Annotated in this window: 104 protein-coding genes and 1 pseudogene (2 of these 105 running past the window's edge); 42 read left to right on the top strand and 63 right to left on the bottom strand. The window is 60.0% G+C overall.

All coding sequences use genetic code 11. The annotated features are described in order from the left end of the window. Positions 1–557 carry the 3' portion of a LysE family translocator gene (locus tag ACM6I7_RS12585; RefSeq protein ID WP_103367956.1) on the top strand. 73 nt of this gene lie to the left of the window's left edge, so 557 of the gene's 630 nt are visible here — the last part of the coding sequence; its start codon lies off the left edge, out of view; the stop codon is at positions 555–557. Here the strand turns inward: ACM6I7_RS12585 and ACM6I7_RS12580 are convergent. The 6 genes from ACM6I7_RS12580 to ACM6I7_RS12555 are packed head-to-tail and all read right to left on the bottom strand — an operon-like array spanning position 554 to position 8,735. Beyond that, positions 554–2,686, bottom strand: a complete 2,133-nt coding sequence (locus tag ACM6I7_RS12580) for a hypothetical protein (RefSeq protein WP_414888675.1) — start codon at positions 2,684–2,686, stop codon at positions 554–556. The genes ACM6I7_RS12585 and ACM6I7_RS12580 overlap by 4 nt on opposite strands. Next, complete coding sequence (locus ACM6I7_RS12575; protein ID WP_414888674.1) at positions 2,673–3,866, bottom strand: DUF3142 domain-containing protein; 1,194 nt, start codon at positions 3,864–3,866, stop codon at positions 2,673–2,675. Before ACM6I7_RS12575 ends, ACM6I7_RS12580 begins: the two co-directional genes overlap by 14 nt. Positions 3,867–3,914: 48 nt before the next feature. Next, positions 3,915–4,733, bottom strand: coding sequence for a class I SAM-dependent methyltransferase (locus ACM6I7_RS12570; RefSeq protein ID WP_096795450.1), 819 nt, complete (start codon positions 4,731–4,733; stop codon positions 3,915–3,917). Then, entirely contained in the window at positions 4,727–5,881 is a 1,155-nt protein-coding gene (locus ACM6I7_RS12565) for an acyltransferase family protein (protein WP_414888673.1), read from the bottom strand. Before ACM6I7_RS12565 ends, ACM6I7_RS12570 begins: the two co-directional genes overlap by 7 nt. Next, positions 5,878–7,182 carry a glycosyltransferase gene (locus tag ACM6I7_RS12560; protein WP_414888672.1) on the bottom strand — a complete coding sequence of 435 codons (1,305 nt, stop codon included), beginning with the start codon at positions 7,180–7,182 and terminating at the stop codon, positions 5,878–5,880. Before ACM6I7_RS12560 ends, ACM6I7_RS12565 begins: the two co-directional genes overlap by 4 nt. Continuing rightward, complete coding sequence (locus ACM6I7_RS12555; protein WP_414888671.1) at positions 7,176–8,735, bottom strand: glycosyltransferase; 1,560 nt, start codon at positions 8,733–8,735, stop codon at positions 7,176–7,178. Before ACM6I7_RS12555 ends, ACM6I7_RS12560 begins: the two co-directional genes overlap by 7 nt. A 417-nt stretch (positions 8,736–9,152) precedes the next feature. Between ACM6I7_RS12555 and ACM6I7_RS12550 the strand changes: the two genes are divergently transcribed. Genes ACM6I7_RS12550 through ACM6I7_RS12515 form a run of 8 tightly spaced genes read left to right on the top strand, consistent with a single transcriptional unit; the run spans position 9,153 to position 18,137 of the window. Continuing rightward, positions 9,153–10,067 carry a GDP-mannose 4,6-dehydratase gene (locus ACM6I7_RS12550; protein ID WP_096795454.1) on the top strand — a complete coding sequence of 305 codons (915 nt, stop codon included), beginning with the start codon at positions 9,153–9,155 and terminating at the stop codon, positions 10,065–10,067. After that, on the top strand, positions 10,064–11,032 hold the full coding sequence (gene gmd, locus ACM6I7_RS12545) for a GDP-mannose 4,6-dehydratase (protein WP_027610307.1): 969 nt from the start codon (positions 10,064–10,066) through the stop codon (positions 11,030–11,032). Before ACM6I7_RS12550 ends, gmd begins: the two co-directional genes overlap by 4 nt. Positions 11,033–11,035: 3 nt before the next feature. Then, entirely contained in the window at positions 11,036–12,478 is a 1,443-nt protein-coding gene (locus tag ACM6I7_RS12540) for a mannose-1-phosphate guanylyltransferase/mannose-6-phosphate isomerase (protein ID WP_414888670.1), read from the top strand. Continuing rightward, positions 12,478–13,275 (top strand): ABC transporter permease, encoded by a 798-nt coding sequence (locus ACM6I7_RS12535; protein WP_027610305.1) that lies wholly within the window; start codon positions 12,478–12,480, stop codon positions 13,273–13,275. Before ACM6I7_RS12540 ends, ACM6I7_RS12535 begins: the two co-directional genes overlap by 1 nt. Then, positions 13,275–14,528 (top strand): ABC transporter ATP-binding protein, encoded by a 1,254-nt coding sequence (locus ACM6I7_RS12530; protein ID WP_027610304.1) that lies wholly within the window; start codon positions 13,275–13,277, stop codon positions 14,526–14,528. The genes ACM6I7_RS12535 and ACM6I7_RS12530 overlap by 1 nt, the downstream gene beginning before the upstream one ends. Continuing rightward, a complete protein-coding gene (locus tag ACM6I7_RS12525) occupies positions 14,525–15,892 on the top strand; it encodes a glycosyltransferase family 4 protein (protein WP_414888669.1) in 1,368 nt (455 codons plus the stop codon). Before ACM6I7_RS12530 ends, ACM6I7_RS12525 begins: the two co-directional genes overlap by 4 nt. Then, complete coding sequence (locus ACM6I7_RS12520) at positions 15,876–17,006, top strand: glycosyltransferase family 4 protein (RefSeq protein WP_414888668.1); 1,131 nt, start codon at positions 15,876–15,878, stop codon at positions 17,004–17,006. The genes ACM6I7_RS12525 and ACM6I7_RS12520 overlap by 17 nt, the downstream gene beginning before the upstream one ends. Further along, positions 17,007–18,137: a glycosyltransferase family 4 protein gene (locus tag ACM6I7_RS12515; RefSeq protein WP_414888667.1), complete on the top strand. Its 1,131-nt coding sequence runs from the start codon at positions 17,007–17,009 to the stop codon at positions 18,135–18,137. A 130-nt stretch (positions 18,138–18,267) separates the two neighbouring features. On the opposite strand, the gene ACM6I7_RS12510 is transcribed toward ACM6I7_RS12515, so the two are convergent. The 22 genes from ACM6I7_RS12510 to mnmG all read right to left on the bottom strand — a co-directional run bounded on the left by ACM6I7_RS12510 (position 18,268) and on the right by mnmG (position 40,618). Continuing rightward, positions 18,268–20,298, bottom strand: a complete 2,031-nt coding sequence (locus ACM6I7_RS12510) for a pyridoxamine 5'-phosphate oxidase family protein (RefSeq protein WP_414888666.1) — start codon at positions 20,296–20,298, stop codon at positions 18,268–18,270. A gap of 60 nt (positions 20,299–20,358) precedes the next feature. After that, entirely contained in the window at positions 20,359–20,985 is a 627-nt protein-coding gene (locus ACM6I7_RS12505; protein ID WP_150369967.1) for a glutathione S-transferase family protein, read from the bottom strand. A 102-nt stretch (positions 20,986–21,087) separates the two neighbouring features. Further along, complete coding sequence (locus ACM6I7_RS12500) at positions 21,088–22,014, bottom strand: LysR family transcriptional regulator (protein WP_414888665.1); 927 nt, start codon at positions 22,012–22,014, stop codon at positions 21,088–21,090. Positions 22,015–22,697: 683 nt separating this feature from the next. Further along, positions 22,698–23,684 (bottom strand): hypothetical protein, encoded by a 987-nt coding sequence (locus ACM6I7_RS12495; protein ID WP_049827797.1) that lies wholly within the window; start codon positions 23,682–23,684, stop codon positions 22,698–22,700. A gap of 15 nt (positions 23,685–23,699) precedes the next feature. After that, complete coding sequence (locus ACM6I7_RS12490) at positions 23,700–23,927, bottom strand: hypothetical protein (protein ID WP_081730173.1); 228 nt, start codon at positions 23,925–23,927, stop codon at positions 23,700–23,702. Positions 23,928–24,311: 384 nt separating this feature from the next. Next, the gene (locus ACM6I7_RS12485; protein ID WP_027610296.1) at positions 24,312–24,572 is read right to left on the bottom strand and encodes a hypothetical protein; all 261 of its coding nucleotides are present in this window, start codon (positions 24,570–24,572) and stop codon (positions 24,312–24,314) included. Between the two features lie 287 nt (positions 24,573–24,859). Continuing rightward, positions 24,860–26,692, bottom strand: coding sequence for a glutamine--fructose-6-phosphate transaminase (isomerizing) (gene glmS, locus ACM6I7_RS12480; protein ID WP_414888664.1), 1,833 nt, complete (start codon positions 26,690–26,692; stop codon positions 24,860–24,862). A 2-nt stretch (positions 26,693–26,694) separates the two neighbouring features. Further along, positions 26,695–27,474 carry a DeoR/GlpR family DNA-binding transcription regulator gene (locus ACM6I7_RS12475; RefSeq protein WP_177325597.1) on the bottom strand — a complete coding sequence of 260 codons (780 nt, stop codon included), beginning with the start codon at positions 27,472–27,474 and terminating at the stop codon, positions 26,695–26,697. A 154-nt stretch (positions 27,475–27,628) separates the two neighbouring features. After that, positions 27,629–28,996, bottom strand: coding sequence for a bifunctional UDP-N-acetylglucosamine diphosphorylase/glucosamine-1-phosphate N-acetyltransferase GlmU (gene glmU / locus ACM6I7_RS12470; protein WP_097090234.1), 1,368 nt, complete (start codon positions 28,994–28,996; stop codon positions 27,629–27,631). A 117-nt stretch (positions 28,997–29,113) separates the two neighbouring features. Further along, positions 29,114–29,539: a F0F1 ATP synthase subunit epsilon gene (locus tag ACM6I7_RS12465; RefSeq protein WP_007954164.1), complete on the bottom strand. Its 426-nt coding sequence runs from the start codon at positions 29,537–29,539 to the stop codon at positions 29,114–29,116. Positions 29,540–29,584: 45 nt separating this feature from the next. Then, complete coding sequence (gene atpD, locus ACM6I7_RS12460; protein WP_027610292.1) at positions 29,585–30,964, bottom strand: F0F1 ATP synthase subunit beta; 1,380 nt, start codon at positions 30,962–30,964, stop codon at positions 29,585–29,587. 27 nt (positions 30,965–30,991) lie between these two features. Beyond that, positions 30,992–31,852 carry a F0F1 ATP synthase subunit gamma gene (atpG, locus tag ACM6I7_RS12455; protein ID WP_010565870.1) on the bottom strand — a complete coding sequence of 287 codons (861 nt, stop codon included), beginning with the start codon at positions 31,850–31,852 and terminating at the stop codon, positions 30,992–30,994. 50 nt (positions 31,853–31,902) lie between these two features. Continuing rightward, positions 31,903–33,447 carry a F0F1 ATP synthase subunit alpha gene (gene atpA / locus ACM6I7_RS12450; RefSeq protein WP_047596971.1) on the bottom strand — a complete coding sequence of 515 codons (1,545 nt, stop codon included), beginning with the start codon at positions 33,445–33,447 and terminating at the stop codon, positions 31,903–31,905. Positions 33,448–33,468: 21 nt separating this feature from the next. Beyond that, entirely contained in the window at positions 33,469–34,005 is a 537-nt protein-coding gene (locus ACM6I7_RS12445) for a F0F1 ATP synthase subunit delta (protein WP_007911956.1), read from the bottom strand. Positions 34,006–34,017: 12 nt separating this feature from the next. Further along, complete coding sequence (locus ACM6I7_RS12440) at positions 34,018–34,488, bottom strand: F0F1 ATP synthase subunit B (RefSeq protein WP_011336718.1); 471 nt, start codon at positions 34,486–34,488, stop codon at positions 34,018–34,020. Positions 34,489–34,547: 59 nt separating this feature from the next. Continuing rightward, positions 34,548–34,805: a F0F1 ATP synthase subunit C gene (atpE, locus tag ACM6I7_RS12435; protein WP_003097235.1), complete on the bottom strand. Its 258-nt coding sequence runs from the start codon at positions 34,803–34,805 to the stop codon at positions 34,548–34,550. A 133-nt stretch (positions 34,806–34,938) separates the two neighbouring features. Further along, a complete protein-coding gene (gene atpB / locus ACM6I7_RS12430) occupies positions 34,939–35,808 on the bottom strand; it encodes a F0F1 ATP synthase subunit A (RefSeq protein ID WP_007960779.1) in 870 nt (289 codons plus the stop codon). A 16-nt stretch (positions 35,809–35,824) separates the two neighbouring features. Then, positions 35,825–36,232, bottom strand: a complete 408-nt coding sequence (locus tag ACM6I7_RS12425; protein ID WP_003229783.1) for a F0F1 ATP synthase subunit I — start codon at positions 36,230–36,232, stop codon at positions 35,825–35,827. 148 nt (positions 36,233–36,380) lie between these two features. After that, entirely contained in the window at positions 36,381–37,253 is an 873-nt protein-coding gene (locus tag ACM6I7_RS12420; protein ID WP_007960777.1) for a ParB/RepB/Spo0J family partition protein, read from the bottom strand. Positions 37,254–37,262: 9 nt separating this feature from the next. Continuing rightward, positions 37,263–38,060 (bottom strand): ParA family protein, encoded by a 798-nt coding sequence (locus ACM6I7_RS12415; protein WP_003229787.1) that lies wholly within the window; start codon positions 38,058–38,060, stop codon positions 37,263–37,265. 18 nt (positions 38,061–38,078) lie between these two features. Continuing rightward, complete coding sequence (rsmG, locus tag ACM6I7_RS12410; RefSeq protein ID WP_097090233.1) at positions 38,079–38,723, bottom strand: 16S rRNA (guanine(527)-N(7))-methyltransferase RsmG; 645 nt, start codon at positions 38,721–38,723, stop codon at positions 38,079–38,081. Then, positions 38,720–40,618, bottom strand: coding sequence for a tRNA uridine-5-carboxymethylaminomethyl(34) synthesis enzyme MnmG (gene mnmG, locus ACM6I7_RS12405; RefSeq protein WP_414888663.1), 1,899 nt, complete (start codon positions 40,616–40,618; stop codon positions 38,720–38,722). The genes rsmG and mnmG overlap by 4 nt, the downstream gene beginning before the upstream one ends. 568 nt (positions 40,619–41,186) lie before the next feature. On the opposite strand from mnmG, the gene ACM6I7_RS12400 reads away from it, so the two are divergent. From ACM6I7_RS12400 to ACM6I7_RS12390, 3 genes are all read left to right on the top strand, one after another. Then, on the top strand, positions 41,187–41,693 hold the full coding sequence (locus ACM6I7_RS12400) for a sigma-70 family RNA polymerase sigma factor (protein ID WP_097090232.1): 507 nt from the start codon (positions 41,187–41,189) through the stop codon (positions 41,691–41,693). Further along, entirely contained in the window at positions 41,693–42,640 is a 948-nt protein-coding gene (locus ACM6I7_RS12395; protein ID WP_096795464.1) for a FecR domain-containing protein, read from the top strand. The genes ACM6I7_RS12400 and ACM6I7_RS12395 overlap by 1 nt, the downstream gene beginning before the upstream one ends. Positions 42,641–42,757: 117 nt before the next feature. After that, positions 42,758–45,193, top strand: coding sequence for a TonB-dependent siderophore receptor (locus ACM6I7_RS12390; RefSeq protein WP_414888662.1), 2,436 nt, complete (start codon positions 42,758–42,760; stop codon positions 45,191–45,193). A gap of 39 nt (positions 45,194–45,232) precedes the next feature. On the opposite strand, the gene mnmE is transcribed toward ACM6I7_RS12390, so the two are convergent. The 5 genes from mnmE to rpmH all read right to left on the bottom strand — a co-directional run bounded on the left by mnmE (position 45,233) and on the right by rpmH (position 49,160). Further along, positions 45,233–46,603, bottom strand: coding sequence for a tRNA uridine-5-carboxymethylaminomethyl(34) synthesis GTPase MnmE (gene mnmE, locus ACM6I7_RS12385; RefSeq protein ID WP_414888661.1), 1,371 nt, complete (start codon positions 46,601–46,603; stop codon positions 45,233–45,235). A gap of 81 nt (positions 46,604–46,684) precedes the next feature. Next, positions 46,685–48,367: a membrane protein insertase YidC gene (gene yidC, locus ACM6I7_RS12380; protein WP_027610285.1), complete on the bottom strand. Its 1,683-nt coding sequence runs from the start codon at positions 48,365–48,367 to the stop codon at positions 46,685–46,687. A 2-nt stretch (positions 48,368–48,369) separates the two neighbouring features. Beyond that, positions 48,370–48,615 carry a membrane protein insertion efficiency factor YidD gene (yidD, locus tag ACM6I7_RS12375; RefSeq protein WP_080761984.1) on the bottom strand — a complete coding sequence of 82 codons (246 nt, stop codon included), beginning with the start codon at positions 48,613–48,615 and terminating at the stop codon, positions 48,370–48,372. Beyond that, the gene (rnpA, locus tag ACM6I7_RS12370) at positions 48,608–49,009 is read right to left on the bottom strand and encodes a ribonuclease P protein component (protein ID WP_011336726.1); all 402 of its coding nucleotides are present in this window, start codon (positions 49,007–49,009) and stop codon (positions 48,608–48,610) included. The genes yidD and rnpA overlap by 8 nt, the downstream gene beginning before the upstream one ends. A 16-nt stretch (positions 49,010–49,025) precedes the next feature. Continuing rightward, the gene (gene rpmH / locus ACM6I7_RS12365) at positions 49,026–49,160 is read right to left on the bottom strand and encodes a 50S ribosomal protein L34 (protein ID WP_003213577.1); all 135 of its coding nucleotides are present in this window, start codon (positions 49,158–49,160) and stop codon (positions 49,026–49,028) included. A gap of 566 nt (positions 49,161–49,726) precedes the next feature. Between rpmH and dnaA the strand changes: the two genes are divergently transcribed. From dnaA to ACM6I7_RS12340, 5 genes are all read left to right on the top strand, one after another. Next, a complete protein-coding gene (gene dnaA, locus ACM6I7_RS12360) occupies positions 49,727–51,250 on the top strand; it encodes a chromosomal replication initiator protein DnaA (protein ID WP_414888660.1) in 1,524 nt (507 codons plus the stop codon). Positions 51,251–51,289: 39 nt separating this feature from the next. Next, on the top strand, positions 51,290–52,393 hold the full coding sequence (gene dnaN, locus ACM6I7_RS12355; RefSeq protein WP_003220202.1) for a DNA polymerase III subunit beta: 1,104 nt from the start codon (positions 51,290–51,292) through the stop codon (positions 52,391–52,393). 14 nt (positions 52,394–52,407) lie between these two features. Continuing rightward, on the top strand, positions 52,408–53,511 hold the full coding sequence (recF, locus tag ACM6I7_RS12350; RefSeq protein WP_003220208.1) for a DNA replication/repair protein RecF: 1,104 nt from the start codon (positions 52,408–52,410) through the stop codon (positions 53,509–53,511). 5 nt (positions 53,512–53,516) lie between these two features. Then, positions 53,517–55,934: a DNA topoisomerase (ATP-hydrolyzing) subunit B gene (gene gyrB, locus ACM6I7_RS12345; RefSeq protein ID WP_007960764.1), complete on the top strand. Its 2,418-nt coding sequence runs from the start codon at positions 53,517–53,519 to the stop codon at positions 55,932–55,934. 235 nt (positions 55,935–56,169) lie between these two features. Then, positions 56,170–56,688 (top strand): Hcp family type VI secretion system effector, encoded by a 519-nt coding sequence (locus tag ACM6I7_RS12340; protein ID WP_027610282.1) that lies wholly within the window; start codon positions 56,170–56,172, stop codon positions 56,686–56,688. Between the two features lie 47 nt (positions 56,689–56,735). Here ACM6I7_RS12340 and ACM6I7_RS12335 read toward each other — a convergent pair whose 3' ends face one another. After that, positions 56,736–57,473, bottom strand: coding sequence for a response regulator transcription factor (locus ACM6I7_RS12335; protein WP_027610281.1), 738 nt, complete (start codon positions 57,471–57,473; stop codon positions 56,736–56,738). Between the two features lie 168 nt (positions 57,474–57,641). Here ACM6I7_RS12335 and ACM6I7_RS12330 point away from each other — a divergent pair, with 168 nt between their 5' ends. Next, complete coding sequence (locus ACM6I7_RS12330) at positions 57,642–59,174, top strand: sensor histidine kinase (RefSeq protein WP_098966423.1); 1,533 nt, start codon at positions 57,642–57,644, stop codon at positions 59,172–59,174. A 168-nt stretch (positions 59,175–59,342) separates the two neighbouring features. Here ACM6I7_RS12330 and ACM6I7_RS12325 read toward each other — a convergent pair whose 3' ends face one another. The 4 genes from ACM6I7_RS12325 to glyQ all read right to left on the bottom strand — a co-directional run bounded on the left by ACM6I7_RS12325 (position 59,343) and on the right by glyQ (position 63,753). Then, positions 59,343–60,122 (bottom strand): lysophospholipid acyltransferase family protein, encoded by a 780-nt coding sequence (locus ACM6I7_RS12325; RefSeq protein WP_115988550.1) that lies wholly within the window; start codon positions 60,120–60,122, stop codon positions 59,343–59,345. 82 nt (positions 60,123–60,204) lie between these two features. Further along, positions 60,205–60,744, bottom strand: a complete 540-nt coding sequence (gene gmhB, locus ACM6I7_RS12320; RefSeq protein WP_177325594.1) for a D-glycero-beta-D-manno-heptose 1,7-bisphosphate 7-phosphatase — start codon at positions 60,742–60,744, stop codon at positions 60,205–60,207. Positions 60,745–60,748: 4 nt separating this feature from the next. Next, positions 60,749–62,803 (bottom strand): glycine--tRNA ligase subunit beta, encoded by a 2,055-nt coding sequence (gene glyS, locus ACM6I7_RS12315; protein WP_096795468.1) that lies wholly within the window; start codon positions 62,801–62,803, stop codon positions 60,749–60,751. After that, positions 62,800–63,753, bottom strand: coding sequence for a glycine--tRNA ligase subunit alpha (gene glyQ, locus ACM6I7_RS12310; protein ID WP_003187265.1), 954 nt, complete (start codon positions 63,751–63,753; stop codon positions 62,800–62,802). Before glyQ ends, glyS begins: the two co-directional genes overlap by 4 nt. An 81-nt stretch (positions 63,754–63,834) precedes the next feature. On the opposite strand from glyQ, the gene ACM6I7_RS12305 reads away from it, so the two are divergent. The 3 genes from ACM6I7_RS12305 to ACM6I7_RS12295 all read left to right on the top strand — a co-directional run bounded on the left by ACM6I7_RS12305 (position 63,835) and on the right by ACM6I7_RS12295 (position 65,665). Further along, on the top strand, positions 63,835–64,392 hold the full coding sequence (locus tag ACM6I7_RS12305) for a DNA-3-methyladenine glycosylase I (RefSeq protein ID WP_115986448.1): 558 nt from the start codon (positions 63,835–63,837) through the stop codon (positions 64,390–64,392). A 40-nt stretch (positions 64,393–64,432) separates the two neighbouring features. Continuing rightward, positions 64,433–65,320: a lysophospholipid acyltransferase gene (locus ACM6I7_RS12300; protein ID WP_027610276.1), complete on the top strand. Its 888-nt coding sequence runs from the start codon at positions 64,433–64,435 to the stop codon at positions 65,318–65,320. Positions 65,321–65,425: 105 nt separating this feature from the next. Continuing rightward, a complete protein-coding gene (locus ACM6I7_RS12295) occupies positions 65,426–65,665 on the top strand; it encodes a PilZ domain-containing protein (RefSeq protein ID WP_007960749.1) in 240 nt (79 codons plus the stop codon). 1 nt (position 65,666) lies between these two features. Here ACM6I7_RS12295 and ACM6I7_RS12290 read toward each other — a convergent pair whose 3' ends face one another. The 5 genes from ACM6I7_RS12290 to def form a co-directional block, all read right to left on the bottom strand. Continuing rightward, positions 65,667–65,981: a tetratricopeptide repeat protein gene (locus tag ACM6I7_RS12290; RefSeq protein ID WP_027610275.1), complete on the bottom strand. Its 315-nt coding sequence runs from the start codon at positions 65,979–65,981 to the stop codon at positions 65,667–65,669. A 152-nt stretch (positions 65,982–66,133) separates the two neighbouring features. Continuing rightward, positions 66,134–67,510, bottom strand: coding sequence for a Trk system potassium transporter TrkA (gene trkA, locus ACM6I7_RS12285; RefSeq protein WP_003220233.1), 1,377 nt, complete (start codon positions 67,508–67,510; stop codon positions 66,134–66,136). Positions 67,511–67,532: 22 nt separating this feature from the next. Beyond that, entirely contained in the window at positions 67,533–68,843 is a 1,311-nt protein-coding gene (gene rsmB / locus ACM6I7_RS12280) for a 16S rRNA (cytosine(967)-C(5))-methyltransferase RsmB (RefSeq protein WP_414888659.1), read from the bottom strand. Beyond that, positions 68,840–69,799 carry a methionyl-tRNA formyltransferase gene (gene fmt, locus ACM6I7_RS12275; protein WP_401064838.1) on the bottom strand — a complete coding sequence of 320 codons (960 nt, stop codon included), beginning with the start codon at positions 69,797–69,799 and terminating at the stop codon, positions 68,840–68,842. The genes rsmB and fmt overlap by 4 nt, the downstream gene beginning before the upstream one ends. A gap of 57 nt (positions 69,800–69,856) precedes the next feature. Further along, complete coding sequence (gene def / locus ACM6I7_RS12270; RefSeq protein WP_027610272.1) at positions 69,857–70,363, bottom strand: peptide deformylase; 507 nt, start codon at positions 70,361–70,363, stop codon at positions 69,857–69,859. Positions 70,364–70,522: 159 nt separating this feature from the next. Here def and ACM6I7_RS12265 point away from each other — a divergent pair, with 159 nt between their 5' ends. The 4 genes from ACM6I7_RS12265 to ACM6I7_RS12250 all read left to right on the top strand — a co-directional run bounded on the left by ACM6I7_RS12265 (position 70,523) and on the right by ACM6I7_RS12250 (position 74,252). Then, complete coding sequence (locus ACM6I7_RS12265) at positions 70,523–71,548, top strand: LysM peptidoglycan-binding domain-containing protein (protein ID WP_414888658.1); 1,026 nt, start codon at positions 70,523–70,525, stop codon at positions 71,546–71,548. Positions 71,549–71,630: 82 nt separating this feature from the next. After that, entirely contained in the window at positions 71,631–72,728 is a 1,098-nt protein-coding gene (dprA, locus tag ACM6I7_RS12260) for a DNA-processing protein DprA (RefSeq protein ID WP_414888657.1), read from the top strand. Between the two features lie 55 nt (positions 72,729–72,783). Continuing rightward, positions 72,784–73,341, top strand: coding sequence for an L-threonylcarbamoyladenylate synthase (locus tag ACM6I7_RS12255; RefSeq protein WP_003220243.1), 558 nt, complete (start codon positions 72,784–72,786; stop codon positions 73,339–73,341). A 239-nt stretch (positions 73,342–73,580) separates the two neighbouring features. Beyond that, complete coding sequence (locus ACM6I7_RS12250) at positions 73,581–74,252, top strand: hypothetical protein (RefSeq protein WP_414888656.1); 672 nt, start codon at positions 73,581–73,583, stop codon at positions 74,250–74,252. Positions 74,253–74,317: 65 nt separating this feature from the next. Here the strand turns inward: ACM6I7_RS12250 and ACM6I7_RS12245 are convergent, their stop codons facing one another. Next, on the bottom strand, positions 74,318–75,295 hold the full coding sequence (locus ACM6I7_RS12245) for an NADPH:quinone reductase (protein ID WP_414888655.1): 978 nt from the start codon (positions 75,293–75,295) through the stop codon (positions 74,318–74,320). A gap of 163 nt (positions 75,296–75,458) precedes the next feature. Between ACM6I7_RS12245 and hemF the strand changes: the two genes are divergently transcribed. Continuing rightward, positions 75,459–76,373, top strand: a complete 915-nt coding sequence (hemF, locus tag ACM6I7_RS12240) for an oxygen-dependent coproporphyrinogen oxidase (RefSeq protein ID WP_097090218.1) — start codon at positions 75,459–75,461, stop codon at positions 76,371–76,373. Between the two features lie 9 nt (positions 76,374–76,382). Continuing rightward, positions 76,383–77,204, top strand: coding sequence for a shikimate dehydrogenase (aroE, locus tag ACM6I7_RS12235; RefSeq protein ID WP_115988541.1), 822 nt, complete (start codon positions 76,383–76,385; stop codon positions 77,202–77,204). Between the two features lie 90 nt (positions 77,205–77,294). Here the strand turns inward: aroE and ACM6I7_RS12230 are convergent, their stop codons facing one another. From ACM6I7_RS12230 to betC, 3 genes are all read right to left on the bottom strand, one after another. Further along, positions 77,295–78,863 carry a SulP family inorganic anion transporter gene (locus ACM6I7_RS12230; protein ID WP_414888654.1) on the bottom strand — a complete coding sequence of 523 codons (1,569 nt, stop codon included), beginning with the start codon at positions 78,861–78,863 and terminating at the stop codon, positions 77,295–77,297. Between the two features lie 211 nt (positions 78,864–79,074). Further along, on the bottom strand, positions 79,075–79,995 hold the full coding sequence (gene choX / locus ACM6I7_RS12225) for a choline ABC transporter substrate-binding protein (RefSeq protein WP_414888653.1): 921 nt from the start codon (positions 79,993–79,995) through the stop codon (positions 79,075–79,077). A 15-nt stretch (positions 79,996–80,010) separates the two neighbouring features. After that, positions 80,011–81,525 carry a choline-sulfatase gene (gene betC, locus ACM6I7_RS12220; RefSeq protein WP_414888652.1) on the bottom strand — a complete coding sequence of 505 codons (1,515 nt, stop codon included), beginning with the start codon at positions 81,523–81,525 and terminating at the stop codon, positions 80,011–80,013. Positions 81,526–81,639: 114 nt separating this feature from the next. On the opposite strand from betC, the gene ACM6I7_RS12215 reads away from it, so the two are divergent. Beyond that, positions 81,640–82,590 (top strand): choline sulfate utilization transcriptional regulator, encoded by a 951-nt coding sequence (locus ACM6I7_RS12215; protein ID WP_097090213.1) that lies wholly within the window; start codon positions 81,640–81,642, stop codon positions 82,588–82,590. 46 nt (positions 82,591–82,636) lie between these two features. Here the strand turns inward: ACM6I7_RS12215 and ACM6I7_RS12210 are convergent, their stop codons facing one another. Continuing rightward, a complete protein-coding gene (locus tag ACM6I7_RS12210; RefSeq protein ID WP_096797622.1) occupies positions 82,637–83,302 on the bottom strand; it encodes an NAD(P)-dependent oxidoreductase in 666 nt (221 codons plus the stop codon). Positions 83,303–83,385: 83 nt separating this feature from the next. Here ACM6I7_RS12210 and ACM6I7_RS12205 point away from each other — a divergent pair, with 83 nt between their 5' ends. Beyond that, positions 83,386–83,712 carry a DOPA 4,5-dioxygenase family protein gene (locus ACM6I7_RS12205; protein ID WP_098966448.1) on the top strand — a complete coding sequence of 109 codons (327 nt, stop codon included), beginning with the start codon at positions 83,386–83,388 and terminating at the stop codon, positions 83,710–83,712. Here the strand turns inward: ACM6I7_RS12205 and ACM6I7_RS12200 are convergent, their stop codons facing one another. Beyond that, complete coding sequence (locus ACM6I7_RS12200; RefSeq protein WP_414888651.1) at positions 83,713–84,114, bottom strand: GFA family protein; 402 nt, start codon at positions 84,112–84,114, stop codon at positions 83,713–83,715. A 323-nt stretch (positions 84,115–84,437) separates the two neighbouring features. Between ACM6I7_RS12200 and ACM6I7_RS12195 the strand changes: the two genes are divergently transcribed. The 4 genes from ACM6I7_RS12195 (at position 84,438) to ACM6I7_RS12180 (ending at position 90,235) form a co-directional block, all read left to right on the top strand. Then, positions 84,438–85,745, top strand: coding sequence for a CitMHS family transporter (locus tag ACM6I7_RS12195; RefSeq protein ID WP_414888650.1), 1,308 nt, complete (start codon positions 84,438–84,440; stop codon positions 85,743–85,745). Positions 85,746–85,815: 70 nt separating this feature from the next. Next, positions 85,816–86,583, top strand: a complete 768-nt coding sequence (locus ACM6I7_RS12190; protein WP_115986464.1) for a TerC family protein — start codon at positions 85,816–85,818, stop codon at positions 86,581–86,583. 441 nt (positions 86,584–87,024) lie between these two features. After that, positions 87,025–88,683: a Na/Pi cotransporter family protein gene (locus ACM6I7_RS12185; RefSeq protein ID WP_027610257.1), complete on the top strand. Its 1,659-nt coding sequence runs from the start codon at positions 87,025–87,027 to the stop codon at positions 88,681–88,683. A 163-nt stretch (positions 88,684–88,846) separates the two neighbouring features. Next, positions 88,847–90,235, top strand: coding sequence for a M16 family metallopeptidase (locus ACM6I7_RS12180; RefSeq protein ID WP_336839469.1), 1,389 nt, complete (start codon positions 88,847–88,849; stop codon positions 90,233–90,235). Here the strand turns inward: ACM6I7_RS12180 and ACM6I7_RS12175 are convergent. Next, positions 90,235–90,333 (bottom strand): annotated as a pseudogene (locus ACM6I7_RS12175) (metal ABC transporter ATP-binding protein); the annotation flags it as partial. The gene ACM6I7_RS12180 and the pseudogene ACM6I7_RS12175 sit on opposite strands and share 1 nt — an antisense overlap. A 93-nt stretch (positions 90,334–90,426) precedes the next feature. On the opposite strand from ACM6I7_RS12175, the gene ACM6I7_RS12170 reads away from it, so the two are divergent. From ACM6I7_RS12170 to ACM6I7_RS12150, 5 genes are read left to right on the top strand one after another with little or no spacing between them, the layout of a single operon-like run. Continuing rightward, entirely contained in the window at positions 90,427–91,455 is a 1,029-nt protein-coding gene (locus ACM6I7_RS12170; RefSeq protein ID WP_096797617.1) for a DUF5924 family protein, read from the top strand. A gap of 54 nt (positions 91,456–91,509) precedes the next feature. Next, positions 91,510–92,658, top strand: coding sequence for an ABC transporter permease (locus tag ACM6I7_RS12165; RefSeq protein ID WP_096797616.1), 1,149 nt, complete (start codon positions 91,510–91,512; stop codon positions 92,656–92,658). Beyond that, complete coding sequence (locus tag ACM6I7_RS12160) at positions 92,655–93,458, top strand: ABC transporter ATP-binding protein (RefSeq protein ID WP_041073657.1); 804 nt, start codon at positions 92,655–92,657, stop codon at positions 93,456–93,458. Before ACM6I7_RS12165 ends, ACM6I7_RS12160 begins: the two co-directional genes overlap by 4 nt. Position 93,459: 1 nt before the next feature. Next, positions 93,460–94,398, top strand: a complete 939-nt coding sequence (locus ACM6I7_RS12155; protein ID WP_103367991.1) for an MlaD family protein — start codon at positions 93,460–93,462, stop codon at positions 94,396–94,398. Further along, complete coding sequence (locus tag ACM6I7_RS12150) at positions 94,395–95,021, top strand: ABC-type transport auxiliary lipoprotein family protein (protein WP_096797614.1); 627 nt, start codon at positions 94,395–94,397, stop codon at positions 95,019–95,021. Before ACM6I7_RS12155 ends, ACM6I7_RS12150 begins: the two co-directional genes overlap by 4 nt. A gap of 121 nt (positions 95,022–95,142) precedes the next feature. Here the strand turns inward: ACM6I7_RS12150 and ACM6I7_RS12145 are convergent, their stop codons facing one another. From ACM6I7_RS12145 to ACM6I7_RS12125, 5 genes are all read right to left on the bottom strand, one after another. After that, positions 95,143–96,372: a nucleoside recognition domain-containing protein gene (locus ACM6I7_RS12145; RefSeq protein ID WP_025112290.1), complete on the bottom strand. Its 1,230-nt coding sequence runs from the start codon at positions 96,370–96,372 to the stop codon at positions 95,143–95,145. A 230-nt stretch (positions 96,373–96,602) separates the two neighbouring features. Beyond that, positions 96,603–97,934, bottom strand: coding sequence for a glutamate/aspartate:proton symporter GltP (gltP, locus tag ACM6I7_RS12140; protein WP_027610250.1), 1,332 nt, complete (start codon positions 97,932–97,934; stop codon positions 96,603–96,605). A 702-nt stretch (positions 97,935–98,636) separates the two neighbouring features. Then, positions 98,637–99,101, bottom strand: coding sequence for an inhibitor of vertebrate lysozyme family protein (locus ACM6I7_RS12135; RefSeq protein ID WP_096797612.1), 465 nt, complete (start codon positions 99,099–99,101; stop codon positions 98,637–98,639). 2 nt (positions 99,102–99,103) lie between these two features. Further along, positions 99,104–99,268: a DUF1328 domain-containing protein gene (locus ACM6I7_RS12130; RefSeq protein WP_003177151.1), complete on the bottom strand. Its 165-nt coding sequence runs from the start codon at positions 99,266–99,268 to the stop codon at positions 99,104–99,106. A 72-nt stretch (positions 99,269–99,340) separates the two neighbouring features. Beyond that, positions 99,341–99,625: a hypothetical protein gene (locus ACM6I7_RS12125; protein WP_414888649.1), complete on the bottom strand. Its 285-nt coding sequence runs from the start codon at positions 99,623–99,625 to the stop codon at positions 99,341–99,343. A gap of 424 nt (positions 99,626–100,049) precedes the next feature. On the opposite strand from ACM6I7_RS12125, the gene algB reads away from it, so the two are divergent. Together algB and ACM6I7_RS12115 are read left to right on the top strand one after the other, a co-directional pair. Further along, positions 100,050–101,396: a sigma-54-dependent response regulator transcription factor AlgB gene (gene algB, locus ACM6I7_RS12120; protein WP_027610247.1), complete on the top strand. Its 1,347-nt coding sequence runs from the start codon at positions 100,050–100,052 to the stop codon at positions 101,394–101,396. Positions 101,397–101,406: 10 nt separating this feature from the next. Further along, positions 101,407–103,197, top strand: a complete 1,791-nt coding sequence (locus ACM6I7_RS12115) for a KinB sensor domain-containing domain (protein WP_027610246.1) — start codon at positions 101,407–101,409, stop codon at positions 103,195–103,197. On the opposite strand, the gene ACM6I7_RS12110 is transcribed toward ACM6I7_RS12115, so the two are convergent. The 7 genes from ACM6I7_RS12110 to ACM6I7_RS12080 all read right to left on the bottom strand — a co-directional run bounded on the left by ACM6I7_RS12110 (position 103,194) and on the right by ACM6I7_RS12080 (position 110,535). Next, a complete protein-coding gene (locus ACM6I7_RS12110) occupies positions 103,194–104,807 on the bottom strand; it encodes an EAL domain-containing protein (protein WP_027610245.1) in 1,614 nt (537 codons plus the stop codon). The genes ACM6I7_RS12115 and ACM6I7_RS12110 overlap by 4 nt on opposite strands. Before the next feature lie 76 nt (positions 104,808–104,883). Then, entirely contained in the window at positions 104,884–105,663 is a 780-nt protein-coding gene (locus ACM6I7_RS12105; RefSeq protein WP_027610244.1) for an N-acetylmuramoyl-L-alanine amidase, read from the bottom strand. A gap of 100 nt (positions 105,664–105,763) precedes the next feature. Continuing rightward, positions 105,764–107,854: a GGDEF domain-containing protein gene (locus ACM6I7_RS12100; protein WP_414888648.1), complete on the bottom strand. Its 2,091-nt coding sequence runs from the start codon at positions 107,852–107,854 to the stop codon at positions 105,764–105,766. Then, positions 107,851–108,729: an endonuclease/exonuclease/phosphatase family protein gene (locus ACM6I7_RS12095; RefSeq protein ID WP_027610242.1), complete on the bottom strand. Its 879-nt coding sequence runs from the start codon at positions 108,727–108,729 to the stop codon at positions 107,851–107,853. The genes ACM6I7_RS12100 and ACM6I7_RS12095 overlap by 4 nt, the downstream gene beginning before the upstream one ends. A gap of 14 nt (positions 108,730–108,743) precedes the next feature. After that, entirely contained in the window at positions 108,744–109,385 is a 642-nt protein-coding gene (locus ACM6I7_RS12090; protein WP_027610241.1) for a thiol:disulfide interchange protein DsbA/DsbL, read from the bottom strand. Between the two features lie 200 nt (positions 109,386–109,585). Further along, positions 109,586–110,197 carry a c-type cytochrome gene (locus ACM6I7_RS12085; protein ID WP_027610240.1) on the bottom strand — a complete coding sequence of 204 codons (612 nt, stop codon included), beginning with the start codon at positions 110,195–110,197 and terminating at the stop codon, positions 109,586–109,588. Between the two features lie 32 nt (positions 110,198–110,229). Continuing rightward, positions 110,230–110,535 (bottom strand): c-type cytochrome, encoded by a 306-nt coding sequence (locus ACM6I7_RS12080; RefSeq protein ID WP_027610239.1) that lies wholly within the window; start codon positions 110,533–110,535, stop codon positions 110,230–110,232. A gap of 191 nt (positions 110,536–110,726) precedes the next feature. Between ACM6I7_RS12080 and yihA the strand changes: the two genes are divergently transcribed. Continuing rightward, positions 110,727–111,371 carry a ribosome biogenesis GTP-binding protein YihA/YsxC gene (gene yihA, locus ACM6I7_RS12075; RefSeq protein ID WP_027610238.1) on the top strand — a complete coding sequence of 215 codons (645 nt, stop codon included), beginning with the start codon at positions 110,727–110,729 and terminating at the stop codon, positions 111,369–111,371. Positions 111,372–111,654: 283 nt separating this feature from the next. Here yihA and polA read toward each other — a convergent pair whose 3' ends face one another. Then, the gene (gene polA, locus ACM6I7_RS12070) at positions 111,655–114,459 is read right to left on the bottom strand and encodes a DNA polymerase I (protein ID WP_414888647.1); all 2,805 of its coding nucleotides are present in this window, start codon (positions 114,457–114,459) and stop codon (positions 111,655–111,657) included. Positions 114,460–114,533: 74 nt separating this feature from the next. Here polA and ACM6I7_RS12065 point away from each other — a divergent pair, with 74 nt between their 5' ends. Further along, on the top strand, positions 114,534–114,817 hold the 5' portion of the coding sequence (locus ACM6I7_RS12065; RefSeq protein WP_007962757.1) for a DUF2782 domain-containing protein. The gene runs 13 nt beyond the window's last position; the window shows 284 of its 297 coding nt (coding positions 1–284); its start codon is at positions 114,534–114,536; the stop codon falls past the right edge of the window.

The following is a 114,817-nucleotide window of genomic DNA, read 5'->3' as shown; positions in this document are numbered from 1 at the left end:
TGCTGCAAACCGGTGCCCGCCAGGGTCGCGGTGCGGCGCTGGCAACCGCCGTTGGCCTGGCGATCGCCCGGGGCTGTCACGTGGCATTGGCGGCATTGGGTCTGGCGGCGCTGTTCAAGGCGGCGCCGTGGACGTTTGATCTGGTGCGCCTGGCCGGTGCGGCGTACTTGCTGTGGATCGGCATTCAATGCCTGCGCAGCAGCCTGCTGCCGAACCTGAATACGACTGCCGTAACTGACACCCAAGGACAATGGCGCGAGGCGATTCGCCGTGGCCTGCTGACCAATCTGCTCAACCCCAAGGCCTTGCTGTTCTGCTCGGTGCTGTTGCCGCAATTCATCGTCAATGACGGCGCAGCGGTGCTGACCCAGTTTGCCACCCTCGGCGGGTTGCTGGTGGGCATCGGGCTGCTGTTCGACAGTGCCTATGCCCTGACCGGCGCGGCGCTGGGCCGTTGGCTGCAACACAGTCCAACCGCCCAACGCGTTCAGCAATGGCTGTTCGGCAGCCTGTTGATCGGCTTCGCCGTACGCCTGACGTTTATTCAGCAGGCCTAGGGTTTGCGGGACTTGCGCCGACGACTGAACAACACCAGCACGCCAGCACTGATTAACAGCAGGACACCGACCACCGGCCACTTGTACGGACGCAACGAATTGCGCACAGCGTTGGTCACCTGGGTCACGTAACGCTTGTCGGCGTTTTCGAAATCCGGATAGGGGCACTGATTACCGAAGTCCACCGCCCACGGCACGTACGGGCCTTCATTGACGTAGCGTCGATACAGCGCGCTCTGCTCTTCCAGGCTGCTGTTGAAACCCGCAGCGTTACACAACACCGCCGCAAACGCCTGACTGGTGTGCGGCAAATTATCCGCGGCCCGGCTGGCCAGCGCGGTGGCGACAAAACGGTAGTGATAACGCTCATCCGGCTGCGCTTCACTGGCCTTCTGGCGCTGGACTTCAGCCTCGGCCACCAGCGGCCCGACTTTCAGCTCGGTGTTTTCCAGGCTGTAGTTGCCGCCAAACGTGGCGTAGTCCGGCGCCATCTCGTAGCCGAGAATGTCCATGCCCCATTCACGCGCGGTCCACGCCGCGTTGTACAAGGCGCTGGCGCGTTTGGTCGGCCACCACGCAGCATCAGCCTTCATCCGTTGCTCGCCGTACAGACGGGCCTTGTGCTGCAGATCGGGATTGTCGAAATAGCCGACTGCTTCCTCGTAATGCCCTTCACGCAGCAAGCGTCGCCCCAGCAGATTGCGCAGGCTGGCGGCGACCGGCAGCGGCACGTAGTTGTCGCGCTGCTGCTGGGTCAGCGCCGGTGGCGCCGGCACGTTGTCATCGACATAGCGTTTGAGCTCATCGACCGTCAGCACGCGCTCGGCCACTGTCGCTGCGTCGAACCAATAGATGCTGTTGCTGCGATACAGCTGCACGAACGCTTGCAGGTATTCGCCACGTTGCAGCGCCAGAATCGCACTTTCGCCCTCGACCCGGCATTTCGGCTGGACGGTTTCGAAGTCCCAGTCAGGGGTGCGCCGGTAGCCCCAATCTTCGCTCTGCGGGAACGCCTGCGCGGCTTTGGCATAGGCGGCAGCTGCGGCATTTTTATCGCCGTCACGCACCGCCAGTTTGGCCCGCAGCCACCACGCCAGTCCGCCGTCACCGGCGTTTTCAAGGAAGGCCTTGGCGCTGGCGTAATCACCCTGTTGATAATTCATCGCTGCCAGTCGATCGGCGTTTTCCAGGTTGCCACGGGTGCTGTTCTGCAGCAGCTTGATCAGTTTCTTCTCGTTCGGCGGTTGTTCGTCGAATGACCAACCCATGCGGCTGATCAACGAAGCGGTAACCAGTTGCTGCACGGCTTTGCGCTCCAGCAACTTGGCCAGTTGCGGCTCGGGCAGTTCGGCCAGCTCATTCATCAGTTGTTTCAGCGAGGTGTAACCCACGGCCGAACCGTGCAGGTTCTGCGCTTCATACAGTTCGATGGCGCCGTTCCAGTCGCCGGCGTTGCGCAGCACCCGCGCCTCTTCACCGAGGCTGGCCACACCGAGTTCCAGCGGATCACTGAAGCCATCGATGCTCAGTTGTCGAGCCTGACGGAAGGCCCCACGTGCGTCCTCCAGCACTTCGATGACATCGCCCGCCTCGGCACTCGTGGCAAACCAGGCACGGCCCAGGGAATAAGCCGCCCAGGTGCTGCGCAGCGGGCGCTGATCGGCCGGCAGTGCCAGCACTTTGTTGAAGTATTCGATCGCCAGCGGATGATCGCCAGTGGCAAACGCCACCGCGCCGGCCACGTACAAACGGATTTCCGCCGGCAGACTGGCGCCCTGCGCCTCGACCTGACGCGCATCGGTCAGGCCACGCAGTTGCTTGACCAGCGCCTGTTGTTCGGCGCTCAGACCGACCTGCTCGGCTTTTTCGCGCAGCGCAGCAGGCTCGCTTGCGTCGCCGTACATGTCGTCGGGATTGTGCGTCGCCGCCGTGACGTTCTTCAGCCCGGCAATGGTCTTGCCGAGGCGGCTGATCTCGAAGTTGAAGTTGCCCTCCGGAAAATCGGCCAGGGTTTGCCCGCGATTGTCGAGCAGGCGCATCGGGAAGTCCGGGCCGCAGGCCAACGCCGAACCCAGCGGCAGGCTGAGGCTCAGGCAGAGCAGATGGCGGGGCCAGTTACGGGTCAACATGCGAACCTCCTTGATCAATAAATGCACAGCGCGCCCAACCGATGGCGCGTTGTCCACCCGCCGGCAAACGACCGTCGCGCAGGCGGGTGAAGGTAAGCAGATCCGCGCTCTGTTGCAACGAGTAACCGGCGAGCGCATCGGCGCCTTCGCAAGCGCTGGCCTTGACGATGATCCGTGCGGGCCAGGCACTGTCGAGGTTTCCGACATTGCGCAGGGCGATGTCCTGCAGGCCATCGTGGTCGCTGAACGCCAGACCGAGTTGGCTGCTCAAAGCATCGCCGCGGGCCACGGCGCGCAACGTGGTCAGGCTCCAGGCGCGGCGATCATTGGCCAGCGGCAGGCGAAACCAGATCAGCCCGGCCAGATGTTCCGGCGGGTCCTCGCGCAGCGCTTTTGCAAGTCGGCTCAGTTGCAACGGATCGGCGAGCAGTTCCCGGCGTTGCCCTTCACGTTCGATCGGTACTTCGCTTTCCACCACCGGGGCACCGTCGGCATCCGGCAGCAGCGCCACGCCATAGGCCGGCAGCGCCAGATAGAACGGTTTGCTGCTGATTTTGCCCCAGCCGCTGGCCCAGCGCCGAGCCTGCTCGGGGTCGAACAAGCCGCGTCGCGGATCGCTGACGGCGTGCACCTGCAGCACGCTGCTGTCGACTGTGGCCAACAACGCCGGCAGCTGTGAACTGCCGAGCCACGCCGGCAGCGCGGTGATGCTCAGCGGCAACGATGCGGGCAACGCGGAACGCAGATGTGTGAGGAACTCGATGTATTCCGGCAGACGCGCATTACCCGCGTCATGATCGATCTCGACGCCACTCAGGGTCAGTCCCTGCGCCTGCCAGTCGGCGACAACCTGAAGAATCTGCGCCGTGACCTGCGACTGATCCAGACTTTTGAGCTGACCGTCGAGACGAATCACCGCGATCAGAGGCCGGCCATCGTGCTTGAGCAACGGCGCATCGATCCGCGCCCGATGCCAGCCGTCACTGGGGAATGCCTGCAAGGCCAACACGCGCAGGGTCGAAAAGTCGCTGCGGCTGTCTTTCAGCGCGAGCTCATGGGCGGACGTCCATTGCCGTTGCCAGACGTAGAGTTGCTGATCGAGTGGCGCTGCGTCCTGTCGTTCACAAGCACAGAGCAACAACACCGCCAGCATGGCCGACAACCCGACGATAACGCGCATACCTTGCAGATCCCTGAGACATCAGGCTGCAAGGGTACACAAAAGCACTCAAGGCTTGCGGGCAATGATCACCTGACTCTTCGCCACCACCGCGTCCAGCGCCTGCTTGATCTGTGCACCACGGGGCGAATCGAGCACCGCTTGCCAGGTATTGGCCCAATGCTCGAGCAACGGGTGATCGGGGTTACTGAATTCGACCTTGGCTTCCCAGAACAACAGCATCCACATCGACCAGTAAAAGCCGTACTGACTGTGGCTGATGATCTCCAGCCCGGCGTCATTGACCATCGCCTTGAACTGCTCTTCACTGATGATGCGAATGTGGTTGGGCTTCTGGAAATAATCCGGCGAGGCAATGTCTTTCTGCAAATCTTCCGAGCTGGGATGCGGCACGCTCAGCAGGTACAGCGCTCCCGGCTTGCCGACCCGTACCAGTTCGGCGAGAAATTGCGCCGGATCGTCGACATGCTCGATGACTTCGGTGGAGACCACGCGGGTGGCGGTGGCATCGGCAATCGGCAGCGGGTTGCAGTCGGTCACGTGGCATTCGACGCTGCGTGCCGGGGTATCGCTCAGACGCTGGCGGGTGGCCTCGACTTTGGCCGCGTCGATGTCGGCAATGATGATCTTCGCCCCGCGCATGCCGCAGAAATGCACATTACCGCCGTCGCCACAGCCGACATCGAGCAACGTGTCATCGGCGCTCACCCGAAAGCCTGTGAACAGCTCGTCGGTCTCCTGATTGAACCAGCCACTGAGCTTTGCGTCGTACAGGCCGAGCATGTACGGATCAACCTTGTCGGCGGCAGATGGCACAGCAACCGGTGCGGGAGACGTTGCCGTGAGTTTCTTCAAAAGGCTCAGCATGAGGTAGCTCCAGAGGATGGGACGGCGGTTCGCGACGTACCGAGGCGGCGCACCAGCGCGGCGCCGCGATTGCGCATCGGCATTTCGATGAATCGGTAATTCAATTCGCTGAGCAGCGCGATCAGACCGCCGGCGATCAGCACCGTGAGAATCGGGTGCCCGGCCGGACTGGGCAGCCCCGCGTCCTGCAAGCGGAAGATCAATTCACGGACCAGCAGATAGGCCGGAATATGGATCAGGTAGATGCCGTAGGAACGGCTGCCGATCCACGCCATCAGCCGTTGCAACCTTCCGCGCGGCAGCAGGTAATCGCGGTTGTACGAGGCAATCCACACCAGCAGCGCGCTGAGCACGGCGATCGTGCCGATGCGGTAAGAGGCGAACGTGAAGCGGTCGGTGGCCATGAAGCTCAGCAGCATCGCCAGCACAATCAGTACCGTAACGCCGGCCCACGGCCGCCGCAGGAACCTCGGTTCCCAACGGGAATACCCCGGCTGCGCGCTCCACATCGCCAGCAATACGCCGAGGGCCAGGGCATCGGTGCGCACCACCATCAGCAAGGGGGTGCGCAACGTGAACAGTTGCACCGCGACCAGCGCCAGCAATACCCAGCCCAGATGTCGGCGACACACGACAATCAGCAGCGGGAACAGCAAGTAGAACTGCTCCTCCAGCGCCAGGCTCCAGTAGACGAAACTGCTGCCGTATTCGTATTGAAAGAAACTGTCGGCAAAACGGAAATTGGCGTAATGCAACACCCCGGCCAGTGTCGCCTGCAGGTTGGCGTGCAGCGTGCCGAACGCACCTGAGCGATTGAGCAAGACACAGGCCAGCAACATCAGCGCCAGCCACAGCCAGGCCGAGGGCAACAAACGAAAGGCCCGGCGCAGCCAGAAATTGCGTGTCTGCTCCCAGCACTGTCGACGGCTCGTGCAGCCTTGCAGCACGGGGATCAGGCTGCGGGCGATGACAAATCCGGAGATCGCAAAAAACAGGTCAACGCCCCACCAGGACTGCGCCCAATGGTGGACTGTTTGCAGCAGCGGCACGGTGTCGGTGAACAGGCTGCCCTGCAGGTGATGAAACAGCACACCGAGCACCGCGATCGCGCGCAGTACCTCGATGTCCATGATCCGCTTGCTGTTCATGCCCCGCGCATCTCGGGGTCTGAGGCGAACCGGCGTTCGAACAACTGCCCCAGAAACACCTGCAACCGCTGCTCGGCCACTGCCTGACTGCAGAAATCCTGCAGGCTGCTCACCGCCTGAGCGGCCATCTGTGCATAACGTTGCGGATCGTCTTTGGCGACCGCATAGCTGGCGCGATAGGCCGTGCACAACGACGTCCAGTTAGTCACATAACGCAGGGTGCGGAAGGCCTTGCGCGGGTCATGCGGCCAGGCCGTGAGCTCGTCGGTGGAGTCGATCAGAAAGGCGTTGTCGGCACTCAGGTAATCGATCATTGCCGTCGTACGCGGCGCCACCGCCGGTTTGCCGCAGGACATGAATTCCATCAACGGCAGGCACTGGCCCTCGCCGTAGGACGTGTTGACCACATAGCGGGTCGCCTGCACCAGGCGCTCATAATCGGCGTCCGCGAGGTAGCCGTAGATCAGCACGATCCGGCAGCGGTAGGACTGATTCTTGTACAGGTGGTGGAGGATGTCGCTCAGCGCTTCTTCGGCATCGTGGTGCGTCAGTTTCAGCACGAGCGTTGCGTCCTCGACCTCGCGGAACGTCACGCAGAATGCACTGAGCATGTCCTCCCAGTTCTTGCGCCCATCGCCGGGATTGAACACTGAGGTGTAGACCACGCCGTCGAGCAGCAACTCCTGCTCCCTGACCGGCGCATGGAAATCGAGTCCCTTGCCCGTGCGCAAAGGCCGGGGGGCGAATGCGTTCAAGTCAAGTTTGCGACTGTCGGCCACCAATCCCTTGATCTTCAACCGTACCGGTCCATTCGGTGACTGGCCCTGCAACGGCGCACCGCGGGCGGCAAAGCGATCCCATACCGGCGCAGGCACCGCGACGATCGGGTAATCGCTGTCCATTGCGTCGCACACCGCGTTGACGGTGTAGCTGGAATGGGTGATCGCCGCTCCGCAAGCCTGCAGCACCGTGCGCCAGTCGTTGCGCGGCTCACCGGCAAACGGCTCATTGGGGATGGTGCTGAACTCCCACGCAAACACCGGCAAAGTCGGACACATCAGGTGTACCGGCGTGCGATGGGGCGGCGAGAACGACAGGAAGACGCACGGCTCGCCACTGGCGCGGCATTCCTCGTAAAGCGCGTCGACTTCGGTCAGCGGATCGGCCACTTCCACCACGCGTCCGAGACGCTCGAGTACCGGGCGATATTCCTTGAGCACGAAGTAATAGCTGTACTCCGAGCGCCCCAGATTCTGTGCAATGGTGTGCTGGTTGGTTTCCGAATGAATGATGATCAGCATGAGGCGTTTTCCGTCACTGACGCAGCATTGGCGGGATGCGGTGCAAGCCCGAAAAATTCCGCCATGCGCGTTTGCACGGGGGCAAAAGCGCAGTAGTCATGCATGCGCTCGACCGCTGCCGCCGACATCTGCCGGTACCGCTCCGGCTGGTCTTTGGCCATGCGGTAGCTGTCCTCGTAGGCTTGTTTCAGCGAAGCCCAATCCGGGCGGTGGCGCAGGGTGCGGTAAATCAGCCGTGAGTCCTGCGGCCAGATGGCGGGTTCTTCGCTGGACTTGATCACGAAGGCGACGCTGTCGTCGATGTAGTCTTCCATGGCCGTGTGGTCCGGGGCGATTACCGGTTTGCCACTGGACATGAACTCCATCAACGGCAGACACAGGCCCTCACAGCGCGAGGCGTTGACGTAGTAACTGGCAGCGGCGTAAAGCCGGGTGTACTGGGCGTCATCCAGATAACCGTGCATCACCACCACCCTGCAGGCAAAGGGTGAGAGCTGCGCCAACAGGGTCATTAATTCGCTGTAGTAAGACGCCAGGTCGTTCTGGGTGATTTTCAATACCAGCGTCGCATCGGCCGTTTCCCGAAACGCCCAGCAAAACGCGGTGATCAGTTGATGCCAGTTCTTGCGGCCATCTTTGGGGTTGAATACGGTGACGTAGACCACACCGTCGACCGTGGTGTCGACCACCGACGTGGTGTCCGGCAGATCCAGCTGCGGCGGTTCGACCACTGCCACCGCCTGTGGACCGGCGATACTCGGCAGCTGTCGCTCCAGCCAGGCATGCGCCCTGCGTGAGAAAAGATCACGCAGTCCCTCCCAATACCAGTGATGCAGAAACTTCACCCGCGGCTGTTGCTGTTCGCGGCCTGCATCCAGGCGCCACTGGCGCAGGTAGTGCCGGGCGATGACCAGGCGCCGTTTGACGGTCAGCGGAGGAGGTCGCTGTGCCTCGATCGCGGCCAGTTGCTCGGCGGTCAGTGGTTTGGGCAGCAGGTCATCGGCTGAGAGCGCCAGCGTACGGCTGTCGAAAAAGCAGCCCTTGATCGCCAGCGGCGTGCCTGGATTGACCGGCGCCGGAACTTGCTGCTGACGAATCGCCGCAAAGTTCTCCCACAACGGTGTCGGCAAAACCAGTACCGGAAAATCCTCGCCCAGCGCCCGGCGAATCGCCCGGGCAGTATGGCTGGACAGAGTAATCACCCGCCCTTGTCGGGCCAGCATCTGCGTCCAGTCGTGGCGCGGATCGTTGTCCCAGATCTCGTCCGGGATCGAATCGAACTCCCAGGCAACCACACACAGGGTCGGACACTCAAGATCGGTCGGCGTATTTTGCGGCGGGGTGAAGGAGAGAAACAGGCTGTCTTCGCCCACCTCGCGCAATTGGCGAAAGAGCGGATCAACCTCGGTGATGGCGGACACCACATGCACCCGCCCAAGGCTTTCCAGCACTGGGCGATAAGCCTTGAGCACGAAGTAGTAACTGTATTCGGGACGCCCGAGACTCTGGCTGATGGAACGGTCGTTGACGTCCGAGTAAAGAATGAAGTTCATGGCATCCCACGATGAAGCCGCCATCCCGGCTGCTTCAATCCATGACGGCGAAGCGCTGAATCGTGGTCGGCATGCCGACACTCGTCCTGCATCTTCCAGCCCGTCTTTGTTCTTGTTTTTAGTGGTCGGTCTGACTGGGGCTGAACAACCCCTGTTGAACGCGACGAGGGGCATTCTAAACACATCCGTCGCGGATTCGTGAACCGCCCGGCGAGAATAAATCCGTCTACTCTGACGAGAACTGACCAGTCACGGTTTGCACTGTTGAAATTGCCAAGCATTTGGCACAGATTGGTAACAAACAACTACAACAACGACTTCGCCTGTCGTCCTGTCGGCCTTTTTCATGCGGCCTGACAGACTTCCCCTCAAAGCCTGTGGGAAAGTGGCGAATGTTAAAGACCAAGGGGTCGCTGTTTGAAAAAGCGTCTGTTCGTCACGGGCCTCAGTGGGTTCGTGGGACAACATATCCAGTCGCGTCTGTCCCAGTCTGACTCGACGTGGGAACTGCTGCCTGCCATCGCACCCTACGATCTCACGTCAGCGGCGAGCCTCGTCGACCTGTGGCCACAATTGCCCGACGCGGTGATTCACCTCGCTGGTCAGACCTTCGTTCCCGAAGCCTTCCGTGACCCGGCCCGTACGCTCGAGATCAATCTGCTGGGTACCCTCAATCTGTTGCAGGCCCTCAAGGCCCGCGGATTTCGGGGGACCTTCCTGTATGTCAGCTCTGGCGACGTCTATGGGCAAGTCGACGAGAGCGCCCTGCCCATCACCGAACTGCAACCGCCCTGCCCGCGCAACCCCTATGCGGTGAGCAAGCTCTCGGCCGAGTTTCTCAGCCTGCAATGGGGCCTGAGTGAGGGCTGGCCGGTGCTGGTGGCGCGGCCGTTCAACCATATCGGCGCCGGACAGAAAGACAGCTTCGTCATCGCCAGCGCCGCACGCCAGATCAACCGCATCAAGCAAGGCTTGCAGGCAGCACGACTGGAAGTCGGCGACATTGACGTCACGCGCGACTTCCTCGATGTCGGCGATGTGATCGCGGCTTATTTCGCCCTTCTGGAAAAAGGCACACCCGGGCAGGTCTACAACATCTGCTCGGGCCGCGAACAAAGCATCCGCAGTCTGATCGAGCAGTTGGGCGATCTGGCGCAGGTCGAAGTGCAACTGGTGCAGGATCCGGCACGCATGCGGCGCGCCGATCAGCGTCGCGTTTGCGGCAGTCACGCAAAGCTGGTCCAGACCACGGGCTGGGCACCGGCAATCACCACACAACAATCCCTGCGGGCGATCCTGTCCGACTGGGAGCAGCGAGTAAAACAACAATGAAAAGTGCACTGATCACGGGGATCACCGGCCAGGACGGCGCATATCTGGCCAGGTTGCTGCTCGACAAGGGTTACAAGGTTCACGGCCTGGTAGCACGCCGTAGCAGCGATTCGCGCTGGCGCTTGCGCGAGATGGGCGTCGAAGGCGACATCGTCTACCTGGACGGTGACATGGCCGATGCCTGCTCGGTACAACGTGCAGTCATTCAGTCGGCGCCGGACGAGGTCTACAACCTCGCTGCACAAAGCTTCGTTGCCGCTTCCTGGAATCAGCCGGTGACCACCGGCATCGTCGATGGCCTGGGCGTCACCCACTTGCTCGAAGCGATCCGCCAGTTCAGCCCGCACACACGTTTCTATCAGGCCTCCACCAGCGAAATGTTCGGTCTGATTCAGGCCGAACAACAGGACGAGAACACCCCGTTCTATCCGCGCAGCCCCTACGGCGTGGCCAAACTCTACGGTCACTGGATCACCGTCAACTACCGCGAAAGTTTCGACCTGCACGCCAGCAGCGGCATCCTCTTCAACCACGAGTCGCCGCTGCGCGGCATCGAGTTCGTCACCCGCAAGGTCACCGACGCCGCGGCCCGCATCAAGCAGGGCAAGCAGCAGGAACTGGCCCTGGGCAACATCGACGCCAAACGCGACTGGGGTTTTGCCGGTGACTACGTCGAAGCCATGTGGCTGATGCTGCAACAGGACAAGCCTGACGATTTCGTGGTCGCCACCGGCGTCACCACCACCGTGCGCGAGATGTGCCGCATCGCCTTCGATCACGTTGGCCTCAACTACCGCGACTACGTGAAGATCGACCCGGCGTTCTTCCGCCCGGCCGAAGTCGAAGTGCTGCTCGGCAACCCGGCCAAGGCTCAGCGCGTATTGGGCTGGAAACCGAAAACCGACCTCGACACCCTGATCCGCATGATGATGGATGCGGACATGAAACGCGTCGCCAAGGAGTAGGCCATGCTCATTCCCGTGATTCTGTCCGGCGGTGCCGGTACTCGTTTGTGGCCGGTGTCCCGCGAGGGCCATCCCAAGCCGTTCATGACCCTGCCCGACGGCCAGTCGCTGCTCGGCAAGACCTACCAGCGGGCGGCAGCACTGCTCGACGGCTGGGGCGACATCGTCACGGTGACCAACCGCGAGTACTACTTCCAGAGCAAGGATCACTATTGCGCCGCCCATGTGTCGCGCCATCGCGGGCACTTCCTGCTGGAGCCGACCGGGCGCAACACCGCCCCGGCGATTGCCGCAGCGGCCCTGTCACTGCAGGCGCTGCACGGCGACAACGCAATCATGGTGGTGATGCCCGCCGACCATTTGATCGTCAACCAGGACGCACTCAAGAGTGCCGTCGAACACGCGGTCAATCTGGCGAAGGACGGTTATCTGGTGACCTTCGGTGTGCTGCCGACCGCCCCGGAAACCGGCTTCGGCTACATCGAAACCGGCGCACCGCTGGACGCCAAAGGCGCAGCGAAAGTGCAGCGTTTCGTGGAAAAGCCCGACCTGCAAACCGCCACCCATTACCTGGAAAGCGGCAACTTCCTGTGGAACTCGGGCATGTTCTGCTTCACCACCGCGACCCTGATCAACGAACTGCAATTGCACGCGCCAGAGTTGCTGGAACAGACCCGCGCCTGCATGCAGGCCAGCGCCGCGGTGGAAACTATCGGCTGCCTGCAACAGGAACTGTCGCCGACACTGTTTGCTGAAATCACCGACATCTCCATCGATTACGCCTTGATGGAGCGTTCGGAGAAAGTCGTGGTGGTGCCCGCCGGTTTCGACTGGAGCGACATCGGTTCGTGGGGTGCCGTGGCAGCGCTGGTACCGGCCGATGCCGACAACAATCGCGCCAGCGGCGAAGCGGTGTTCATCGACAGCCATAACAACTTCGTGCAGAGCGAAGGCCGACTGGTGGCCGCCGTCGGTGTGGATAACCTGATCATCGTCGACACCGCCGACGCGGTGCTGGTGGCCCATGCCGATCGCGCCCAGGATGTGCGACGCGTTGCCAAACAGCTCAAGGACAAATCCCACGAAGCCTACCGTCTGCATCGCACGGTCAGTCGTCCGTGGGGCACCTACACCGTGCTCGAAGAAGGCCCGCGTTTCAAGATCAAGCGCATCGTGGTCAAGCCCGGCGGCAAGCTGTCGCTGCAAATGCACCATCACCGCAACGAACACTGGGTGGTGGTCGAAGGCATGGCCAAGGTCACCAACAACGGTACCGGCACTCATCTGGTGGCCAAGAACGAATCGACGTTCATTGCCGCTGGCCATCGCCATCGCCTGGAAAACCCCGGCGTGATCGACCTGGTGATCATCGAAGTGCAAAGCGGCGAATACCTGGGTGAAGACGATATCGTGCGCTTCGAAGACCAATACGGCAGGACGGTTTGATGCTGCTTTCCCTGTACCGTTCGCTTTACAGCTATCGAGGATTCATCCTCGGCAGCGTACAGCGAGAGTTTCAAGCGCGTTATCGCAATTCGCTGCTCGGCGCCTTGTGGCCCGTGTTCAATCCACTGTCGATGATCATCGTCTACACCGTGATCTTTTCTCACATCATGCGCGCCCGCCTGCCGGGCGTGGATGACAGCATGGCCTACAGTGTCTATCTCTGCGCCGGGCTGCTCGCCTGGGGAATGTTTTCGGAAATCACCCTGCGCAGCCAGACCATGTTTCTGGATAACGCCAACCTGCTGAAGAAAATCAGCTTCCCCCGCATCTGCCTGCCGGTGATCGTGCTGTGCAATGCGGCGATCAATTTCGCCATCATCATCGGCCTGTTCCTTGGATTTCTATTAATCAGCGGGCGTTGGCCCGGTATGGCGCTCCTGGCGCTGATTCCCCTGATTGCGCTGCAGATGCTGTTCTGCGCTGGTCTGGGCATGATCCTCGGCGTGTTGAATGTATTCTTTCGCGATGTCGGCCAGCTCTTCGCCATCTGCCTGCAGTTCTGGTTCTGGCTGACGCCGATCGTGTATCCGATCACCATCCTCCCGGAGTGGGTCCAGCGGCTGCTGCAACTCAACCCGATGACCAGCCTGATCGGCAGCTATCAGAACCTGTTCCTGTATGGGCAATGGCCGGTCTGGAACTCGCTTTTACCGGTGTTCATCGTCGCGGTGGTGATGTGTCTGATCGCCCTGCGGTTGTTCCGCCAGCGCGTCGGTGAAATGGTGGATGAACTCTGATGGGACTTATACGCGTAACGGGCCTGGGCAAGGCTTATAAACAGTATCCGACACGCTGGAGCCGTCTGGCGGAATGGCTGATCCCGTTTTCCCCGGTGCGCCACCGCGAGCATTGGGTGCTGCAGGATGTCGCTTTCGAGATTGCCCCCGGCGAGGCCGTGGGTATCGTCGGCGCCAACGGTGCGGGCAAAAGCACTTTGCTGAAGATGATCACCGGTACCACTCAACCCACCTGCGGCAAAATCGAGATTGAAGGGCGCGTAGCGGCATTGCTGGAGCTGGGCATGGGTTTTCACCCGGACTTTACCGGGCGCCAGAACGCGATCATGGCCGGACAGTTGCTGGGCCTGCAGGTTGGCGAAATCGAAGCGCTGATGCCTGACATCGAACACTTCGCAGAAATCGGCGAAGCCATCGACCACCCCGTGCGCACCTACTCCAGCGGCATGCAGATGCGCCTGGCCTTCAGCGTCGCCACCGCGCGGCGTCCGGACATTCTGATCGTCGACGAGGCCCTGTCGGTGGGCGACGCCTACTTTCAGCACAAGAGCTTTGAACGCATTCGCAGCTTCCGCAAGGCCGGCACGACCCTGCTGATCGTCTCCCACGACCGCTCGGCCATCCAGTCGATCTGCGATTCGGCGATCCTGCTCAAGGATGGCCACATGGCCATGTACGACAAGCCGGAAGTGGTGCTCGACTATTACAACGCCCTGATGGCCGAACGCGAAGGGCAGATCGTGCGTCAGGAAATGCTCGCCGGCGGCGAAGTGCAGACCGTGTCCGGCACCGGCGAGGCAGGCATTCTGAGTGTGCGCCTGCTGGACGAACACGATCGCGCCATCGACGCTGCCGAGGTCGGCCAGCCAGTGGTACTGGAAGTGCAGGTCGAAGTTCGGCGCGACATTGAACGGCTGGTGCTCGGCTTCATCCTCAAGGATCGTCTGGGCCAGATGATGTATGGCATCAACACCCATCGCCTGAACAAGGCCCTGACCGATCTGCGCGCCGGCGAACGCTTCACTTACCGCTTCGCCTTCGTCATGGGGCTGGGCAAGGGCAACTATTCGGTATCGTTGAGCCTGTCGCGCCTGGACTCGCATCTGGACCGCAACTTCGAATGGCGCGATTACGGTCTGGTGTTTCACGTGATCAACAACCGCCAGGAAGATTTCGTCGGCTGTTCCTGGCTCAATGCCAAGACGACGATCACCCCTCACACCGAGACAGCGCTGACCGAGCGTGCGCCATGACCCGCCTCTTGGTCGAGTGCACCCACGTCTTCAAACACCCGAAGATCAACTCCGGTATTCAACGCGTGGTGCGCAACGTCATCAAGCAATTGCCGGCGCGGGTGGGTGATGTCGAGTGCCTGCCGGTCATTTCGCTGAGGGGCCGGCTCTATCGGGTCACGCGCCTGGCCCCGCTGGACGCGCCGCTGTTCAACGCCATTGCGACATTCGGCGAACGACTGGAACGCCTTGCGCACCGTTTCTGGCAATGGCATCAGCGCCTCGACAGCCGCCTGCAGGCAAAAACCCCACGACGCCTGCTGTATGTCGGCTATCGGCTGAGCGCTTTCGCGGCATTTGGCGTACCCCTGCGGCTGATCGAGCGGATGAACCGCCAGCAACTGCCAAAACGCTGTGCCCCCTTGCAGCATCAGCCCGGAGACCAACTGGTGCTGCTGGATTCGTCCTGGCACTCGGACTTTTTCTCCCACGCCGAACAGCTCAAGCGCGAGGGTGTCGGTATCGTCGCGGTCATCTACGACTTGATACCGCTGACCCACCCGCAGTTCTACGACACGCGGCTGGTGCAGGTCTTCAGTGAATGGTTCGACTGGATCACCCGCACGGCCGACGGCTACCTGGCCATTTCCGCCACGGTACGCGATCAGGTGCGCGCCGAACTGCAGCAACGGATCGGCACGGTACAGGCCGAAAAACGCTGGTTCGATTATTTCCACCTCGGTTCCGAACTGGATCTGCACAGCGCCGGGGAAACCGTCGAACCGCGCCTGCAACAGCTGTTCAATACACCGGTGCCGCTGTTCCTGATGGTCAGTACCATTGAGCCGCGCAAGAACCACGCATACCTGCTCGATGCCTTCGAACGGGCTTGGACCGCCGGCTCCCCGGCGCGTCTGTGCTTCGCCGGGCGCATCGGCTGGAAGTGCGACGCCCTGCTCGCCCGGGTGCGCAGTCATCCCGAACTGAATCGCCGCCTGTTCATGTTCAACGACTTGAGCGACACCAGCCTCGAACATGCCTACGCCCACGCCAGTGCGCTGGTATTCCCTTCGTTTGTCGAAGGCTTTGGCCTGCCGCTGGTGGAAGCCATGCAGCGTGGCTTGCCGGCGATGGGCAGCGACATTGCGGTGTTCCGCGAAATCGGCGGCGAATTCATGGCCTATTTCGATTTGCAGGATCCGCAAAGCCTCGCTGACTTGATCATGCGGTTCCTGCAGAGTGGCCAATTCCCCGCTGCTCGCGATGTGGCGGACTGGCGCTGGATCGACTGGCACGAGGCGAGTGCGCAACTGGCCGAGCGCACCGTACGCAATGCAGTGCAAGCGCCATTGGCGCCAGCGAGGCCGCATGCGCATTGCCCTTAATGCCCGGATCCTGCAGGCACCGCGCACCGGCATCGGCCATTACGTCGCCGAGTTGGTGAATGCGTTGCGCAGCGATACCGATATCGAAATTGAGTTGTTCCACGGCTGGGGCTGGAGTTCGGCCTTGCCGGAGGCGGCGATGCCCGGTTATTCGCGCCTGACGCCACTGCTGCGGCAGATCCCCGGGGCTTATCAGGCGCGGCGCTGGCTGGAACAAAAGCGTTTCGATCAGGCGCGCGCGCATGGCATCGATCTGTATCACGAACCGAGTCTGTGGCCACTGGCCTTCGACGGCCCGACCGTGATCACCCTGCACGACCTGACGCACCTGCATTACCCCGAAACTCAGCCGCCGGCACGTTTGCAAGAGATCGAGCGCCGACTGGCTACCGGCGTGCGGCAGGCACAAGTGATCCTCACCGATTCACAAGCGATCGCCGACGAAGCTCAAAGCTGTTTCGGCCTGCCCGCTGAACGTTTCGTGGTCGCTCCCTTGGGCGTGGCCGAGCGCTTTCATCCGCGTGACGCACACACCATCGACCCGGTACTCAAGACCCATGCCGTTACGGCGCGGGAGTATTTCCTCTGTGTCGGGACGCTGGAGCCACGCAAGAATCTGCGGCTGGCCCTGCGCGCCCATGCCTTGCTGCCGGAGGCCGTGCGCCAACGCTTTCCGCTGCTGATCGTCGGCATGGCTGGCTGGCAGCGCGAACAGTTCAGCGCCGAACTGCGCCAGGCATTGGCAAGCGGGCATGTGTGCCTGCTCGGCTACTTGCCCGATGAACACCTGGCCCAGCTGTTGGCCGGTGCCCGGGCGCTGATTTTTCCTTCGTTATACGAAGGCTTTGGCCTGCCGGTGTTGGAGGCGATGGCCAGCGGCACGCCGGTGGTACTCACCCGCGCTTCGGCCATGCCGGAAGTCGCGGGCGACGCGGGCAACTATATTGAACCTGACAATGCAGACGGCTTGCGCGACGCGCTGATCCGTCTGCTCGACGATCAGGTGCATTGGCAAGCATGCCGAGAAGCCGGATTGCAGCGGGCGCGGCTTTTTTCCTGGCAGCGCTGCGCACAGGCCACGGCCGGTGCCTACCGCCAGGCCATGGGAGGTTGAATGCGAGTTCTTCATTTTTTCAAAACCTACTTGCCTGACTCGGTCGGCGGTATCGAGCAGGTGATATTTCAGCTGTGCGAAAGCGGTGCGCATCACGGTATCGACGGCCAGGTGCTGACACTCAGCGCCGACCCGACCCCGCCGGTGGTGCAACTGGGTCAACACGAAGTGCATCGCGCCAGACTCGACATTCAGTTCGCCTCCACCGGGTTTTCCTGGAGCGTGTTCAAACAGTTTCGCGAGCTGGCCGCCGAAGCCGATGTGGTCAACTATCACTTTCCGTGGCCGTTCATGGACCTGGTGCACTTTGCCAGCGGCATGAACAAACCGAGCGTGGTGACCTACCACTCGGACATTATTCGTCAGAAGCATCTGCTCAAACTCTACCGACCGCTGATGAACCGCTTCCTCGCCAGCGCCGACCGGATTGTCGCGGCCTCGCCGAACTACCTGCACACCAGCGACGTGCTGCAGCAGTTTCAGAACAAGACCCGGGTGATTCCATACGGTTTGAACAAGGCCGGTTATCCACAGGCCGACAGCGAACGGATGAATCGCTGGCGCCAGCAGCTTGGGGATAAGTTTTTCCTGTTCGTCGGGGTCATGCGTTACTACAAAGGTCTGCACATCCTGCTCGACGCCTTGAAGGACGTGGACTATCCCGTGGTGATCGTCGGTGCCGGGCCGCTGGAACTGGAGTTGCACGCCCAGGCTGCTGCGCTGGGGCTGCGTAACATCCACTTTCTCGGGCGCCTGGGCGATGAAGACAAGGTCGCCCTGCTACAGCTGTGCTACGCCATCGTGTTTCCGTCGCACCTGCGTTCCGAAGCGTTCGGCATTTCGCTGCTCGAAGGCGCGATGTACGGCAAACCAATGATCTCCAGCGAAATCGGTACCGGCACCAGCTACATCAACATCCACAACGAAACCGGGCTGGTGGTGCCGCCGAGCAACCCTCAGGCGTTTCGCGAGGCAATGCGCAGCCTCTGGAAAAACCCCGAACGCGCAGCAGCCATGGGCATAAAGGCCGAGGCGCGTTACCGGCAGTTGTTTACCGCCGACGAGATGGGCCGCAAGTGGACCGAGCTGTATCAGGAGTTGCTCGAAGAGAAAGACCTGTCTTACGCCTGATCTCGACTGACCCCTGTGGGAGCGAGCTTGCTCGCGAAAGCGTCCTCTCAGTCACATCAGCGGCGACTGACAGATTGCTTTCGCGAGCAGGCTCGCTCCCACAAGTTTTCGTGGCGAAGGGAGGATAGGGTTAAAGATCCAGCACCAGCAATTGCTCGCTCTGCGCCGGCACCGCGCAGCAAATCAGCACCTGCCCCGCTTCCGGCAGGTCTGCCGGGGGCTGTGGATAATTCACCGCGCCACTGACCAGACGTGTCTTGCAGGTGCCGCACGAACCTCCCCGGCAACTGAACTCGGGGCGCAAGCCACGGCTTTCTGCGAGCTCCAGCAGACTGCCGCCGTCCGGCTGCCAGCGCGCCTCTTTGGCAGAACGCTCGAACATCACCGGCACTGACGTGATGGCGGCCGGTGGTTGCTCGATGACCGCCGCATCCGGGTCCGGCTGGCGCCTGAGCGTCGACGGGCCGAAGGTCTCGGCATGGATCCGCGCGTCGCGAATGTCCAGCTCGCGCAGACTGTCGTAGACACTTTGGGTAAAAGCGCCGGGGCCACAGACAGCAAAATCGATCTGGTCGTAATCCTCGACCTCCAGCAGATCGCGCAGCAATGCCCGATCAATGCGCCCATGGCGGTCGAAATCCTCGCCCTCGTGCGCATCGGCTTCCGGCTGACTGAGCAGGCGAATCACCCGTACCGCGTCGCCAGCACTTTCCAGCACGCGATCGATTTCCTCGCGAAACGGCTGATCGGCCAGGCTACGCGAACTCTGCAGCAACCACGTCGGCCGAATCCGCCGGGTGCGCAGACCTTGATACACCACCTCGCGCAGCATCGACAGCAACGGCGTGATGCCAACCCCCGCCGCCAGCAGCACCAGCGGCCGGTGTTCCAGCGGTGCCACCGTGAAGTGCCCCTGTGGCGCCCGTGCCTCAAGAACATCGCCGACCCGGATCTGCTGGTGCAAATGGCCTGAAACCAGGCCCTCGCGTTTCACACTGATGCGCAGGAAATCATCCGATGGCGCACTCGACAGGCTATAAGTGCGAATATGCGTTTCACCATCCAGAGTGAAACGCAACGGCAGATGCTGGCCAGCCTGAAACACCGGCATCCCTGCGCCATCGTCTGGTTGCAGATAGATCGAGCGGATGTGCTGGCTCTCCCTTTCGATGCGGGTCACCCGCAGCGGCCGCCAGCGGTCACCCAGCGCTTTGGCCTGCAAGCGTGCATCGGCCTGGGCCCAGGTGCCGGTCAGCAGACTGGTGGGCGACATGCCGTCGAAGCGCCAGCGCAGGGCCAGTGCCGCCGGGCGCCGCACCAGTCTCTCCACCTCGAATGTCCAGAGGCGCTCGGCGCCTTGGAACGCTTCGATCTGCGGCCCGTCGAGGATGATTTCGGTCCGCCCGCTCAGTTGCAGCACATCGCCTGTGGAAAAGTCGATGAACAGCAGGCCGGCCTTGGGATTGAGCAGCAGGTTGCCGAGCGTGTTGAAGTGCAGGTTGCCGGCAAAATCCGGGATGGTCAGACGATTACCTTCAACCCGGACAAACCCGGCCTGCCCGCCACGATGGGAAACATCCACCGCACGTTGTCCGTCCACATCGACGTAACTGGCGACAAAGAAGGTATCGGCGCCTTCGATCATGGCTCTGGCTGCGTCATCAAGACCGTCGTCGTGCTGCGCTGGCCGCGTCTGCGGATCGCTCAGCGGCACGCGCTGGAACTGGCGCAGTTGAATGTATTGCGGACAGTTGCCGAAAGCCTGATCCACGCCCACCTCGAAACCCTGCACGGTCAGATTGTCGACATGACCGTTGAGGCGATTGCGGCGGCGGGTATGCAACTCAATGCCGAGCAACCCGATCGGCTCGCCATTGCGCAATTGCGCCGGATCATCGGCAGCGGGTTGGCTGGCGAAATGCAGATGCTCGGGATCAGGCGAATGCGCAAACCCCGGCGCGCCTTCGATCACGCTGGCCCATGGGCGCCCGTCAGCATCGACCGCGCCGTACAGCATGAACGGTAACTGCTCATAAAAGGCGCGGTGCTGATCTGGCATCCAGTCGCGAATCACTTTTCGACCGAAGGCCTCCATGCGCTCGGCAACGCCGACATGGGCCTGCAGTTGTTGCTCGCCAGCGTGCCACGGTGAACGTTCCATCACGCATCTCCCCGCGCCGCCGGCGCATTGTGGTTAACTCGATCAGATCGGGCCGCCCCCTTAGGCAGTCTTTTGCAGACCGGCGACCGTGCGCGGCATGCCGACAAAACCGGGCAAGGCTTCGACACGCGCCAGCCAGGCACGCACGTTGGTGTAGTCGTCCAGCGACACGTTGCCTTCCGGCGCATGGGCGATGTAGCTGTAGGCGGACACGTCGGCGATGGTCGGCTCGCTGCCGGCCAGATACGGGGTCTTGCCCAGTTCCACCTCCATCACTTTGAGCAGGTTATGCGCACGGGTAATCGCTTCTTCAGCATTCAACTGTGCGCCAAACACCGTCACCAATCGTGCAGCAGCAGGTCCGAAAGCAATCGGCCCTGCAGCGGCCGACAACCAGCGCTGCACCTGCGCCGCGCCGACCGGATCGGTCGGCAGCCAGCGGCCATTGCCGTACTTGAGCGCCAGATACACCAGAATCGCGTTGGAGTCGGCCAGCACCACACCGCCGTCGTCAATCGCCGGCACCTGGCCGAAACTGTTGATCGCCAGATACGGCGCCTGCTTGTGCTCACCCTTGGCCAGATCGACCAGGATCAATTCGGTCGGCAACTGCAGCAGGGACAGCATCAGCTCTACCCGATGGGCGTGGCCGGAACGCGGGAAGTTGTAGAGTTTGATCGCTTGCATGGTCGACTCCGCTGGAGAGGGCGCCGTTCGGGATGGCAGCGCCGATGGAGGCCATCTTCCACCCATCTTCAAATCAACAGAATCACCAGCAATCGCAATCGATTATTTCACTGGATGAAATAACGCCGCGTTCTGCAGCGCCGGATGTTCTCGCAGCACCTTCACCGCGTGGTCGACAAAACTGCGCACCCGCGCCGGTGCCTTGCGCCCGCCCTGATACACCACATGAATCGGCAGCGGCGGCAGTTCGAAATCGGCGAGGACAATTTCCAGTTCACCGGAAGCCACCTTGCCGGCGACCTGATAGGACAACACCCGGGTCAGCCCCAACCCCAGGCAGGCCGCAGTAATCGCCGCCTGGTTGGCGGTGACCACCAGCCGAGGCTCGGGTCGCACGCTAAGCGCTTCGCCCTGATCCACAAACGGCCAGTTGCGCAACTGGCCGATGGCCGACATCGTCACCACCGGCGCACCGGCCAGTGCCTGCGGATGCGCGGGACGGCCGTGTCGAGCCAGATAGTCCGGCGAACCACAGATCACCCGCCGCACTTCGCCGACCCGGATTGCATGCTGATTGCTGTCCGGCAACTCACCAATGCGCACCGCGACATCGATGCCCTCCTCGACCATGCTCACCACCCGATCGACCAACAGCGCATTGATCGAAACATCTGGATACTGCGTCAGATAACTGGTCATCAGGGGCGTGACAAACAACTCACCGAACAACACCGGCGCAGTCACCGTCAATTGCCCACGGGGCTGGGCGTGACTGCCGGCCGCCGAATCCTCGGCTTCCTGCACCTCGGCGAGAATTCTCCGACAATCTTCCAGATAACGCTGACCGGCCTCGCTGAGGTGCACAGTGCGTGTCGTGCGAATCAGCAACTGTGTACCAATGCGCTGCTCTAGCGCCGCCACGGCGCGGGTGACACTGGCCGCGGACAAGCCAAGACGCCGCGCCGCTGCCGAGAAGCCCTGCTCCTGGGCCACGGTGGCGAAGATCTGCATTTCCTGGAAGCGGTCCATGGAGGTCCTCGATTCAGATACAAAAATCGCAGCCGAGGCTGCGATTTTTGCGGGTCTGGATTTTGAGAATTAAAGCTGTCGCAGTATGAGGCGGATTTCGGGGCTTCCAGCTGGCTGCGAAGAAATCGCAAAACTGTCGCAGAAGGCCCAGATGCTGATACGGACTCAAGCGCTAGAGAATTAAAACTGCCCCAGCCAATCAGAGCTGCTGCTCCGCGGATAGCTGACGGCTACACTTACTCTCTGGCCTCTTTACGACTGGATCAAAGTCGCACCAGCAACAAGAACCTGCCAACCCTATGCAGTCTGACGCTCAGGACATGCATCTATTTAGAAAAGCACGTTCCACATCGTGTCGCAAATATATTAGGCCAACCTGGCAGCACCGTCGCTCCCTTCCCTGTAAACCAGCCCGAGAAATCCTTGAATGTGTCTCGTGCTGCATTGTCCAATTTTTTGCGGCATAGGCGGTTTTCGCCACCATCATCGGATGCCCATACCTTGCACCGTGAGAAATAACGAGTTGCGAGAAACGCTGTGAGATTTAGCTTCCGAGCAATTGAATCGTGATTGATGAAGACAGGCTCGGAACACTCACTTAGATTGACTAATCTGAGATTCTTCGCCTGTTTTTGGTTACTTGGTCGCTGCTCTGTCGTCTTTCTGCGTTAATCGATAGCCGTTTACTCGGCTTTCTGTAAGTTTTGAACTATTTCGAAAAACTCAGTGTAATCCGAGAAGCTGCAGAAACCAGCCTGTTCGCCACGAGTCGAGATGGATATCAGTGGAGGTACTCCTGATTGGATGTCCGCCAATACACCCTCAATGAAGCTACTAACAATATTGACCTGATTGTAATAAACTTCACCAGTATCATTTTCAGAAGGCTTTTTCTTCGGCTCCTTCAGGAAGTTTTTTAAAATGGCCATTCCGGCGGCGGGGTTATTTGAAAAAAGTTTTAGTATGCCTTTAAAGTAATTAGCGCTTGATGCATGTGTTGCCTCTGCGAGCTCATTTAACATGCTTTCAAGTGGTTCAGCTTGGATTTTTAACATATTTTTCAGATTGGTTATCTGAAAGATAGACATATAGGCAATATCGGAACCTCCATCGGCAGATATTATCAAGCAACGTAGAGAGTCGATGTGATTTTCCTTGGCTGCAAGGTGCATTGCCATTTCGTAGCACGCCCCGAGATGACCTCTGTTATGAGCCATCGATAACCAGAGTAGACAATCATCACTCCGCCCCCCCCCAAGCGAGGCTCCGATCCGGTACATGGCGCTGATATGCCCGTTGGACGCCGCTTTAGCTAACTCATAGCTTTCGTTATCAGAGTGCTGATACTTCAAAAGTAAGGGTATACAGGCGTCATTTATTCTTTTCTTGAGCAACTCAATTAATTTATCCCAGTTTAGCCCAAAATCACTCAGCGAGCAGTCGTTGAGGTATTGTTTCGCTGATGAACGAGGACTGCGTGGTTGGGCATTGTACTCAGCCCTCTTTTCTGCCTTGTAGATCGCTACTGTTTTTTCAGTAGGAAGTATAATGTCATCTGTATGTACCTCACGAAGTGCTTCCGAGGCCTTTCCGTGAAGGTGCTGAAACCAGCTTCCGAACCTGATTTCATACGTTACATTGTTATGTGAGATAGCTGTCATTTTCTTCATCATGGCTGTCCTTGCTTAATCATGTGCTCGATCAAGATAAGCTCGAGCCGCGAAGAGAGCCTGGTCCCAAGACATATTTGGGTGACGTTCCATATAGTCCACTGCAATATTGAGAAGTAAGCGCTCGGCGCCAAGCGGACCGGACTCCAGCATTTTTTGCTCGCGATCAAGGCGTGCAAGTGCACGTCCCTTCTTCTTGCGAAATTCGGGAACAGGGAGAGGAGAAGGTAAGATTTCTGACATAATTGCCTCCAGAGTAAGAGGCAGTTTCGCGAATGCAAAGATCCACCTCTCACTATTTAAAATTAGTGAAAAAGAGAATCCGTAACTTGCTTTCGCCGGCCACGAATAAAGCCGTATCGAAAACTTAGCTAAAAAGCACAGAAAGGTCAACCACAAAAGCAGACTTGGTGGAAAAAGTGCATAGCCTCCAGGGTGTATACGGATGCGTAGCCTTTCTTAGCCGGAGGAGCATGAGGCCAGTGAGAGAGGTCTGCAGCAAAGTGGTCGAATGGTGGGCGCGCTGGGCGTCAGCGGGATGGGCATGAAGGCCAGGGAAGGCTGATTGATCGCCTGTCGTGCTTCTTAAGCTAAGGAACAAGTAAAGCAAACGACAATGACTGCACATTAGTCGAAAGGATTCAGCTCGAAGCGCCGATCGCGCACTGCAATCTTGAGCTCCCGCTTGACAGTCCTGACATCATCCAGCGAACAGTCTCCGGCTGAGCTCGCAAGATCAAGGCTTTCAAGGCATTTGCTGGCGGCTTCCTCGATTTTGAGATCTCCGCCAGCGCGAGCTAGACGTTCCTTGGTACTCTCCAGAATTGTATTGGCTGCATCTCCAAGCAAAACAAGATCAACACATTCGTGAATGGATCGGCCAATCATAGGCGCCTCATTTGTATTGATGTCGCATAATGTTAGCGGCTAGCTCTGGCAACGTCTAATGCCGATGATTAGCGGCTGCCAGCATTAAGCTCCGACCAGCATGCACCGAGGCCCAACCCTGAATCCAGTGCCAGGTTGGATTCGCAAGACCATAGAATATGCAGCTGCGCTACGAGAGACCTAGCGTTCAAGATCGGCAGAGGAGGAAATCCTCCTCTGCGACAGTCTTTATTGTTCAGCGACAGTTTTTATTGTCTAAAACCAGGTCAATGTCAGCTGTGGATAACTTATTCCACCGTCACCGACTTCGCCAGGTTGCGCGGCTGGTCGACGTCGGTGCCCTTGAGCACGGCGACGTAGTACGACAGCAACTGCAGAGGGATGGTGTAGAGGATCGGCGAAAGAATGTCGTGGATGTGCGGCATCTGCACCACATGGGTGCCTTCGCCGTTGGTCATCCCGGCTTTCTCGTCAGCGAATACGATCAGTTCACCACCACGGGCGCGGACTTCCTGCAGGTTGGACTTGAGCTTCTCCAGCAGTTCGTTGTTTGGCGCCACGGTAACCACCGGCATGTCGTTATCCACAAGCGCCAGCGGGCCGTGCTTCAGTTCCCCAGCCGGATAGGCTTCGGCGTGGATGTAGGAGATTTCCTTGAGCTTCAAGGCGCCCTCCATTGCGACCGGGAACTGCGCGCCACGGCCGAGGAACAGGGTGTGGTTCTTCTCGGCGAACAGCTCGGCGATTTTTTCCACGGTGCTGTCCATCGCCAGCGCTTCGCCGAGACGGGTCGGCAGGCGACGCAACTCTTCCACCAGCGTGGCTTCAACGCCTTTGCCGAGCGTGCCGCGTACCTGACCCAGCGACAGGGTCAGCAGCAACAGGCCGACCAGTTGCGTGGTGAACGCCTTGGTCGAGGCTACGCCGATTTCGCGACCGGCCTGGGTCAGCAGCGTCAGGTCGGATTCACGCACCAGCGAGCTGATGCCGACGTTGCAGATCGCCAGGCTGGCGAGGAAGCCCAGCTCTTTGGCGTTGCGCAGCGCGGCCAGGGTGTCGGCGGTTTCGCCGGACTGCGAGATGGTGACGAACAGGGTATCCGGCTGCACCACCACCTTGCGGTAGCGGAATTCGCTGGCGACTTCGACCTGGCACGGGATACCGGCCAGTTCTTCGAGCCAGTAACGCGCGACCATACCGGCGTGGTAGCTGGTACCGCAGGCGACAATCTGCACATTGCGCACTTTGGCGAACAGTTCGGCAGCCTGTGGACCGAAGGCCTGCACCAGCACCTGATTGTTGCTCAGGCGACCTTCTAGGGTACGTTGCACCACGACGGGCTGTTCGTGGATTTCCTTTAGCATGTAATGACGGAACTCGCCCTTGTCAGCGGCTTCGGCACCATCGCTGTACTGCACGGTCTGGCGCTCGACGGTTTGACCGTTTACATCCCAGATCTGCACGCTGTCGCGGCGAATTTCGGCGATATCGCCTTCTTCCAGGTACATGAAGCGGTCAGTGACCTGACGCAGGGCCAATTGGTCGGACGCGAGGAAGTTCTCACCCAGGCCCAGACCGATCACCAACGGGCTGCCACTGCGTGCGGCAACCAGACGATCCGGCTGTTGTGCGTTGATCACGGCCAGACCGTAGGCGCCGTGCAGTTCCTTGACGGTGGCTTTCAGCGCGACGGTCAGGTCAGGCTGATCCTTGAGTTTGTGGCTCAGCAGGTGCGCGATGACTTCGGTGTCGGTGTCCGAAGTGAACACGTAACCCAGCGCTTTCAGTTGCTCACGCAGGGCTTCGTGGTTCTCGATGATGCCGTTGTGCACCACGGCGATATCACCGGAGAAATGCGGGTGCGCGTTACGCTCGCAAGGTGCACCGTGGGTCGCCCAACGGGTGTGGGCGATACCGAGACGGCCGACCAGCGGCTGTGCGGCCAGCGCCGCTTCCAGCTCGCTGACCTTGCCCGGACGGCGCATGCGCTCGAGCTTTTCATCGTTGGTGAAAACTGCCACACCGGCGCTGTCATAGCCGCGGTATTCAAGGCGCTTGAGGCCTTCGAGCAGGATGGCGGTGATATTACGTTCAGCAACTGCGCCGACAATTCCACACATGCTTATTTCTCCTGACTGACAGCCGCGCAAATCACGCTGATACCGCGGGCCTGAATCTGATCGCGCGCATCTTCAGGCAGGCGATCATCGGTAATGAGGGTATGGACGCTGCTCCACGGCAGCTCCAGGTTGGGAATCTTGCGACCGATCTTGTCGGCCTCGACCATCACGATCACTTCCCGCGCCACGTCAGCCATCACCCGGCTCAGACCGAGCAACTCGTTGAACGTGGTGGTACCGCGCACCAGATCAATGCCATCGGCGCCGATAAACAACTGGTCGAAGTCGTAAGAGCGTAGTACCTGCTCGGCCACCTGGCCCTGGAAGGACTCCGAATGCGGATCCCAGGTGCCGCCGGTCATCAGCAGCACCGGCTCGTGTTCGAGTTCGCTCAAGGCGTTGGCCACGTGCAGGGAGTTGGTCATCACCACCAGACCCGGCTGCTGGCCAAGCTCGGGAATCATCGCGGCAGTGGTGCTGCCACTGTCGATAATGATGCGGGCGTGTTCGCGGATGCGTTTGACGGCGGCGCGGGCAATCGCCTGTTTGTACTTTGAAACGCTTTGGCCCGGTTCAGCGACCAATTCCTGCGGCATGGTGATCGCCCCGCCGTAACGGCGCAGCAACAGACCATGGCTTTCCAGTGCGGCCAAATCCTTGCGAATCGTAACTTCAGAAGTTTCGAAGCGCTTGGCCAGTTCATCCACACTGACTTCGCCCTGCTCATTGAGCAAGGCGAGGATGTTGTGCCGGCGCTGGGGTGTATTGCGTTTCGACATGATGGTATAAGTTTCGATTCGAAAGATAACGGAAGCAATCAAAACCCATTGCCCGTCGATCGTCAAGCTCAGGCCATAAAAAAATCGCAGACCCGGCACCCCCTGTAGGAGCTGCCGAAGGCTGCGATCTTTTGATCGTAAAGCTACTGTGGATAACTCAGCTCTTTTTGATCTTCTCTGGCCGCTTCCAGCCATCGATATTTCTCTGCCGCGCCCGACCAACTGCCAACTGCGCGTTATCCACATTCTGGGTGATGGTCGAACCAGCCGCGGTAGTTGCCCCGGACGAGATATCCACAGGTGCGACCAACGAGTTGTTGGAGCCAATGAACACGTCCTCGCCCAACACGGTTTTCCACTTGTTGGCGCCATCGTAGTTGCAGGTAATGGTGCCCGCGCCAATGTTGGTGCGGGCGCCGATTTCCGCGTCGCCCAGATAGGTCAGATGCCCGGCCTTGGCGCCCTCACCCATGCGCGCGTTTTTCAGTTCGACAAAGTTACCCACATGCGCGCGTGCTTCGAGCACCGTGCCCGGACGCAGACGGGCGAACGGACCGGCATCGCTGCCTTCACCCAGCACCGCACCTTCGATGTGGCTGTTGGCTTTGATCACCACGCCTTTGCGCAGGGTGCTGTCCTTGATCACGCAGTTCGGGCCGATCACCACGTCGTCCTCGATGACAACATTACCTTCGATAATCACGTTGATGTCGATCAGCACATCGCGACCGACGGTGACTTCGCCACGCACATCGAAACGCGCCGGGTCACGCAGGGTCACGCCTTGCGCCATCAGCCGGCGGCCGGCGCGCAGCTGGTAATGCCGCTCCAGTTCCGCCAGTTGCTTACGATCATTGGCGCCCTGCACTTCCATCGGGTCGTGCGGTTGTTCAGTGGCCACCACCAGACCATCGCTGACCGCCATTTCGATCACGTCGGTCAAGTAGTACTCGCCCTGGGCATTGTTGTTCGACAGGCGGCTCATCCAGTCGGCCAGGCGATTGGCCGGGACGGCGAGAATACCGGTATTGCCTTCGGTGATTGCGCGCTGGGCTTCGCTGGCATCTTTGTGCTCAACGATGGCTGCGACCTTGCCGTCAGCATCACGCACGATGCGGCCGTAACCGGTCGGATCTTCCAGCTCGACGGTCAACAGGCCCATCTGCCCCGGTACGACATGTTTAAGCAGGCGCTGCAGGGTTTCGACCTCGATCAATGGCACGTCACCGTAGAGGATCAACACGGTGTCGGCGCTGATGAACGGCACAGCCTGAGCCGTTGCATGACCAGTGCCCAATTGCTTGTCCTGCAGCACGAAATTCAAATCGTCAGCCGCCAGACGCTCACGCACCACATCGGCACCGTGGCCGATCACCACATGAATGCGCTGTGGGTCGAGCTGCCGTGCGCTGTGGATAACATGCCCAAGCATGGAATTGCCGGCTACCGGGTGCAGCACTTTCGGCAACGCCGAACGCATACGGGTGCCTTGACCGGCCGCGAGGATAACGATTTCGAGAGACATGACTGGCTACCAATCCTGGGTGGTCAGCAACTGCGACCGGGTTGTAAAAATCGGAAAAGAAAAAAGGGTAGCCGAGGCTACCCTATTTTATCAATCGCACAACAAGTGGCTGACGGATTAACCGCCAAACTTCTTGCGGATCTGCTGGACGGTGCGCAGCTGAGCTGCAGCCTCGGCCAGACGTGCGGACGCAGCTCCGTAGTCGAAATCTGCGCTCTTCTCGTGCAGAGCAGCTTCGGCAGCCTTGAGAGCTGCCTGGGCTTGAGCTTCATCCAGGTCGGCGGCACGTTGCACGGTATCGGCAAGCACCTTGACCATGTTCGGCTGAACCTCGAGGAAACCACCGGAGATGTAGAACACCTCGGCTTCCCCGCCTTGCTTGATCAGGCGGATCGGACCTGGCTTCAGATTAGTGATCAGCGGCGCGTGACCCAGAGCGATACCAAGATCACCCAGTGCACCGTGCGCAATCACCATCTCGACCAGGCCGGAAAAGATTTCCCCTTCCGCGCTGACGATATCGCAATGGACTGTCATAGCCATCTGATTGCCTCAACCTAAATTAGCGCCCGTTGCCGGGCGCCGGGATTACAGTTTCTTGGCTTTCTCGATCGCTTCTTCGATGCCGCCAACCATGTAGAACGCTTGTTCTGGCAGGTGGTCGTAGTCACCGTTGAGGATGCCTTTGAAGCCAGCAATGGTGTCTTTCAGGGAAACGTATTTACCCGAAGCACCGGTGAAGACTTCAGCCACGAAGAACGGCTGCGACAAGAAGCGCTGGATCTTACGAGCACGGTTAACCAACTGTTTGTCGGCTTCCGACAGCTCGTCCATACCCAGGATCGCGATGATGTCTTTCAGCTCTTTGTAACGTTGCAGAACGTACTGAACGCCGCGAGCGGTGTCGTAGTGGTCCTGACCGATTACGTTCGGATCCAGCTGGCGCGAAGTCGAATCCAGTGGATCTACCGCTGGGTAGATACCCAGGGAAGCGATGTCACGGGACAGAACGACGGTGGCGTCCAAGTGGGCGAAGGTGGTCGCTGGCGACGGGTCGGTCAAGTCGTCCGCAGGTACGTATACCGCCTGGATCGAGGTGATCGAACCTTCTTTGGTCGAAGTGATACGTTCTTGCAGAACGCCCATCTCTTCAGCCAGGGTCGGCTGGTAACCTACTGCCGAAGGCATACGGCCCAGCAGTGCGGATACTTCAGTACCGGCCAGGGTGTAACGGTAGATGTTGTCGACGAACAGCAGAACGTCGTTACCTTCGTCACGGAACTTCTCGGCCATGGTCAGGCCGGTCAGGGCTACGCGCAGACGGTTTCCCGGCGGCTCGTTCATCTGACCGTAAACCAGTGCCACTTTGTCCAGAACGTTGGAGTCCTTCATCTCGTGGTAGAAGTCGTTACCCTCACGAGTACGCTCACCCACACCGGCGAACACGGAATAACCGCTGTGCTCGATGGCGATGTTACGGATCAGTTCCATCATGTTTACGGTTTTGCCTACACCGGCACCACCGAACAGACCGACTTTACCGCCTTTGGCGAACGGGCAAACCAGGTCGATAACCTTGATGCCGGTTTCCAGCAGGTCGTTGCCGCCTGCTTGCTCAGCGAACGAAGGTGCTGCGCGGTGAATGCCCCAGCGCTCTTCGGTGTCGATTGGACCAGCTTCGTCGATCGGGTTACCCAGAACGTCCATGATCCGGCCCAGAGTCGCTTTACCGACCGGTACGGAGATGGCTGCGCCGGAATCGGTAACTTCCAGACCGCGCTTCAAGCCCTCGGTGGAACCCATCGCAATGGTACGAACCACGCCGTCGCCCAGCTGTTGCTGAACTTCCAGAGTGGTTTCGGCCGCGCTGACTACTTTCAGCGCGTTGTAGATGCTCGGTACGCTGTCGCGTGGAAATTCCACGTCGATAACGGCGCCGATGATTTGAACGATACGTCCGCTACTCATAGCTGGATCCTCTGAATATTTGAACCGTTAAACCGCGGCAGCGCCGCCGACGATTTCCGAGATCTCTTGGGTGATCGCAGCCTGACGCGCCTTGTTGTAGATCAGCTGCAAATCGCTGATCAAATCACCGGCGTTGTCGGTAGCGTTCTTCATCGCGATCATCCGCGCAGCTTGTTCAGCTGCGTTGTTCTCGACCACCGCCTGGTACACCTGCGACTCCACGTAGCGCACCATCAAGCCGTCAAGCAGCTCTTTGGCGTCTGGTTCGTAGAGGTAGTCCCAGTGGTGCTTGAGTTCTTGATCCGGGGTTGCCACCAGTGGAATCAACTGCTCCACGGTAGGCTGTTGTGTCATGGTGTTGATGAACTTGTTGGATACCACGGACAGGCGATCGATACGGCCCTCCAGGTAGGCATCCAGCATCACCTTGACGCTGCCGATCAAATCATTGATCGACGGCTCTTCACCCAGGTGGCTGATAGCTGCAACGACGTTACCGCCGAAGTTGCGGAAAAAGGCCGCACCCTTGCTACCGACTACACACAGATCAATCTCGACGCCGTTTTCGCGGTTTACCGCCATGTCCTTGACCAGGGCCTTGAACAGGTTGGTGTTCAAGCCGCCGCACAAACCACGGTCACTGCTCACCACGACATAACCGACGCGCTTTACTTCACGGTCGATCATGAACGGGTGGCGGTATTCCGGGTTGGCGTTGGCCAGATGCCCAATTACCTGGCGGATACGCTCCGCATAAGGACGGCTGGCTGCCATGCGCATTTGTGCCTTGCGCATTTTGCTCACCGCCACTTTTTCCATGGCGCTGGTAATTTTTTGCGTGCTTTTGATGCTCGCAATCTTACTGCGAATCTCTTTTGCGCCTGCCATGTAACACCTATCAGGTTAGCAAGCGGGAGCCTTGCGGCTCCCGCTGCGGCTTACCAGGTTTGGGTGGCCTTGAACTTCTCGATACCGGCTTTCATGCCAGCGTCGATTTCGTCATTGAAGTCACCTTTAACGTTGATCTTGGCCATCAAATCGGCGTGATCGCGGTTGAAGAAAGCAATCAGCGCTTGTTCGAAGCTGCCGATCTTGGCGATTTCAATGTCAGTCAGGAACCCACGCTCAGCGGCATACAGCGACAGCGCCATGTCAGCGATCGACATTGGTGCGTATTGCTTCTGCTTCATCAGCTCGGTAACGCGCTGACCATGCTCAAGTTGCTTACGGGTCGCTTCGTCCAGGTCAGAAGCGAACTGGGCGAATGCCGCCAGTTCACGGTACTGAGCCAGAGCGGTACGGATACCACCGGACAGCTTCTTGATGATCTTGGTCTGAGCGGCACCACCCACACGGGATACCGAAACACCGGCGTTCACTGCAGGGCGGATGCCCGAGTTGAACATGGCCGATTCCAGGAAGATCTGACCGTCGGTGATGGAAATCACGTTGGTCGGAACGAACGCGGAAACGTCGCCAGCCTGGGTTTCGATGATCGGCAGTGCGGTCAGGGAACCGGTTTTGCCGGTCACTGCGCCGTTGGTGAACTTCTCTACGTATTCTTCCGAAACGCGGGATGCGCGCTCCAGCAGACGGGAGTGGAGATAGAACACGTCGCCTGGGTAAGCTTCACGGCCTGGTGGACGGCGCAGCAGCAGGGAAATCTGGCGGTAAGCCACTGCTTGCTTGGACAGATCGTCATAAACGATCAGCGCGTCTTCACCGCGGTCGCGGAAGAATTCACCCATGGTGCAACCGGAGTACGGTGCCAGGAATTGCAGCGCAGGAGATTCCGAAGCACTGGCAGCCACGATGATCGTGTTGGCCAGGGCGCCGTTTTCTTCCAGCTTGCGAACCACGTTGGCGATGGTCGATTGCTTCTGACCGATCGCTACATAGACGCAGAAAATGCCGCTGTCTTTCTGGTTGATGATCGCGTCGATCGCCAGAGCGGTTTTACCGATCTGACGGTCACCGATGATCAGCTCACGCTGGCCACGGCCGACAGGGATCATGGCATCGACAGCCTTGTAGCCAGTCTGTACAGGCTGGTCTACCGACTTACGCCAGATCACGCCCGGTGCAACTTTCTCGACCGCGTCGGTCAAGGTGTTGCCCAGTGGACCTTTGCCGTCAACAGGGTTACCCAGTGCATCGACTACGCGACCCAGCAGTTCCTTACCAACCGGAACTTCGAGGATGCGGCCGGTGCACTTGGCGCTCATGCCTTCAGCCAGACTGGTGTATGCGCCCAGTACAACGGCACCTACGGAGTCTTGCTCCAGGTTGAGGGCCATACCGTAGACGCCGCCCGGAAACTCGATCATCTCGCCGTACATGACGTCGGCCAGACCGTGAATCCGCACGATGCCGTCAGATACGCTGACGACAGTGCCTTCGTTACGGGCTTGGGAGGTCACATCGAGCTTGTCGATGCGGCCCTTGATAATTTCACTTATTTCGGAAGGATTGAGTTGCTGCATTGCTCTGCTGCCCCTTCAAACTCAAGATTTCAATGCTTCGGCAAGTTTCGCGATTTTGCCGCGAATCGAGCCATCGATAACCAGGTCGCCGGCGCGGATAACGACACCCCCTATAAGGGCAGCATCCTCCGCAACTTGCAGGCGCACTTCCCGGTTGAGTCGTGCACTGAGAACCTTGGCGAGTTTGTCTTGCTGTTCTTGGTTCAATGCGAAAGCACTGGTCACTTCAACGTCTACCGACTTCTCTTGTTCGGCCTTGTACAGGTCGAACAGAGCGGCGATCTCCGGCAGAAGCGGGAGACGGTCGTTTTCGGCAACGACATTGATGAAGTTCTGTGCCTTGGCATCAAACTTGTCGCCGCACACGTCAATGAACGTGGCGGCCTTTTCTGCGCTCGTCAGTCGCGGGGCCTTGAGCACGCGCTGCATGGTGTCGTCTTGCGACACCGCTGCAGCCAGGCCGAGCATGGCTGACCAATTGGCCAGTTGCTGGTGGGCCTGAGCGTGCTCGAAGGCCGCCTTAGCGTAAGGTCGGGCCAACGTGGTCAGTTCTGCCATGATCGCCCTCGCTTAGATTTCAGCAGCCAGTTGGTTAACCAGCTCTGCGTGCGCGTTTTGATCGATTGTGGCACCCAGGATCTTCTCGGCGCCGCCGACAGCCAGCAAGCCCACTTGGGCGCGCAGCTTGTCTTTGACACTGTTCAGTTCCTGTTCGATCTCGGCTTGAGCCTGAACCTTCACACGGTCAGCGTCGATACGGGCTTTTTCAACAGCCTCTTCAACGATCTGGTTACCGCGTTTCTTGGCTTGCTCGATGATTTCAGCTGCCTGAGCTTTCGCTTCGCGCAGTTGCTGACCCGCTTTCTCTTGGGCCAACTCCAGGTCGCGAGCTGCACGGCTGGCAGCGTCCAGACCATCAGCGATCTTCTTTTGACGTTCGTGCAGAGCAGCGATGACCGGAGGCCATACGAACTTCATGCAGAACAGTACAAAAATCAGGAACGCAACGGACTGGCCAATCAGGGTCGCATTAATGTTCACGCCAACACCTCGCAGTTACGTTGTCCATCACACCAAATTACTCGGAAGAATCCGGGTAATTAGCCAGCGATCTGACCAACGAACGGGTTCGCAAAGGTGAAGAACAGAGCGATACCAACACCGATCATGGTTACGGCGTCGAGCAGACCGGCAACGATGAACATTTTAACTTGCAGCATTGGAACCATTTCTGGCTGACGCGCTGCGCCTTCCAGGAACTTGCCGCCCAGCAGGCCGAAACCAATTGCGGTACCCAGTGCGCCCAGGCCGATCAACAGTGCAACAGCGATAGCGGTTAGACCAACTACAGTTTCCATCTTTCCTCCCGACTTTTACGTCGTATGGTTTAGGTTTTTTAGATTAAAGCGGTAAAACAAATCGTTTCAGAGGCCCGGTTAAGAGCCCCCTCCCGTTTGACCGGGAGGGACATCAGATCAGCCGAGGCTGCTCTTAATGGTTTTCTTCGTGCGCCATCGACAGGTAGACGATGGTCAGCATCATGAAGATGAACGCCTGCAGGGTGATGATCAGGATGTGGAACACAGCCCACGCCCACTGCAGAACAACGCCCAGGCCACTCAGCCAGAGCAGGCCGCTGCCGAACATCACAGCGATCAGAATGAACACCAGCTCGCCGGCATACATGTTGCCGAACAGACGCAGGGCCAGAGAGATCGGCTTGGCGATCAGGGTCACGAATTCCAGCAGGAAGTTCACCGGGATCAGCAGGGCCTGAACGAAGATGTTCTTGCTGCCGAACGGGTGCAGGGTCAGTTCGCCGATGAAGCCGCCGATGCCCTTGACCTTGATGCTATAGAAAATGATCAGTGCGAAAACCGAGAACGCCATGCCCAGGGTCGCGTTCGGGTCGGTGGTCGACACGGCACGGAACGGGATGTGGTGGTCGCCGGTGATCAGGATGGCCAGCTGAGGAATCCAGTCGACCGGTACCAGGTCGACGGCGTTCATCAGGAACACCCAGACGAAGATGGTCAGTGCCAGCGGTGCGATCACCGGGCTACGGCCATGGAAGCTGTCTTTCACGCTGCCATCGACGAATTCGACCAATACTTCAACGAAGTTCTGCAAAGCACCTGGCTGACCCGATGTTGCTTTCTTTGCCGCCATGCGGAAAAGGAAAACGAAGATCAGACCCAGCGCGACCGACCAGCCGAGGGTATCGACGTGGAAAGCCCAGAAGCCCATTTCCTTGGCTTCTGCTGCGGTATGGGCAAAGCCCCAGCCGCCGTTAGGTAGCTGACCGAAGGTCAGGTTCTGCAAGTGGTGCTGGATATAGCCCGAAGCGGTTGTTTCTGCCATGGTTGCCTCAAACGCCCTAAGGTCTCGAAAGTCTTGTTCTCATCAGCAGGGGAGCGAACCAGCTGACCGACTGAGTCAGCACGAAAGCGCCGAATACTGCGATCGGCGCCAATGGCTTCACACCTGCAAACACCAGTGCAAACAGCACTGCCGTCAAAATCAGTTTGCCTGCCTCGCCGGCATAAAATGACCGGACGATGGACTGGGCTGCTCGGGCGCCGGAAAACCGAAATGCCTTGTGAGCGAAATAAACATTGGGCAGCAAGGCTATCAGGCCTCCGCAAAGTCCCGAGTATCCGGCAACGACTCCGTGCCATTGCCAGAGCGCCAAAGCGGCAATGAGCAAAATGACAAATTGAGCCATCAACACCGGAAAAACCGCCAGGCGATGGAACGGCAGGCGGTTTGGCTTGCGGGTTTCCATCACGTTTGCTCTCCAATGGTCGGCTGCCAGAATTCAATAACTTGGCATAATTTGTGCCGACAAAATGCGCGCAGAGTATAGGGGCGGTTCTGCCCCTATTCAACTGTCAGGTAGTGATTTCCGACTGCGCGCTACATGAGGAAATGTTTCAGCGGATGTGTGCGAGCACACCTTGAAGCTCATCGAGTGAGTTGTAACCGATCACCAGCTGACCTTTTCCCTTCTTGCCGTGGCGAATCTGCACCGCAGAGCCTAGGCGCTCGGCCAGACGCTGTTCGAGCCGGGCGATATCCGGGTCGGGTTTGGCCGCTTCCACAGGCTCCGGTTTGCCACTCAACCACTGACGAACCAGTGCCTCGGTTTGGCGCACAGTCAGGCCGCGTGCGACAACATGTCGCGCCCCTTCCACCTGCTGATTGTCCGGCAGACCGAGCAAAGCACGGGCATGACCCATTTCCAGGTCACCGTGGGACAGCATGGTCTTGATGACTTCAGGCAGTGCAATAAGTCGCAACAGGTTAGCCACAGTCACGCGGGACTTACCCACAGCCTCGGCCACCTGCTGTTGAGTGAGCTGGAATTCCTGCTGCAGTCGCTGCAAGGCGACGGCTTCCTCGATCGGGTTCAGGTCTTCACGCTGGATGTTCTCGATCAGCGCAATGGCGATCGCGGTTTCATCCGGCACATCACGGACCATCGCCGGGATGGTTTCCTGGCCGGCCTGCTGGCTGGCGCGCCAGCGGCGTTCACCGGCGATGATTTCGAAGCGGCCACCGCCAATCGGGCGCACCACGATCGGCTGCATCACGCCTTGCGCCTTGATCGACTGCGCCAGCTCTTCCAGCGCCTGCGGGTCCATGTCGCGGCGTGGCTGGTATTTGCCACGCTGCAGCAGGTCCAGCGGCAGATGTTGCAGTTCACGGGTATCGGCCTGCGCCGCCTGTTCTTCCAGCGCGCTGACGGTCGGACCACTCAGCAGTGCATCCAGTCCACGTCCGAGACCTCGTTTCTTGACGGCCATGGGGATTCCTTAAGTTGGCTGGGCAGCGGCGATGCGTGAATTTTTGCGCTGACGGCGAACCATCTCGCCCGCCAGTGCCAAATAGGCCAGCGCGCCGCGCGATTGCTTGTCGTAGGCCAGTGCCGGCATACCGTAGCTCGGTGCTTCGGCCAGGCGGATGTTGCGCGGGATCACCGTGTCGTACAGCTGCTCGCCAAAGTGTTCCTTCAGCTGCGCCGAAACATCGTTCATCAGGCTCAGCCGCGGGTCGTACATGGTGCGCAGCAGACCTTCGACCTTGAGGTTGGGGTTCAGCAGTTCGGCAATGCGTTTGATGTTATCCACAAGGTCGCTCAAGCCTTCGAGCGCAAAGTATTCGCACTGCATGGGGATAATCACCCCATCGGCGGCAACCAATGCGTTCAGCGTAAGCATCGACAGCGACGGCGGGCAGTCGATCAAAATGTAATCGTAGTTTTCACGGATCGGCGCCAGCGCGCTGCGCAGACGGCTTTCCTTCATCTGCATTTCCAGCAGCACCACTTCAGCCGCGGTCAGGTCGCGGTTGGCCGGCAGCAGTTGATAACCGCCGTGCTCGGAGTAGTGCATGGCCTGGGCCAGATCGCATTCGCCGATCAGCAGGTCGTAGACCGAGTTTTCCAGGCCATGTTTATCCACACCGCTACCCATGGTGGCGTTGCCCTGTGGATCGAGATCGATCAACAGCACCCGGCGCTTGGTCGCGACCAGGGATGCTGCGAGGTTGATGCAGGTGGTGGTCTTGCCCACACCACCCTTCTGGTTCGCTATCGCGAATACCTTAGCCATTCTTGCTTGTGTTCCCAATCATGCCGTGCGGCGCAGTATCAGCAGATGGCGTTGGCCTTGGCAACCGGGTACGGCCAGGGCGTGTTCGCTATCGAGTTTGAAGTCTGCCGGCAATGCTACCAGCTCATCGGCCGGATGAACGCCCTTCATTGCCAGCCAGCGCGTGTCGGCATCGCCGAGGTGGCGAGTCCAGTTGGTGAAGTTCTCCATACTGCTGAAAGCCCGGGAAATGATCCCGTTGAATGGCTGGGCAGGCTGGAAGGCTTCGACGCGACTGTGGGTAACTTGCAGGTTATCCAGTTTGAGTTCGAGTTTGACCTGAGTCAGGAAGCGGGTTTTCTTGCCGTTGCTGTCCAGACAGGTCACTTGCGAGTCCGGATACAGGATCGCCAGCGGAATGCCGGGCATGCCGCCGCCACTGCCGACATCGAGCCAGCGGCCGTTTTCGATGAACGACATCACGCTCAAGCTATCGAGCAAATGCCGCGAAACCATTTCGTCAGGATCGCGAACTGCAGTCAGGTTGTAGGCCTGGTTCCATTTGATCAACAGGGCCAGGTAGCCCAGCAGCAATTCGTGCTGGGCCGCGCTGAGATTGACACCGAGCTCGCGGGCTCCTGTGGATAACTCTTCGGCGTGTTGCGAAGTGACCTTAGAACTCAAGCGCTTTGCTCCAACTGACGGCCCGCGCCGCGTTTTTTCAAATGAATCATCAACAGCGAAATCGCTGCCGGGGTCACGCCCGGGATCCGCGAAGCCCGGCCGAGCGTCTCCGGACGCGTCGCACCGAGCTTGCTCTGAATCTCCTTGGAGAGACCGGAAATGTTGGTGTAATCGATATCCACAGGCAATTTCGTGTCTTCACTGGCGCGCAGACGGGCGATTTCGTCCTGTTGACGGTCGATGTAACCGGCGTATTTGGTCTTGATTTCAACCTGTTCGGCGACCTGTGGATCTTCGGCGCCCTGCCCGGTCACTTCGACCAGACCAGCGTAGTCGATTTCCGGACGGCTCAAGAGGTTGAGCAAGTTGTATTCGTGAGTCAGCGGCGTGCCGAATTTTTCCGCAATCGCATCGCCCTGCTGGGTGCCCGGGCGAACCCAGGTGCTCTTCAGGCGCTGCTCTTCGAGTTCGATGCTTTCGCGTTTCTTGCAGAAGGCCGCCCAACGCGCGTCATCGACCAGACCCAGTTCACGACCTTTTTCGGTCAAACGCAGGTCGGCGTTGTCCTCGCGCAGAATCAGGCGGTACTCGGCACGGGAAGTGAACATGCGGTACGGCTCTTGGGTACCGAGGGTGATCAGGTCGTCGACCAGCACGCCGATGTACGCTTCATCGCGACGCGGGCACCAGGCTTCTTTGCCCTTGGCACGCAGCGCGGCGTTGGCCCCGGCGAGCAAACCTTGCGCACCAGCTTCTTCGTAACCGGTGGTGCCGTTGATCTGACCAGCGAAGAACAGACCGCCGATGACTTTGGTTTCCAGGCTGTATTTCAGGTCACGCGGGTCGAAGTAGTCGTACTCGATCGCATAACCCGGACGCACGATGTGCGCGTTTTCCATGCCGCGGATCGATTGCACGATCTGCAATTGCACGTCGAACGGCAAGCTTGTGGATATCCCGTTCGGGTACAGCTCATGGGTGGTCAGGCCTTCCGGCTCGATGAACACCTGATGGCTTTCCTTGTCAGCAAAGCGATGAATCTTGTCTTCGATCGACGGGCAGTAGCGCGGACCGATGCCTTCGATTTCGCCGGCAGCGGAATACATCGGCGAACGATCGAGGTTCGCCGCGATGATTTCGTGGGTGCGGGCGTTGGTATGGGTAATCCAGCAACTGACCTGGCGCGGATGTTGTTCCTTGTTGCCCATGAACGACATGACCGGGATCGGCGTATCGCCCGGTTGCTCGGTCATGACCGAGAAATCCACAGATTTGCCATCGATGCGCGGTGGCGTACCGGTTTTCAGGCGACCGACACGCAGCGGCAGTTCACGCAGACGATGTGCCAGGGCAATCGACGGCGGGTCACCGGCACGACCGCCGGAGAAATTCTGCAAACCGATGTGGATAAGTCCACCGAGGAACGTACCAGTGGTCAACACCACGGAATCGGCGAAGAACCGCAGACCCATTTGCGTGACAACACCGCGTACCTGGTCCTGCTCGACGATCAGGTCGTCAGCGGCCTGTTGAAATATCCACAGGTTCGGTTGGTTTTCCAGAATTTCGCGGACAGCGGCCTTGTACAGAATACGGTCGGCTTGCGCACGGGTCGCTCGTACGGCCGGACCTTTGCGGCTGTTCAATACGCGAAACTGGATGCCGCCCAGATCGGTAGCCATGGCCATCGCGCCGCCGAGGGCGTCAATTTCCTTGACCAAATGGCTTTTGCCAATGCCACCGATGGCCGGGTTGCAGCTCATGGCACCGAGGGTTTCCACGTTATGCGTCAGCAACAGGGTTTTTGCCCCCATACGTGCTGAGGCCAGTGCTGCCTCGGTACCGGCATGACCGCCGCCGATGACGATCACTTCAAAACGGGAAGGGAAATCCACCACGCACCTCGTGCCTGCTTAAGTAGGTATTCAGGAATAGTTTGAGATCAGGTTTCTGGACCTGGTCGACAAGTATAGGGACTTCGCCCTCCCTAAAGAACCCTTTGCACAAAATTTAACCAGCTGTGGAGAACTCGAGGTTAAAAGAATAAAAAAGAGAGAAATTTATAAAACCTTTGTTTTAATGCTTATTCTTACTGACCGACCTTTCTGTGGATAGATTGCTACAGGCCTTATTATTCAATGTGTACAGAGTTTCAAAACCCTGTTATCAGGTCCTCAGGAGGCCCTTGGATAACCGGTTTAAGCCTGTGGATGAATGGGGTGGTTATCCACAGAGGCAGTTATATCCAGTTTTCACGCCCTGTTATCAACTGACCTCATTGGCAGTTATTCACAGGGCTTAATCCACAGAAATTCAACCAGACGGTTTTTTCAGGACGCAGTAAAACGCCACCGAGAGATCGGAGACGAGCATGAAGTCGATAGTGGGATGTGACAGGGCTATTGTGAGAGAACGTAACAGAGGCTAATAATAGCCATTATCATTAACTCGTCAGTTTCTCCCATGTCCCTACCCGCCCATCATGCTGCGATCGAGCAAATCTACGAGCAACACCATTCGTGGCTGTATGGATGGCTCAAGGGCAAACTGCACGACGCCTGCGATGCTGCCGATGTCGCGCATGACACTTTTGTGCGGATCCTCGCGGCACGTAATGCGTCGCAGATTCGCGAACCGCGGGATTATCTGGCGACCATTGCACGCGGCCTCGTCATTGATCGCTATCGAAGACAGGCCATCGAAGTTGCCTACTTGCAGACCTTGGCTGCTCGACCAGAAGCCACCGCCATCAGCGAAGAAGACAAGGCGCTGATCATCGAAACCCTGATCGCTGTGGATAAAGCCTTGGCCGGTCTGGGCGCGCGAACCCAGAAGATCTTCATGCTTTCGCAGATCGACGGTTTGACTTATCAACAGATCGCTGCGCAGTTGCAGGTTTCCCTAACCACAGTAAAGAAGCACATGATCCGCGCCCTGACGGAATGTGCCCTGATCATGGCGCAGCGTTGATGCCCACTGCACCGAACCGCAAGGTTTTCGAAGCGGCTGCCAGTTGGTACGTGCAGTTTCAGGCCGATCCGCCGACCCTCGCCGATCAAAAAGCCTGGCAGCTGTGGATAGATAGCGATCCAGCGCATCTGGCGGCCTGGAACCAGATGGAACAACTGCAGCGTCAGCTCGGCACTTTGCCGCTTGATTTGAAACGTCGCGCACTGAATACCGGCCAACAAAGGCGCCAGATCCTGAAATTATTACTGCTCGCGACAGGGACGGGGATCCTTGGCTGGAACGCCCAACAACATACCTCCCTTGGAAATGCCTGGGCTGATTACAAAACCGGCGTTGGTCAGCGTCGCAACATCTCATTGGCCGATGGCAGCCAGATTCAGATCAATACCGATACGGCCATCGATGTATCTTTCGACGCAACGCAACGGCTGATTCGTTTGCGCTCGGGTGAAATCCTCATTCAGACCGGCAAGCTCGGCGATCAGCGGCCGTTTTTGGTCGAAACCGCGGATGGCCGAATTCAAGCGTTGGGTACCCGTTTTTCTGTGCATAAGTTGTCGGGCTCAACGCGGGTCGGCGTGTTGGAAGATCGGGTCAGCGTGCAACCCGCTGATCGATCAACGAGCGCGATGATCCTGAAAGCAGGCGAAGGTGCGGATTTCGATAGTCGGCATATCGGGGTCCTTTACCCCTTTAAATCCTCGGCAGTGGCCTGGACCAACGGCCAGCTGATTGTGCTCGATGCGCGGCTGGGTGCGGTAATCGAAGAGCTGGGGCGTTATCGCAGCGGTGTTATGCACTGCGATAGTCGTGCCCGGGATCTACGCGTATCCGGCACCTTTCGGCTCGATTCCACCGATGCCGTGCTGGCCAATCTTCAGGCCTCGTTACCGATCAACGTCCGCTACTTCACCCGTTACTGGGTCTCGATCAGCCATAGCGTCTGATTGAAAATCTCCTGGGGAAAAAAATCGAAAGCAGGGTTATCTTTTTTTGTCCTGACCCGGCCCTACAGGTAATCGCGATAAACGCGGCTCTTCGCCACCTTCAGGGCTTATCCACACATGCGTCTTCCCACGTTCCGTCAGCGTTTTTCCCACCACTGCATTGCCTACAGCCTACTGATGACCAGTGCCGCGTCCTGCCTGGCAATGACCAATAACGCCTTCGCGGCAACGGTCGCGCAGCGCTACACCATTGCTGCCGGCCCGCTGGACAATGCTTTGAGCCAATTCGCCTCCACTGCAAACGTGATTCTGTCGTTCTCGCCGCAGCAGACCAACCGTTTACGCAGTACCGGACTGAACGGCAACTTCACCGTCGAACAGGGATTCGCCCAACTGCTGCAAGGCTCAAGTTTGCAAGCCGTACCTCAAGCGCCGGGTAGCTACATTCTGCAGGCGCTGCCCAATGGTGATTTGCTGGAGCTGGCCCCGACCAACATCAACGGGCAATTGGCCAATCCGATGGATCTGGATTACGCCGCCGACGTCGGCTATAGGGCGCAGAACAGCCGGATCGGTACGAAAACCAGCACGCCGTTGTCGGAAACGCCGCGTTCGGTATCGGTGGTGACCGCCCAGCGCATGAAAGATCAGAAATCTCAGACGCTCACCGAGGTACTCGGCTACGTTCCCGGCATCTTCGCCCCACCGTTTGCAGCGGGCGACAGCCTGGCCGGCGATCTGTTTTTCATTCGTGGTTTCAACGCCACCGATTACGGCTACGGCCTGTTGCGCGATGGACTTCGCGTGCAAGGCAACCGTTATGACACCAGCACCGAACCTTACGGTTTGGAGCGCGTGGAAATTTTCCGCGGACCATCGTCCTTGCTCTATGGGGAAAACGCACCGGGCGGCCTGGTGAATGTGGTGAGCAAGCGGCCGACCACAGCTCCACTCGGCGAAGTGCAACTGGGTTATGGCTCGAATAATCGCCGGCAGATTGGCATCGATGTGTCCGGGCCACTCAACGACAGCGGCAATGTGTTGGGACGAGTGGTGATGCTCGGACGCAAGTCAGACACCCAGACCGATCACGTACCGGATGACCGCATTTACATCGCCCCGTCGCTGACCCTGAATTTCGACGACTTCAACACCCTGACCCTGCTGGCCAACTACCAGAAAGATCACACCAATATGGAACTGGGTCTGCCGGCGGCCGGCACATTGCTGAGCAATCCCAACGGCAAGCTATCCAAAGGCACCATGCTTGGCGATCCGGACTGGAACACCTTCGAACGGGAAACCTGGAGCACCGGTTATGAGTTTAGCCATTCCTTCAACGATGACTGGCAGTTCCGCCAGAATTCGCGCTACATGCAGTCGCGAATCACCCGCCACGAGACCTGGCCCGGCAACCTGAACAACGCCGGGTTCGGCACGCGCCTGAACATGACCGCGTACGATCGCTTCAACAAATCCATGGTGTATTCGCTGGATAACCAACTGGAAGGCAAATTCCAGGTCGGCGAGCTGGAAAACACCGTGCTGTTCGGCGCCAGCTACGACCGCACTTCGTTCAATCAGGACTGGAATGCCGGCATCGTCGGGCCAATCGATATCTACGACCCGGTTTACTTGCGCGATCCGACTACACCGATTGCGGTGCAGAACACCTTGCTCGAACAACAGATGAAAGGTGTTTATGCCCAGATCCAGAGCAAATATGACCACTGGTTGTTCTTGCTCGGCGGGCGCCAGGACTGGGTCGACAGTGATTTCCGCGACAAAGTGGCCAAGGGCAGTAACATCAGTTCCGAGGACAAGAAGTTCACCTACCAGGGCGGCGTGATGTACCAGTTTGATAACGGCATGACGCCGTATGTCAGCTATTCCACCTCGTTCGTACCGGTACAGCAGATTTCCAATGCCGGCACACCGCTCGATCCGATCACCAGCAGCCAATACGAAGTGGGCCTCAAGTACGAACCGATCGGCTGGGATACCGCGTTCACCGCGTCGGTGTATGACCTGCGCAAAAAGGACGACACCTACTTCGACTCGACCACATCGACCTATCGCCAGGTCGGCGAAAGCCGTTCCAAAGGCGTGGAGCTGGAACTCAACAGCAATCTGACCCAGAACCTCAATGTGACTGCGGCGTACACCTACACCGACGCGCGGATTACCAAAGACGCGGCGACCTCGTTGGTCAAAGGCCACCAGATGACCGGCGTGCCACGTAATCAAGCGTCGGTCTGGACCAAATACCGTTTCCTCGATGGCGATTTGAAAGGTTTGTACGTGGGTGGCGGCGTGCGTTACTTCGACAGTGCCTTCGCCTACACCTCGCCTTCGCTATACGGCAAGCTGGATGCCGGCGATGTCACATTGGTGGATGCGGCCATCGGTTATCAGATCGACACGCACTGGAGCGTCGACCTGAATGCGAAGAACCTGTTCAACAAGGAATATGTGTCGGGATGCAACGATGCTGGCCGTTGCTACTGGGGCGAAGATCGCACCTTACTCGGTACGGTGTCTTACAACTGGTGAAACGAAAAGAGGCTGTGGATATGTCCACAGCCCATTTGGTCATTTACCGATGCAGAAGCTGGAGAAGATCCGGCCAAGCAGGTCATCGGAGCTGAATGCCCCGGTGATTTCTCCCAGAGAGTGCTGGGCCTGACGTAAATCCTCGGCCAGCAGCTCACCGGCACCGGCCAACGTCAGCTGTGCGCGACCATGTTCCAGCGCTGCACTGGCATGGCGCAGAGCCTCCAGATGACGGCGACGGGCACTGAAGCTGCTTTCCGAGGTTTGCTCATAGCCCATGCAGGCCTTGAGGTGTTCGCGCAGCAATTCCAGCCCTTCGCCAGCGGATTTGGCGCTGAGGCTGATGGTCACGTGGCCATCGTCGCTGACTTCCAGAGCGATCGCTTCACCCGTCAGGTCAGCCTTGTTGCGAATCAAGGTGACTTTCGCCGGATCCGGACGGGTTTCGAGAAATTCCGGCCACAGAGCAAACGGATCTGCAGCTTCCGGTGCGGTGGCATCGACTACCAGCAACACCCGATCCGCTTCAGTGATCGCTTTCAACGCACGCTCGACGCCTATTTTTTCCACCTGATCGTCGGTATCGCGCAGCCCTGCGGTGTCAACCACGTGCAACGGCATGCCGTCGATGTGGATATGTTCGCGCAGGATATCCCGGGTGGTGCCGGCAATTTCGGTCACGATCGCGGCTTCGCGGCCAGCCAGGGCATTCAACAGGCTGGACTTGCCGGCATTTGGACGACCGGCGATCACCACCGTCATGCCATCTCGCAACAAGGCACCCTGCCCGGCTTCACGCAGCACGGTGGATAACTCTTCACGCACCTTGTCGAGCATGCTCAGCACGTGGCCATCGGCGAGGAAGTCGATTTCCTCCTCCGGGAAGTCGATGGCGGCTTCGACGTAGATGCGCAGGCCGATCAGTTGTTCGGTGAGGTTATGCACACGCTGGGAAAACGCCCCTTGCAGTGAGCGCAAGGCATTGCGTGCAGCCTGTGCCGAACTGGCTTCGATCAGGTCGGCGATCGCCTCGGCCTGAGCCAGGTCGAGTTTGTCGTTGAGGAACGCGCGCTCGCTGAATTCACCCGGACGAGCCAGACGGCAACCCAGTTCCAGGCAACGCTTGAGCAGCATATCGAGGACGATCGGGCCACCGTGCCCCTGCAACTCCAGCACATCTTCGCCAGTGAACGAGTTTGGTCCCGGGAAATACAGGGCCAGTCCTTCGTCCAACACCTGCTGATCAGCACTGAAAAACGGACCGTAATGCGCGTAACGCGGTTTTAGTTCACGGCCGCTGATGGCTTTGGCTGCAACGCTGGCCAACGGTCCGGAAATACGGACGATGCCGACACCGCCGCGACCTTGAGCGGTGGCGACAGCAGCGATGGTTTCACGAGGTATGCTCATAAACCGGAATCCAGACAAAAGTGGCAGATAGCAAAACGCCCCACTAGGGGGCGTTTTGAGTGGTGTTATCCACAGAGTAAGTTACGCCTCGGCTTTTTTCGTCGCCGCTTCGATCTTACGCGTGATGTACCACTGTTGGGCAATCGACAGGCAGTTGTTCACAACCCAGTACAGCACCAGACCAGCCGGGAACCACAGGAAGAAGAAGGTGAAGATGATTGGCATCATTTTCATGACCTTCGCCTGCATCGGATCCGGTGGAGTCGGGTTCAGACGCTGCTGAATGAACATGGTCGCACCCATGATGATCGGCAGGATGAAGAACGGATCCTTGATCGACAGGTCGGTGATCCACAGCATGAACGGCGCCTGGCGCATTTCCACGCTTTCCAGCAGAACCCAGTACAGCGAAAGGAAAACCGGCATCTGCACGAGGATCGGCAAGCAACCGCCCAGCGGATTGATCTTCTCTTTCTTGTACAGCTCCATCATGGCTTGCGACATTTTCTGCCGGTCATCGCCATGTTGCTCTTTCAGTGCAGCCAGTTTCGGTGCTACGGCACGCATGCGCGCCATGGATTTGTAGCTGGCAGCCGACAGCGGGAAGAAGATCCCTTTGATCAGCATGGTCAGGAAGATGATCGACCAGCCCCAGTTACCCACGATCGCGTGGATGTGTTGCAGCAACCAGAAGATCGGCTGAGCGATGAACCACAGAATGCCGTAGTCGACTGTCAGTTCCAGACCTGGGGATAACTGTTTCAGTACGGCCTGGCTTTTCGGCCCGGCGTACAGAATGGCGCTGGTTTCAACTTTGGCACCCGGTGCAGCGGTCAGCGAAGGACCGGTGTAACCGATGATGTAGTTGCCTTTGCTGTCCTTACGTGTCTGAACAATGTTGTTTTCGCCCTTCGGCGCAACCCATGCAGTCACGAAGTAGTGTTGCAGCCAGGCTACCCAGCCACCGGTGACGGTTTCCTTGAGCTGACCTTTGTCCATGTCTTTCATGGACACTTTCTTGTACGGCTCGGAACTTGTCCACAGGGCAGCGCCCAGGTAAGTCGCGGTGCCGGTGGCAGTGGTCGACGAAGGGTCGGCACTGGCGTCGCGCTTCAGTTGGGCGAACATCGAACCCGACCAAGGCTGAGCGCTCTGGTTATCCACAAGGTAGGTCACGGTTACGTCATACAGGCCGCGTTTCAGGGTGAAACGCTTGATGTAGTTGACGCCGTCCTTGCTGAACTTCAGGTCGACGACCAATTGGTCCTGACCGTCAGCCAGTTGATAACTTTTCTTCTCCGAGGCGTAAACCGGACGACCGGCCGGGCTTGCGTCCGGACCGTTGGTGCCGATCAGGCCGCTTTGTGCCAGATAAGTACGTTCGCCGCCGTTGTCGAACAGCTGGAACGGTACATCAGGACGATCCTGACGACGTGGATACAGTGGCAAAGTCAGTTGAGCAACGTCACCGCCCTGGGGATCGATCGCCAGATCGAGCACGTCGGTTTTGACCTGGATCAGATCCTTGCTGGCAGCGACCGGGGTTTCCACAGGTGCGCTGGTGTCGCTTGCGGCACGCGGAATATCGTCACTGGCGGAAGCGTTATTGCCAGGAACGGTGTCCGGCAAACCGGATGCAGTCGTACTGGAAGCAACATTCTGAGTCGGCAGGGCAGCCTGGCCATAGTCCTGGTTCCATTTAAGAACCATAACGTAGGACACGATTGCCAGGGCGACGATCAGGATCGTGCGTTTGATATCCATGATTACTCGGCCATCGAAGAAGAACGGGAGGTAGGGATAGGTGGAACCGGGTCATAACCACCGGGATTCCACGGATGACAGCGACCTAAACGACGAAAGGCCAGCCAGCCACCGCGCAGAAGGCCATGATTTTCGATGGCTTCATACGCGTAGCAAGAACAACTGGGGTAGAAACGACAGTGACTGGCCATCAAAGGACTAATGGCGTAGCGATAAAACTGGATCGGAACGAGTGCCAGTTTACGCATCTGGACTGTCTACCCCTACAGTTTCGGTTTTGACTGCTGGAACTGGCTTGTTACGGGCCAGACGCTTCCAGAGTTTGCCGAAATGCTGAATCAATTCGGGGTTTTCTACGTCGCCCAAACCTTTGCGCGCGACGATAACGATATCCCAGCCGACCAGAGAATCCTGGTGCAGACGGAACGATTCGCGCATCAGACGTTTGAGGCGATTGCGCTCAACGGAGAGCTTTACGCTCTTTTTCCCGATAACCAGCCCGAGACGGGGGTGATCAAGATCGTTGTTGCGCGCAAGGAGCAGGAGATTTTTCCCCGGAACCTTGCCGGTAGGGGAGTCAAAGACTGCCTTGAAATGCCGGGGGGTAAGCAGACGCTTTTCCCGACTGAAGTCCTGACTCACCTCCAGTACCGGATTATCAAACTGCCAGACGCGCACGACCTTTGGCGCGACGACGCGACAGGACAGCGCGACCGTTCTTGGTAGCCATGCGAGCACGGAAACCGTGGGTACGAGCGCGTTTGATAGTGCTTGGTTGGAAAGTACGTTTCATGTCGTGTTACCTGGTTCGTCCACAACGGGCCGGAATGGCCCCCGTTTTAAGAGACCGGGGATTCTAGAGAAAGCAAGCCTTCAGGTCAATTTCCAACCAGCGTTTCCTTATAAATAGATCTCTGGAGCTTCCGGAACCGAAAACCTGTTTGCCAGACATAAAAATAAAGAAGGGAATTATTTAAAGCTTTTCTGTAAAGCTTGTAAAAGCTAGGACCGCCCTCTTCTGTGGATAACCATCTTCAGCCCTTTTACAGCATGATGTACAGAGAATGACAACTACAGTGGAAAACCGTGGTCAGCCTGTGCTGCGCTGTCGGATAACCTGTGTGTGGAATGGCCTGTTATCCACAGGCTGGTTATCCACTGAGTTCCACCCCCAGTTGTCCAGTGCCCTCAGAGGCGGTTATCCACAGAGCTTATGCACACACCGTTGGTCGCCTTTTTACCGGTTAACGCATTGATTAATCATGGTCACCACACAACCTGCATGTGGATAAGTGGACGGCTCGCCGCTACAATGGCCGCTTGTTTTTGCCTCACCGGCTTTCAACTTAGGGGATATCCGTGTCAGTGGAACTTTGGCAGCAGTGCGTGGAGCTTTTGCGCGAGGAGCTGCCTGCCCAACAATTCAACACCTGGATCCGTCCACTACAGGTCGAAGCCGAAGGCGACGAGTTGCGCGTCTACGCACCGAACCGTTTTGTGCTGGACTGGGTCAACGAAAAGTACCTCGGTCGCGTCCTTGAACTGCTGGATGAGCACGGCAACGGCATGGCGCCAGCGCTTTCCTTATTAATAGGCAGCAAACGCAGCTCGGCACCGCGTGCCGCGCCGAACGCGCCGTTGGCCGCTGCGCAGGTGTCCCAGGCTCAGGCCAATACCGTGCCGGCCAGTGCGCCAGCACCCGCTCCAAGTGCATCTCCGGCCAAGCGCTCGACGCAGAAAACCGAGGAAGTCAGTGAAGAGCCGTCCCGCGACAGCTTTGACCCGATGGCCGGTGCGGCCTCGCAACAGGCCCCGGTTCGCGCCGAACAGCGCACCGTGCAGGTCGAAGGCGCGCTCAAGCACACCAGTTACCTGAACCGCACCTTCACCTTCGAGAATTTCGTCGAAGGCAAGTCCAACCAGCTTGCTCGCGCGGCGGCCTGGCAGGTGGCGGACAATCCCAAGCACGGCTATAACCCGCTGTTCCTTTATGGCGGCGTCGGCCTGGGTAAAACCCACTTGATGCACGCAGTGGGTAACCATCTATTAAAGAAGAACCCGAATGCCAAGGTCGTGTACCTGCATTCCGAGCGTTTCGTGGCCGACATGGTCAAGGCGCTGCAGCTGAACGCGATCAACGAGTTCAAGCGTTTCTACCGTTCGGTGGACGCTCTGCTGATCGACGATATTCAGTTCTTCGCCCGTAAAGAGCGTTCCCAGGAAGAGTTTTTCCACACCTTCAACGCCCTGCTTGAAGGTGGCCAGCAGGTCATTCTTACCAGTGACCGCTACCCGAAAGAAATCGAAGGCCTTGAAGAGCGCCTCAAATCCCGCTTCGGCTGGGGCCTGACGGTTGCCGTCGAGCCGCCGGAGCTGGAAACCCGCGTGGCGATCTTGATGAAGAAGGCCGACCAGGCCAAAGTCGAGTTGCCTCACGATGCGGCTTTCTTCATCGCCCAACGAATTCGTTCCAACGTCCGTGAGCTGGAAGGGGCGCTGAAACGCGTGATCGCCCACTCGCACTTCATGGGCCGCGACATCACCATCGAGTTGATCCGCGAATCCCTGAAAGACTTGTTGGCACTGCAGGACAAACTGGTCTCTGTGGATAACATTCAGCGCACTGTCGCCGAGTACTACAAGATCAAGATTTCCGACCTGCTGTCCAAGCGCCGTTCGCGCTCGGTGGCACGTCCGCGTCAGGTGGCCATGGCGCTGTCCAAGGAGCTGACCAATCACAGCCTGCCGGAAATCGGCGATGTGTTTGGTGGTCGCGACCACACGACTGTGTTGCACGCCTGCCGCAAGATCAACGAACTTAAGGAATCCGACGCGGACATCCGCGAGGACTACAAGAACCTGCTGCGTACACTGACCACTTGATGAACACCAGCGCAGCTTATTAAGGCAAGGGACTAGACCATGCATTTCACCATTCAACGCGAAGCCCTGTTGAAACCCCTGCAACTGGTCGCAGGCGTCGTCGAGCGCCGACAGACCTTGCCGGTACTGTCCAACGTGCTGTTGGTCGTCGATGGCCAGCAACTGTCGCTGACCGGTACCGATCTGGAAGTCGAGCTGGTCGGTCGCGTGCAACTCGAAGAGCCGGCTGAAACCGGCTCCATCACCGTGCCTGCGCGCAAGCTGATGGACATCTGCAAGAGCCTGCCCAACGACGCGCTGATCGACATCAAGGTCGACGAGCAGAAGCTGGTCGTGAAGGCCGGCCGTAGCCGTTTCACCCTGTCGACCCTGCCCGCCAATGATTTCCCGACGGTTGAAGAAGGCCCGGGTTCGCTGACCTGCAGCCTGGAGCAGAGCAAACTGCGTCGCCTGATCGAACGCACCAGCTTCGCCATGGCCCAGCAGGACGTGCGCTACTACCTCAACGGCATGCTGCTGGAAGTCTCGGCCGGTGTGATCCGCGCCGTGGCAACCGACGGTCACCGTCTGGCCATGTGCTCGATGCAGGCCGATATCGGTCAGCCGGATCGTCACCAGGTGATCGTGCCACGCAAAGGCATTCTGGAACTGGCGCGTCTGCTCACCGAGCCGGATGGCAACGTCAGCATCGTTCTGGGTCAGCACCACATTCGCGCCACCACCGGCGAATTCACCTTCACCTCGAAGCTGGTCGACGGCAAGTTCCCGGACTATGAGCGCGTTCTGCCGAAGGGTGGCGACAAGCTGGTACTGGGCGATCGTCAGGCCCTGCGTGAAGCGTTCAGCCGTACTGCGATTCTGTCTAACGAGAAGTACCGCGGCATCCGTCTGCAACTGGCCAACGGTCAGTTGAAGATCCAGGCCAACAACCCGGAGCAGGAAGAAGCGGAAGAAGAAGTGGGCGTTGAATACAACGGCGGTTCGCTGGAAATCGGCTTCAACGTGAGCTACCTGCTCGACGTGCTGGGCGTGATGACCACCGAACAGGTTCGCCTGATCCTGTCCGACTCCAACAGCAGTGCGCTGGTGCAAGAGTCCGACAATGACGACTCGGCTTATGTTGTCATGCCGATGCGTCTGTAATCAGCTGATCCTGGATGTCCTTAAGTCGTGTTTCGGTCACCGCGGTGCGTAATCTGCACCCGGTGACCTTCTCCCCCTCCCCCCGCATCAACATTCTTTACGGCGCCAACGGCAGCGGCAAAACCAGTGTTCTGGAAGCCATTCATCTGCTGGGGCTTGCCCGTTCGTTTCGTAGCACGCGGCTGTTGCCGGTCATCCAGTACGAGCAACTCGCCTGCACGGTGTTCGGTCAGGTCGAACTGGCCGAGGGTGGCCACAGTGCGTTGGGGATATCTCGCGACCGTCAGGGCGAGTTCCAGATCCGCATCGACGGGCAGAACGCTCGCAGTGCCGCGCAACTGGCCGAGATCCTGCCATTGCAACTGATCAACCCTGACAGCTTCCGCCTGCTCGAAGGTGCGCCGAAGATTCGCCGGCAGTTTCTCGATTGGGGCGTGTTCCACGTCGAACCGCGTTTCATGGCGACCTGGCAGCGTTTGCAGAAGGCCTTGCGCCAGAGAAACTCCTGGCTGCGGCATGGTACACTTGACGCCGTTTCGCAAGCGGTTTGGGACAGGGAGCTGTGCCAGGCCAGCGCTGAAATCGATGAATACCGCCGCGCTTACATCAAAGCCTTGAAACCAGTCTTTGAACAAACCTTGAGCGAACTGGTTGAGCTTGAAGGTTTGACGCTCAGCTATTACCGAGGCTGGGACAAGGACCGGGAATTGAGTGCCGTACTGGCTGGCTCCGTGCAACGGGACCAGCAAATGGGTCATACCCAGGCCGGACCGCAACGCGCTGACTTGCGCCTTAGATTGGGCGCACACAACGCCGCGGACATCTTGTCCCGGGGTCAGCAGAAGCTGGTGGTTTGCGCCTTGCGAATTGCCCAGGGGCATCTGGTGAGCCAGGCCCGACGCGGCCAGTGTATTTATCTGGTGGATGACTTGCCGTCCGAGCTGGACGAGAGCCACCGTCGCGCGCTGTGCCGCTTGCTGGAAGACTTACGCTGCCAGGTTTTCATCACCTGTGTAGATCACGAATTATTGAGGGAAGGCTGGCAGACGGAAACGCCAGTCGCTCTGTTCCACGTGGAACAGGGCCGTATCACCCAGACCCACGACCATCGGGAGTGAAGGCATTGAGCGAAGAAAATACGTACGACTCAACGAGCATTAAAGTGCTGAAAGGCCTGGATGCCGTACGCAAACGTCCCGGTATGTACATTGGTGACACCGACGATGGCAGCGGTCTGCACCACATGGTGTTCGAGGTGGTCGACAACTCGATCGACGAAGCCCTCGCCGGCCACTGCGACGACATCAGCATCATCATCCACCCGGATGAGTCCATCACCGTCAAAGACAACGGCCGTGGCATCCCGGTTGACGTGCACAAAGAGGAAGGCGTTTCCGCCGCCGAGGTCATCATGACCGTCCTTCACGCTGGCGGTAAGTTCGACGATAACTCCTACAAGGTATCCGGCGGTCTGCACGGTGTAGGTGTGTCGGTCGTGAACGCCCTGTCCGAAGAGCTGGTACTGACCGTACGCCGCAGCGGCAAGATCTGGGAACAGACCTACGTCCACGGTGTGCCTCAGGCTCCTATGGCGATCGTTGGCGACAGCGAAACCACCGGTACCCAGATCCACTTCAAGGCTTCCAGCGAAACCTTCAAGAACATTCACTTCAGCTGGGACATCCTGGCCAAGCGCATTCGTGAACTGTCCTTCCTCAACTCCGGTGTCGGCATCGTCCTCAAGGACGAGCGCAGCGGCAAGGAAGAGCTGTTCAAGTACGAAGGCGGCCTGCGTGCGTTCGTTGAATACCTGAACACCAACAAGACTGCGGTCAACCAGGTGTTCCACTTCAACATCCAGCGTGAAGACGGCATCGGCGTGGAAATCGCCCTGCAATGGAACGACAGCTTCAACGAGAACCTGTTGTGCTTCACCAACAACATTCCGCAGCGCGACGGCGGTACTCACCTGGTGGGTTTCCGTTCCGCACTGACGCGTAACCTGAACAACTATATCGAGCAGGAAGGTCTGGCGAAGAAGCACAAAGTCGCGACCACCGGTGACGATGCCCGTGAAGGCCTGACCGCGATCATCTCGGTAAAAGTGCCGGATCCGAAGTTCAGCTCGCAGACCAAAGACAAGCTGGTGTCTTCCGAAGTGAAGACCGCGGTCGAGCAGGAGATGGGCAAGTACTTCTCCGACTTCCTGCTGGAAAACCCGAACGAAGCCAAGCTGGTCGTCGGCAAGATGATCGACGCGGCCCGTGCCCGTGAAGCGGCGCGCAAGGCCCGTGAGATGACCCGCCGCAAAGGCGCGCTGGACATCGCCGGTCTGCCGGGCAAGCTCGCTGATTGCCAGGAAAAAGATCCTGCGCTGTCCGAACTGTACCTCGTGGAAGGTGACTCCGCGGGCGGCTCTGCCAAGCAGGGACGTAACCGCAAGACCCAGGCGATCCTGCCGCTGAAGGGCAAGATCCTCAACGTCGAGAAAGCACGCTTCGACAAGATGATCTCGTCCCAGGAAGTGGGCACGCTGATCACTGCACTCGGCTGCGGTATCGGTCGCGAAGAGTACAACATCGACAAGCTGCGCTATCACAACATCATCATCATGACCGATGCTGACGTCGACGGTTCGCACATCCGTACCCTGCTGCTGACCTTCTTCTTCCGTCAGTTGCCGGAGCTGATCGAGCGCGGCTACATCTACATCGCCCAGCCGCCGCTGTACAAGGTCAAGAAAGGCAAGCAAGAGCAATACATCAAAGACGACGACGCCATGGAAGAGTACATGACGCAGTCGGCTCTGGAAGATGCGAGCCTGCACCTGAACGAAGAGGCTCCGGGCATTTCCGGTGAAGCGCTCGAGCGTCTGGTGAACGACTTCCGCATGGTGATGAAGACCCTCAAGCGTCTGTCGCGCCTGTACCCGCAGGAACTGACCGAACACTTCATCTACCTGCCGGCCGTGAGCCTGGAAATGCTCGGCGACCACGCCAAGATGCAGGACTGGCTGGCTCAGTACGAAGTGCGTCTGCGCACCGTCGAGAAGTCGGGCCTAGTCTACAAGGCCAGCCTGCGTGAAGATCGTGAACGTGGCGTTTGGTTGCCAGAGGTCGAGCTGATCTCCCACGGCCTGTCGAACTACGTGACCTTCAACCGCGACTTCTTCGGCAGCAACGACTACAAGACCGTCGTCACCCTCGGCGCTCAACTGAGCACCCTGCTCGACGAAGGCGCGTACATCCAGCGTGGCGAGCGCAAGAAAGCGGTCACCGAGTTCAAGGAAGCCCTCGACTGGCTTATGGCTGAAAGTACCAAGCGGCACACCATTCAGCGATACAAAGGTCTGGGTGAAATGAACCCGGATCAGCTGTGGGAAACCACCATGGACCCAAGCGTGCGCCGCATGCTGAAAGTCACCATCGAAGACGCCATTGGCGCAGACCAGATCTTCAACACCCTGATGGGTGATGCGGTCGAACCTCGCCGTGACTTCATCGAGAGCAATGCGCTGGCGGTTTCGAACCTGGATTTCTGATCCATCGTCCCATCGCTAACGCACGAATAAAAAAGCCAGCGCTATGCGCTGGCTTTTTTTTGGTTCTTTCTTGTCGGATTAAATCCTGCAAATTTTAAGACTATCCCTTCGTATAGGAGAGACTCTTCCTACATATATCTGGATCGGTTCTATTTATCTTACAGCCGCTTCGCTAACTGCCCTACGGCACAGGTGAAGCACTGTCAGTGTCTAGAATCAAACAGGGAACTTAGTTATGCCAACACCTGCGTATTTGACGATCAATGGTAATCGACAAGGTTTAATCAGTGCTGGAGCTTTTACAGCAGATTCAGTGGGTAATACCTACCAGGAAGGGCACGAAGATCAGATTTTGATACAAGCTTTCAGCCATCAAATAATCATTCCACGTGACCCTCAATCCGGCCAGCCCACCGGTCAGCGGGTGCATAAGCCGCTCATGGTTACCAAGGTTTTCGACAAGGCATCCCCGTTGATATTCAGCGCCTTGACCAGTGGCGAAGTCTTGGACAATTGTCATATTGCCTGGTATCGAACTTCCGCTTCAGGTACACAAGAACATTTTTTCAGTATTGAATTGGTAGACGCCGTTATTGTGGAAGTGAATTCCAGAATGCCGAATTGCCAAGATATGAATATGGCGCACTTCACACAGTTGGAAGACGTACATTTCACGTATCGTAAAATCATCTGGACGCATGAAATCTGCGGCACGACGGGTTCAGATGACTGGCGTGCACCTTTGGTCAACTGACGCTCGCGGGATGCCAAATATCGACCAGTTTGACTGGTCGATTCACCTTACGACTGCATCATGCTGTCAGCAGGTGTCGCAGATACACTCTCCAACCGATACCCATACCCATAAATCGTCAGCAACTGCCAACCCCGATCCGCCGTCAGCCCCAGTTTGTTGCGCAGGCGATAGATATGGGTATCCAGCGGCCGTGACGACGCCACTTCTTCGTGGGGCCAGAAGCGTTCGTACAGGTACTCCCGCGACAATGGCCGACCCAGGTTACTGAACAGGCAGCGCGCCAGGCGGTATTCACGCTCCGTCATGACCACTGCCTTGCCCTCACGGGTGACGCTCAGTTCGGCGTCGTCGAAGGTCAGGTCATTGAAACTCAGGACTTCAGCAGCGCTGCTACGTTGCTGGCTGTGCCGGCGCAGTACGGCGGCGACTCGGGCTTTCAGCTCGTTGGGGCGGAACGGTTTGCTGACGTAATCGTCGGCACCGGCGTTCAGCGCCTGGACGATATCGCTTTCGCCGTCGCGGCTGGTCAGCATGATCGCGGCGGGCGGCGCCTCCATGTGTTCGCGGGTCCAGCGCAGCAGCGCCAGGCCGGACAGGTCGGGCAGTTGCCAGTCGAGGATCAGCAGGTCGAAGGTGTCCCGCCGCAATTGGCGCAACAGGTCCTCGCCCCGTTCAAAGCTGTGCAACGACCAAGGCTGGTCTCCCTCCGCAGCCATCTGCTGCAGGGTTTGCTCGACCCGACGCAGTTCGGCGGGTTCATCGTCCAGTATCGCAACGCGCATACGCGTGGGTTCCTTGTTGCTTGAGCAGTGGCCGGCAACCCTGAAGGCTCGGCCTGTGCGGTAAAAGTAAGCAGTCCACCATCGGTCGACGTCCGCTATGATTCTTCGGATCTACATCCTCAGACCTGTGGCCCATGAAACCATTCACTGTCCCCTGCCCTGTTTGTAATGAATAGCCCGCGTCGGCGTGAAAGCCGCGAGCCAAGTCAGGTCCAGCGTCTGTTTCGACGGCTGGTGCGTGAGTGGTTGTGGATAAGTCTAGTGCTGTTGCCGCTGACTGCCTTGTTGTCGTATCGCGCGCAGATCAATCTGCACGACGTGGTACCGATGTGGAGCGCGTTGCTTTCGGTAGGGCTGGTAGCCTGCGTACTCGGATTGCTGCTGTGGCGCCCGCGCTGGGCGATCTGGGTGACATCGTGCGGTGTGGCTTGTGTGCTGCTGGCTAGCGCCGGGCTGGCGGAAGTTCGACACTGGTGGTCACCGACTCCAGCGGCGCTGGGCATGTTGTTCGGCTACCTGATCTGGAACTGGCGGCGCCTGAGTGTGGTGCTGACGTATTTTGGCTGGGAGCTGGCCCGACTGGACCGCGAGCCGAAAGTATTTCCCGAGCGGCGCCGTGCGCAATTCACCAGCGCTGATCAGCTGCAGGGCCAGATCATGGCACTGGAGCAAGCCATGAGCCGCACCCGCGATACCCGGCGTTTCATTGCCGACGGTCTGGAATACCTGCCGGTGGCGACGCTGATCAGCGATCCCAAGGGGCAGATTCTGCTGGGAAACCGCAAGGCCCGGGTATTGTTCGATGACCCGCTGGTCGGTGACTATGTTCTTGAGCAACTGGCCCGCCTCGGTTATCCGGAATTGTCCACAGAACCACGCCCGGCGCTGTCGGACCTGACGCTGCTGGAGTTTCGCGATCACAAGGAACGCAGTTTGCGTCTGGAACGGGCGGCTTTGCTGCCGGTGGATGGCGATACTCCCATCGGCTGGCTGCTGAGCCTCACCGATCTGAGCGCCGAACGCGCCGCAGAAGAACAGCGTGGGGTCTTGCTGCGGTTCCTTTCCCACGATCTGCGCGCCCCGCATTCGGCGATTTTGGCCCTGCTCGATGTACATCGCCATCAAGCCGGCGCGGATTCACCGCTGTTCGAGCAGATCGAGCGCCAGGTACGCCGGGCGCTCGATCTGACTGACGGTTTCGTTCTGCTGGCGCGGGCCGAATCCGAGGCTTATCAGTTCCAGCCCAGTCTGTTCGCGATGCTGGTGCTGGACGTGCTGGATCAGGCGCTGCCCATTGCTCAGCAGAAAAGCATCAAACTGCTGCACACGATGGACGAACAATCCCAGGAGCGTCTGATCAACGCTGACCAGGGCCTGCTGACCCGCGCCTTGTTCAACCTGCTGGAGAACGCGATCAAGTACAGCCCGGTCGGTACCACGATCAAGTTGAACGTCAGTTGCCAGGGTGAGTGGCTATGCTGTGAATTGACCGATCAGGGCAAAGGCATTGCCGCCGAGGAGCTGCCGGATCTGTTCACCCAGTACCGGCGCTTTTCGTCGGCGCAGGGGATTGATGGCGTCGGGTTGGGGCTGTCGATGGTCAAGGCAGTAGTCGACCATCATGGCGGTAACATCGAGTGCCACAGTATCGTCGATCAAGGCACCACGTTCCGGCTGCAGTTACCGCTGATCTGCGAGTGAACAGGCACAAAAAAACCGGCTATATCAGCCGGTTTTTTTACTTCCGAAAAAAACTTATGCACCTTTTACGGTGTTTTATGAGCTTGAGAAATATATAAGTAAATCAATCGGTTACTTTCAATATTCAGGCTTTTTCAACAAAACCGTACACAGGTTATCCACAAAATCTCAGACAGCCACCTGATCATTCGCGGCAGGCGCCTGCGGTGCTGGTGGCAGCGAACCCATTTCGCGCTGGGTCTGTTCGTTCCAGGCCTGTACCCGGTCGTTCAGCTCGGCGATGGCGCGCGGGCCAGTGCCTTCGGCATACATCGGCTCACCGATGACCACGGTGATCACACCCGACGTCTTGCCCCAGCCGATTTTCGGCCAGAACTTGCCGGCATTGTGTGCAATCGGTAGCACCGGAAGCGCCGCATTTACCGCCAACGCGCTGCCACTGCGCGAGAACTTGCCGACAGTGCCGTGGGGAACGCGGGTGCCTTCAGGGAAGATCAATACCCAGACGTTGTCCTTGAGCAGTTCATCGCCCTTGGCCGCGACTTGTTTGAGCGCCGCTTTCGGGTTGTCGCGATCAATCGCGATCGGCCGCAGCATGGCCATGGCCCAACCGAAGAACGGTACGTAGAGCAATTCACGCTTGAGCACCTGGCTCAAGGGCGAGAAATAAGCAGAGAGAAAGAACGTCTCCCAGGTGCTCTGGTGGTTCGACTGAATCACGCAGGGCCGATCCGGCACATTTTCCGCACCTTTGATCTCGTAACGAATGCCGAGAAACACCTTGGTCAACCACAAGGCGCAACGGCACCAGTACACGTTGATGAAACGATAGCGCGCCTTGAACGGCAAAAAGGGCGCGATAAAAAAGCTCAGGCTGCACCACAGCAAGGCAGTAGTGCCCAGCAGCAGGTAAAAGAGAAAGATTCTGATGGCCTGCAGTATCGACATGGCGACGTTTACCGTTACGGGCGATGCCCGACTGTTCAAGCGCACTCCCGATCAATCCCTGGTCAGGAACTTCAGAAGCACTCTAGTTGTGGATAAGTTCTGCGGCAATCGCCGCCAGATCGTCAAAAATCAGGGTGCCGACCGGAAGGGTCTTGCCCAGAGTTTTTTCGCCTTTCCCGGTCTTTACCAAAACGGGCTGTGAATCGACGGCTTTGGCGGCCTCCAGGTCACCAAGGCTGTCGCCGACGAACCAGACATTCGTCAGCGCCACGTTGTAATGCGCCGCGATGGTTTGCAACATCCCCGGCTTCGGCTTGCGGCAATCGCAACCCTCGTCCGGACCATGCGGGCAGTACACGATCAGCCCGACTTCACCGCCCTGCTCTGCCACGAGCGTGCGCAGGCGCGCGTGCATGGCGTCGAGGGTGGCAAGGTCGTAATAGCCGCGAGCAATGCCCGACTGGTTGGTAGCGACCGCCACCGTCCAGCCGGCCTTGCTCAACTGCGCAATCGCCTCGATCGAGCCGGGCAGTGGAATCCACTCCTCCACCGACTTGATGTAAGCGTCGGAGTCGTAATTGATCACTCCATCCCGATCGAGAATCAGCAGTTTCAACAGCAATTCCTCAACCCAGCAGCGAAATGTCGGCAACCCCGAGGAACAGGCCACGCAGACGCGCGAGCAGCGCGTAGCGGTTGGCCCGGACCTTGGCGTCTTCGGCATTGACCATCACCGCGTCGAAGAACGCATCCACCGGCTCGCGCAATGCCGCCAGACGCGCCAGCGATTCGTTGTACTGACGCGCTGCGGCCATTGGCTGCACCGCCTGATCCGCTTGCTGGATCGCCGAGTACAGCGAGAACTCGTTGGCGTTGTCGAAGTATTTGGCTTCGACCACGGTCGGCACCGAGCCTTCAACCTTGCTCAACAGGTTCGATACACGCTTGTTGACCGCCGCCAGCGCTGCCGCTTCCGGCAGCTTGCGGAAGGCCTGAACCGCTTGCACACGCTGGTCGAAGTCCAGCGCCGAACCCGGCTTCAGGGCACGTACCGACAGGTAAGTGGCAACATCGACGCCTTCGTCTTCGTAACGCGCACGCAGACGGTCGAAGATGAATTCCAGCACCGCGTCGTTCAGGCCGGCAGCCTTGACCTTGGCACCGAACGCCGTCACGGCGAAGGCCACGGCGTCGTTCAGATCGAGGTCGAGTTTTTTCTCGATCAGGATACGCAGCACGCCGAGGGCCGCACGGCGCAGGGCATACGGGTCTTTGCTGCCGGTCGGCAGCATGCCGATACCGAAGATGCCGACCAGGGTGTCGAGCTTGTCGGCGATCGCGACAGCCGCACCGGTCAGGGTCGCCGGCAGTTCAGCACCGGCACCGCGTGGCATGTACTGCTCGTTCAGCGCCAGCGCGACGTCTTCCGGCTCGCCGTCATTGAGCGCGTAGTAGTAACCGGCGACACCTTGCATCTCCGGGAACTCGCCGACCATTTCGGTGGCCAGGTCGCACTTCGACAGCAGGCCGGCACGGGCCGCCCACGAAGCGTTGCCGCCGATTCGCGCGGCAATATACGCCGCGAGCTTCGAGACGCGCTCGGCCTTGTCGTAGACGCTGCCGAGTTTTTCCTGGAACACCACGTTCTTCAGGCGATCATTGAAGGCTTCGAGTTTCTGCTTCTTGTCTTGCTTGAAGAAGAACTCGGCGTCGGTCAGGCGTGGGCGAACCACTTTCTCGTTACCGGCGATGATCTGCTGTGGATCTTTGCTTTCGATGTTGGCGACGGTGATGAACCGTGGCAGCAACTTGCCGTCGGCATCCAGCAGGCAGAAGTACTTCTGGTTGTCCTGCATGGTGGTGATCAGTGCTTCCTGCGGCACATCGAGGAAGCGTTCCTCGAACGAGCACACCAGCGGCACCGGCCATTCGACCAGCGCGGTCACTTCATCCAGCAGCGCCGGCGGCACGATCGCGGTGCCTTCCTGACGGGTCGCCAGTTCTTCGGTGCGCTTGCTGATGATCTCGCGACGCTCGTTGGCATCGGCCAGCACGTAGGCGGCACGCAGGTCGGCCAGGTAGCTCGACGGCGAACCGATGCGCACGCTTTCCGGGTGATGGAAACGGTGACCACGGGAGTCGCGGCCAGCCTTCTGCGCGAGGATGGTGCAGTCGATGACCTGGTCACCGAGCAGCATCACCAGCCACTGGGTCGGACGCACGAACTCTTCCTTGCGCGCACCCCAACGCATGCGTTTCGGGATCGGCAGGTCGTTCAGCGAATCTTCGACGATGGTCGGCAGCAGGCTTGCGGTTGGCTTGCCGGCGATGTTCTGGCTGTAACGCAGTTTCGGGCCGCTCTGGTCGATTTCGCTCAGCTCGACGCCGCACTTCTTGGCGAAGCCCAGGGCTGCCTGAGTCGGGTTGCCTTCAGCGTCGAAGGCGGCCTGACGTGGCGGGCCATCCAGGTTGATGCTGCGATCCGGTTGCTGGGTCGCCAGCGCCGTGATCAGCACCGCCAGACGGCGCGGCGCGGCATAGACCGTTTTGCTTTCGTAGCTCAGGCCGGCAGCTTGCAGGCCCTTGTCGATACCGGCGAGGAACGCTTCAGCCAGGGTGTTCAGGGCTTTTGGCGGCAGTTCTTCGGTGCCCAGTTCAACCAGAAAATCTTGCGCACTCATTGTGCAGCCTCCAGCTTGGCCAGTACTTCGTCACGCAGGTCCGGGGTCGCCATCGGGAAGCCCAGCTTGGCGCGGGCCAGCAGGTAGGCTTGCGCAACGGAACGCGCCAGGGTGCGTACGCGCAGGATGTATTGCTGACGCGCGGTCACCGAGATCGCCCGGCGCGCGTCCAGCAGGTTGAAGGTGTGCGAGGCCTTCAGCACCATTTCGTAGCTCGGCAACGGCAGCGGCTGGTCGAGTTCGATCAGGCGCTTGGCTTCGCTTTCATAGAAGTCGAACAGTTCGAACAGTTTGTCGACGTTGGCGTGTTCGAAGTTGTAGGTGGACTGCTCCACTTCGTTCTGGTGGAACACGTCGCCGTAGGTCACCTTGCCGAACGGACCGTCAGCCCAGACCAGGTCGTAGACCGAATCCACGCCTTGCAGGTACATGGCCAGACGCTCCAGACCGTAGGTGATTTCACCGGTGACCGGGTAGCACTCGATGCCGCCAGCCTGCTGGAAGTAGGTGAACTGAGTCACTTCCATGCCGTTGAGCCAGACTTCCCAGCCCAGACCCCAGGCGCCGAGGGTCGGCGATTCCCAGTTGTCTTCGACGAAGCGGATGTCGTGGACCAGCGGGTCCAGGCCGACATGCTTGAGCGAGCCCAGGTACAGTTCCTGGAAGTTGTCCGGGTTCGGCTTCAGAACCACCTGGAACTGATAGTAGTGCTGCAGACGGTTCGGGTTTTCCCCGTAGCGGCCGTCAGTCGGACGGCGGCTTGGCTGCACATACGCGGCGTTCCAGGTTTCCGGGCCGATGGCGCGCAGGAAGGTCGCGGTGTGGAAAGTGCCGGCGCCTACTTCCATATCGTAGGGCTGAAGTACCACACAACCTTGCTCGGCCCAGTATTGCTGGAGCGCGAGGATCAAGTCTTGGAAGGTACGCACGGCTGGCGTAGGCTGGCTCACGAAATTCACCTGTTTCTTGGGCTGCGATTTAAAGAGCGGGAGTATACCCGATTCAGTCGCACCTCCACCCCCTGGAGCCTTATGCCACGCTGCTTTTGGTGTACCGAAGATCCGCTGTACATGGCTTATCACGATCAGGAGTGGGGCACGCCGCTACGCGATGCGCAGGGTTTGTTCGAGTTGCTTTTGCTCGAAGGGTTCCAGGCCGGGCTGTCGTGGATCACCGTGCTGCGTAAACGCGAGCGCTACCGCGAGGTGTTGTACGGTTTCGACGTTCAGCGTGTGGCGCAGATGAGCGACGCCGAAATCGACGAACTGATGCTCGATCCGGGGATCATCCGCAATCGCCTCAAACTCAATGCCGCCCGGCGCAACGCCCAGGCCTGGCTGGCGCTGGAAGACCCGGTGGCGTTTCTCTGGTCGTTCGTCGGCGGCCAACCGATCATCAATCATTTCAAGGATCGCAGCGAAGTCCCGGCGATCACCCCCGAAGCGCTGGCGATGAGCAAAGCCCTGAAAAAGGCCGGCTTCACCTTCGTTGGCCCAACCATTTGCTACGCACTGATGCAGGCTTCGGGCATGGTCATGGATCACACTCAGGACTGCGACCGCTACGCGCAGCTGGTCAACGGCGGTTAGAATGGCCGCCTCGCGCACAGCACAAAATCAGGAGTGACCTGTGGAAAAGTTTAAAGGCGCCTTGCTGGTAGGCGCTCTGCGGCTGTTTGCCCTGCTGCCATGGCGGGCCGTGCAGGCCGTGGGTTCGGCGATCGGCTGGATCATGTGGAAAACCCCCAACCGTTCCCGCGACGTGGTGCGGATCAACCTCGCCAAATGTTTTCCACAGATGGACCCGGCCGAACGTGAGCGCCTGGTCGGCCAGAGCCTCAAAGACATCGGTAAATCCCTGACCGAAAGTGCCTGCGCCTGGATCTGGCCGGCCCAGCGTTCCATCGATCTGGTGCGCGAAGTCGAAGGCCTCGACATCCTCAAGGATGCGCTGGCCTCGGGCAAAGGCGTGGTCGGCATCACCAGCCACCTGGGCAACTGGGAAGTGCTGAACCACTTCTATTGCAGCCAGTGCAAACCGATCATTTTCTACCGCCCGCCAAAGCTCAAGGCTGTGGATGAATTGCTGCGCAAGCAACGCGTGCAACTGGGCAATAAAGTCGCTGCCTCCACCAAGGAAGGCATCCTCAGCGTCATCAAGGAAGTGCGCAAAGGTGGTGCAGTGGGCATTCCGGCTGACCCGGAACCGGCCGAATCCGCGGGGATCTTCGTGCCGTTCTTCGCCACCCAGGCGCTGACCAGTAAATTCGTGCCGAACATGCTCGCCGGCGGCAAAGCGGTCGGCGTGTTCCTGCACGCCCTGCGCCTGCCGGACGGCTCCGGCTACAAAGTGATCCTCGAAGCGGCGCCCGAGGCCATGTACAGCACCGATACCGAGGAATCCTGCGCAGCGATGAGCAAAGTCGTTGAACGCTACGTTGCCGCGTATCCAAGCCAATACATGTGGAGCATGAAGCGCTTCAAGAAACGTCCGCCGGGCGAAGCGCGCTGGTACTGAGCAAGTTGGCACACTCTGTGGATAACCTGCAGGAACGCCGAAGGCTGTGATCTTTTGATCTTGCTTGAGGTTATCCACAACCCGTTCATTCAAGGGCGCATAAAGATGTCCGAACAACGCAAATCCTTCCGCATCAAGATCACCCACGACAGCTTCGGCGAGTGCCTGGGGCAGACGCGCAATCTGTCGGCCACCGGCGTGTATGTGCAGCATCCGCGTCTGGCGTCATTGCCCAAGGGTGCGGTGGTTTATGGCCAGGTGCAGGATTTACCCACAGGCGCGCCGCGGGTGCGAATGGAAGTGGTGACGGTGGATGCCGAGGGCATCGGCCTGCGTTATCTCTAAATTATTGCGCCTGGCGGTCGAGCTTCTTCAGAAACACCGTCATTTCCTTCTCGGCCTGCTTGTCGCCATGGGCGCGGGCGGCTTCCAGACCTTGTTCCCACGCCTGCCGTGCGGCCGCGTGATCGCCCAGTGCGAGTTGCGCTTTGCCCAATAGCTTCCACGCCGCCGAGTACTTCGGGTCGAAACCGACACAGCGCTGGAAATGCTCGGCTGCCTTGGCGTTCTCTCCCAAATCCAGATAACCCTTGCCCAGGCCAAAGCGCAGCAATGAGTTATCCACACCCTTGGCGAGCATTTTTTCCAGGGATTCGAGCATCGATGGGTTCCTTTTCTGTGGAGTGTCAGGTGTAGATCGGTGTCAATTACACCGCTTTCGCGAGCAAGCCCGCTCCCACATTTGGAATGCATTCCCCCTGTGGGAGCGGGCTTGCTCGCGAAGAGGCCATTACAGCCAACGATATTTCTGGATCAGAAGAAGCTGAGACCCACATGAAACAGCTTCTCCACATCGCGAATATGCTTTTTATCCACAAGGAACAGAATCACATGGTCGCCGGTTTCGATCACCGTATCGTCGTGGGCGATGATCACTTCTTCGTTGCGGATGATCGCGCCAATCGTGCTGCCCGGCGGCAGGCCGATTTTCTCGATCGGCCGGCCGATGACCTTGCTCGACTTCGCATCGCCGTGGGCAATCGCCTCGATGGCCTCCGCCGCGCCCCGGCGCAATGAGTGCACGCTGACGATATCGCCACGGCGTACGTGGGCCAGCAAGGTGCCGATGGTCGCCAGTTGCGGGCTGATGGCGATGTCGATGTCGCCGCCCTGGATCAGATCGACGTAAGCCGGGTTGTTGATGATCGTCATCACCTTCTTCGCGCCCAGGCGCTTGGCCAGCAGCGACGACATGATGTTGGCTTCGTCATCGTTGGTCAGCGCAAGGAAGATGTCGGCGTCGGCAATGTTCTCTTCCAGCAGCAGATCACGGTCCGACGCACTTCCCTGCAGCACCACGGTGCTGTCGAGGGTGTCGGAGAGATAGCGGCAGCGGGCCGGGTTCATCTCGATGATCTTCACCTGGTAGCGACTTTCGATGGCCTCGGCCAGACGCTCGCCGATCTGCCCGCCACCGGCAATCACGATGCGCTTGTAGGTTTCGTCGAGACGGCGCATTTCGCTCATCACCGCGCGAATATTCTCACGGGCGGCGATGAAGAAGACTTCGTCATCGGCCTCGATCACCGTATCGCCCTGCGGCAGGATCGGCCGGTCGCGGCGGAAAATCGCCGCGACACGCGTCTCGACATTCGGCATGTGCTCGCGCAACTGGCGCAATTGCTGACCCACCAGCGGCCCGCCGTAATAGGCGCGCACTGCGACAAGCTGCGCCTGGCCTTCGGCGAAGTCGATCACTTGCAGCGCGCCCGGATGCTGGATCAGGCGCTTGATGTAGTTGGTCACCACCTGCTCGGGGCTGATCAGCACGTCGACCGGAATCGCTTCGTTCTGGAACAGCTGTTCTTCGCGGTTCAGATAAGACGCTTCGCGCACCCGGGCGATTTTGGTCGGGGTGTGGAACAGGGTGTGCGCGACCTGACAGGCGACCATGTTGGTCTCGTCACTGTTGGTCACCGCCACCAGCATGTCTGCGTCGTCGGCGCCGGCCTGACGCAGCACCGACGGCAGCGAGCCGCGGCCCTGAATGGTGCGGATGTCGAGACGGTCGCCGAGGTCGCGCAGGCGTTCGCCGTCGGTGTCGACCACGGTGATGTCGTTGGCTTCGCTCGCCAGGTGTTCAGCCAGCGAACCGCCGACCTGCCCCGCACCGAGGATGATGATTTTCATCCAGTCACTCCATTCAATCCATTTAGCCGCGCGCGGCAGCGATCTTGATCAGCTTGGCGTAGTAGAACCCATCATGTCCGCCCTGCTGGGCCAGCAATTGGCGACCATGGGGCTGTTTGATCCCGGCCGTGGTGGCCAGGTCGAGTTCGCGGGCTCCGGGCGTGCGCTCAAGAAACGCGGCGATGACTTCGGTGTTTTCGGTCGGCAAGGTCGAGCACGTGGCGTAGAGCAGGATGCCGCCGACTTCGAGGGTTTTCCACAGGGCGTCGAGCAGCTCGCCTTGCAGTTGCGCTAGGGCAGCGATGTCGTCCGGCTGACGGGTCAGCTTGATGTCCGGATGGCGGCGGATCACGCCGGTGGCCGAGCACGGCGCGTCGAGCAGGATGCGCTGGAACGGCTTGCCGTCCCACCATGCTGCGGTATCGCGACCGTCGGCAGCGATCAGGTCGGCGCTCAGGCCCAGCCGCTCAAGGTTCTCCTTCACCCGCACCAGCCGCTTGGCTTCCAGATCCACCGCCACCACGCCGGCCAGCGCCGGTTCGGCTTCGAGGATGTGGCAGGTCTTGCCGCCCGGCGCGCAGCACGCATCGAGCACGCGCTGACCCGGCGCCAGATCGAGCAGATCGGCGGCCAGTTGCGCCGCTTCGTCCTGCACGCTGATCCAGCCTTCGGCAAAACCCGGCAGGCTGCGCACGTCGGCGGCGGCGTCGAGGACGATGCCGTCGCGGCTATAGACACACGGCGTGGCGGCGATGCCGGCGTCGCTGAGCAAGCCGACGTAGGCGTCGCGGCTGTGATAGCGGCGGTTGACCCGCAGAATCATCGGCGGGTGCGCGTTATTTGCCGCGCAGATCGCTTCCCATTGCTCCGGCCAGAAGGCTTTCAGGGATTTTTGCAGCCAGCGCGGGTGGGCGGTGCGTACCACTGGGTCGCGTTCCAGCTCGGCGAAAATCGTCTCGCTTTCGCGCTGGGCATTGCGCAGCACGGCGTTGAGCAAACCCTTGGCCCACGGCTTTTTCAGCTTGTCGGCGCAACCGACGGTTTCGCCGATGGCCGCGTGCGGCGGCACGCGGGTGTAGAGCAGTTGATAGAGACCGACCAGCAGCAACGCCTCGACATCGGCGTCGGCAGCCTTGAACGGTTTCTGCAAAAGCTTTTCCGCCAGCGCCGACAGCCGTGGCTGCCAGCGCGCGGTGCCGAACGCCAGATCCTGAGTGAAACCGCGATCACGGTCTTCGACCTTGTCCAGTTGCGCCGGCAGGGAGCTGTTCAGCGAAGCCTTGCCGCTGAGCACGGCTGCGAGTGCCTTGGCGGCGGCCAGACGCGGGTTCATTGCGCGTCCACCACGGCGCCGAGCACGGTGCCGACGGCAAATTTCTCGCGACGGCTGTTGAACAGGTCGCTGAAGTTCAGCGCCTTGCCGCCGGGCAGTTGCAGACGGGTCAGGCACAACGCCTGCTCACCGCACGCGACGATCAGGCCGTCCTTGCTGGCGCTGAGGATTGCACCCGGCGCGCCTTTGCCGTCAGCCAGGGTCGCGGCCAGTACTTTCAGCGCTTCACCGTTGAGGGTGCTGTGGGTAATCGGCCATGGATTGAAGGCGCGTACCAGACGCTCCAGCTCAACCGCCGGACGGCTCCAGTCGAGGCGCGCTTCGTCCTTGTTCAGTTTGTGGGCGTAGGTGGCGAGTTCGTCGTTCTGCACTTCGCCTTCGAGGGTTCCGGCGGCCAGGCCGGCAATCGCCTGGACCACGGCGGGCGGGCCCATTTCGGCGAGACGGTCGTGCAGCGTGCCGCCGGTGTCGTCGGCGCTGATCGGGGTCACGACCTTGAGCAGCATCGGCCCGGTATCGAGGCCCGCTTCCATGCGCATCACGGTCACGCCGCTTTCGGCATCACCGTGTTCCACGGCGCGCTGGATCGGCGCCGCACCGCGCCAGCGTGGCAGCAGGGAGGCGTGGCTGTTGATGCAGCCCAGACGCGGAATATCCAGCACCGCTTGCGGCAGGATCAGGCCGTAGGCGACCACCACCAGCAAGTCCGGTTTCAGCGCGGCCAGCTCGGCTTGAGCGTCAGCGTTGCGCAGGGTCGGCGGCTGCAACACCTGGATATTATTTTCCAGGGCCAACTGTTTGACCGGGCTCGGCATCAGTTTTTGCCCGCGACCGGCCGGACGATCCGGTTGGGTGTAGACCGCAACGATCTCGTAAGGGCTGTTCAGCAGGGCCTTGAGGTGCTCGGCGGCGAATTCCGGGGTGCCGGCAAAAACGATGCGCAGTGGCTCAGTCATGAAGGGAGTCTCACAAAAAGAAAAAGGCTTGCCGCAGCAAGCCTTTGAAGGAGGGCATCAAGCGTTCTGGCGATGCAGCTTTTCCAGTTTCTTCTTGATCCGGTCGCGTTTGAGCGTGGACAGGTAATCGACGAACAACTTGCCGTTGAGATGGTCGCATTCGTGCTGGATGCACACTGCGAGCAGACCTTCGGCGATCAGTTCGTAAGGCTGGCCATCGCGGTCCAGCGCCTTGATTTTGACCTTCTGCGGGCGGTCGACGTTTTCGTAGAAACCCGGCACCGAGAGGCAGCCTTCCTGATACTGATCCATCTCGTCGGTCAGCGATTCGAACTCGGGGTTGATGAACACCCGGGGTTCGGTGCGGTCTTCGGAAAGGTCCATCACGACGATACGTTTGTGCACGTTGACCTGGGTCGCGGCAAGGCCGATGCCCGGCGCTTCATACATTGTTTCAAACATGTCATCGACCAACTGACGCACTTCGTCGTCCACTACTGCCACAGGCTTGGCGATAGTACGCAGACGCGGGTCCGGAAATTCGAGGATGTTTAAAATGGCCATAGGCTGATTGCTGCACGTATTGAGTAAAGTCGGGTCGATGGCCTGGCAGGTCCGAAGATGCAGGCTACCGTTGTGAAGCGTAGCTAATGCAATTTGCAGTAGCGAGCCACGGGGGCTCTGACGGTTCACGCGAACGCACATGATAAAGGGATTCGCTGCATGAGGAAAACACTACTCGCCCTGCTGCTTCTGGCTTCGGCCGCGGCTGCGCAAGGGCAAGTGCAACTCAAGGATGGTTTTCCACAGCAATACACGGTGGTTTCGGGAGACACCCTCTGGGACATTTCCGGCAAATACCTGCGCGAGCCCTGGCAATGGCCACAGCTGTGGCGGGCCAATCCGCAAATCGAAAACCCCAACCTGATCTACCCCGGCGACACGCTGACGCTCCGTTACGTCAACGGCCAGCCGCAGCTGACCCTCAATCGCGGCGAGTCACGGGGCACCATCAAGCTGTCGCCACGCATCCGCACCAGCCCGGTGGCCGAGGCGATACCCAGCATTCCGCTGAAATCGATCAACAGTTTCCTGCTGAGCAACCGCATCGTCGACAAGGTCGAGGACTTCGACAAGGCGCCGTATATCGTCGCCGGCGATGCCGAGCGCGTGTTGAGTGGCACTGGCGACCGGATCTTCGCCCGGGGCCACTTCGATCCGAATCAACCGGTGTACGGCATCTTCCGCCAGGGCAAGGTCTACACCGACCCGCAGACCAAGGAGTTTCTCGGGATCAACGCCGACGATATCGGTGGCGGTGAAATCGTCGCCACCGAAGGCGACGTCGCCACCCTCGCCCTGCAACGCACCACCCAGGAAGTACGTCTGGGCGATCGTCTGTTCAGCGGCGAAGAGCGCTCGATCAATTCGACTTTCATGCCCAGCGCCCCGAGCACCAACATCAACGGCCTGATCATCGACGTGCCGCGCGGCGTCACGCAGATCGGCGTGATGGACGTGGTCACCCTGAACAAGGGCAAGCGCGACGGTCTGGCCGAAGGCAATGTGCTGGTGGTGATGAAAACCGGGGAAACCGTGCGCGACCGGGTCACCGGCCAGCCGCTGAAAATTCCCGATGAACGGGCCGGTCTGCTGATGGTGTTCCGCACCTACGACAAGCTCAGTTACGGCCTCGTACTCAACGCATCGCGCTCGCTGGCGGTGCTCGACAAGGTGCGAAATCCTTAGCAGGCTTAACAAGTTACCAACAGAGTTATCCACAGCTTGTTCCGAATGGTTCGGGACTTATAACGATCAAGGATGATCCACGATGCTGTCTGCCTGTACGCCGGTTTCCCCTGCGGAACTGGAAGCGCGTTTGCGCGTGCACCGCTTGCCGGAAATCGGTCCGAAACGTTTTGCCAAACTGCTTGAAGCCTTCGGCTCGGCGTCAAAAGCCCTGAGCGCGCCGGCCAGTGCCTGGCGAGCGCTGGGTCTGCCAGCGGCGTCGGCCGAGGCCCGGCGCAACCCTGAAGTGCGCGACGGCGCCAGCCATGCATTGCGCTGGCTAGAGCGGCCCGGCCAGCATCTATTGATGTTGGACCAGGCGGATTATCCGGCGCTGCTGGCGCAGATCCCTGACCCGCCCCCGCTGTTGTTCGTCGCCGGAGATCCGCTGATTCTGGAAAAACCGCAACTGGCGATGGTCGGCAGTCGCAGTGCTTCACGTCCGGGAATGGACACCGCCGCCGCGTTTTCCCGCAGCCTCGCCGGGGCCGGTTTCGTCATCACCAGTGGCTTGGCGCTGGGTATCGATGCGGCTGCGCATCAAGCGGCGCTGGATGTCGGCGGGCAAACCGTCGGCGTACTCGGCACCGGCCTGGAAAAGTTTTATCCACAGCGCAATCGTCGACTGGCCGACGCGATGATTGCCTCGGGCAGCGCAGTGGTTTCTGAGTTTCCACTGGACGCCGGGCCGACGGCGAGCAACTTCCCCAGGCGCAACCGGATCATCAGCGGTTTGTCTCTCGGCGTGCTGGTGGTCGAGGCGAGTGTCGCCAGCGGTTCACTGATCACCGCCCGCCTGGCGGCGGAACAGGGCCGCGAGGTGTATGCGATTCCCGGCTCGATCCATCACCCCGGCGCACGCGGTTGCCATCAGTTGATCCGCGACGGCGCGGTGCTGGTGGAAACCATCGAACACATTCTCGAAGCCCTGCGCGGCTGGCAGCATTTGCCGTTATCCACAGACCCGCCGGATTCCGCGCATCCCTTGCTTGATCTGCTGCACGCCGCGCCGCACACCAGCGAAGCCTTGGTCGAGAGCAGCGGCTGGGCGTTGCCCAAAGTCCTCGCGGCGCTCACCGAGCTGGAAATGGACGGCCGCGCAGTGTGTGAAAACGGTCGCTGGCTGGCGAGGACACGCTAGGTTTTACAGGGAAGATCGGTAAACTGCGCAAAACCTGTTTTCGGAGAGTTTTTTCATGGTCAACAGTTGGCGTGTGCAACAAGCCGCACGAGAGATTCGCGCCGGGGCGGTGATTGCCTATCCAACCGAAGCCGTCTGGGGGCTGGGTTGCGACCCGTGGAACGAAGAGGCAGTGGATCGGCTGCTGGCGATCAAGAACCGTTCGGTGGACAAGGGCCTGATCCTGGTCGCCGACAACATTCGCCAGTTCGACTTCCTGTTCGAAGATTTCCCGCAAGAGTGGCTCGACCGCATGGCCAGCACCTGGCCGGGGCCGAATACCTGGCTGGTGCCGCATCAGAACCTGTTGCCGGAATGGGTGACGGGCGTGCATGACACGGTGGCGCTGCGGGTCAGCGATCACCCGCAGGTGCGGGATCTGTGCTCGATGGTCGGGCCGCTGATTTCCACCTCGGCCAACCCGCAGGGGCGGCCGGCGGCGCGCACGCGGTTGCGCGTCGAGCAGTATTTCCGTGGGCAGATCGACCTGATCCTTGGCGGGCAGCTGGGTGGGCGCAAGAACCCCAGCGTGATCCGCGATCTGGCAACCGGCAAGGTCATTCGTCCCGACTGACCCTGCGCGAAAACCTATACCGTGAGTCTTCCTCGCCTTGATGGCGAGGGAGACTACGCCTGCCTGCGAATTATCCTGCAATGACGCCGGTTTCCCTGTCGGAAAAGTCGCCAAGTCCCCGGATTCATTGGCTTTTCCCACTCGATTATCAGACTTTCTGGCGTGGCGGAATCGGCAAAAGCAACCATCCTTTCCCTGCACTCGAAACACTTCGATAAGTTAAGGTCTGCGGAGAAAGAATGGACACTACCAATTTGCAACTCACGGATTACCTGCAGGCGCTTCAGGTGACGTTGAAGAGTCACCATGAGGGTTGTCGCATCGTGATGCTTGAGGCAGGGGCGGATACTCAGGAGTTCGACCGGTTTATCGATCGGCAATTTCGGCTTCGGTTGCAGCATTACATGCTGACTTCACGGGCGCGGATGCTCGAAACCAGACTGGCGATAAAGTCGCGCAGTACCCATTTTCTGCTGTATCGGCACGATCAACTGTTGGCGGTATTGAGAGCGACTCCGGCACCGTTCGAGTGGGTATCGCTGGCGCAGCAACACGTTTCTCCCACAGTAGCGCTGTCGCGCCATGTCGAATTCAGTCGATTGATGTCGTACACACCCAATCAGTTGCCCATTGCGGTCAACGGTCTGCTGGCGGCCGCTACCGAGTGGGCCATTAAACGCGGTTATAACGGGGTAACCGCGTTGTGCAGATCGCAACAGCTGCGCTTCTACCAGCGCTTCGGCCTGATGCCGATCGCTTCCAATGCCCTGCATATCGACCAGCGCGCAAGCGGCGATTACTGGGTGCTGTCAGCCGAGTGGCGGCAAATTCTCGCGGCGGTCCAACCGCCTGATCCGGCGGTTGGCCACGTGGTGCAGAAACCGTTGGAGTGTCATCTGCCGAGGTGTTGAACGCGTTCGAACTGACTTGCCAGCCTTGGGTTCGCAACCCTGACTGGCAAGACGTCGAAGGTTTGTCAGGGCAGCAGGATGGTCGAGCCGGTGGTACGCCGGGCCGACAATTCGGTCTGCGCCTTCGCCGCATCAGCCAGTGGATGGCGCTGGCTGATGCTCACCTTGAGCTTGCCGCTGATGATCATCTCGAACAGCTCGTCGGCCATGCGCTGCAGGTTCTCGGCGTTGTTGGCGTAGGTCGCCAGGGTCGGGCGGGTCACGTACAGCGAGCCCTTGGCCGAAAGAATCCCCAGATTCACCCCGTCCACCGCACCGGAGGCGTTGCCGAAACTCACCACCAGCCCACGCGGCGACACACTGTCGAGCGAGGTCAGCCAGGTGTCTTTGCCGACGCCGTCGTACACCACCGGGACTTTCTTGCCGTCAGTCAGCTCCAGCACCCGCTGTGCCACGTTTTCGTGGCTGTAATCGATGGTTGCCCAAGCGCCGTTGGCTTTGGCCAGTTCGGCTTTTTCCTTCGAGCTGACCGTGCCGATCAGCTTGACGCCCAGTGCCTTGGCCCATTGGCAGGCCAATGAACCGACACCCCCGGCAGCGGCGTGGAACAGAATGGTTTCGCCACCCTTGAGTTCATAGGTCTGGCGCAGCAGGTACTGCACGGTGAGGCCCTTGAGCATGACCCCGGCTGCGGTCTCGAAGCTGATTTCGTCCGGCAGCTTCACCAGATTGGCTTCGGGCAGGGTGTGCAACTGGCTGTAGGCACCCAGCGGGCCGCTGCCATATGCCACGCGATCACCGACCTTGAACCGGGTGACGTCGCTGCCCACGGCATCGACGATGCCGGCGCCTTCTGCGCCGAGCCCGGACGGCAAGGCTGGCGGGGCATACAGACCGCTGCGGAAATAGGTATCGATGAAGTTCAGGCCGATCGCCTTGTTCGCCACCCGCACCTGATTCGGGCCGGGCGCGGCGGGTTCGTAGTCAACAAACTCGAGCACTTCGGGACCGCCGTGGGCGCGGAACTGGATACGCTTTGCCATCTGCCTGCTCTCCTTGGGTCGTTTGTAAGCCCCCTATCCAACTCCCCTGCTTGATCTTCGTCAACTGCGGCGCGCAGGTTTGCGGTGTTATGCTACGCGCCCATTTGCGCCGCCCCCTGCCTGCGGGGCGCCCGCGTAGTTATGCCCGATTCAAGGTGAAGCCATGACGACCCGCACCGACGCCGTAAAGGCCTATCTGCTCGATTTGCAAGACCGCATCTGTGCCGCGCTGGAAACCGAGGACGGCGGCACGCGCTTCGTCGAAGACGCCTGGACCCGGCCTGCCGGTGGTGGCGGTCGTACCCGCGTGATCGAAAACGGTATGGTGATCGAAAAGGGCGGCGTCAACTTTTCCCACGTGTTCGGCAGCGGCCTGCCGCCGTCGGCCAGCGCCCATCGCCCGGAACTGGCCGGTCGCGGTTTCGAAGCCCTCGGCGTGTCGCTGGTGATTCACCCGCACAACCCGCATGTGCCGACGTCCCACGCCAACGTGCGCTTTTTCATCGCCGAGAAGGAAGGTGAAGAGCCGGTCTGGTGGTTTGGCGGCGGCTTCGACCTGACCCCCTATTACGGCAATGAAGAAGACTGCATCCACTGGCACCGCGTCGCCGAACAGGCCTGCGCGCCGTTCGGGCCGGACGTCTATCCGCGTTACAAGGCCTGGTGCGACACCTATTTCCACATCAAGCATCGCCATGAACCGCGTGGCATCGGTGGTCTGTTTTTCGACGACCTGAACGAGTGGGATTTCGACACCAGTTTCGCCTTCATGCGCGCCATCGGTGATGCCTACATCGACGCTTACCTGCCGATCGTGCAGCGCCGCAAGCACGATGCGTTCACCGCACAGCAGCGTGAATTCCAGGAATTCCGCCGTGGCCGCTACGTCGAATTCAACCTGGTCTACGACCGAGGCACCCTGTTCGGCCTGCAATCGGGCGGGCGTACCGAGTCGATCCTCATGTCGTTGCCGCCGCAAGTGCGCTGGGCCTATGACTTCAAGGCCGAGCCCGGCAGCGAAGAAGCGCGCCTGACCGACTACTTCCTGCAAGACCGCGACTGGCTGGCCGAGGCCTGAGGACTGCTGATGGATCGTTACGTCGTTTTCGGTAACCCGATCGGCCACAGCAAGTCGCCGATGATTCACAAACTGTTCGCCGAGCAGACCGGTCAGCGCCTCGACTACAGCACCCTGCTGGCGCCGCTCGACGACTTCAGCGCCTGCGCCATGGCGTTCTTCCAGGACGGTCGCGGCGCCAACGTCACTGTGCCGTTCAAGGAAGAGGCCTTTCGCTTGGCCAACAGCCTGACCGCTCGCGCGCAGCGCGCTGGTGCGGTGAACACCTTGAGCAAACTGGTCGACGGTTCGCTGCTCGGCGACAACACCGACGGCGCCGGTCTGGTGCGCGACCTGACGGTGAATGCCGGTTTCAGCCTGACCGGCAAACGCATTCTGCTGCTCGGCGCTGGTGGCGCGGTGCGTGGTGCGCTGGAGCCGTTGCTGGCGGAGAAGCCGGCGTCGGTGATTATCGCCAACCGCACGGTGGACAAGGCCGAGCTGCTGGCCGAGCTGTTCTGTGATCTGGGGCCGGTGTCGGCCAGTGGTTTCGACTGGTTGCAGGAGCCGGTGGACGTGATCATCAACGCCACCTCCGCCAGCCTCACCGGCGACGTGCCGCCGATTGCCGCGAGCCTGATCGAGCCGGGCCAGACCCTGTGCTACGACATGATGTACGGCAAAGAGCCTACCGCATTCTGCCGTTGGGCCAGCGAGCATGGCGCGGCAGTGTCGATGGATGGTCTGGGGATGCTGGCTGAACAGGCGGCCGAGGCGTTTTTCCTGTGGCGCGGGGTGCGTCCGGATACGGCGCCGGTACTGGCCGAACTACGCCGCCAGTTGGCCCTTTAAAAGCTTCGCGAGCAAGCCCGCTCCCACATTGGAATGCGATCAAATGTGGGAGCGGGCTTGCTCGCGAATGGCCGCACCGCCGATCCTGGATCAATCCTCAAACCGGATCGGGCATTTCTCCGCCCCTTCCAGCTTCCGCAACTCCTCCACCACCTGCGGCCGCGCCCGGCGCAGGGTCAGGCTGCGATTCTGACGCAGCAGGCGCCGCGCCTCCTGATGCAGCATCTCCACCCCCGAATAATCGATGAAGTTGATCTGCTGCGCCTCGATCACCACCCGCGTACCGTGCAACCGTTGCAGGCGCACTTGCAGGTAATGGCTGGCGCCGAAGAAGATCGAGCCGCCGACTCGCAGTACGTCCTCCTCACCCTCGCGGGAATGCTGCACTCGCGGTTGCGAGGTGCGCTTGAGGTAGAAGAACAGCGACGCCAGCACCCCGGCATAGATCGCGGTCTGCAGTTCCAGTAGCAGCGTGGCGAGGCAGGTCAGCACCATGACCACGAACTCGGCGCGGCTGACCCGCAGCAACGAACGAATCCCGCGATGATCCACCAGGCCCCAGGCGATCAGCAGAATGCTCCCGGCCATCGCCGGAATGGGGATGTGTGAAATCAGCCCGGCGCCAAAAATCGCGAACAGCGCGACCCAGATCGCCGAAAAAACCCCGGCCAGCGGCGAACAGGCACCTGCCTCGTAACTCAGGCCTGAGCGGGTGAACGAACCGGCGGAGAGCGATCCGGAAAAGAACGCCCCGACAATATTCGACAAGCCCTGTGCGCGGACTTCCTGGTTGGCATCAAGCAACTGCTGCGAACGTGCAGCAATCGAACGGGCAATCGACAGGCTAGTGACCAGACCGAGCATGCCTACCGCCACCGCGCTCGGCAGCAAGCGCAGCACCAGATCGAGATCCAGCGGCAGCGCACTGAACGGTGGCAGGCGTCCGACAAAGGCGCTGACCAGATGCACGTGGCCGAACATCGCCGGCCATAACCACACCACTGCGCTGCCCAGCACCAGCGTTATCAACAGAGTCGGCCAGCGCGGCAGCAGTTGTCTGAGGACAAAACCGACCAGCACCGTGGCCACACCCAACACCAGTGATGGGTTATCCACAGCCCGCAGGTGTTGCAGCAGGTCCATCAGACTGGCCAGCGCCGTGGCTTTCGCCGGCAGATCCAGCCCCAGCAGATTCGGCAACTGGCCGATGGCAATCACCACCGCCGCGCCGAGGGTGAAGCCGAGCACCACCGAGTGCGAGACGAAATTCACCAGTGCACCGAAGCGCAGCAGGCCGAGCAGCCACTGGAAAATCCCCGCCAGGAAGCTCAGCAGCAGGATCAGCGTGATGTAGTCCTGGGATGCGGGAACGGCCAAAGGACTGACGCTGGCGTAGAGCACAATCGAAATTGCTGCAGTCGGGCCGCAGATCAGATGCCACGACGACCCCCACAGGCAGGCGATCAGCACCGGGATGATCGCCGCATAGAGGCCGTATTCCGGCGGCAGGCCGGCGATCAGTGCGTAGGCGATCGACTGCGGCAACGCGAGAATCGCACCGCTCAGGCCAACGACCAGATCCCGGCCGACGCTGGCGCGGGTTTGCCGGGGCAGCCAGGTCAGGAAGGGAAAGAGTGAATGGCGACTTGGCAGGGCCATGGGTCCTCGCGGTGTGTGGGTTTATGCAAGGTTATCAGGACGCGCCAATTACTGTGGTGAGGGGATTTATCCCCGATGGGCTGCGAAGCGGCCCCAAAACCGACGGTCTCGGTGAGTCAGGTATACCGAGTGCATAGACTTTGCGACTGCTGCGCAGCCGATCGGGGATAAATCCCCTCGCCACGAGTAAGTTGTCGTCAAGTAGAAAGCGTCAGAGCTTGGCCTTCACCGCAGGCAACGCATCCTTGCCATCCACGGTCTTCACCCCCTCCAGCCACTTGTCCAGCACCGCCGGATTGGCCTTGATCCACGCCTTCACCGCATCGGCATTGCTGACTTTCTTGTTCACCACCTCAGCCATGATGCTGTTCTCCATGTCCTGGGTGAACGCCAGGTTGGTCAGCAACTTGCCCACATTCGGGCAGGCCTCGGCGTAGCCTTTGCGCGTCAGGGTGTAGACGCTGCCGGTGTCGCCGAAATACTTCTCGCCGCCCTTGAGGTAATGCATCTTCAGCTGCACGTTCATCGGGTGCGGGGTCCAGCCGAGGAAGGTGACGAATTTCTGCTTCTTCACTGCCCGCGACACTTCGGCGAGCATCGCCTGTTCGCTGGATTCGATCAGCTTCCACTGGCCGAGGTCGAAGTCGTTCTTCTTGATGATTTCCTGCAGCGAGATGTTCGCCGGTGCACCGGAGCCGATGCCGTAGATCTTCTTGTCGAATTTGTCTGCGTATTTGTTCAGGTCGGCAAAGTTATGCACACCGGCATCCCACACGTAGTCGGGCACCGCCAGGGTGAACTCGGTGCCGTCGAGGTTCTTCGCCAGTTGGGTGACGTCACCGGTGGCGACGAATTTGTCGTAGAAGCCTTGCTGCGCCGGCATCCAGTTACCAAGGAACACATCCACCTGACCGTCCTTCAAACCGCCGAAGGTGATCGGCACCGCGAGGGTGTCGACCTTGGCCTTGTAGCCCATGCCGTCCAGCAGAAACCCGGTGATGGCGTTGGTCGCGGCGATGTCGCTCCAGCCCGGGTCGGCCATTTTCACCGTTTCGCAGCTTTGCTCGGCAAATGCCGAGGCGCTGGCCAGAGCCAGCAGGCCAATCGTCAGTGCTGTGGATAACTTGCGCATGGACTTCCCCTTACATTATTGATTTTGGCAGGGTTGTGGATAACGGGCCTTGCGCTCCAGATCGTCGAGGTCGATGTGGTTGCGCATGTACTGCTGACTGGCGTCCACCAGCGGCTGGTGATCCCAGCTCTTCAGCTTGCCGATGGTCAGGGCATCGGCAACAAATCGGCGACGGCGCTGGCTGGCGAGCACCTCGCGGTGGATCGCCGGAATGTCCCACTTGGCCCGCGCTTCGGCGAGAAATTCGTCGAACAGCTGGCGATGTTGCGGCGACTGGCTGAGTTCTTCGAGTTCACGCGGATCGTTGTGCACGTCGAAGAGTAGGCACGGATCGCTTTCACTGTAGATAAATTTGTAGGCGCCGCGACGGATCATCATCAGCGGGCTAACCGTGCCTTCGGCCATGTATTCGCCGAACACTTCGTCATGACCGCCCTGCCCTTGCAGGTGTGATAACAGCGAACGGCCATCCAGCGGCAGACCCGGCTCCAGCGTGCCGCCGGCCAGTTCGACGAAGGTTGGCAACAGGTCGGCGGTGGACACTGCCGCGCTAACCCGGCCGGCAGCGAACTGCCCCGGCGCACTGATCAACAGCGGCACCCGCGCAGCCATCTCGAACCAGTGCATTTTGTACCAGAGGCCCTTCTCTCCCAGCATGTCACCGTGGTCGCCGGAGAACACGATGATGGTGTCATCGATCAGCCCGGTATCTTCGAGGGTTTGCAGAAGTTTGCCGACGTTGGCGTCGATATAGCTGCACGCGCCGAAGTAGGCACGCCGTGCATCGCGAATCTTATCCACAGGCAGCGGCTTGTCCCACAGGTCATAGACCTTGAACAGGCGCTGCGAGTGTGGATCGAGGGAATGTTGATCCGGGGTGCTCGGCAACGGGATGTCACCGTCGTCGTACAAATCCCAGAACGCCTTGGGAATCGTGTATGGGTCGTGTGGGTGCGTCATCGATACGGTCAGGCAGAACGGCTGATCGCCGTCCTCGCGAATGTGATCGAACAGGTATTGCTGGGCCTTGAACACCACCTCTTCATCGAAGTCGAGCTGGTTGGTGCGCACGCACGGCCCGGCCTGCAGCACCGACGACATGTTGTGATACCAGCTCGGGCGCACGTCCGGCTCGTCCCAGTTCACCGCCCAGCCGTAGTCGGCCGGGTAGATGTCGCTGGTCAGGCGCTCTTCATAACCGTGCAACTGATCCGGGCCGCAGAAATGCATCTTGCCCGACAGCGCGGTGCGGTAACCGAGGCGACGCAGGTAGTGGGCGTAGGTCGGAATATCGGCAGGGAAATCGGCGGCGTTGTCGTAGGCGCCGATCTTGCTCGGTAACTGGCCGCTGACCAGAGTGAAACGCGACGGCGCGCACAGCGGACTGTTGCAGTAAGCGGCATCGAACACCACGCCCTGAGCGGCGAGGCGCGAAAGATTCGGCAGTTTGATCGGCGACGGGCCGTAGATTGGCAACATTGGCGCGGCCATTTGATCGGCCATGATGAAAAGAATGTTCTTGCGCTTCATGTGATCGCGGCATTCCATAGTGAATATTTATGCGACATTGCTGCGATCGAGCATGGAGTCCATGCCCCGTCCGGTAAAGCCTGCGCCGGACAATGACTAGGATAAGCACAGCTTATGTATGACGCCCTCGGCAATCTGTCCCTCGACCTGTTGCGCGCATTCGAAGCGGCGGCGCGCCATCGCAGCTTTACCGCCGCCGCGGTGGAGCTGGGCACCACGCAACCGGCGATCAGCCAGCAGATCAAGCGTCTGGAAGAACAACTGGGCGCACGGCTGTTTGACCGGATATACCGCGGCATTGAACTGACCGAGGGCGGGGCGATTCTTTTCGAGCAGATTAAGCTCGGTTTGCAGCATATCGACGCAGGGTTGAGCGCGATCAGTACGCAACAGCAACATGAAGTATTGCAAGTCGCCACCGATTTCGCTTTCGCCGCCTACTGGCTGATGCCGCGCCTGCACCGCTTTCATGAAGCCAACCCGAACGTCGATGTCAGCCTGGTCACCAGCGAGCGCAACCACAACATGCTACGCACCGACATCGACGTGGCGGTGCTGTTTGGTGACGGCCGATTTAAACAGGGCGAGAGCCATTGGCTGTTCAGCGAAGAAGTGTTTCCAGTGTGCAGCCCGCAACTGCTCAAGGGCCGCACCCTGCCCTTGCCTGCTCAGACGTTGCTGGAGTTTCCATTGCTGCACTTGCGCGGGGAAAACAGCAGCAACTGGTTTGACTGGAGCGGTCTGTTTCGCGAACTGGGCATCAACACGCCGCCGGCGCCGGGGCAATTGCGTTTCGACAATTACACGCTGCTGATTCAAGCGGCGATTGGCGGCCAGGGTGTGGCCATCGGCTGGCGGCACCTTGTGGATAACTTGCTGACCCAGGGCTTGCTCTGTCGGCCTGTCGCCGAGACCACGTTGTCGCGCCTGGGTTATTACGTGGTGTTGCCGCAACGCAAACGCCGGGGGGCGTTGATTCAACAGTTTGTCGACTGGTTGATGGCCGAGCAGGCGAGCAGTGCCGAGTCCCTCGCCGGAGTGGCATTGCCGTCGATTGCGGTTTGAACATCAAAAACAACTCCCTGTAGGAGCTGCCGCAGGCTGCGATCTTTTACGTACCCGACGTCGCGACAAAATTCACATGCTGCCCCACATGCAGGTTCAGCCGCAGCTCATCGGCAATCCCCACCGCAACCCGGTTCAGCCGTTCCAGCGGCTCCGCCAGCCCCGGCTCGAGATTGCCGCCCACCTGACTGAAATGCTCAATGGTCAGCCCCGCCACCCCGTGCGGCGCATTCACCAGTGTCCACTGCAATGGGCTGCTTTGCAGGGCTTCGCGGATTTCTTCGGCGGCGTGGCGTTGCAGCCCGTCGTCCAGATCTGGCTCGTCGAGCACGGCAAAATTCCCCACCAGAAACAACCGTGACACGTTGGCCGCTTGCAAGCCGTCGACTAGCGCATCGACCGCTAAAACCTGTTCCACCGGGCCGAGCACCACGGACCTTTCCACATGGTCGCTGTTGAACGGCAGACCCGGTGCGTCCAACAAGCAGATCACTGCCGAGCTGCCCGCTACGCTCTGCTTGACCCGCTCGGCATCGAACAGATCGCCGCTTTTGGTGCGCAGGCCCGGACGTGGTGCGAGTACGTTCAAATCGTCGAGAATCGCGATGACTTCGTGCTGCCGTCGCAGCAATTCAGCCATCAACGCACCGCCCAGGCTGGCCATGGCACCATAGAGCACCACTTTCACCGTCGGGGTTTCGGCATTTTTCATGGCTGATTCCTTTTTGTTGTCCCTCGTATGGCGTGTGACACACAGCCTGCGCCGAGGGTTCGAACCGATTCAGAGGCTTTCAGATGCACGCAATCAATGGCTATCACGCCCACGTCTATTTCGACGCTGACTCAATTGATCAGGCGCGCGCTTTGTGTGAACAGGCGGCGCAGTTGTTTCCTCTGAAGATGGGGCGCGTCCATGAGCGCCCGGTCGGCCCGCATCCAGACTGGAGCTGCCAGTTGGCTTTCGGCCCGGAGCTGATCGGTGAGGTGTTGCCGTGGCTGGCGCTCAATCGCAAGGGGCTGGTGGTGTTTTTGCACCCCGACACTGGCGATGATTTGCTCGATCACACCGAGCACGCGATTTGGATGGGCGCGATGCGGCCGCTGGATCTGTCTATTTTCTGATCAAAGAGTTTCTTCGGGCTCGCCCGGCAGATGCTCGTCCAGATGCAGCCAGGGCAATTGGCTGTCCGTCCAGATGTGCCGCTCGGCCGGCGCCCGCTCCGGGTGATCCAGCGTGGCGATGGTCACATCGATGCTCTCAGGGCTGAGCAATGTCACCAGCGCCAGTTGCGCGCCACAGTGCGAACAGAAATACCGCGCGCAACTGCTCGACGAGTCATAGCGCGATGGCGTGCCACTCAGCCACTGGAAGCTGGCCGCCGGAACCGTGATCCACGTGGTAACGATCCCACCGCCGACCTTGCGGCAGATCGAGCAGTGGCAGTGGGCAATGTCCTGCAATGGCCCGCTGAACTGATAGCGGATGTGTCCGCAGTGGCAGCCACCGCTGTGCACTTCTTCCATGTCCCTGCCCTCCCGTCCCCGAAATGATTGACTCTAGCCGCATCCGACAGCCGGTTGGCCATTCGCCTGAAGCTTTCGTCAGCGAAAGGTAGCTGAAAGGTTGCCCGATTAGGATCGCCGCCACTACCGGCAACAGACCGGTTGGCCAACGCGTGTGATCGCTCGCATGTCAGGCCCAATTAACAACAACAATGGTGATTCTGATGTCCTCTGTAGCCCGCCTTCTCGCTGAAACTCCGCCCGTACGTCTCGTGCTTCCCGTTCTGCGCTGATCCCTTCCGATCCGCTCACTCAATTAGCCGCGCTACGTCTGGAGTAATCCCATGCTGACTTTCCTTGGCTTCGCCATGGTCATCACGTTCATGTTCCTGATCATGACCAAGCGCCTGTCTGCGCTGATCGCCCTGATCATCATCCCGATCCTGTTCGCCCTGTTCGGTGGTTTCGCGCCGAAGATCGGCCCGATGATGCTCGAAGGCATTACCAAGCTTGCGCCGACCGGCGTGATGCTGATGTTCGCCATTCTGTATTTCGCCCTGATGATCGACTCCGGCCTGTTCGACCCGGCCGTGCGCAAGATCCTCAAACTGGTCAAGGGCGACCCGTTGAAAGTTTCGGTCGGTACCGCCGTGCTGGCGCTCGTCGTTTCCCTCGATGGTGACGGCGCGACCACTTACATGATCTGCGTGGCCGCCATGCTGCCGCTGTACAGCCGCATCGGCATGAGCCCGCGGATCATGGCCGGTCTGATCATCCTCGCCGGTGGCGTGATGAACATGACCCCGTGGGGTGGCCCGACCGCCCGTGCCGCCAGTGCGCTGCATGTCGACCCGTCGGACATCTTCGTGCCGATGATCCCGGCGATGGCCGCCGGTGTGGTGGCGATCCTGATCATTGCCTACTTCTACGGCAAACGTGAGCGTGCGCGTCTGGGCGAGCTGCACCTGATCGGCGACGAGATTGATCACAGTGAAATCAGCGTCTCGCAGTTCCCCGATGCTCGCCGTCCGAAGCTGATCTGGTTCAACGGCCTGCTGACCCTGGCGCTGATGTGCACCCTGATCGGGGGCCTGCTGCCGCTGCCGGTGTTGTTCATGGTGGCGTTCAGCATCGCGATGATCGTCAACTACCCATGCCTGCAAATGCAGAAGGACCGGGTTGCGGCCCACGCCGGCAGCGTGCTGTCGGTGGTCAGTCTGATTTTCGCTGCGGGTATCTTCACCGGTATCCTGTCCGGAACCGGCATGGTCGACGCCATGTCGAAAAGCCTGCTGGCAGTGATTCCGGACTTCCTCGGCCCGTACCTGGCGGTGATCACGGCGCTGGTGAGCATGCCGTTCACATTCTTCATGTCGAACGACGCGTTCTACTACGGCGTATTGCCGGTGCTCTCCGAAGCGGCCAGCCATTACGGCATCACCGCAGTGGAAATGGCCCGTGCCTCGATCGTCGGTCAGCCCGTCCACTTGCTCAGCCCGCTGGTGCCGTCGACGTACCTGCTGGTGGCGCTGGCCGGTATCGAGTTCGGTGACCACCAGCGTTTCACCCTGAAGTGGGCAGTGCTGGTCTGCCTGTGCATACTGGTGGCCGCCTTGCTGCTGGGGACGTTCCCGCTGTTCAGCACGTTGTAACGGCATTCACTCACCATGACGCCAGCTGCTTGCTGGCGTCATGGTTTAACACTCGCTCAAAGGAATACACATGGATTGGCTGACCAACCCCGAAATCTGGGTTGCCTTCTTTACCCTGACCGCCCTGGAAATCGTTCTGGGCATCGATAACATCATCATGATTTCGATCCTGGTCAGCCGCATGCCCAAGCACATGCAGCAGCGCACGCGGATCTTCGGCCTGGGCCTGGCGATGATCACGCGGATCCTGTTGCTGCTGTCGATCACCTGGGTCATGCGCCTCACCGCCGACCTGTTCGTGGTGTTCGGCCAGGGCATTTCAGGCCGCGACCTGATTCTGTTCTTCGGTGGCCTGTTCCTGCTGTGGAAGAGCTCGCAGGAGATGTACCACGCGCTGGAAGGCGAAGACGAAACAGGCGACGAGCCTTCGGGCAAGGGCGGCAACTTCCTCTACACCATCATCCAGATCGCGATCATCGACATCGTGTTCTCGCTGGACTCGGTAATCACCGCCGTCGGCATGGTCTCCCATGTGCCGGTGATGGTCGCGGCAATCGTCGTCGCCGTGCTGGTGATGATGGCGGCCTCGGGCAAGATCAGCGAATTCATCGACAAGCACCCATCGCTGAAGATGCTGGCCCTGTCGTTCCTGCTGGTGGTCGGTACCGTACTGATCGCCGAGTCGTTCGACGTGCACGTACCGAAAGGCTACGTCTACTTCGCCATGGCGTTCTCGCTGGCGGTGGAAGCGATCAACATCAAACTGCGCGGCGCGATGGCCAAGAAGAAACAGCAGCAGGATCCGGTGAAACTGCGCAAGGACGTGCCGGGGCAGTAACCCGGTAGTCCAGCAACACGCAACACCCCTTGTGGGAGCGGGCTTGCTCGCGAAGGCGGCGTGTCAGTCGACGATGATGTTGGCTGACCCAGCGCTTTCGCGAGCAAGCCCGCTCCCACAGTTGTTTAGGGCTACTGAAGAATCCGGGGCAGCGGTAATACCTGTAGGCGTGAGCCTGCTCGCGATAGCGGTCCGTCAGTCAGCAACGATGTTGAAGCTGGTCGCCCTATCGCGAGCAGGCTCACTCCTACAGGGGACCGCGTTGATTTCAGATGAGGTGGATGAACCTGGTTTCATGACACTTTTGTTTCAATCCGCACTTTAGCTGTGCAATGCTGGCGCCCAGTCCGTTAGCCAACTACAGCTTAAGTATCAAAACGTAGAAACCGCGCGGTACCGTCAACTTGCCCCTTTGGGGCGCTGCTACTACAGGGGGTCTGCATGCTCACCCTGCTCAATTTGCTGTCTGCCGTGGCCCTGCTGATCTGGGGCACGCACATCGTCCGAACCGGCATCCTGCGGGTGTACGGCACCAATCTGCGCCATGTGATCGGCCAGAACATGTCCAAACGCTGGCTCGCGTTCGTCGCCGGTATCGTCGTGACTGCGATGGTGCAGAGCAGCAACGCCACGGCCATGCTCGTCACCTCCTTCGTTGGTCAGGGCTTGATGGCGCTGACCCCGGCGCTGGCGACCATGCTTGGCGCCGACGTCGGTACCGCGCTGATGGCGCGGGTGCTGACGTTCGACCTGTCGTGGCTGTCGCCGCTGCTGATTTTCCTCGGAGTGATTTTCTTTCTGTCGCGCAAACAGACGCGGCTCGGGCAGATGGGCCGGGTCAGCATCGGTCTGGGGCTGATCATTCTCGCGCTGCAACTGATCGTCGAGGCCGCCGCACCGATTACCCACGCCCAAGGGGTGAAGGTGATCTTTGCTTCGCTGACCGGCGACATCCTCCTCGACGCCTTGGTCGGCGCGCTGTTCGCGATGATTTCCTACTCCAGCCTCGCCGCCGTGCTGCTGACCGCGACGCTGGCCGGCGCCAGCGTGATCAGCCTGCCGGTGGCGATCGGTCTGGTGATCGGCGCCAACATCGGCAGCGGCGTGCTGGCGTTCATGAGCACCAGCATGCAGAACGCCGCCGGGCGGCAAGTGGCGCTGGGCAGCCTGCTGTACAAACTGATCGGCCTGCTGCTGATCATCCCGGTGCTTGACCCGCTGGTGCACTGGATGGACGGCCTGGATTTCAGCCCGCAGGAAATGGTCATCGGCTTCCACTTGCTCTACAACACCGCGCGCTGCCTGATCCTGCTGCCCAGCGTCGCGCCTATGGCACGCCTGTGCGCCTGGCTGCTGCCGGAGCGCCCGGAGGTCAACGGCACCGCCAAGCCGCGGCATCTCGATGCGACGGCGCTGGTCACCCCGAGCCTGGCGCTGGCCAACGCCGCCCGCGAGACCCTGCGCATGGGCGACCTGATCGACAACATGCTCGACGCGATGCTCGATGTACTGCGTGGCAAGCAGACCGCCATCACCCAGGAAATGCGCCGACTGACCGATGACGTCGAAGCGCTGTACAGCGCGATCAAACTGTATCTGGCGCAAATGCCCCGCGAGGATCTCGGCGAACAGGACAGTCGGCGCTGGGCAGAGACCATCGAATTGGCGATCAACCTGAAACTGGCCAGCGACCTGATCGAACGCATGCTGCGCAAAGTGCAGCAGCAGAAGACTTCACAGCGTCGTTCGTTTTCCGAAGAAGGCCTGGAGGATCTGGCCGGGCTGCATCAGCAACTGATCGCCAACCTGCGCCTGGGCCTGTCAGTGTTCCTCAGCGGCGACAAGGAAAGCGCCCGTCAGCTGTTGCGCGAGAAACGTCGCTTTCGCGCACAGGAACGGCGTCTGGCCCATGCCCATGTCAGCCGTTTGCAACGTAAGATCGTGCAGAGTCTGGAAACCAGTTCGCTGCATCTGGAGCTGATTGCGGATATGAAGCGCTTGAATTCGCTGTTTTGCAGCAGTGCTTACGTGGTGCTGGAAACGGCCGATACCGGGGCGCTGGAAGCGGATGATATTGCCGACATTACGCATTCGCCTTGAACGTCTGGGGCTGGGGTCAGTCAGTAACATTGATTCAGCCGCAAGATATTCGCGAGCAGGCTCGCTCCCACAGGGAATGAATTTCAAGGTGGGAGCGAGCCTGCTCGCGAAAGCGGCCTGAATAGCGACACGGATCTCCAAATCAGCCGTATGGAAGCCTGTTATGCGTTGCCTGTTGTTCGCCTGTCTGTTGCTCGGTTCCCTGCCCGTCTTCGCCGTTGATCGCTTTCAGGTCGAAGGCTACGCGCTGCCCAACGGTTTGCAGCTGTTGCTCAAGCCCGGCACCGAGCGCGGGCATGTGGCGATTCGTCTGGTGGTGGGCGTCGGTCTCGACGATTTCGACTGCGATGAAAAAGAGCTGCCGCACCTGCTTGAGCACCTGCTGTTCAGCGGCGTCGATGCCACCGGCGAAGGCGGCCTCGAGGAGCGCATGCAGGCGCTGGGCGGTGAGTGGAACGCGTTCACCAGCAACGCCGACACCACGTTCGTCATCGAAGCCCCGGCAAAGAATCAGCGCAAGGTCCTCGACCTGTTGCTCGACCTTTTGACCCAGACCCGCATCGACGACAACGCGATCAACGCTGCCAAGCGCGTAGTCGAGCGCGAGGACGGCGGCCACTACACCCGCCTGCAACGCTTTCTCGACCGTCAGGATCTGGGCCACACCGCGAGCAATCAACTGGCGGTTGAGCTTGGCCTGAAATGCCCGCAACGGGCCGAGGTCGGTCACCTGACCCAGAAGCAACTGGAGAAGGTGCGCAAGACCTGGTACGCGCCGAACAACATGACCCTGATCGTCGTCGGTGAGCTCGACAAACTGCTGCCGGCCTATCTGGAACGCACCTGGGGCGCGCTCGAAGCGGTGGACCCGGCGGAGCACCGTGAGCTGCCGGACATCCGCACCAGCGCCGCCCATGAACGCACCCTCACCCGTGGCTTCATCGGCGACAGCGCCAAGTTGCACTGGCTGGTGCCGGAGCCGATGCTCGACGATCAGTACGACGAGACCTTCGACATCCTCAAGGACTACCTCGACTGGGCGCTGTACCGGCAGATTCGCCTGAATCACGGCCTGTCCTACGGGCCATGGGCCGAGCGCGAAGTGTTTGGCGGGGTCGGCTTCATGAGCCTCAACGCTGACGTGGATCGCGATGACCTCGCCGAAGCCCAACAGGTGCTGGAAGACCTCAAGGCCGACCTGCTGAAAAACGGCCTCGACCCGGACACCTTCGCCCGGATCAAACAAGCCGCCATCGCCCATCAGGCCTGGGCGGTACAGGGCAACAGTGCCATGGCGGATTACTACTGGAGCGCGCTGGGTGATTACGAGGACGGGCGCTTTGCCAACCCGGCCCGAGAGCTGCAAGGCGTGACGCTGGAGACGGCGAACAAGGCCATGCGTGAATTGCTGTTGCAGCCGGGATATCTGCGGATCGAGAAGCCGTTGCTCAGTGATGATGAAGTGTTGTGGCTGATTGCCGGTGGCCTGGGCGTGGTCTTGCTGGTGCTGATTGGCTGGCGGTTGCACCGTCGTAAGCCAGCCAAACACTGAACCTGTGGGAGCGGGCTTGCTCGCGAATGCGGTGTGTCATTCAGCAATGATGTCGACTGACACGGCCCCTTCGCGAGCAAGCCCGCTCCCACAGGGATCTGTGGTGATTTTACTGATCGGGAGCCTCGCCACGTCGCCCGGCGGACGGTACTCTGTCGAGGTTTTTTCCTACTCAGTCGTGAACCGCCACCATGCAGAAAATCCCCCTCCTGATCCAGCGCATTCTCGAGCTGATGAAGCGCTATCCCGGGGTGATTGCGCTTGGCGGTTTCATCTCCGGGGTCGGCAGTTTCATTCTGGTCGATCGCCAACAGGGACTGGCGAGCTGGATCACCATCATCATGCTGCTGAGCTGGATCTGGCTGATGCTGGAAAACACCCTGACCGGCCTGTTCACGCGCATCTTCAAGCGGGAGATCCCCCAGCCGCTGCTGCGTTACGCGACGCAGATGATCCATCAGGAAAGCCTGTTTTTCGTCCTGCCGTTCTTCTTCATCACCACCACCTGGAACAGCGGTCAACTGATCTTCACCGGCCTGCTGTGCATCGCCGCGCTGATCTCGATTGTCGATCCGCTCTACTACAAATGGCTGGCGCCACGGCGCTGGGCGTTTCTCGCGTTGCACACCCTGACCCTGTTTGCCGCCCTGCTCACCGCGTTGCCGGTGATCATGCACCTGACCACCGCGCAGAGTTTCAAATGGGCGCTGGGCACGGCGGTGGTGTTGTCGTTCCCGAGTCTGGCGTCGATCTTCCCGATCCGTACCGTGCGCAACGCGCTGGCGATTCTGTGCATCACGTTCGGCATCGGCGCGGTCGGCTGGACCCTGCGCTCGTGGGTGCCGCCGGCGACGTTGTGGATGACCGATGTGGCGATCAGCACTCAGTTGCAGGATCGCACCCCGGGCGACAGCCTCGAACAGGTCAGCGCCGAGCAGATCCGCAACGGCGGCCTCTACGCCTACACCGCGATCAACGCGCCGCGCGGGCTGGATGAGCGGATCTACCATGTGTGGCAGTTCGACGGCAAAGAGGTCGACCGCATCGCCCTCGATATCCACGGCGGGCGCAAGGAAGGTTACCGGGCGTGGACGCACAAGCAGAACTTCCCCGGCAACCCGGCGGGCAAGTGGCAGGTGCGGGTGCTGACTGAAGACGGTCAGGTGATCGGCGTGTTGCGTTTCGAAGTGACAGACAGCACAGCGATCAAAGAAAAGTAATCCGGTTCGTGCTATTACGTTAGTTCGCTTAATAGCCGGACAAGCACGGAGCTTATGATCAGCAGCTCAATGAGCGGTAATGCCCAACTGGACACGTCAATCAGCCCTGCCCGCCTGCGGGTTTCCGGGGACTGGACGCTTGCCCATTACGCCGACCTCAAGCACCTGACCGAAAAACTGACCGGCCAGTACGACGCCAATACCGTGGTCGACCTCAACAGCCTCGGTGCCCTCGACACTGCGGGCGCTTCATTGCTGGTGGAGCTGCTCGGTTCCGAGCGCCTCGGCAAATCCGCCGAACACCCCGACTGCACGATTTCCCAGGCTGACCGCGCACTGCTGCAAACGGTGTATCGCTCGCTGACCGACTTCTGCGTGCCGATCAAAGAGCCGGAAGTCAGTGTCAGCGTGCAACTGCTGACCCGCATCGGGCGCGCGGTGGAAACAGTCTGGCAGGACACCCTGCAAGTGCTGGGTTTCATCGGCCTGATCCTCGAAACCATCGCCCGCAACCTGTTGCGCCCCAAGCGCTGGCGCATCACCCCCGTCGTCGCCCACATCGAACAGACCGGCCTCGACGCCGCGCCGATCGTGGCGCTGCTGACTTTTCTGGTCGGCGCGGTGGTGGCGTTTCTCGGCGCCACGGTGCTGGCCAGTTTCGGCGCGACGATCTTTACCGTTGATCTGGTGGGCTTCTCCTTCCTGCGTGAGTTCGGTGTGCTGCTCACGGCGATCCTGATGGCCGGGCGCACCGCCAGCGCGTTCACCGCGCAGATCGGTTCGATGAAGGCCAACGAGGAGATCGACGCGATCCGCACCCTCGGCCTCGACCCGATGGAGCTGCTGGTGGTGCCGCGCGTGTTGGCGATGCTGGTGGCGCTGCCGATGCTGACGTTTCTGGCGATGCTCTGCGGGATCATCGGCGGTGGCGTGGTGTGCGCGGTGTCGCTGGGGATTTCGCCGGCGATGTTTCTCTCGCTGCTGCAGAGCGACATCGGTATTCAGCACTTTCTGGTCGGCCTGGTGAAAGCGCCGATCTTTGCCTTCCTGATCGCCACGATCGGTTGCCTGGAAGGCTTCAAGGTCAGCGGCAGCGCCGAATCGGTCGGTGCGCACACCACGTCAGCCGTGGTGCAGTCGATTTTCGTGGTGATCGTGCTCGATGCGGTGGCTGCGCTGTTCTTCATGGAGATGGGCTGGTGAGTCGTCTACCCCGCGCGCCCTCGGAGGCGGTGATCGAAGTCCGTGGCCTGTGCAATCGCTTTGGCAGCCAGAGCGTGCACGAGAATCTCGATCTGGATTTGTACAAGGGCGAAATCCTCGCCGTGGTCGGCGGCTCCGGCAGCGGTAAATCGGTGCTGTTGCGCAGCATTGTTGGCCTGCGCCGGCCCAGCGAAGGCAACGTGAAGGTGTTCGGGCAGAATCTGCCGAGCCTGTCCGAGCATGAGCGTTCGCTGGTCGAGCGGCGTTTCGGTGTGTTGTTTCAGAAAGGCGCGTTGTTCTCTTCGCTGACGGTGACCGAAAACGTCGCCCTGCCGCTGATCGAACATGCCGGCCTGAGCCGCAACGACGCCGAGCATCTGGCGGCGGTGAAGCTGGCACTGGCCGGGCTGCCGCTGTCGGCGGCGGACAAATACCCGGCTTCGCTGTCCGGCGGGATGATCAAGCGCGCTGCGCTGGCGCGGGCTCTGGCGCTGGACCCGGACATCCTGTTTCTCGACGAACCCACCGCCGGCCTCGATCCGATTGGCGCGGCGCAGTTCGATCAACTGATCCTGACCCTGCGCGATGCGCTGGGCCTGAGTGTGTTTCTGGTGACCCACGACCTCGACACGCTCTACACCATCACCGACCGGGTGGCGGTGCTGGCGCAGAAGAAGGTGCTGGTGGCCGGCCCTATCGATGTGGTGTCGGAAACCGATGACGCGTGGATTCACGAATACTTCCACGGCCCGCGTGGCCGCTCGGCGCTGGACGCCGCCAAATTGCTCAACGAGGTCTGACATGGAAACCCGAGCCCATCATGTGTTGATCGGCCTGTTCTCGGTGATAGTGGTGGCAGGCGCCCTGCTCTTCGGCCTGTGGCTGGCCAAGTCCAGCGTCGACAGCGAGTTCAAGGATTATGAAGTGGTCTTCAACGAGGCGGTCAGCGGCCTGTCCAAGGGCAGCCCGGTGCAGTACAGCGGGATCAAGGTTGGTGACGTGGTCAGCCTGCGTCTCGACCCGAAAGACCCACGCCGAGTGCTGGCGCGGATTCGTCTGGGCGGTGACACCCCGGTCAAGGAAGACACCCAGGCCAAACTGGCGCTGGCCGGGATCACCGGCACTTCGATCATCCAGCTCAGCGGCGGCACTCCAGAAAGTCCGAAGCTGCGTGGGCATGACGGCGAGCTGCCGACCATCGTCGCGGCGCCCTCGCCGATTTCCCGCCTGCTCAACGACAGCAACGACCTGATGACCGGCATCACCGCGCTGCTGAGCAACGCTAACCAGATGTTCTCCCCGGAGAACGTCGAGCGCGTCAGCAACACTCTGGCGCATCTGGAGCAGACCACCGGTTCGATCAACGATCAGCGCGGCGACCTGCGCCAGGCCATGCAGCAACTGGCGAGCGTCGGCAAGCAGGCCGGCAGCATGCTCGAACAAACCTCGGCGTTGATGCGCAACGCCAACGGCCTGCTCAACGATCAGGGCAAGCAGGCGCTGGGCAGTGCCGAGCAGGCGATGAAGTCGCTGGAGCAAAGCAGCGCCACCATCAACGGCCTGCTGAGCAAGAATCAGAACTCCCTCGACAACGGTATGCAGGGCCTCAATGGCCTGGCGCCGGCGATCCGCGAACTGCGCGAAACCCTGACTTCGCTGCGCGGCATTTCCCAACGCCTTGAGGCCAACCCCAGCGGCTACTTGCTGGGCAGTGACAAGAACAAGGAATTCACCCCATGAAGCTGATTCACTTCGCTCTCCTCGCCAGCCTCGCTTTGACCAGTGCCTGCTCGATCCTGCCCAAGGCCGAACCTTCGGACGTCTATCGCCTGCCCGCCACACAAGTGCCCGCCTCGGCCAGCTCAGCGGCGACGCAGCACTGGTCGCTGCGCCTGAACAAACTGCAGGCCAGCGAAGCGCTGAACCGGCCGAACATTGCGGTGATTCCACAGGGCGACGTGATCAGCAGCTACAAGGCGTCGCGCTGGAGCGATCCGGCGCCGGTGCTGGTGCGTAATCGGCTGCTGGATGGTTTTGCCCGGGATGGGCGGGTGACGCTGCTCAGCACCGATGACAGCAACTTCGCTGCGGATCTGGAACTGGGCGGCAGCTTGCAGGCGTTTCAGACTGAGTATCAGGGCAATCAGGCCAGCGTTGTGGTGCGCGTCGATGCGCTGCTGGTGCGCGGCTATGACCAGAAGATTCTCGCCAGCCGCCGCTTCGAAGAGCGCCAGCCATTGAATGATGTACAGGTGCCGGCGGTGGTCGCGGGGTTTGGACAGGCCAGTGATCGGCTGACGGCCAAGGTTGTCGCCTGGGCTGTTCAGCAAGGCCAGCAATTCACCCAACAACCCAGACCTTAAACCTTATACATAACCCCTGTGGGAGCGGGCTTGCTCGCGAAGGCGGTGTGTCAGTCAATATACAGGTCGACTGACCCGCCGCTTTCGCGAGCAAGCCCGCTCCCACAATGGGGATTCGTGGTTAACCGAAGAACCAGTAGCAAACGCCGATGGCGCCGAGTACGCCGGCCAATTCAGCCAGCAGCGCGCATCCAACGGCGTGCCTTGCGCGTTGAATCCCCACCGCTCCGAAATACACCGCCAGCACATAGAACGTGGTCTCGGTGCTGCCCTGAATCGTCGCCGCCACCAGTGACGGGAAGCTGTCGACGCCGGAGGTCTTCATGGTCTCGATCAGCATCGCCCGTGCGGCGCTGCCGGAAAACGGTTTGACCATCGCCGTCGGCAACGCATCGACAAAACGCGTATCCCACCCGGCCCACTGCACCAGATGCCGAATGCCATCCAGACCAAAGTCCAGCGCGCCCGAGGCACGCAGCACGCCAATCGCGCAGAGCATCGCCACCAGATACGGCAGCAGGTTCTTGGCGACGTCGAAGCCCTCCTTCGCGCCCTCGACGAACGCTTCGTAAACCTTGACCTTGCGTAACGCGCCGATCACCAGGAACAGCATGATCAGGCCGAACAGCGTCAGGTTGCCAAGGATCGACGACAGCCCGGCCAGTGCCGTGGCCGACATCGTCGCCAGCAGCGCCATGAAGCCGCCGAGGATCAGTGCGCCGGGAATCAGATAGGCCAGCACCACCGGGTCCCAGATGCGCAGGCGCTGCATGAACGCCACCGAGAGGAAGCCGACGATGGTCGAGCAACTGGTCGCCAGCAGAATCGGCAGAAACACCAGAGTCGGGTCTGGTGCGCCTTGCTGGGCGCGGTACATGAAGATTGTCACCGGCAACAGGGTCAGCGACGAGGCGTTGAGCACCAGGAACAGGATCTGCGCGTTGCTGGCGATGGTCGCGCTGGGGTTGAGCTCCTGCAGCGCCTTCATGGCCTTGAGGCCGATCGGCGTGGCGGCGTTGTCCAGGCCCAGGCCGTTGGCGGCGAAGTTCAGGGTAATCAGACCGAGCGCCGGGTGCCCGGCCGGAACTTCCGGCATCAGCCGCAGGAACAGCGGCCCGAGCACCTTGGCCAGCCACTCGACGATCCCGGCCTTCTCGGCGATGCGCAGAAAGCCCAGCCACAGGGTCAGCGTGCCGAACAGCAGCACCATGACCTCGACCGAGAGTTTGGCCATGGCGAAAATGCTTTCCACCATCGCCGCGAAAATCCCGGCGTTGCCACCGACCAGCCACTGCACCAGCGCAGATATTGCTGCCACGACGAAGAAGCCAAGCCACAGGCCATTAAGCATCAGTCAAATCCCCCGGAAGATGCGGCGAATGATAGCGGGGTCGCCAGAAACGACAAACCCCGGATTTCTCCGGGGTTCGTGTGTGCCTCATTTGTGGCTTGGCTCAAATCCCCTGTGGGAGCGAGCCTGCTCGCGAAAGCGTCCTGTCAGTCCATCAATGCTTAATGACATACCGCCTTCGCGAGCAGGCTCGCTCCCACAAAAAAGCCGATCTCCACAGGTTTCAGCTATCAGTTCTTGGAAATCTCGCCAGCCGGCAGTTTTTCCTTGCTGCGCCAGTGCGGCAGGGAGTTCCAGTAGCGCTCGCCTTTGGCGTCGTCGTACATGCCTTCCCAGCGCGCGATAACCAGCACTGCCAAGGCGTTGCCGATCACGTTCAGTGCGGTACGCGCCATGTCCATGATGCGGTCGACACCGGCGATGAACGCCAGGCCTTCCAGCGGGATACCCACACTGCCCAGCGTCGCCAGCAGCACCACGAAGGACACGCCCGGTACGCCGGCGATGCCTTTGGAGGTGACCATCAGGGTCAGCACCAGCAGCAATTGCTGGCTGATCGACAGATCGATGCCGTACAGCTGGGCAATGAAGATCGCGGCGATCGACTGGTACAGGGTCGAACCGTCGAGGTTGAACGAATAGCCGGTCGGTACCACGAAGCTGCAGATGGCTTTCGGTGCGCCGTAGGCTTCCATCTTCTCGATCACCCGTGGCAGTACGGTTTCCGAGGAGGCGGTGGAGTAAGCCAGGACCAGCTCATCCTTGAAGATGCGCATCAGCTTGATCACCGAGAAGCCGAACAGCTTGGCGATCAGGCCCAGCACCACGAAGGCGAAGAAGGCGATGGCGACGTAAACCAGGATCACCAGTTTGGCCAGCGGCAGCAGCGAGGCGAAGCCGAAGTTGGCCACGGTCACCGCGATCAGGGCGAACACACCGATCGGCGCGTAGTTCATGATCATGTGGGTGACTTTGAACATGCTTTCCGAGACGCCCTGGAACATCTTCACCAGCGGCTCGCGCAGGTCCGACTGCAGGCTCGACAGACCGAGACCGAACAGCACAGAGAAGAAGATGATCGGCAGCATTTCGCCGCGGGCCATGGCCGCGAAGATGTTCGACGGAATCAGGTTGAGGATGGTCTCGATGAACGCGTGTTCATGCTGCACTTCGGCGGCGGTTGCCTGGTACTTGGAGATGTCCACCGTGCCCAGGGTGCTCATGTCGATGCCGGCGCCCGGGTGGAACACGTTCGCCAGCACCAGACCGACAAGGATCGCGATGGTGGTGACGATTTCGAAATAGATGATGGTCTTCAGGCCGATACGCCCGAGTTTCTTGGCGTCGCCCACGCCGGCGATGCCGACGATCAGAGAGGAGATGACGATCGGGATCACGATCATCTTGATCAGACGGATAAAGATATCGCCTGCCGGTTGCAGGACGTTGCTGATCCACCAGGCTTTTTCGGCACTGAAGTGGTTGAGCAACGCACCAATTGCAATCCCTAAAACCAGACCGATGAGGATCTGCCAGGCGAGGCTGAGTTTTGCCTTCTTCATTATCTTTACCCTTACTTGCGTTTGACTCAGGCACATGCAGGAACTGGAACGCTCTGTCAGCGGAAAAGTCTGTGCATCTGCCTCCGTATAAGGTGCCCCGAAGCGCGTATTTACGGCTCTTCGGCAGGCGAAAAAAGGCGCAACTATTCCGATGCAAGGTTGCGCCGTCTAATGCCGTAAACGCCTACCCTATGCCGAATCGGCATGAGCTTTTTTAATTGAAACTGGCGTCCCAACCGGTTCGATTACGACATTTCAGCCGGCATAAGTGCCGTGAACCGGCCATTGCAGCGTAGATTGGTTATTTTTTAAACGAGAAATTTCGACGGAAATCTTAAGAAAAAGCCTACGTTTGCAGACTAGATGTCCCATTGTTTAAAGGGACTCTTTCTCGATATACGGTCGCCAGGAAACACCGCGTAATGTTTTCGCGCGCAGTGTGAGGCATAAAAAGATGAGCAGGACGCTCTGGATCAATGTTTTTGCATCAGACAAAGCTCAGCGCAAGTCCGTCGAACCACTGAGGGTCGGCGAACCTGCGTCGCAGCTTTTACCCTGACCCGGCCCTCGCGCAGGCACTCCCTGTACCCGTAGGTCACTCCGACCCTGCAACAGTCAGAACGTCCCGGCCCCTTGGTCATGCGCCAGCCTTCCTCGGGTAGGCGCAATAAAGGGCAGCGAGGCGCTGCCCTCATGTTCGAATCAATACCACTTCGGGTCTTTCTTCAGCGTTTCCATCAACAGGTTCTGCATACCCTCATCCGGTTTGCCGAGGAAGCGGTAGGTGGCATGTCGCGTTGGCGACTTGTCGGCCGGCAGTCCTTCGGGCACGTCGACGAGCATGGCGTACGCGTCTTTCTTGTCGAAGCTGAAAGCCACGATCAAGCGGTGGTTGAGGCACTTGTCTGCGGATTCGCAGAGCGGGCCGACCAGATACTTGTCGCCGTCTTCAGTCACGGCATTCATCTGCTGGTCTGGCGTACCGGACAGGTTCATCACCCATTCCGGCAGGCGTTCTTCGTGCTTCACAACGCCTTGCCAGGTTTCGCGGTATTGCGGGTCGGAGCTGAGCAGCTCGTTGACCCGCGCCTGGCCATCATTGGCCGCCATCGCCATGGCACTACCGCCCATAAGCAGGGCGGCTGCCAGTGTCTTCAAAGCAATCATCGTTAACCTCGGCCGCGACGGCCAAAGAAGAAGGAAGCGATGAACATCACCAGGAACACGACAAAGAGAATCTTGGCGATACCCGTGGCGGTGCCCGCGATACCACCGAAGCCCAGTACGGCGGCGATGATGGCAATGATCAAGAATGTAATTGCCCAGCTCAACATGGTGATTCTCCTTACTTCTCTATTTAGGGATATTGCGTGTTCCGGCGCGATGCGCCTGAATTCTTCGGTTCGTCAGAAAACCCAGCGCTCTTCACGTGGCAGTTGATCCAGCGGCTGTGGCTGATCGACATCCATCATGCGCATCGAGGCGCTTTCGGTCTGACTGCTGCTGACGGCGCTGAAGTGTGTCTGCGTGCTGTATTGAATCGAGATCAGCGGCTCAGGCTTCTGGCTGTTTTCCCAGCTCAGGTATTGCTGGCAGGCGATCAGAGTGATCAACAGCGCAAGTACGCCAAACAGGCCTTGCTGGATATGCAGTGGCGAGATACGCACTTGGGCGGCACGTTGGCGAGTCATCCTGGGTTCCTCACTCTTATTCGGTTGGGGCAGTGGAACCTGCCCGGGCTGAATGAGGTATTGCAGGCTGCATGCCAGTTTTTTATTTGAAAAATATTCAATAAAATCAATGGTTTGTGAGTGAGTGAAATTCAGCGACGGACGCATCCTGCACGATGGGTCATCTACGGTCGTGCGAAATGCATGATTATTTCGTAGGAGATTTCATTCTTATGGAATTGAGAGCACGTCGCGGATGTCAGAAAAGTACGCAGGGAACCCTGTAAATCGGTGATTGTTTAAAAACTCAACAAAATCAACGGATTGGCCGTCAAGGCAGGAGAGAGCTACCCTCCCATGGCTCGCATCGTTCAGAATCAACCATGCAACTTGCCCGATTTTTCCGGGACTAACCCAAGATCAATCACTATGGAGCGTAGGAAAAATGGAATCTGCCACTGAGCATCAAGGCCGCATTCTGCTGGTGGACGACGAGTCCGCCATCCTGCGAACCTTTCGTTACTGCCTCGAAGACGAAGGTTATACGGTGGCCACCGCCAACAGCGCGGCTCAGGCTGATGCACTGTTGCAACGCCAGGTATTCGACCTGTGCTTCCTTGATTTGCGTCTGGGTGAAGACAACGGTCTCGATGTACTGGCGCAGATGCGCGTTCAGGCGCCATGGATGCGGGTGGTGATCGTCACCGCACACTCGGCGGTCGATACCGCGGTGGACGCTATCCAGGCGGGCGCTGCCGACTATCTGGTCAAACCTTGCAGCCCCGACCAGTTGCGTCTGGCCACTGCCAAGCAGCTGGAAGTGCGCCAGCTCTCGGCGCGTCTGGAAGCCCTTGAAGGCGAGATCCGCAAACCCAAGGACGGCCTCGACTCCCACAGCCCGGCGATGAAAGTGGTGCTGGAAACTGCGCGGCAGGTTGCCGGTACCGACGCCAACATCCTCATCCTCGGCGAATCCGGCACGGGTAAAGGGGAACTGGCCCGGGCCATTCATGGTTGGAGCAAGCGCGAGAAGAAATCCTGCGTGACCATCAACTGCCCGTCGTTGACCGCCGAGCTCATGGAAAGCGAGCTGTTCGGCCACAGTCGTGGTGCGTTTACCGGCGCCAGTGAGAGCACTTTGGGTCGAGTCAATCAGGCGGACGGTGGCACGCTGTTTCTCGACGAGATCGGCGATTTTCCGCTGACTTTGCAACCCAAGTTGCTGCGTTTCATTCAGGACAAGGAATACGAGCGGGTAGGGGACCCAGTGACTCGCCGCGCCGATGTGCGGATTCTCGCCGCGACCAACCTCAACCTTGAAGACATGGTGCGCGACGGGCGCTTCCGTGAAGACCTGTTGTATCGCCTCAACGTGATCACCCTGCATCTGCCGCCATTGCGCGAACGTGCCGAGGACATCCTGACCCTTGCCGACCGCTTCCTCGCGCGCTTCGTAAAAGAGTACGCACGCCCGGCCCGAGGCTTCAGTGACGAAGCGCGAGAGGCGCTGCTGGGTTATCGCTGGCCGGGCAATATCCGCGAGCTGCGCAACGTAGTGGAGCGGGCGAGCATCATCTGCCCGCAGGAACGCGTGGAAATCAGCCACCTCGGCATGGCCGAGCAGCCGGCGAACAACGCACCTCGAGTCGGCGCCGCGCTGAGCCTCGATGAACTGGAAAAAGCCCACATCGGCGCGGTGCTGGCGACGGCAGGCACGCTGGATCAGGCGGCGAAAACCCTGGGCATCGACGCGTCGACCCTGTATCGCAAGCGCAAGCAGTACAACCTGTGAGCGCCCGACGATGAAGCTGGCGATGAAGTTGCGCACTCGCTTGTTCCTGAGCATTTCTGCGCTGATCACGGTCGCCTTGCTCGGGCTGTTGCTCGGGCTGGTCAGCGTGATGCAGATGGCCGGTACTCAGGAAGCAACGATCCGCAGCAACTTCGTGACCCTCGACCTGGGGCTCAAGTTGCGTCAGACCCTCGGCGACCAGTTGGTGCTGATGCTGGCCGAAAAACCCGATCCCGCCGCGTTCGAAGCGTCAAAGCAGCATTACCTGCAATTGCTGGATGAAGGCATTTCGCAGGAGGCCGACGGCGATGGCCGCCAGTACGGGTTTACCCAGGCCAAGGCCGATTATCTGAGTTTTCTCCAGGCGTTCGAGCTGTCGCGTAATCCGGGCAATGTGCTCAGCGGCAACAGCGACCTCAGAGAACGCTTCAACATCTTGCGCAACGGTTTGATTGCCGAGCACAAGCATGCGCTGGACAACATCAACGCCGTGCAGCATGACGCCCGGGAAAGGGCGCTGCTGGTCTCCGGCCTGCTAGGGTTGGTGGGACTGGCGGTGCTGATCATCGGCTTTGTCACCGCGCATGCGATTGCCCGGCGTTTCGGCGCACCGATCGAGGCGCTGGCGCAAGCGGCGGACAACATCGGCCAAGGCAATTTCGAGGTGACGCTGCCGATTTCCTCGGCGATGGAAATGAACCAGCTGACCAAGCGCTTCGGGCTGATGGCCGAGGCGCTGCGCGAGCATCAGGCGACCAACGTCGACGAGCTGCTGGCCGGTCAGCAACGCTTGCAAGCGGTGCTCGACAGCATCGACGACGGCTTGCTGATGATTGATCGCGAAGGGCATCTGGAGCACCTCAATCCAGTGGCCCAGCGCCAGTTGGGCTGGGACAGTGATCGACTCGGTCAGGGTTTGGGCACAGCGCTGGAGCGCCCGGAACTCGACGCACAACTGCAACTGGTGTTGCGCGGCGGCACCCTTGAGCGTGCTCCGGAAGATTTGAGCATCGAGGTCGATGGCGAATCACGTCTGCTGACTTACAGCCTGACGCCGGTCAGCCACACCCAGGGGCATATTCTTGGCGCGGTGATGGTGCTGCATGACGTCACCGAGCAGCGCGCCTTCGAGCGCGTACGCAGCGAGTTTGTGCTGCGTGCCTCCCATGAGCTGCGCACGCCGGTCACCGGCATGCACATGGCGTTCGGGCTGTTTCGCGAGCGGGCGAAGTTTCCCCCGGAGTCACGCGAGGCGGACTTGCTCGACACGGTCAATGAAGAGATGCAGCGCCTGATGCAGTTGATCAATGACTTGCTCAACTTTTCGCGTTATCAGAACGGTTTACAGAAGCTCACCCTGGCGCCGTGCTCCATCGAAGACTTGCTGGCGCAGGCGCAATCGCGCTTTGCGGATGCGGCGGCGGCCAAAGGCATTGCCTTGAACGTCGAAGTGCAGGGGCCGTTGCCGCGCCTGCAGGCCGATCAGGCGCAACTGGACCGGGTACTGGATAACCTGATCGATAATGCTCTGCGCCACACTGCCCGCGACGGGCAGATCCGCCTGCAAGCGCGCCGACATGGCGAGCGGGTGATTATCAGCGTCGAAGACAACGGAGAAGGCATTGCCTACGGGCAGCAAGGGCGGATTTTCGAACCGTTCGTGCAGGTCGGGCGCAAGAAGGGCGGCGCCGGGCTCGGGTTGGCTTTGTGCAAGGAAATTGTGCAGTTGCATGGCGGGCGCATGGGCGTCTATTCGCGGCCGGGGCAGGGCACGCAGTTCTACATGGCGCTGGCGGTCTAGGCTTCGTCATCCAGCCGGCGTCCGGCAAGGCGCCGTCCACGGGTGATCAGTTCAATGAACTGCACCGCACTCAAGGCCTGGGCGAACAGCCAGCCCTGACCGAACTTGACCCCCTCGCTGCTGAGAAACACGGCTTGCGCTTCGTGCTCGATGCCCTCGGCAATCACCTTCAGATCCAGTGCCTGCGCCATGTGAATGATGTGCGGAGCAACGCCACTGCTGGCCGCGTCATGACCGAGTGCGTCGATGAAGGCCTTGTCGATTTTCAGGCAGTCCACCGGCAACGTTTGCAGGTAGGCGAGGCTGCAATAACCGGTACCGAAATCGTCGATCAACACTTGATGGCCGACATCGCGCAAGGCTTGCAGGTTCTCCCGCGCCACCACCACATCGATCAGCCCGCGCTCGGTGACTTCGAAGGCGATCTGCCGCGCCGCAACCCGGTGCAGGGTCAACAGCCTGGCCATGACCTGGCCGATGCGCGGCACCATTACGTCGCATGCTGCGAGGTTGACCGAGATGTACAGCTGCGGATTGGCGCGCAGCACTGGTCCCAGTTGTTCCAGCAGCCGTTGCAGGACGAAATCGGTCATCTGCCGTATCTGCCCGGTGTTTTCTGCCAATGGAATGAACAGGTCGGGGCTGGTCAGGGTGCCGTCCGGGCGGCGCCAGCGCAGCAGGGCTTCGGCGCCCACGCAATTGCGGCTGTCGAGGTCGAATATCGGTTGATACAGCACTTGTAGCTCGCCCCGTCGTATCGCGCCCTGGAGTTCGGCGTCCAGTGACTGGCGCTGGCGCACCAGCAGAAACACGAAGAAACCGGCAAACGCCCCCAGCAGCAGGCAGGCCGGCACCATCCACCACCAGACGGTGGGAATGTGCATGCCACTGCGCGGAGTGATCAGCACCAATTGGTATTCCGGATTGTTGGTTGGCATGCGGTAGATCAGCCGTGACTGGGTGACTTGCAGGGCTTCGCGGCTCTTCGGTGGCCAGGTTTCGCTCGGTGGCCAGGTCTGTGCGGTGCCGAGTACCGGAATCGCTCGCCTGCCATGATCGAGTACCACCAGCAGGCTGCTGTCCGGTGGCAGGTCGACCATGTCGGTCAAATGCCCGCGCGATGTCGCCACACGGAAGTTGCCGCGCCCGAGCATCAGCGCCGCGCGGTTTTCATCGGGTTCGGTGGTGGTGTTGAGCCAGTAGCTGTAAGTCGGGCCCTTGATGTCCGGCGCGCGGACGACCGACAGTCCCTCTTGGCGGGGGCGGTTGGAGCAGATCCGCGAGCCGTCCATGTAGGCCGCTTCATAGACGAAGCGATAGTTGAACGTGACCTGTTGCAGGGTGGCGATCATTTCCTCATCGCAACTGCGCAACGGCTGCGCCTGGAGGTCGTCGAGACTTTCGCGCAACTGCCCGAACAGTTGCTCGAGGCGAGCCAGAAAACGCTCGCCCTGGGCGTTCATCTCCTGGCTTTCGTTCTGCTCGATCTGGCGCATGGCGACGAACATTCCGCCGGCGATCAGCAGGCTTGCACTGAGGACAGCCGCGATCATCGCCAAAAACCACGGGCGATAAAACCAGCTACGCAGCGTCGCTCGGGTAGCAACCATCATGGAATATCCGAAGAATTACCAATGAGTTATAGCTGCTGATTGCGATTTCGCCCTGACCGTCGGGCGGGCGTCATTATTTTGTCTGATTGAGTACCAGCAACAACGCGGCTGTTTGCGCGTCCGGCAAACCGTCGAAACGGGAAGGGCGGAAGTGCATCTGGAACGCTGCGAGCACGTGGCGCGTCGCCACATCCAGCTCGCCGGTTTGCGGAGTGTCGTAACCGACGCGCGCCAGTTGTTCCTGGAACCAGCTAATGCTCGGCAGTTCGGCGTTGAACTGTACCTGCTGCCGCGCCACCGCTTGTTCATTAGGCCATACGCCCAAGCCTTCAGCGGCCAGACGTTTCCATGGGAACAGTGGGCCGGGGTCGAGTTTGCGCAGGGGCGCGATGTCGCTGTGGCCGATGATATGGCGCGGGCTGATGCCCTGGCGCTGGCTGATGTCCTTGAGCAGGACGATCAGCGACTGAATCTGCGCTTCGCTATAAGGGAACCACAGGCGCCCGGTCGGCGTGTCCTTGAAGCCCGGATTGACGATCTCGATACCGATCGAGCTGGAGTTGAGCCAGGTGCGGCCCTGCCATTGGCTTTCCCCGGCGTGCCAGGCGCGCTGGTTTTCATCCATCAGTTTGAAGATGGTGGCGCTCTTGTCGTCGCCGATCAGGTAGTGGCTGCTGACTTCGCCGTGGGTCAGCAGTTGCAGCGAACGCGCGAGCGACGCCGAGGTGTAATGCACGATCACGAACTGCACGCGGCTGTCGTGATTGGCCGAAGGATGGCTGGTGTCGTAACGCGGGCCGCTGGCACAACCGGCCAGAACGAGCAGCGACGCGAGGAGGGCAAAAAATTTCATGGCAGAAGGCAGTACACGCAAGACAGTAATGCAACAGTGTAACGTACTGCCTCGGGTCTCGATTGCCGGCGGGCTGAATTAAACAAAATGGAACAATTACTCAGCCCAGCTCGACCCGGTTGCGTCCGCCATTTTTCGCCCGGTAAAGCGCCTGATCGGCTCTTTTGAGCACCAGATCGCTGTGTTCTCCCATCCTGAACGACGCCAGGCCCATGGAAATGGTGATCGTCACCCGTTCGCCCTTGAAGTGAAACGGGCAGGCTTCGATCGCCGCGCGCAGGGTCTCCAGCAGTTTGGCGCCCACCGCAGGCGTGGTCGCCGCCAGCAGCAGAACGAATTCCTCACCACCAAAACGGGCAATGAAATCCGCTGCGCGCAGGCGTTTGCGCAGCACTGTGGCGATGATCTTCAGCACCTTGTCGCCGGCCAGATGGCCGTAGTTGTCGTTGATGCGCTTGAAATGATCGAGGTCGAGCATCGCCAGACTCAAGGTGTTGCCGTGTTGCTGCCACTGCTTGATCTCGTGTTCCAGGCGTTCGCTCCAGGCGGCGCGGTTGGGCAGGCCGGTCAGCGGATCGATCAGGGCTTTCTGCCGCTGTTCTTCCAGGTGTTCGCGAAAGCCCAGGGCTTCCTGCTCCATGTGCGCCACACGCTCGGCCAGACCCTTGAGGCGTGCCGCCACTTCCTGCTCGCGGGCGTCGCGTTGTTTCTGGTGTTGATCCATGGTGCCGAGCAGGCCTTCCAGATGGTTCTCCAGCACTTGCTTGAGGTCATCCAGATCGGCCGCTTCCTGCATGCTGGTCTGCAAACCATCGACCTGCTCGCGGATCTGCGTGTCCATCGCCCGCGCCGCCGAGCTGTTGTCGGCGTGGCCATCGCTGGCGGCCTGCAGGTTGCTCTGGAACGCTTCGAGGCGCTCGTTGAGTTGCTGCAGATAGGCTTCGAATTCGTGCTGGCCGCTGTCGGTGATCGCCAGCATCAAGGTCGCCAGATCGTCGAGAATAGGCAGCAGTTCGTACCAGTTCAGGCCATTTTTCAACCGGTCGCGCATCGCCTCAGCCTGCGGGCGATGGCGCTCGGGCAGGGTCAGGTCGTCGAGCAGCCCGATCAGCGTGTCTTCGATGTGTTTGGCCACTGAACTGTAAGACGGCTCCGGGGAATCGGGCAGGGCGTACAGAATGTCCTGCTCGGGTTGCTCCGGATCAATGGCGGCCAAAGCCTGGGCAATCGGTTCGGGCAGGGGCAGACTATCGAGGAGCAACGGTGCCGGGATGTCGCCCGGGTGGATCAACTCGTCGGGGTTGAACGCGGCAGCAGGTGCTGGCGCCGTGATCGGGGTGGTCGGCCGTTCGGCTTCAGGTTCGGCCGCTGGTAGTGCAGGTGCAGCAACGGGTTCGCTGATCGGCTCGGCAGCAATGACCGGAGGCACGAACGCGAACACAGGTGATTCGGACTCGGGCTGCACTGCTGGCGTTTGCTTAAGCTCGGCCTCTGGTGGTTGCGCGATGGCCGCTACGGTGACGGGTGCTGCCGGAATCGGCTCGACCGCTGCGGTTGGCGCGGGTACCGGCTCAGATGCAGGTTCAGCATTGGCCGGCGTCGGCGTCGGCGTCGGAGTCGGCGTCGGCGCCTGAGGCTGATCCGAAGACTCTGGCACCCCTTCACTGTCACGGCTGCCAAACAGGCGCTGCAAAAAGCCCGGGCGGTCGGGCTCGGGCGGCGTTTCCAGCTGGCTCAACGCCTTGCCCTGCAAACCACTGAGTTCGCTCAGCAGCAGCGGCATTTCCCGCGCCTGACCGACCCGGCTGTCGAGTTGCTTGGCGAATTTCTTCAGCGGCTGGGCGACTTCCCGGGGCAGCGGCAGCGCTTGTAGCTGGGTGACCAGCGCGGTAAGCGCGGTGCTGACCTGATCGATTCGGGTTTCGCGACGTTGCTCGGAATCGAGCACGGCTTTTTCCAGGCGCGGCAGCAGGGCGGCGAGGCCGGCGTCCATGTCGTCGGTGCGCACCACGTCGCGCATCTCTTTCATGCACTGATCAACGACCTTGTCGGTGCCTTCAGCGGCCAGCGTGCTGCGCACCAGACCGCGGCGCAGCAAGTCGAGCCGGGCGGCCCAGCGACGTTCGAGCTTGTCCTGTTGTTCGATGCTTTTGAGGTACTTCTCTTTCCAGCGCTGGGCGTCGTCGCTCATTCAGGGGTTCCGCGAGGGGCAGGACTCAACGCGGGCAATGCATCGGCCGTGAGCGAACCCGGCAGACGAATCTCTACCGCGACCGGCAGGTGATCGGAAATGGGTTGGGCCAGCACTTCGACCTTTTCCAGGGTCAGGGTCGGGCTGAGCAAAATATGATCAAGGCATCGCTGTGGCCGCCAACTGGGAAAGGTGGCTTGCATCTGCGGGGCCAGCAGGCCGAGATCGCGTAACGGTGACTGTTGTAGCAGATCACTGGCATGGGTGTTCATGTCGCCCATCAATATCTGGTGCTTGTAGCCACTGATCAGGTCACGAATATAGGCCAGTTGCAGGCTGCGCACCCGTGCGCCGAGCGCCAGATGCATCATCACCACCACCAGCGCCTCCGGACCTTCACCGAAGCGCAGCAGGATCGCGCCGCGACCTTTGGGGCCGGGCAGCGGATGATCTTCGATCGCCCACGGCTTCAGGCGACTGAGCACGCCATTGCTGTGCTGGGCCAGTCGGCCGAGGTTGCGATTGAGTTGTTGATACCAGTAGGGGAAGGCGCCGAGGTGGGCCAGGTGTTCGACTTGATTGACGTAGCCTGAGCGCAGACTGCCGCCATCGGCTTCCTGCAGGGCGACCAGATCGAAGTCGCCAAGCAGGTCACCGATCTTCTGCAGATTGCCTGAGCGCCCGGTGTGCGGCAGCAGGTGCTGCCAGCTGCGGGTCAGATAATGCCGATAGCGCTCGGTGCTGATGCCGACCTGGATATTGAAACTGAGCAAGCGCAGACGATGGTCTGCGGGCAGGCCCGTGGACTCCAGGTGATGCTCGTTGACCTGCGGATCATGCAGGCCAACGCTGCGTTCGGTGCCCCAGCGGCGCATGGCGGTTACCGCGCTTAGTTGGCGGCTGCCTTGTTGGCCGCTCGCTCTTTGGCGACCAGTTGATCAGCCAGTTTCAGGGCTTGCTCGGCACCACCGGCAGAGCCGATGTCGAAGCGGTACTTGCCGTTGACGATCATGGTTGGCACGCCGGTGATTTCATACTTCTTGGCCAGCTCACGCGCTTTGACGATCTGACCTTTGATCGCGAACGAGTCAAAGGTGGCGAGGAACTTGTCCTTGTCCACGCCTTGTGTGGCGAGGAAGTCAGCCATGTCGTTCTTGTCGGTCAGCTTCTTGTGTTGTTTCTGAATTGCTTCGAAAACCGCAGCGTGAACCTTGTGCTCGACGCCCATTGCTTCCAGGGTCAGGAACATTTGGCCGTGAGCGTCCCACGGGCCGCCGAACATGGCAGGAATGCGTACGAAGTTGACGTCGGACGGCAGCTTTTCAACCCAGGGATTGATCACCGGCTCGAACGCGTAGCAATGCGGGCAGCCGTACCAGAACAGCTCCACGACTTCGATCTTGCCAGGCTCTGCCACTGGCACCGGGTTGGCCAGTTCGACATAGGGTGCGGCAGGGGCTTCAGCGGCCTGGGCGGTCACGCCGAACAGGCTGGCAGCGACGAGGGCGGCGCTGATGATCAGATTACGCATGCTTTACTCCTGGACAATTTTGGTCGCCTCGCGCGACCTGTTTTCAGACAGGTCCTGGCGGGCATGAGTTCTGTAGTGTAACGGCAGCGGCCACAAAAAAGGGCGGCCAAAGCCACCCTTTTTATACTTGCTGCGACGGATTAATCGAGCGTTAACGTTGCAGGAGATGTCCATCACCGTTAACGCTCGATTCAGGGCGGTTAGTGCAGGCCCTGGATATAGCTGGAGACTGCGGCAATGTCTTCGTCGCTCAGTTTGCGCGCGATGGTGCGCATGGTCATCGCGTCGCCGTCGTTGGCGCGACCACCTTCTTCCTTGCGGAAGTCGGTCAGCTGTTTGGTGATGTATTGAGCATGTTGGCCACCCAGGTGCGGGAAACCTGCAGCAGCGTTACCGGCACCGTTCGGCGAATGGCAGCCGGTGCAGGCTGGCAGGCCTTTGTCCAGGTTGCCGCCACGGAACAGGGCTTCACCACGCGCGACGATTTTTGGATCGGCAGCGCCGACGCTGCCTTTCTGGCTGGCGAAGTAGGCGGCGATGTCGGCCAGATCCTGATCGCTCAGGTTGGTCAGCAGGCCGGTCATTTCCAGAACGACGCGCTTGCCCGACTTGATATCGTGCAACTGCTTGTCGAGGTAGCGTTCACCCTGACCTGCCAGTTTCGGGAAGTTTGGCGCCATGCTGTTCCCGTCCGGGCCATGGCAGGCTCCGCAGACGGCAGCTTTTGCCTGGCCGGCGGCGGCATCACCGGCAGCATGGGCGAAGCCTGAAATTCCCACGGTCAACAGCAGACTCACGATCAATTTGTTCATCAGCTAATCCAACTACGGCTAAGGGTTAAGAGTTATGGACCGGGTTTACTCTCGCTCATCCAAAGGATGATGGCCTGGTAATCCTCGGCACTGCAGTCCATGCACAAACCACGCGGCGGCATCGCCTTGAAACCCTGGGTCACGTGTTGCACCAGCGTCTCCATACCTTTCGCCAACCTCGGCGTCCAAGCTGCCTGATCGCCTCTTGCGGGCGCCATGGGTAGTTGGCCGGAATGACAGGCACCACAAACACGGTTGTACACGGCTTCCGGTTCCTGTGTAGCCTGTGCGCCGCAAAGCGGTATCAGGACTCCGGCAGCCAGCAGCCATTTCGTCATAAAACGACCTTTTCAGGGTTGAGAGCGTTCTGCGTTCTGATGCGCAATCAAGGTCTTTGGCTCTCATGAACTTCATCCTTCGCTGGGACAAAGCACACACAAAATCTGCGGCATTATATACTGGCGTCACTGAAACGGAAGCGACACCGCGTTCCGCGCCCAATCCCGGCGCCGCCCACATCGGAAATCCCATGCAACTCAAGAATCCCATCCTCGGCCTGTGCCAACAGTCCACGTTCATGCTCAGTGCCGCCAAAGTCGATCAATGCCCTGACGACGAAGGCTTCGAAGTGGCGTTCGCCGGTCGTTCCAACGCCGGCAAATCCAGCGCACTGAACACCCTGACTCACGCCAGTCTGGCGCGTACCTCGAAAACCCCGGGTCGCACACAGCTGTTGAACTTCTTCAAGCTAGACGATGAACGGCGTCTGGTCGACCTGCCGGGCTACGGTTATGCAAAAGTACCGATCCCGCTCAAGCAACACTGGCAGCGTCACCTTGAGGCTTACCTCGGTGGCCGGGAGAGTTTGAAGGGTTTGATTCTGATGATGGACATCCGTCATCCAATGACCGACTTCGACCTGCTGATGCTCGACTGGGCCGTTGCCGCCGGCATGCCGATGCATATTCTGCTGACCAAGGCCGACAAACTGACCTACGGCGCTGCCAAGAACACCCTGCTCAAAGTGCAGGCGGAAATCCGCAAGGGCTGGGGCGATCTGGTGACAATCCAGCTGTTCTCCGCGCCAAAGCGCATGGGGCTGGAAGAGGCCTACACTGTGTTGGCAGGCTGGATGGAACTGGCCGATAAAGGTGCCGAATTGCCTGCTGAGTAAATCGCAGGCAAAAAAAGCCCCGGACTTCATATGGGGAGGGAGAAGTTCCGGGGTTCAAGTTCCGAACCGCTAGGGCGGGGTTCAGATATCTGCCAACACTTAACACAACATAGGAGCATCGAAGGGCTTCACCAGCCATTCAGTATCTCTGAGTAGTGAGTTGTCAGATTAGTTCAGATTTTTTTCAAAAAGCTTTGGAATAACCGCAAGCGCGATTCGAAATAAGCGCTTTTCGGCCGTTTGCCGCGACAGTGTGTCGCGGCAAACGCCCGGTCTAGACGCCTCAGTGCGCCTCATCCCAGTTGTTGCCGACGCCAACTTCCACCAGCAACGGCACGTCCAGTTTCGCCGCTTCGCTCATGTGCAGGCGGATTTCCTGACTCACCTGATCGACCAGATCCTCGCGAACCTCCAGTACCAGTTCGTCGTGCACCTGCAGGATGACTCTGGCGTCCAGCCCGGACGATGCCAGCCAGTTATCCACCGCCACCATGGCTTTCTTGATGATGTCGGCGGCGGTGCCTTGCATCGGCGCGTTGATCGCCGTGCGTTCGGCGGCAGCGCGTTCCTGCGGCTTGTTCGAGTTGATTTCCGGCAGATATAGGCGACGACCGAAGAAGGTCTCTACATAGCCTTGGTCGGCGGCCTGCTTGCGGGTGCGCTCCATGTATTCGCGCACACCCGGATAACGGGCGAAGTAGGTATCGATGTAGGCCTTGGCGGTCTTGGTGTCGACGCCGATGTCCTTGCCGAGTTTCTGCGCGCCCATGCCGTAGATCAGGCCGAAGTTGATCGCCTTGGCGCCACGGCGCTGGTCGGAAGTCACGTCGCTCAGCTCGACCTTGAATACTTCAGCGGCGGTCGCGGTGTGCACGTCCAGATTGTTGCGGAAGGCGTTCATCAAGCCTTCGTCCTTGGACAAGTGGGCCATGATCCGCAGTTCGATCTGCGAATAGTCCGCTGCCAGCAGTTTGTAGCCTTTGGGCGCGACGAACGCCTGACGGATGCGGCGGCCTTCAGCGGTACGCACCGGAATGTTCTGCAGGTTCGGATCGCTGGAGGACAAGCGCCCGGTCGATGCCACGGCCTGGTGATACGAGGTGTGGATACGCCCGGTGCGCGGGTTGATCTGCTCCGGCAGGCGATCGGTGTAGGTGCTTTTCAGCTTGCTCATGGAACGGTGTTCCATCAGCACTTTCGGCAAGCGGTGATCGTCCTCAGCCAGTTTTGCCAGCACTTCCTCGGCGGTCGATGGCTGGCCCTTGGCGGTTTTCTTCAGCACCGGCAGGCCGAGCTTTTCGTAGAGGATCACGCCCAGCTGCTTCGGCGAGCCGAGGTTGAATTCTTCGCCGGCGATCTCGAACGCTTCACGCTCCAGCGCGACCATCTTGTTGCCCAGCTCGATGCTCTGGATGCCGAGCAGCTCAGCATCGACGAACGCGCCCTGACGCTCGATGCGCGCCAGCACCGGCACCAGCGGAATCTCGATGTCGGTCAGCACGCTGGCCAGGCTCGGGATCCCGCTGAGTTTTTCAAACAGGGTCTGGTGCAGGCGCAGGGTAATGTCTGCGTCTTCGGCGGCGTACGGGCCAGCCTGCTCAAGGGCGATCTGGTCGAAGGTCAGCTGCTTGGCGCCTTTGCCGGCGATGTCCTGGAAGCTCACGGTGGTGTGATCCAGGTACTTCTGCGCGAGGCTGTCCATGTCGTGGCGGGTAGCGGTGGAGTTGAGCACGTAGGACTCAAGCATGGTGTCAAAGGCGATCCCGCGCACATTGATGCCTTGGCTCTGATCGCCGCCGATGGCGCAGTTGGCCAGAATGTTCATGTCGAACTTGGCGTGCTGGCCGACCTTGAGTTTGTTCGGGTCTTCCAGAATCGGCTTCAGCGCGCGCAGCACCGTGTCGCGATCCAGCTGCTCGGGCACACCGATGTAGGAGTGGGTCAGCGGAATGTACGCGGCTTCGTTGGCTTGCACCGCGAACGACAGGCCGACCAGTTGCGCCTGTTGCGCGTCGATGCCGGTGGTTTCGGTGTCGAAGGCGAACAGCTTGGCGTTGTTCAGTTTCTCCAGCCAGACGTCGAAACGCGCCTGATCAAGGATGGTTTCATACGCTGCTTCGGTTGGAGCGGCAGGGGCTTCTTCTGGGGGGGCGCTGAACAGATCGCCAGCCGGCGCAGGTTCGGCGGCAGCGCTCAGTTCCTGGCGCTTGGCGTCACGATCGAGGTCGTTCAGCCAGCTTTTGAATTCCAGCAGGGTGTACAGCTCGTAGAGCTTGGCCGGGTCTTCCGCGCCCATTTGCAGGTCATTGAGGCCGATGTCCAGCGGCACGTCGACTTTGATGGTCGCCAGTTGATAGGAGAGGAAAGCCATCTCCTTGTGCTCTTCGAGCTTGGCCGGCAGGGTTTTCGCGCCGCGAATCGGCAGGGTCGGGACGATGTCGAGATTCGCGTACAATTCGGTCAGGCCGCCGTTGACGCCGACCAGCAGGCCGGAGGCGGTCTTTGGACCGATGCCGGGAACCCCCGGAATGTTGTCGGAAGAATCGCCCATCAGCGCCAGATAATCGATGATCTGCTCGGGTGCGACGCCGAATTTCTCCTTCACGCCCTCCACATCCATCGAACTACCGGACATGGTGTTGACCAAGGTAATGTGGCCATCGACCAGTTGCGCCATGTCCTTGTCGCCGGTGGAGATGATCACCGGACGATCCGCCGCCGCGCTGCTGCGTGCCAGGGTGCCGATCACGTCGTCAGCTTCGACGCCTTCCACGCACAGCAGCGGGAAGCCGAGGGCGATCACGCTCTGGTGCAGCGGCTCGATCTGCACCCGCATGTCGTCGGGCATGCTTGGGCGGTTGGCCTTGTATTCGGCGTACATCTCATCGCGAAACGTCCCGCCCTTGGCATCGAAGACCACGGCGAACGGGCTGTCCGGGTACTGCTTGCGCAGACTCTTGAGCATGTTCAGCACACCTTTGACCGCGCCGGTCGGCAGGCCTTTGGAGGTGGTCAGCGGTGGCAGGGCGTGGAAAGCGCGGTACAGGTAAGACGAACCGTCCACCAGGACGAGGGGGGCTTGGCTCATGAGCAGAATCAACCTTTTCGGCGGGCCCGGCGCTAGAATAGCGGGACCGTTGACGACAAAGGGACAAGGTTATCATGCGTACGTTAAATCGCTTGCTGCTGGTCGGTTTGATTGCGGCCTCACCATTGGCCGCGATGGCGGCGGATGATGCGCCGTCAAAGGAGCCGGAAGTTACCATTAACACGCACACCGAAGGCGACAAGGTCATTCAGGAATACAGCCGCAGTGGCTTTGTGTATGCGATCAAGGTCACGCCGAAGGGCGGCAAACCGTATTTTCTGGTGCGCGCCGATGGTTCGGACGTGAACTACATCCGTTCCGACCAGCCGGATATGCTGATTCCGTCGTGGGAAATCTT

Source organism: Pseudomonas sp. IT-93MI4, assembly GCF_949767635.1.
GTDB classification, from domain to species: Bacteria; Pseudomonadota; Gammaproteobacteria; order Pseudomonadales; family Pseudomonadaceae; genus Aquipseudomonas; species Aquipseudomonas putida_A.
This window is presented reverse-complemented; position numbering and strand designations above follow the sequence as displayed.

Bases quoted from the DNA above. Each gene is read 5' to 3' on its own strand.
- ACM6I7_RS12580 (WP_414888675.1), bottom strand. From the start codon at position 2,686: ATGTTGACCCGTAACTGGCCCCGCCATCTGCTCTGCCTGAGCCTCAGC.
- ACM6I7_RS12575 (WP_414888674.1), bottom strand. From the start codon at position 3,866: ATGCGCGTTATCGTCGGGTTGTCGGCCATGCTGGCGGTGTTGTTGCTC.
- ACM6I7_RS12570 (WP_096795450.1), bottom strand. From the start codon at position 4,733: ATGCTGAGCCTTTTGAAGAAACTCACGGCAACGTCTCCCGCACCGGTT.
- ACM6I7_RS12565 (WP_414888673.1), bottom strand. From the start codon at position 5,881: ATGAACAGCAAGCGGATCATGGACATCGAGGTACTGCGCGCGATCGCG.
- ACM6I7_RS12560 (WP_414888672.1), bottom strand. From the start codon at position 7,182: ATGCTGATCATCATTCATTCGGAAACCAACCAGCACACCATTGCACAG.
- ACM6I7_RS12555 (WP_414888671.1), bottom strand. From the start codon at position 8,735: ATGAACTTCATTCTTTACTCGGACGTCAACGACCGTTCCATCAGCCAG.
- gmd (WP_027610307.1), top strand. From the start codon at position 10,064: ATGAAAAGTGCACTGATCACGGGGATCACCGGCCAGGACGGCGCATAT.
- ACM6I7_RS12540 (WP_414888670.1), top strand. From the start codon at position 11,036: ATGCTCATTCCCGTGATTCTGTCCGGCGGTGCCGGTACTCGTTTGTGG.
- ACM6I7_RS12535 (WP_027610305.1), top strand. From the start codon at position 12,478: ATGCTGCTTTCCCTGTACCGTTCGCTTTACAGCTATCGAGGATTCATC.
- ACM6I7_RS12530 (WP_027610304.1), top strand. From the start codon at position 13,275: ATGGGACTTATACGCGTAACGGGCCTGGGCAAGGCTTATAAACAGTAT.
- ACM6I7_RS12525 (WP_414888669.1), top strand. From the start codon at position 14,525: ATGACCCGCCTCTTGGTCGAGTGCACCCACGTCTTCAAACACCCGAAG.
- ACM6I7_RS12520 (WP_414888668.1), top strand. From the start codon at position 15,876: ATGCGCATTGCCCTTAATGCCCGGATCCTGCAGGCACCGCGCACCGGC.
- ACM6I7_RS12515 (WP_414888667.1), top strand. From the start codon at position 17,007: ATGCGAGTTCTTCATTTTTTCAAAACCTACTTGCCTGACTCGGTCGGC.
- ACM6I7_RS12510 (WP_414888666.1), bottom strand. From the start codon at position 20,298: ATGGAACGTTCACCGTGGCACGCTGGCGAGCAACAACTGCAGGCCCAT.
- ACM6I7_RS12505 (WP_150369967.1), bottom strand. From the start codon at position 20,985: ATGCAAGCGATCAAACTCTACAACTTCCCGCGTTCCGGCCACGCCCAT.
- ACM6I7_RS12500 (WP_414888665.1), bottom strand. From the start codon at position 22,014: ATGGACCGCTTCCAGGAAATGCAGATCTTCGCCACCGTGGCCCAGGAG.
- ACM6I7_RS12495 (WP_049827797.1), bottom strand. From the start codon at position 23,684: ATGAAGAAAATGACAGCTATCTCACATAACAATGTAACGTATGAAATC.
- ACM6I7_RS12490 (WP_081730173.1), bottom strand. From the start codon at position 23,927: ATGTCAGAAATCTTACCTTCTCCTCTCCCTGTTCCCGAATTTCGCAAG.
- ACM6I7_RS12485 (WP_027610296.1), bottom strand. From the start codon at position 24,572: ATGATTGGCCGATCCATTCACGAATGTGTTGATCTTGTTTTGCTTGGA.
- glmS (WP_414888664.1), bottom strand. From the start codon at position 26,692: ATGTGTGGAATTGTCGGCGCAGTTGCTGAACGTAATATCACCGCCATC.
- glmU (WP_097090234.1), bottom strand. From the start codon at position 28,996: ATGTCTCTCGAAATCGTTATCCTCGCGGCCGGTCAAGGCACCCGTATG.
- ACM6I7_RS12465 (WP_007954164.1), bottom strand. From the start codon at position 29,539: ATGGCTATGACAGTCCATTGCGATATCGTCAGCGCGGAAGGGGAAATC.
- atpD (WP_027610292.1), bottom strand. From the start codon at position 30,964: ATGAGTAGCGGACGTATCGTTCAAATCATCGGCGCCGTTATCGACGTG.
- atpG (WP_010565870.1), bottom strand. From the start codon at position 31,852: ATGGCAGGCGCAAAAGAGATTCGCAGTAAGATTGCGAGCATCAAAAGC.
- atpA (WP_047596971.1), bottom strand. From the start codon at position 33,447: ATGCAGCAACTCAATCCTTCCGAAATAAGTGAAATTATCAAGGGCCGC.
- ACM6I7_RS12445 (WP_007911956.1), bottom strand. From the start codon at position 34,005: ATGGCAGAACTGACCACGTTGGCCCGACCTTACGCTAAGGCGGCCTTC.
- atpE (WP_003097235.1), bottom strand. From the start codon at position 34,805: ATGGAAACTGTAGTTGGTCTAACCGCTATCGCTGTTGCACTGTTGATC.
- atpB (WP_007960779.1), bottom strand. From the start codon at position 35,808: ATGGCAGAAACAACCGCTTCGGGCTATATCCAGCACCACTTGCAGAAC.
- ACM6I7_RS12425 (WP_003229783.1), bottom strand. From the start codon at position 36,232: ATGGAAACCCGCAAGCCAAACCGCCTGCCGTTCCATCGCCTGGCGGTT.
- ACM6I7_RS12420 (WP_007960777.1), bottom strand. From the start codon at position 37,253: ATGGCCGTCAAGAAACGAGGTCTCGGACGTGGACTGGATGCACTGCTG.
- ACM6I7_RS12415 (WP_003229787.1), bottom strand. From the start codon at position 38,060: ATGGCTAAGGTATTCGCGATAGCGAACCAGAAGGGTGGTGTGGGCAAG.
- ACM6I7_RS12400 (WP_097090232.1), top strand. From the start codon at position 41,187: ATGTCCCTACCCGCCCATCATGCTGCGATCGAGCAAATCTACGAGCAA.
- ACM6I7_RS12395 (WP_096795464.1), top strand. From the start codon at position 41,693: ATGCCCACTGCACCGAACCGCAAGGTTTTCGAAGCGGCTGCCAGTTGG.
- ACM6I7_RS12390 (WP_414888662.1), top strand. From the start codon at position 42,758: ATGCGTCTTCCCACGTTCCGTCAGCGTTTTTCCCACCACTGCATTGCC.
- mnmE (WP_414888661.1), bottom strand. From the start codon at position 46,603: ATGAGCATACCTCGTGAAACCATCGCTGCTGTCGCCACCGCTCAAGGT.
- yidC (WP_027610285.1), bottom strand. From the start codon at position 48,367: ATGGATATCAAACGCACGATCCTGATCGTCGCCCTGGCAATCGTGTCC.
- yidD (WP_080761984.1), bottom strand. From the start codon at position 48,615: ATGCGTAAACTGGCACTCGTTCCGATCCAGTTTTATCGCTACGCCATT.
- rpmH (WP_003213577.1), bottom strand. From the start codon at position 49,160: ATGAAACGTACTTTCCAACCAAGCACTATCAAACGCGCTCGTACCCAC.
- dnaN (WP_003220202.1), top strand. From the start codon at position 51,290: ATGCATTTCACCATTCAACGCGAAGCCCTGTTGAAACCCCTGCAACTG.
- recF (WP_003220208.1), top strand. From the start codon at position 52,408: ATGTCCTTAAGTCGTGTTTCGGTCACCGCGGTGCGTAATCTGCACCCG.
- ACM6I7_RS12340 (WP_027610282.1), top strand. From the start codon at position 56,170: ATGCCAACACCTGCGTATTTGACGATCAATGGTAATCGACAAGGTTTA.
- ACM6I7_RS12335 (WP_027610281.1), bottom strand. From the start codon at position 57,473: ATGCGCGTTGCGATACTGGACGATGAACCCGCCGAACTGCGTCGGGTC.
- ACM6I7_RS12330 (WP_098966423.1), top strand. From the start codon at position 57,642: ATGAATAGCCCGCGTCGGCGTGAAAGCCGCGAGCCAAGTCAGGTCCAG.
- ACM6I7_RS12325 (WP_115988550.1), bottom strand. From the start codon at position 60,122: ATGTCGATACTGCAGGCCATCAGAATCTTTCTCTTTTACCTGCTGCTG.
- glyS (WP_096795468.1), bottom strand. From the start codon at position 62,803: ATGAGTGCGCAAGATTTTCTGGTTGAACTGGGCACCGAAGAACTGCCG.
- ACM6I7_RS12305 (WP_115986448.1), top strand. From the start codon at position 63,835: ATGCCACGCTGCTTTTGGTGTACCGAAGATCCGCTGTACATGGCTTAT.
- ACM6I7_RS12295 (WP_007960749.1), top strand. From the start codon at position 65,426: ATGTCCGAACAACGCAAATCCTTCCGCATCAAGATCACCCACGACAGC.
- ACM6I7_RS12290 (WP_027610275.1), bottom strand. From the start codon at position 65,981: ATGCTCGAATCCCTGGAAAAAATGCTCGCCAAGGGTGTGGATAACTCA.
- trkA (WP_003220233.1), bottom strand. From the start codon at position 67,510: ATGAAAATCATCATCCTCGGTGCGGGGCAGGTCGGCGGTTCGCTGGCT.
- rsmB (WP_414888659.1), bottom strand. From the start codon at position 68,843: ATGAACCCGCGTCTGGCCGCCGCCAAGGCACTCGCAGCCGTGCTCAGC.
- fmt (WP_401064838.1), bottom strand. From the start codon at position 69,799: ATGACTGAGCCACTGCGCATCGTTTTTGCCGGCACCCCGGAATTCGCC.
- def (WP_027610272.1), bottom strand. From the start codon at position 70,363: ATGGCCATTTTAAACATCCTCGAATTTCCGGACCCGCGTCTGCGTACT.
- ACM6I7_RS12265 (WP_414888658.1), top strand. From the start codon at position 70,523: ATGAGGAAAACACTACTCGCCCTGCTGCTTCTGGCTTCGGCCGCGGCT.
- dprA (WP_414888657.1), top strand. From the start codon at position 71,631: ATGCTGTCTGCCTGTACGCCGGTTTCCCCTGCGGAACTGGAAGCGCGT.
- ACM6I7_RS12255 (WP_003220243.1), top strand. From the start codon at position 72,784: ATGGTCAACAGTTGGCGTGTGCAACAAGCCGCACGAGAGATTCGCGCC.
- ACM6I7_RS12250 (WP_414888656.1), top strand. From the start codon at position 73,581: ATGGACACTACCAATTTGCAACTCACGGATTACCTGCAGGCGCTTCAG.
- ACM6I7_RS12245 (WP_414888655.1), bottom strand. From the start codon at position 75,295: ATGGCAAAGCGTATCCAGTTCCGCGCCCACGGCGGTCCCGAAGTGCTC.
- hemF (WP_097090218.1), top strand. From the start codon at position 75,459: ATGACGACCCGCACCGACGCCGTAAAGGCCTATCTGCTCGATTTGCAA.
- aroE (WP_115988541.1), top strand. From the start codon at position 76,383: ATGGATCGTTACGTCGTTTTCGGTAACCCGATCGGCCACAGCAAGTCG.
- ACM6I7_RS12230 (WP_414888654.1), bottom strand. From the start codon at position 78,863: ATGGCCCTGCCAAGTCGCCATTCACTCTTTCCCTTCCTGACCTGGCTG.
- choX (WP_414888653.1), bottom strand. From the start codon at position 79,995: ATGCGCAAGTTATCCACAGCACTGACGATTGGCCTGCTGGCTCTGGCC.
- betC (WP_414888652.1), bottom strand. From the start codon at position 81,525: ATGAAGCGCAAGAACATTCTTTTCATCATGGCCGATCAAATGGCCGCG.
- ACM6I7_RS12215 (WP_097090213.1), top strand. From the start codon at position 81,640: ATGTATGACGCCCTCGGCAATCTGTCCCTCGACCTGTTGCGCGCATTC.
- ACM6I7_RS12210 (WP_096797622.1), bottom strand. From the start codon at position 83,302: ATGAAAAATGCCGAAACCCCGACGGTGAAAGTGGTGCTCTATGGTGCC.
- ACM6I7_RS12205 (WP_098966448.1), top strand. From the start codon at position 83,386: ATGCACGCAATCAATGGCTATCACGCCCACGTCTATTTCGACGCTGAC.
- ACM6I7_RS12200 (WP_414888651.1), bottom strand. From the start codon at position 84,114: ATGGAAGAAGTGCACAGCGGTGGCTGCCACTGCGGACACATCCGCTAT.
- ACM6I7_RS12195 (WP_414888650.1), top strand. From the start codon at position 84,438: ATGCTGACTTTCCTTGGCTTCGCCATGGTCATCACGTTCATGTTCCTG.
- ACM6I7_RS12190 (WP_115986464.1), top strand. From the start codon at position 85,816: ATGGATTGGCTGACCAACCCCGAAATCTGGGTTGCCTTCTTTACCCTG.
- ACM6I7_RS12185 (WP_027610257.1), top strand. From the start codon at position 87,025: ATGCTCACCCTGCTCAATTTGCTGTCTGCCGTGGCCCTGCTGATCTGG.
- ACM6I7_RS12180 (WP_336839469.1), top strand. From the start codon at position 88,847: ATGCGTTGCCTGTTGTTCGCCTGTCTGTTGCTCGGTTCCCTGCCCGTC.
- ACM6I7_RS12170 (WP_096797617.1), top strand. From the start codon at position 90,427: ATGCAGAAAATCCCCCTCCTGATCCAGCGCATTCTCGAGCTGATGAAG.
- ACM6I7_RS12165 (WP_096797616.1), top strand. From the start codon at position 91,510: ATGATCAGCAGCTCAATGAGCGGTAATGCCCAACTGGACACGTCAATC.
- ACM6I7_RS12155 (WP_103367991.1), top strand. From the start codon at position 93,460: ATGGAAACCCGAGCCCATCATGTGTTGATCGGCCTGTTCTCGGTGATA.
- ACM6I7_RS12150 (WP_096797614.1), top strand. From the start codon at position 94,395: ATGAAGCTGATTCACTTCGCTCTCCTCGCCAGCCTCGCTTTGACCAGT.
- ACM6I7_RS12145 (WP_025112290.1), bottom strand. From the start codon at position 96,372: ATGCTTAATGGCCTGTGGCTTGGCTTCTTCGTCGTGGCAGCAATATCT.
- gltP (WP_027610250.1), bottom strand. From the start codon at position 97,934: ATGAAGAAGGCAAAACTCAGCCTCGCCTGGCAGATCCTCATCGGTCTG.
- ACM6I7_RS12135 (WP_096797612.1), bottom strand. From the start codon at position 99,101: ATGATTGCTTTGAAGACACTGGCAGCCGCCCTGCTTATGGGCGGTAGT.
- ACM6I7_RS12130 (WP_003177151.1), bottom strand. From the start codon at position 99,268: ATGTTGAGCTGGGCAATTACATTCTTGATCATTGCCATCATCGCCGCC.
- ACM6I7_RS12125 (WP_414888649.1), bottom strand. From the start codon at position 99,625: ATGACTCGCCAACGTGCCGCCCAAGTGCGTATCTCGCCACTGCATATC.
- algB (WP_027610247.1), top strand. From the start codon at position 100,050: ATGGAATCTGCCACTGAGCATCAAGGCCGCATTCTGCTGGTGGACGAC.
- ACM6I7_RS12115 (WP_027610246.1), top strand. From the start codon at position 101,407: ATGAAGCTGGCGATGAAGTTGCGCACTCGCTTGTTCCTGAGCATTTCT.
- ACM6I7_RS12110 (WP_027610245.1), bottom strand. From the start codon at position 104,807: ATGGTTGCTACCCGAGCGACGCTGCGTAGCTGGTTTTATCGCCCGTGG.
- ACM6I7_RS12105 (WP_027610244.1), bottom strand. From the start codon at position 105,663: ATGAAATTTTTTGCCCTCCTCGCGTCGCTGCTCGTTCTGGCCGGTTGT.
- ACM6I7_RS12100 (WP_414888648.1), bottom strand. From the start codon at position 107,854: ATGAGCGACGACGCCCAGCGCTGGAAAGAGAAGTACCTCAAAAGCATC.
- ACM6I7_RS12095 (WP_027610242.1), bottom strand. From the start codon at position 108,729: ATGCGCCGCTGGGGCACCGAACGCAGCGTTGGCCTGCATGATCCGCAG.
- ACM6I7_RS12090 (WP_027610241.1), bottom strand. From the start codon at position 109,385: ATGCGTAATCTGATCATCAGCGCCGCCCTCGTCGCTGCCAGCCTGTTC.
- ACM6I7_RS12085 (WP_027610240.1), bottom strand. From the start codon at position 110,197: ATGAACAAATTGATCGTGAGTCTGCTGTTGACCGTGGGAATTTCAGGC.
- ACM6I7_RS12080 (WP_027610239.1), bottom strand. From the start codon at position 110,535: ATGACGAAATGGCTGCTGGCTGCCGGAGTCCTGATACCGCTTTGCGGC.
- yihA (WP_027610238.1), top strand. From the start codon at position 110,727: ATGCAACTCAAGAATCCCATCCTCGGCCTGTGCCAACAGTCCACGTTC.
- polA (WP_414888647.1), bottom strand. From the start codon at position 114,459: ATGAGCCAAGCCCCCCTCGTCCTGGTGGACGGTTCGTCTTACCTGTAC.